Here is a 115,343-nt window from a genome sequence, read left to right on the forward strand (position 1 = left end):
AGCCGCAGGTAGCTTGCGTCAACTAGACTCTAAAATCACCGCCAAACGCCCACTGATGTTTTATGCATACAGCACTGGTTTGGTTGCCGATGGCTCAATTCCTGATGATCATTTTCAGCAATTAGAAAAGCTAACTGATTGGGGTTTACCCCTTTGCCCAGAAACAAAGCTGGTGGAAGGGCCACAAGCTGCTTTAGATTACTATGGTGATATTTTAACGCGTCGTAGTGAGCTTAAATATGAAATTGATGGCGTGGTAATAAAAGTTAATAATAAAGCCTTACAAGAGCGTTTGGGCTTTGTGGCGCGTGCGCCTCGTTGGGCTATTGCTTATAAGTTTCCGGCGCAAGAAGAAGTTACTCAACTACTTGATGTAGAGTTTCAAGTTGGGCGCACGGGTGCAATTACGCCTGTTGCTCGTTTAGAGCCTGTATTTGTAGGCGGTGTAACGGTGTCTAATGCAACGCTTCACAACGGTGATGAAATTGCTCGCTTAGGTGTTAAAGTTGGTGATACGGTGATTATTCGCCGTGCTGGCGATGTAATTCCGCAAATAACGCAGGTAGTGCTCGATCGCAGACCCGCAGATGCAAGAGATATTGTGTTTCCATCAGCTTGCCCAATTTGTGATTCCCATGTAGAAAAAGTCGAAGGTGAAGCTGTAGCTCGTTGTACTGGCGGTTTAGTGTGCCCGGCACAGCGTAAGCAAGCTATAAAGCATTTTGCATCTCGCAAAGCATTAGATATTGATGGCCTTGGCGATAAAATTGTTGATCAATTAGTGGACCGTGAGCTTATAAAAACACCCGCTGATTTATTTATACTAAAGCAAGGCCATTTTGAATCACTCGAACGCATGGGGCCAAAATCGGCTAAAAATTTGGTCACTGCTTTAAACGAAGCAAAAGCCACCACGCTTGCTAAATTTTTATATTCATTGGGTATACGAGAGGCAGGTGAGGCAACGGCACAAAATTTAGCAAATCACTTTTTAACGCTTGAGAATATTATTAGTGCCAGTGTCGATAGCCTGACACAAGTAAGCGATGTAGGTGATATTGTGGCATCGCATGTGCGAGGTTTTTTTGACGAAGAGCACAATTTAGCGGTCGTCAATGCGCTTATTGAGCAAGGCATACATTGGCCTGCGCTGAGTGCACCATCGAAGGATGACCAACCGCTAGCAGGGCTTACTTATGTACTTACAGGTACGCTTAACACACTTAATCGCAATGATGCAAAAGCGCGCTTACAACAGCTAGGTGCGAAGGTGTCAGGCAGTGTATCTGCTAAAACCGATGCCTTAGTAGCGGGTGAAAAAGCGGGCTCTAAACTCACAAAAGCTCAAGATTTAGGAATAGATGTCCTGACAGAGGATGATTTAATCGAGCTGCTTAAAAAGCATAACGGCTAGGGAAGTAGTAATGAGCCGATACGGACCCCAATACTGGGATAAATACGGGAGTTATCGTACGCCCGTTGCGTTTCACTTAAGTGTAGTGGTGTTGCTGCGTGCTTATTTTATTTGGGTTATTGCGGCACTAAGCCGCCGACCAGAGCTTGACTTAATGTCGTTATTTTTTAGAGCTAAAAGCGACTTTTTTATTGCCATTGCTATTGGCAGTATTGCGATAATTCCTACATTGTTATTTTGTTTGCGCCGTCCACGTGATTCACATAAAGCCACTGACCGGTTGGCAAGTATTTGGCGGCATATGCGCTGGCCATTAATTGTTTGTGCGCTGATAGATTTAACGTGGTTAATAGTACAAGCGGCACATAGCCATTATCGGTTTTCGCTTTTTTTAGCGGTGCAAATGGTTATTGTGTTTTGGGTGCTTTGGTATTTAGTTAAAAGTCGGTATTTAACTGTGTTTTTTAAAGATTGGCCTGAGCCAACAGAAAAAGCATCAGATGATAAAAAACAGCTTAAAAAGGATTCATAGTGGACGCAGTAAACAAAAAAATAGCATTAATAATTGCAATTATTGGTTTTGTGCTTGTTGGTTTAATGCTTGCCTATGAGTTATCAGACGTTATGTGGTTTAAAGTGTTGATAGGTGTATGGGTGTTTGTGTTTTGTTCTAGCATGTACAGGCTTACTCCATTATTTAAAGCGCGAAACCGCTTAGAGCATTTTGTTCAACGCGATGCGCAGCACTTATTAGTATTTAGCTTAATGGGCTTTTTTGATAAAAAACATGGGCCTAATTGGCTGGTTATACAAAGTATTGAGCGCGTAGTAAGCAAAGATGATGAGCTTATTATTTGTAGCAATAATGATCGGCAACTAAGCGTTAGCTTACCAGTTAAAAAAGCGGAGTTAGAGGCGTTCATGCAGCGGATTTTTACTACTGCAGAAAAGCAAACGATTACCTTTGAGCAAGCTTGATCGACGCACCATTTGACCTCGTAATAAAAGGTCTAGTTATATAACCTGATCTTTGATTTATAAACGTTAATTATCCAGAGCTTAGATTATTTACCCTATTCGTAATACAGGTTTTCATGAGGTTACTATGTTGAAATGGAACGATGTGATTAATTTTGCCAAAAATGGCAATCCGACACCCAGTAAAAAAGTTACTAAAACAGACGAACAATGGCGTAAACAATTGTCAGAAAACGAATACTATGTAACGCGTATGAAAGGAACAGAGCGCCCTGATATGTCTGGTAGTTGTACATTGTTAGAGCCTGGTAAATATGTGTGTGTGTGTTGTGATAATTTATTGTTTGATGCTGACGAAAAGTTTGAAAGCGGAACTGGCTGGCCTTCATTTACTCAGCCGGCAAGTATAGAAGCAATTGGCTACGTACGTGATGTTAGCCATGGCATGGAGCGTGTAGAGGTTGTATGCAATGTGTGTGATGCGCATTTAGGGCATATATTTCCAGATGGCCCATTACCAACGGGCCTTCGATACTGTGTTAATGGCGCCGCAATGAAAAAGCTTTAGTCTTTGAGGTTTAGCTTCATCTCTTTTGCTTGATTCATAATTTTATCTAAACGCTGCGTTTGATCGGCAGGCAAATCGGATTTGTCTAATAAGGTGTAGCACTTTTTAGCAAGCCCGATATTCAATGAACTGCCACTTTGTTTGGTTGAATCAAATAAGCATTGTAATAAATTAAGTGCAATGCTTTGATTACGTGGCATCACTCTGAACGCATGCGTAAATGCTTCTAGTGCTGTATTCAGTTGGCCTTTGTTAAACTGGGTCACAGCATGGTTATTAAGTTCTTTTGGCCCCATTTTAATATCACGTCTTTCACTTTGCTGTTGCTGTATATAACGTAAATAGGTGGGTTCGCTCGTAGTCGGGTGTCTTTCACAATGATTAATTATTTGCGTAAATAACATTTGTGCTTTTTGATGAAACCCTAGCTCATGAAAGGCTTTTGCTTTATCAAGTGCGCCATCGACTGAACGGATTATTGAGTCGTCATCTTCTAATTGCTCAATGAGCTTCTTCGCTTTTTGATGTTCATCTTTTAAATAATGAAGCCGCGCATTAAGCACATCAATTTGCGATTGATTAGTGCTGTTAGGAAATTGGGTTTTTAAATCGTTTATATATTTATTTGTTTGCCTAGAAATGCGCTGCACCTGATCGGTTTGATCTGTCGTTAATGCAAAGTCAATTCCTGCTCGAGCCGCATTTAAGTATATATCGGGATGATCGTAAATAGAGTGCTTAGCAAAGTTTGCTATATCTTTTTGTGTTAGGTAATTTTTTTCGTAGTCGTGATTAATTAACGAGACCGTGCTTAGCGATTTTTGACGCGATATATTTCGTGGCGCAATTGTGGCAGCTTGGCTCAAAAAGTCTTGGGCCAATTCAAATTGATTCAGTTTAATTTCTAACCGGCCTAGTAAGTCTAATGCAACAAGACGGGTTTCTTGACGTTCTAGCATGGTTTTTAACATGCGTTGCGCCAAAATATGCTCGTTATTGGCTATAAGCGCTTCTACTAGCCCCACTTTAGCCCAGGCGAATTTTTGAATATCGAGCACAGATTTAAAAAAGTCTTTGGCCTCTTGGGCGCGTTTTAACCGAAGAAGAGCATCACCTTTCAGACGAAGTAGAATAGGGCTGTAATTATTGTCTTTTCTTTCAAGTGCCGCATCAATATATTTTATGGCTTTTGAGTCGTTACCATCATCGATGAGCGTGTATACGGTTTGAAGATCGTGTTTACGCTTTAATATACGTTCAATTCGGGTCTTTAGTTCTTGCGCTGTAAAAGGCTTAACCAAAAAGTCATCGGGTTGAAGCTCAAGTACACTGTGTACTAATGAGCCACTTGTTTCAGCTGAAATAAAGATAAAGCCAGTAGAGTTTTTTATGAGTTGTTTAACTCTTAGCTCTTCGTATAACTGGTAACCGTCTTGGTGTTTATTTAGGTTGAAGGAACACACAATTAAATCGAACGATTCACTTAAACATTGCTCTTTTGCTGAATTGGCATGATCAGCAAAGCTCAACTGCCGAAAGCCAAGTCTTTCTAACGATTGTTTCATATAGCTTTGAGCAAGTGGCTGCTCTTCGACTATTAGTATTTTGGCTTTTGAAAATATCTTAGTTGGCATTGGCTTAAGCGTTATCACTTTTAACACAGACTATAATCAACAGTTTAGCTGCTTACAAGGGAATTTAAATGTTAGCTGTATTTATTAGGTAATTAGGTTTAACTAATACGTTTATATGGTCATAAAGTGTCATTTTTATTCAGTGCTGTAATGACGGGTTATATTTGCAATTTTAATAGGGATTAAATATTAGGCTGTGGTGATTAAATTATTATGCCTAAAGGGCAGTGATGCTCTTTTTTCTGATGGCTGAGTTAATTATGCAGATAAGCGTTTATAAAAAGTAGAGAAATAATTTAGAGTAGATATTAAAGAGGTAGTTATATGTGGTGGGTGATACTGGACTTGAACCAGTGACCCTCGCCTTGTAAGGGCGATGCTCTCCCAACTGAGCTAATCACCCACATATAATAGGTATGACTTAATATAATTTGGTGGGTGATACTGGACTTGAACCAGTGACCCTCGCCTTGTAAGGGCGATGCTCTCCCAACTGAGCTAATCACCCAAATTATATATTTAATATGCACCACTCTAAGAATGGTGGGTCGTACTGGACTTGAACCAGTGACCCTCGCCTTGTAAGGGCGATGCTCTCCCAACTGAGCTAACGACCCATATTAAATTTAAAACGTGACTATTAATATAATAATAGGTTTATATGTGGTGGGTGATACTGGACTTGAACCAGTGACCCTCGCCTTGTAAGGGCGATGCTCTCCCAACTGAGCTAATCACCCACATATAAATTTTTGTAATATGCACCATTCTAAGAATGGTGGGTCGTACTGGACTTGAACCAGTGACCCTCGCCTTGTAAGGGCGATGCTCTCCCAACTGAGCTAACGACCCATATTACATACTATTATCTGTATAGATAGTACTGGACTTTAACCAGTGAACTTCGCCGTCTTTTATAAAAAGCGGTGATGCTCTCTTTTCTTGTAACTGAGCTAACGACTCATATTACAATTTAAATGACTATTTATATAACAGGCTTTATATGTGGTGGGTGATACTGGACTTGAACCAGTGACCCTCGCCTTGTAAGGGCGATGCTCTCCCAACTGAGCTAATCACCCACATATAATTTATAGCGCTACTATTATAATAAATAGTACTGGACTTTAACCAGTAAACATCGCTGTTACATGTCAGTAGCAGTGATATTCTCTTTTCTAACTGAGCTGATAGCTCATGTAGAATTTAGATGCGAACACTTATAAAAAGTGGTGGGTGATACTGGACTTGAACCAGTGACCCTCGCCTTGTAAGGGCGATGCTCTCCCAACTGAGCTAATCACCCGCATCTAAACAACATCACATTGCTGCGTTGTTGTGGGGCGCTATTATAGATAGAGTTGGAAATGTGTCAACACTTGAATGATAAAAATGTACTGAATGAAGGTTTTATAAACAACAGGATATAGCTTGCGTCTATTTAATAGGCAGAATATGTTGGGTAGTATAAAAATGTGGCGCACTTGTGGTATTTATAAATATCATTTGCATCTATCCAGTTCTTCTTAGGGGGAATGTACAAGCGATTGTTTTTTGTTGGCCATTTAATCGCTCCCTAATGAGGGGATATACTTTTTGTTACCGGCTTGAGAAGTTAACAAATAAAATACGGTTCAAAGAAAAATATTTTAAAGCGCAATCATAGAAATCATTTATTGTTTTACTACGTTTAGTTAATTGGTCTGTCGGAACGAAAGTGCGATGTTAGGTGAGTTTTCTTTAAATTATATTTGCAAAGTTTGAATTGCATATAAATGTATACCTTTTGAGGGGAGAGTAGTGAATTACAATTCACTGACTGGTAACGCCACATAAAATAAAAGTGTAGGGGAGTCGCATTAGGGTAATGATTTTAATCAAATTGTGTTTTTTAGCATGCTTGATAGCCAGTTTGTTGAAAATTAAACCATTTAAATAAAGCTGGATAAAAAACTGTTGACTTTATTTTGGGTGGTGCATAGAATGCGCCCCGCACTAAGCAATACACGACGTATTTATTACGGCGAGTGTTGATTAAGTTGGGGCTATAGCTCAGCTGGGAGAGCGCTTCGCTGGCAGTGAAGAGGTCTGCGGTTCGATCCCGCATAGCTCCACCAATTATTAGTGTTTGTCCTAGGGTAGCAGTTTTCTGCGTCCCCATCGTCTAGAGGCCTAGGACACCGCCCTTTCACGGCGGTAACAGGGGTTCGAATCCCCTTGGGGACGCCATCTAGTTTATACTAGAGGTGGTTATACCAAGAGAGTAGCGTAACACTTAAAGCTCGAGTCTTTACTTGTAAAATACGCATTACCTTAGAAGCTCACGATATGAGTTAAACTTATCAAATGTCCTAGTGACACTTTTTAGTGTCCCCATCGTCTAGAGGCCTAGGACACCGCCCTTTCACGGCGGTAACAGGGGTTCGAATCCCCTTGGGGACGCCACTTACTATTATATAGTAGGGTAGTGTTATTAAAGCTCGTCTGAATCGAGTCTAAACTTTCAGTTGTCCTAGTGACACTTTTTAGTGTCCCCATCGTCTAGAGGCCTAGGACACCGCCCTTTCACGGCGGTAACAGGGGTTCGAATCCCCTTGGGGACGCCACTTACTATTATATAGTAGGATAGTGTTATTAAAGCTCGTCTGAATCGAGCCTAAACTTTCAGTTGTCCTAGTGACACTTTTTAGTGTCCCCATCGTCTAGAGGCCTAGGACACCGCCCTTTCACGGCGGTAACAGGGGTTCGAATCCCCTTGGGGACGCCACTTACTACTATACAGTAAGGTAGTGTTATTAAAGCTCGTCTGAATCGAGTCTAAATTTTCAGTTGTCCTAGTGACACTTTTTAGTGTCCCCATCGTCTAGAGGCCTAGGACACCGCCCTTTCACGGCGGTAACAGGGGTTCGAATCCCCTTGGGGACGCCATCTACTATTTTAAGTGCAGTATAAAGCAGTGTGACACCGCACTCTCTATGCACGCCGTTATCAAGAGTGCTAATCTCTTGGGGACGCCACTTACTATTATATAGTAGGGTAGTGTTATTAAAACTCGTCTGAATCGAGTCTAAACCTTCAGTTGTCCTAGTGACACTTTTTAGTGTCCCCATCGTCTAGAGGCCTAGGACACCGCCCTTTCACGGCGGTAACAGGGGTTCGAATCCCCTTGGGGACGCCACTTACTATTATAGAGTAGGGTAGTGTAATTAAAGCTCGTCTGAATCGAGTCTAAATTTTCAGTTGTCCTAGTGACACTTTTTAGTGTCCCCATCGTCTAGAGGCCTAGGACACCGCCCTTTCACGGCGGTAACAGGGGTTCGAATCCCCTTGGGGACGCCATCTACTATTTTAAGTACAGTATTAAAGCAGTGTGACACCGCACTCTCTATGCACGCCGTTATCAAGAGTGCTGATCTCTTGGGGACGCATTTACTTTTCTAAAGTAGGTCAGTGTTATTAAGATTTAAACATACCTCACAAAGCATTTCCCATAGTCATATATAAATTACCTTTCAAAGTTAAATATTTAGCTCTATCAGATCACAGCTCTAAAAACATTTATATCAACCCGCAATAATACTTAATCATTTTGCTGAGCTAAACGTGTCACAACCCACGTTAAAAACTCTTATTTAGAAAAAATAAAGAACGATTTTTTGCCTTGCTACTAAAACATTTTTCTACCCTCAAAATAACTCAATAAATTAAGCGAATTGGTATTAATTAAAGTATCTGTATTTTTTATTCAGGGCTAATAAATATTCTACTTGTTAGCATGTATAAAACTTCCAAAGAATGAGGAGGATTTATGGCAAGTGGATGGGCGCGTGATGGCGCAATTCAAGATCAAATAGATGCTAGTGTTAATGATGCAGTGCAATACGCAAGAAGTAACCTAATTTCAGGAGCGAGCGCTGAGCTTTGTGATGAGTGTGACGAGACGATACCACAAGCAAGAAGGTTAGCGTTGCCAGGCGTGCGCTACTGCATTTCATGCCAAGCGGAATTAGAAGGGCTACCAAGTAATTCTAACGCGTTTAATCGCCGTGGTAGTAAAGATAGTCAATTACGATAAAGGTGCTCAAGGCACCTTTTTTTATGGGTAAAATACCACCCGTGATTATTTATGACTTTTTCTGAATAAGCTCTATTGAATACCCATCAGGGTCTTTAACAAATGCAATTTGAGTTGTTCCACCTTTAACTGGACCGGGCTCTCGGCTTACATTACCACCAGCAGCTTTTATGTCATCGCATGCTTTGTATATATCATCAAATTCAATTGCGATGTGTCCGTAGGCATCACCTTGGCTATAGTTATCTTGATCCCAGTTATATGTGAGCTCAAGTACCGTTGTATCTTTTTCATCGCCATAACCAACAAAAGCCAAAGTGTAGCGGTACTCTTCATTTTCAGAGCGTCTAAGCTCTTTCATGCCGAGAATGTGGGTGTAAAACGCGATAGATTTTTCTAAATCAGCAACGCGAAGCATAGTGTGTAATAAGCGCATTTAAGGAACCTCAGGCTTTATTTTGATGTAATTCATCGGCTATATCGATTTCTAAAAACATATTTAGAGACAGCTGATTATTTTATAAGTTTTAAATTATATGAGGGCAGGAAATGTGTATTACAAGCAAAAAAGCTTTCTTTAATATTAAAGTCTGTCGAATTGAATCATCTGTTGTTGATATATGGGTTAACAGTTTAACTTAATTACCAATTTGGGCTTTTCATATGGCTGGTTAGCCAATTATTTGTGCTTATTGGTCAACCTCCCAAGGCCTATTCGTTTAAATATTATTTAAAATCGTTTTGATATGAAAATTTAATTTAATAGTTTTTATCATATTGTATTTATTGAATTATATTATTTCTATTAACTTTTGGTTGTAACTCCCCAGCTTACAAAAATAACTTATTGGTTGACAATAAAGGCGTTTGGTAATAATGTTTTTACATACCAATTGGTAACCTCCTAAGCGTTGTTGCTAAATGGCTTAGTAAATAATCAGAGTTACACATGATTATATAAGTAAATAAGAGATAAAAAAATGCTGTGTTTAATGAGAGTTAGACAAGCTATTTTACTTACTTTAAAAAGTACAAACCTTATTCTATTTATCTAATAAAGTGGCTCTACTGAATTAAAAAAAGACAGAGCGTACCTATTTTATGGGGTAACTAACTACTCACTCTCATAAAAGTTTGCGCCATCATATCTAGGAGTTATTCATGTCAAAACCTGTAATCGGTTTCATCGGTCTAGGCCTTATGGGCGGCAATATGGCCGAAAATTTACAAAACAAAGGCTATGAGCTGATTGTTATGGATTTGAGTAAGGATGCAGTTGCTGCATGTGTCGCTCGAGGCGCAAAAACAGCAAGCACAGCAAAGGAACTAGCTTCAGGTGCAGATATAGTAATGCTTTGTCTAACAACGTCAGCTGTTGTTGAAAAAATAGTTTACGCTGACGACGGTATTTTAGCGGGCATTAAAGAAGGCGCAGTACTTGTTGACTTTGGTACATCAATTCCATCTTCAACTAAAAAAATTGGCGCTGATTTAGCTGCAAAAGGTGCTGGTATGATTGACGCACCGCTTGGTCGTACACCTGCACATGCAAAAGATGGTTTATTAAATATTATGGCTTCTGGCGACATGGCAACTTTTAACAAAGTGAAGTCAGTGTTAGAAGATCAAGGCGAGAACGTTTTTCACTTAGGTGATTTAGGTGCTGGCCACACGACAAAGCTGATCAATAACTTTATGGGAATGACAACCGTATGTGCAATGTCACAGGCATTTGCAGTTGCAGAACTTGCAGGTGTTGACCGTCAACAGTTGTTCGACATTATGTCTACCGGCCCGTCAAATTCTCCATTCATGCATTTTTGTAAAAACTATGCAGTAGACAACGTAAGCGACCTTGGCTTTTCTATTGCTAATGCAAATAAAGACCTTGGTTATTTTTTACAAATGGTTGAAGACTTAGGTACTCAATCAAAAATTGCTGAAGGGTCGTCTGCTAACTTACAAGCAGCATTTGACGCAGGTATGGGCCAAGGTAACGTGCCAGAAATTTTCGATTACTTCAAAAAACTAGAAAAGTAATTTTTAGCTCTAAAGCGCTTTAGGTTTTTAATTTAAAGCGCTCAAACACTCATGACACCAATCGATTTAAGTCTTTATGTATTGTCAGCACAATAACGCCTGACAGCGCATTTACTTAGTCACAACGAAAAAGAGTTAACTATGCGTTTGATTAGTACAATAAAGCTTAGTCTAGTTCTCATCGGTTGCCTATCTACACAAATAGCGGCCAAAGATTATTTTGTAGACAACAAACAGGATTTTAACGATATTGCGGCAAACTTAGTTGCAGGCGATAACGTTGTTCTTAAAGATGGAACTTGGCTTGATTTCGAAATTTTATTACAAGGTCAAGGCACAAAAAATGCACCTATTACGTTAACAGCCGAAACACACGGCAAGGTTATTTTATCAGGCCAATCTAATCTTCGTCTTGCGGGCCAGTACCTTGAGGTTTCGGGCTTAGTTTTCAAAGAGGGTTATACGCCAAGTTCAGCGGTAATAGAGTTTCGTCGCAATAAAAAAGAGTTAGCTTACCATTCACGAGTTACCAATGTTGTAATCGATAATTATAATAATCCAGATAAACGAGAGTCAGATTACTGGATAGCGTTGTATGGCCAACACAACCGATTTGATCATAGTCACCTAGTAGGTAAAAGAAATAAAGGTGTTACGGTTGCTGTAAGATTAAATAGCGAACAAAGCCAGCAAAATTATCATCAAATAGATCATAACTTTTTTGGTTACCGTCCTACTTTTGGCTCTAATGGTGGTGAAACCCTGCGTATTGGCACCAGTCATTACTCACTAAGTGATTCATTTACAGTAGTTGAAAACAATTATTTTGAACGCACTAACGGTGAAGTAGAAATCATCTCGGTAAAATCAGGTAAAAACCAAATTCGTAATAACGTATTTTTTGAATCTCGCGGTACGTTAACCCTTCGCCATGGTAATGGCAATGTAATTGAAGAGAACATTTTCTTTGGTAATGGCGCAGACCACACTGGCGGTATTCGTATTATCAATAAAGACCAAGTTGTAAGAAATAACTACCTTGAAGGGCTCACAGGTTACCGATTTGGTAGCGGGTTTACCGTGATGAACGGTGTACCAAACTCGCCAATTAACCGTTACCACCAAGTTGAAAATGCAACCATAGAAAACAACACCTTTGTAAATGTAAGCCATGTACAACTTGCTGCAGGTAGTGATGCAGAGCGAAGTGCAGCACCTATTAACAGCGTAATGAAAAATAACCTGATTATTAATCAAAATGGCGAGCAGCCATTTACTGCATTTGATGATGTAAGTGGTATTGCTTTGACCAACAACGTTGCAAATACCACTGTATTAAAAGAGCTTGCTTATGGTGTTAAAAAGCAAAATGTAGCACTTAGCAAAGCAAGTAACGGCTTACTTTACCCTAAATCAAGTAAAATGAAAGCAGGTGCTAAACGTGGTTTAACGGTGCTAAAAAAGGACGATACCGGCGTCAGTTGGTATCCAAAAATAGCGCAGGTTGTTGAGTTTGACTCAGGTAAAACGCATCAAGTTAAAGCAAATGTAACCGACTTACTTAATGCAATTAATAACGCCCAATCCGGAGATGTGCTAGCGCTTGCTGATGGCCAATACGATGTATCAAAACTTATTAAGATTAGAAGAGCACTTACTATTAAAGCTAAAAACCCAGGTAAAGCAAAGCTCACTTATCAGCGTTCTACTTTATTTGAAATTCACGATGGCGGTAGCTTAAAGCTAGATGGTTTAGTTATCTCTGGTGAAAGCGCACCCGATGCCATAGGCAACAGTGTAGTTCGTACTCAAAAATGGGGTATGGTCGATAACTACCGTTTTGAAATTCATAACTCACAATTAATTAAGTTAGATATTAATCACTCGTTTCACTTTTTTGTAACGGGTAAAGGTGCAATGGCTGATGAAATTACACTAACAAATAATACTTTTAACAACGTAACCGGTGACATATTACGCCTTAACACAGAAATAGAAGACTTAGGTATTTACAACGCTGAATACGTTACTGTTATTGGTAACAACTTTAATGATGTAAAAGGCGGCTTGCTAAAGCTATACCGAGGCGGCTCCGATGAGAGTACATTTGGTCCTCACTTTGAAATGAAAAACAACACGCTAAATAATGTTGGCCTTGGAAAACGCAACAAAGAAAAGGCCAGTATTTATGTTCATGGAGTGCAGGTAACTGAAATTGAAAATAACGCATTTGTTAATTCAGCCCCCGTTGTAATTGAGCACACTGTTGGCGAGCCAATCACTGAGGTATCGCGCAACACATTTGATGCAACATCCGCCCCAAGTGTTAAAGAGCTTAGAATCGCAGGCCCTCATACCGCAATACTTGTAGATAACAACGTGATAAATAAGGCGCTGTGAACTAATGAATTTATTTAAACGAAATACACACATACAAGCCGCTACTTTAGCTTTATTTTCATTATTATTGTCGTCAGTTGTGAGTGCAGCATCGCATCCAAATCTGGTTATTACAGTTGACGACGTAAAGCTTATGCGCCAAGCAATAAAAGGCGAAGGTCAGTTTACAGCGGCATATAAAAATTTAAAAACACAAGTAGACGAGCAAATAACGCAACCTATTACGGTGCCCGTGCCTAAAGATGGTGGGGGCGGCTATACGCACGAACGTCATAAAAAGAACTACCAGTTAATGTATAACGCTGGGATTATTTATCAATTAAGCCAAGATGATAAATACGCAAATTATGTCCGCGATATGTTGCTTGAATACGCTGAGCTTTACCCTACGCTAGGGTTACACCCAAAACGTAAAATGAATTCTCAAAACCCAGGTAAGTTTTTTTGGCAAAGCTTGAATGAAGCAATGTGGCTTGTTTATACAATTCAGGCATATGACTTAATTCATGATTCGCTAAGTGATGAAAATAAAAAAGTGATAGAAGACGATTTATTACGTCCTGTTTCATTGTTTACGTCAGTGGGTCAGCCTTCAACATTTAATAAAGTGCATAACCATGGTACCTGGGCTACTGCAGGCGTGGGTATGGCAGGTTATGTGTTAGATGAACCTGAGTGGGTAGAAAAATCACTCTATGATTTAAACAAATCGGGCAAAGGTGGTTTCATTAAGCAATTAGAAATGCTGTTTTCTCCACAAGGCTATTACAACGAAGGACCTTATTATCAGCGTTTTGCATTACTGCCGTTTGTTACCTTTGCAAAAGCAATTGAAAACAATGAGCCACAAAGAAAAATTTTCGATTACCGCGATGGTATTTTACTAAAAGCAATTGATACGACGATTCAGCTTAGTTATAACGGTTTGTTCTTCCCGATTAACGATGCCATAAAAAGTAAAGGTATTGACACGATTGAATTAGTACAAGGCGTAACGGCTGCTTATGGTTTAACTAACGATGCGGGTTACCTAGACATTGCTAAGTATCAAGATCAGGTAGTCCTTACAGGCGACGGTTTAAAGGTGGCTCAAGCGCTAGATGATAAGAATGAAGCGCCATACATATTCAAATCAGTTGCCTTTGGCGACGGTAACGATGGAAAGCAAGGCGCTTTAGTGGTTATGCGAACTAAGGTAGGCGGCGATCAAGCCCTTTTGTTTAAACCTGCTGCACAAGGTTTAGGTCATGGTCACTTTGATAAGCTTACATGGCAGTTTTACGACCATGGTAACGAAATTGTATCTGACTACGGCGCAGCACGTTTTTTAAATGTAGAGGCTAAGTATGGTGGCCGTTATCTTCCAGAGAACGAAACCTATGCAAAACATACTGTTGCGCATAACACTGTTGTTGTAGATGAAACATCTCACTTTAATGCCAATGTAGAAGTAGGAAATAATAACTATCCTAAGCTTAACTTTTTTGAAACCAATGAGTTTGGCACTGTCGCAAGTGGGGAAATAACCACAGCCTACAAAGGGATTGAATTAAAACGTATTTTAGCACTTGTTAACTTACCAGGGCTAGAAAGCACTGTAGCACTTGACGTGTTCGATATAGATGCAAATAAAGCGCATCAATTTGATTTGCCTTTACACTATAAAGGCCAATTGATTGATACCAACTTTAGCTTACGTGCTAATACAAATCAGCTAAAGGCTCTAGGTGAAAGCAATGGTTATCAACACCTATGGTTAAAAGGACAAGCAACGCCTGAAAAGGGGTTAGCAAAGGTAACATGGTTAAATGATAATGGCCGCTTCTATACACAAACAAGCCTAGTTAACGGCGACGAGTTATTTTTATTTACTCAAATAGGCGCAAATGACCTTAACTTTAACCTACGCAACGAAAACGGTTTTATTCGTCGCGTAGAAGGGCAAAAACAACACACGTTTGTGTCTGTTCTAGAGCCTCATGGTGAATATAACCCAAGCAAAGAATACACATTAGAGGCTGTTAGCCGTGTTTCAGAGTTAACGTACAGCACACAGGGTGACTTAATACTTGTTGAACTAAACGTAAAGAATACGCCATATTTAGTTGCAATTAATAAGTCACAAAGCGCAGCTAAAAACGATTTCACATTTAGAAATAAGTCATTCAACTTAAGCGACCGACTTGGCGTTTATGCGTTGAAGAATAATTAGGAGTAATTAGGATGCAAAAGCAAAGTGCACATTTTTCATTTGGTGAAAAAACTGAAATTGAAGATCTAGGCAATGGTTTAAAGCGTCAAATGTTAGGATTTAACGAAGAGCTAATGGCCGTTAAAATTTGGTTTGAAAAAGGCGCAATTGGTTATAACCATGCGCATAGACACTCACAAGTAACTTACGTAGTTGAAGGCGAGTTTCACTTTAATATTGACGGTGTAACTGAAATTTTAAAACCGGGTGATAGCTGTTTTATTCCTCCATTTGCCGATCATGGCGCTACGTGCCCAACAGGTGGTATTTTAATCGATACCTTTAGTCCAGCCCGTGAAGACTTTCTTGAGGAATAATTATGCAACTTAAAGGCTTACGCTGGTGGGTTATTGCGTTAATCGCGTTAGCAACCATCATAAATTACATTGACCGCCAAGCACTAAGTGTACTTTGGCCAGATATAGTAGAAGAAATGTTCCCTGATGAATCGGCATTAGAACGTAAACAAATTTACGCAAACATTTCTATCGTGTTTGTATTTGCCTACGCATTTGGCCAAGCCATTTTTGGTAAAATATTTGACTGGGTGGGTACCCGATTTGGTTTTGTGTTATCAATTGGTGTGTGGTCGTTGGCAACAATTGCTCATGCATTTGCGCAAGGTGTTTTAAGTCTAAGTATTTTTCGTGCCATTTTAGGTGTAGCTGAAGCCGGTAACTGGCCAGGTGCAGCCAAGGGTAACGCTGAATGGTTCCCAACTAAAGAACGTGCGCTTGCACAGGGTATTTTTAACTCAGGTGCTGCAATTGGTGGCATTATAGCAATACCATTAATTGCTTACTTAACGGTTTATTTTAGCTGGCAAATGGTGTTTGTTTTTGTTGGTGCCTTGGGTTTTTTATGGTTAGTACCGTGGTTGATTTTAGTGAAAGCGCCACCGGGCTCTCACCCTTGGATAAGCGAAGAAGAGCGCGAATATATCCTAACCGGTCAAAGACGCGTTGATGACAACGGCGACGTGACAGGTGAAGACGAAGAAGAGTACAACCCTTCTACTGGCGAGTTGCTTTCTCGTAAACAAAGCTGGGGTGTCATTATTGCATCAGCAGCGATAGATCCTATTTGGTGGTTATTTGTTTTTTGGATACCAATTTACTTAAACGAAGTATATGCAATGGACGTTAAATCTATTGGTATATATGGTTGGGTTCCTTATGTAGGTGCAATGTTTGGCGCATGGTTTGGTGGTCTATTGGCTCAAAACAGACTTAAATCGGGTTGGAATACAGATAAAACCCGTAAGCTGACAATTACGCTTGGCTGTTTAATTATGCTCCCTGCATTATTAGCTATGGCAAATCCAGGTGGCCCGACTACGGCTGTTCTTATAATGGCTGTTATTCTGTTCGGTTTTCAAACTGCTATTGGTAATGTCCAAACTTTACCAAGTGACTTACTAGGTAAAAAGGCGGTCGGTACTTTGTCTGGTTTTTCAGGTATGGCTGCAAAACTGGGTGCGGTAGGCCTTACTTCACTGGTACCAATATTAACTGCTGATGGTAATTATGCTCCGGCATTCATAATTGGTGCATCACTTGCCATTATTGCTATGGCTGCAGTGTGGATTTTAATTCCTAAAATTGAACCTCTTAAAAAGCCTGATTAATCTGCTTCAACTGCTATGCCAACACGCCAGTGTCTGCGCATAGCAGTTAGTTACAAAGGATACTTTCAAAAATGAATACTATTTATTTTATGGGTGAATGCATGGTAGAGCTCAGGGCTATGAGCGCTGCTACGCTGCATCAATCTTTTGCAGGCGATGTATACAATTCAGCTGTATATTTGAAACGCTGTTTTCCTGAAGTAGGAACATCTGTAATTACGGCTTTAGGGCAAGATAACCTAAGTAAAAAAATGCGCGAACGCTTTGAAAGTGAACAGCTTGATACACAGTTCGTATTTAGTCACGAAAGCAAAGTGCCGGGTATGTACTACATTGAGACAGATGAACATGGCGAGCGAAGCTTTATTTACTGGCGCAGTGATTCAGCAGCAAAAAAAACCGTTGAATTTTTAACCCCCGATTGTGTTAACCAACTATGCCAAGGTGACATGTTCTTTTTTTCAGGAATATCTTTAGCGATTATAGATAAAACATCACGCGACCAGTTTTGGGATGTTTTAAAGCAACTTAAAGACGCTGGTGTAAAAATTGTATTCGATCCTAATTACCGACCCCGTTTGTGGGAGAGTGTTGAAGACACTAAAGCGCAATACCATTTAGCGTTTAGTATTGCCGATGTAACCCTTCCAGGGGTTGAAGATTTAACAACACTCTATAATGTGCATAGTGTTGAGGCGGTCATCGAATACTTAAAACCATATCAAATTAACGAGATCGTTGTTAAAAATGGTCCTGAGTCTGTTATTACACAATTAGACAATACACTTCAAAGTCACACAATAATACCTGTTACTACAGTCATAGATACAACATCCGCGGGCGATGCCTTTAACGGAGTCTATTTAGGCGCTCGACTTTCAGGTAAGCCAATTGCAGATGCAGTTCAATTGGGAGCCAAAGCAGCCGGAGTTGTTATTCAACAACCGGGTGCCATTGCACCAAAAGATGTTTTTCAACAGGCAATGGTTGAAGCTGGCATTTAATAAAATTTAAGGCCTCCATACCTCGGCCAAATTACTTAAAATAAAGGAACAACGTTATGACTCGCTTTTCTGAACTTATGTCAGGGCAAACACTGCTACCTATAATTCAAGCTGATACACCAGAGCAGGGGGTACAGATTGCAAAAGCAATGGCTAAAGCAGGCCTTACTTTGGTTGAAGTTGTGCTAAGAACAGACGCCTCAATTGATGCTTTAAAAGCGATTAAAGAGCAAGTCCCTGAGCTTAAAGTTGGCGCAGGTACCGTTATTAACGAAACTATTTTAAAGCAAGCAATTGATGCTGGTTCTGATTTTATTGTTACCCCAGCAGTATCACCTAAATTACTTAGCGCGTTAGCAAAGTGTGGCGTGCCTGTGTTACCTGGCGTATCAAATACCGGTGATATTTTAATGGCGTTAGAATATGGTTTTGAGGAGCAAAAGTTATTCCCAGCTTCACTTGCTGGTGGAGCGCCATTTGTATCAGCTGTATCAAGTGTGTTTAGAGCAGTTAGCTTTTGCCCAACGGGTGGGGTAAGTGAAAGTAATAAAATGGATTATCTTTCTTTAAATAACGTATTTGCAGTGGGTGGAACGTGGGTTGCTAAAAAGGAATGGGTTGCACAAGAAAACTGGCAAGCTATTACTGATTCATGCATTCAAGCAATAAAATAGCAGGGAGCACTAAAATGAATGATTTATCTCCAACTATTTTACCTGGTGTAATAGTGGGTGACGAGGTAAGTGCAATATATGGTCATGCGCGTGCTAATCAGTATGCACTGCCTGCGGTTAATGTGGTTAGCACAACCTCTATTAATGCAACTTTAGAAACGGCTAAAAAAATGAAGTCGCCAGTTATTATTCAACTTTCTAATGGCGGAGCACAGTTTTTTTGTGGTAAAGGGCTTTCATTGCCTGAACAACAAGGTGCAATTCTTGGTGCTGTGAGCGCGGCAAGATATGTTCACAGTGTTGCGGCACATTACGAAGTGCCTGTTATGCTTCATACCGATCACGCCGCTAAAAAACTATTGCCATGGATAGATGGTTTGTTAGATGAAGGCGAAAAACACTTTGCACTAACTGGTAAACCGCTGTTTAGTTCGCATATGATTGATTTATCTGAAGAGTCTTTAGAAGAAAACATAGAAATATGTGAGCGCTACTTAGCACGCATGGCTAAAATCGGGATGACACTAGAAATTGAGCTTGGTTGTACAGGCGGAGAAGAAGATGGTGTTGATAACTCACACCTTGATAGTTCAGCGCTTTATACTCAGCCAGAAGATGTGGCTTACGCATTTGAACGCTTAACTGCTATTAGCCCTAATTTTATTATTGCTGCGTCTTTTGGCAATGTTCACGGTGTATATAAACCAGGAAACGTTGTACTCACACCTACTATTTTAAAAGACTCACAAGCTTACGTGTCTAAAAAATTCAATTTACCAAGTAATTCAATTAACTTTGTGTTTCATGGTGGCAGTGGCTCTGAGGAAGAAAAAATTGCGGAGTCATTAACGTATGGTGTAGTTAAAATGAATATTGATACCGATACGCAGTGGGCATGTTGGAAGGGTATTTTAGATTACTACAACACCAACCAGGCCTACTTGCTAGGTCAAATTGGTAACCCCAACGGTGACGATAAACCAAATAAAAAGTACTACGACCCACGCGTGTGGCTTCGCCACTCTGAGCAGCATATGGTTTCTAGACTAACCCAATGCTTTAAAGATCTTAATTGTGTAAATCGGTATAGCTCATGAAAAGACTAAATACAGTATTAAAAGAAGACGGCGTAAGAACGGATTTAATTTTGCTGATCCGTACCATTTTAGCAACAAGTAAAGAGATTGCGTTTAGGGTTGGTCAAGGTGAACTTGCAGGGGTGCTAGGCTCCACAATGAATGAAAACATTCAGGGTGAAGTTCAAAAAAAACTAGATATTATTGCCAATCAATTGCTTAAAGATATTCTTCTTGAGGACAGTTCGGTCAGAACAGTGGCCTCTGAGGAAGAAGATCACGCGGTAGGTGGCCACCCTGATGGTGCATTTATCGTTGCTTTTGATCCGCTCGATGGCTCATCGAATATTGATGTAAATGGTCAAATAGGCACAATATTTACTATTTACTTGGCAAGAGACGACGTACCTTTTGACAGTGATGAGCAGTTTAACCAACCAGGTGTAAGCCAAGTGTGTGCAGGTTATGTATTATACGGCCCTTCATCATTACTTGTAATGACCACCGGTGGGCCAACACGCTGTTATACGCTTGACTCAACACATGGCGGGTATTTACTAACAAACCAACAGTTACACATTCCTTCTCAAAGCCGTGAGTTTGCCGTAAATATGGCAAATTACCGTTATTGGGATGAGCCTACACAAGTCTATTTTGACAAGTTGCTTTACACATCTGAAAGCTTTGAAAAAAGTTCAATCCGTTGGAATGCGGCAATGGTTGGCGATGTACACCGAATCTTATGTCGCGGTGGTTTATTTTTATACCCGCAAGATAAGCGGGTAGGCAATGATAATGGCAAAATTAGACTTTTATATGAAGCCAATCCACTTGCAATGCTTGTAGAAAATGCAGGCGGTAAAGCCACATCACGTGGCGCTCGAATTTTAGAGATCGCCCCTGACGATTTACACCAACGAGTACCCGTTACTCTAGGTTCAACTGAACCGGTTGATTATTTTAACAAGTCAGCGCTAAATTAATTGATTACCCTTCACTTCGGTTATTTAGTAACAGAGAACGCTTTTCTCTGTTACTTTCCTCCTCAACTAATTACAAATCTTCTTGTTCTAGGAACTCTTTATTATACAAACTCGTTCAGTATTCGTTTGTATTTTTATATGGCTTTGTAAAACCAATTGGTAAATACCTTATTTCATTTCTACTTTCACCACCTATGTTTTATTTATGCAAAGCCGCACTTAATTCAGTAAATAAGCTGGAAATATCATACTCATTATGGTTATATGACCAAGTTGGTTAACAATTTATTTTCAAGTAAAGTAAATTTGGTAACAACTAGTACGATTATTTGGTAACACACACAATAGCTGGCCAAATATTTAACCTATAAAATGGAGAATAGAGGCATCATGAATTTAAAACACTTTGCACTATGCGCTATTGCAGCTGCAATAGTTGGTTGTGACACTGACGCAAATAATAATGACAACGAATTGGGCGCCATTGCTTTGTCAGGGACAGCCACAAGTGGTCAAACATTAACAACAAACGTGTCAGATCCTGATGGTATATCAGGAACTGTTTCTTATTTTTGGTATGCAGATAACGAAGTAATAGAAGGTGCTAATAGCGCATCTTTTACCTTAACAGACGATCAAATTGGCTTAGCTATTACAGCTCAAGCTAAATACACCGATGATGGGGGGGTTAACGAGTCGCATATTTCAGATCCTACCTCAGATGTTGCCGCCATTGCATTTCCAGCAAGTGTAACAATAACAGGGGATGCACTTATTGGCTCTGAGCTAACAGCAAATGTTGAAGACGAAAACGGCTTTGATAGCTTAACTGTTGTGTACGAGTGGTTAGCAGATGACGTGGTTATTGAGGGAGAAGTGCTTTCTTCACTCATGCTTACAGAAGCACAGTTTAACCGTGTGATTACAGTTACAGCATCGTTTGAAGACGAACGCGGGTTTGCTGAGTCTGTGACTTCAGCTGCTACAACGCCTGTTGCGCGCGTTAATGCGCAAGGTGATGTAGCAATTAGTGGCACACCGACAGTCGGCAATACGCTTAGCGCCGATATTACAGACATGGATGGCGTATCCGGAGAAATTACTTATCAATGGTTCGCTGATGATGAAGAAATAGTGGGTGCAACCCAAAGCGAATATATTGTAGGGGCTGCATTAATTGGGCAAGCTGTATCAGTACAGGTAACTTATACAGATGACAATGGTTTTGTAGAAGATAATACATCAGAAAAAACAATTCCCGTATCTGCCGTTGCGGTTGATGAAGCGGGAAGTATTGCAATTATAGGCACGTCACCTTACCTAGTTAGCGGTGAATTGACAGCGCAACTAACAGATAATAATGGTATTGAAGAAACAAATGTAACCTACAGCTGGTTTGCCGATGGCGTTGAAGTAGCCGATACAAACAGTAACACGTTTTCACCTGCGGCATATGCAGGTGCGATTATTTCTGTGAGTGCTTCTTACACCGATAACGACGGATTTGAGGGTTCTGTAACTGGTTCACTAGAAACGGTTATTTATTCTCAACTTGTTAGCTCACCAACAGAGCTACTAAGTGCGGTAAGTGGCGGCCTTGCTGATGGTGATGTTGTTGGCCTCAATACCGGTGTTTACGCTGATATGGATGAAGTTTTACTGACTAGTGGTGTAACGCTTCGCGCTGTTGAAGAGCAAACGCCAGTGATTAGCGGGGAAGTATGTATTCATGTTGCCGCAGGGGTAGAAGGTGCTGCGTTAACAGGGCTTACGTTTAAAAATATAGATACAAAATCAGGCTCATTTTGTGAGACTGAAGAAAGTGCAATTATTTATTCTGAAGGTAATAACTTCGAGTTTACTCAAAATACAATGGATGGCGATGAAGCCGAGTTAAATAATTCGACTTACCACTGGTTAATGATCAAAGGTACGGGCGCGCTAATAGAGCGAAATACATTTAGTAACCGTGATAATGCTGAAAATGGCTCCGTTATTAAAATTGCTTCATCAGGCAGCGACCATGTTGTTCAATACAATTTATTTAGTGGCACCAGTGCGAATCCAAATTTTGGTAACTCAAGCCTTCATTTAATTAATGCGGGAAGTACTACTGGTTCAGATGCAGCTGACGATGCAAACTTTACGATTCAATATAACCGCGTAGAAAACTTTGTAACCGGTCGTCGTTTAATGCGTGTGCAAACATCGGGATCAACTATCAAAGGTAACACTGTTGTTAACCCTAATGGCGGGATTTCACTAGAGGATGGTGGTTTTAACAGCGTGACAGACAACGTTATTATTCGTACTACTGATATTGCAAGCTCTAGCGATCGTCCTGCTGGCGTATTAATTACGCCTCTTGGGCATACTATTAGCAATAATTATATTGCGGGTATTCGCTCTGGTAACAAAGAAGCAGGTGGTATTGTATTTACTGCAAATCCATTCTCTCAAGCTGATGGTGGTGTTCCAAACTCTGGCAACCAAGCTGTATTAGACGCGGCGGGTGACTTTACGTTGACTGTAACAAACAACACGATTTTGAACTCTCAGCAACCAATCGTGTTTAGTACTGAAATAGGTTCTCGTGCCCCAGTGGGTGATTGTGATGAACTTACAGTGGATAATGCACCTGTGCTTTATGGTTTAACTAAAAATGCATTTGTTGTTAACTTTGATGGCAACCTTATTGCTAATGGCTTAGGTGATCAAACTGATGCAGATACCATTGAAAGTAGCGCCTTAACACAAGGGTTATTTTATTCAAATACGCTTGATAGCGACCATGCATTTGAATACGACTGTGATTTAATCAAGCATGATACGTCGGTATTAAGCAACAACTTTGGTTACATGGACAGCCGGGTATCGGGTGATACAAGTGGCGATTGGGTTGCAATTAGAAACTTAAATGGTAACGGCTCGTTTGATACAGATGGTGCGATTGACCAAGATCCAGCAGCAAATGGGAAAGAGGTGCTTGAATATGTAACGGCTACAAGCACTTTACTCGAAACAGATCCTGCTGGCTTACAAGCTGTGGCAGGTGCTAAATCGCTTTACTACATTCAAGCAAGTGATGTAGGTGTTGGCTCAACATGGGTTGTTAGCAACGACTAGTATTTAGAAAAACCTTAAATTAAACCCCTTTTCTAGGGGTTTTTTTATGCCAGTTCTCCAAATGCTATCGAAGAAAATACATGCATTTCTAATTATTTTTCACTACAAAATCGCCTGACCCCTTGGTAATGCTGTTTTGTTGTAATTGGTATACCTTATGGTCATGTTGTTTGCGTGAAATTGGTTGATCATCTGTATGTACTTGAGTATATTAACAGCAGTTGTCACATAACATATACAGATGAATAACAAGTCAACACACAACACTCACACAACAATAAACAACGGAGCATAAAAATGTCGTTGAAGTCTTCAAAGAATAATAAAGTACGCTCAGGCCAATTCGCACTGAGTCCTGTAGCTAAATGGGTACGAACAGCCGCAATTGCGAGTGTAGCAAGCTCATGTGTATTTTCAGCGCACGCACAACAAGAACAAGCAAAAGCGACTGAGGTCGAGCCTGATGTAGAAATCATTAGTGTTACAGGCACACGAAGAACAATTCAAGATCAAATAGCCATAAAGCGCGAAGCCACAACCGTTGTTGACGGTCTTTCATCTGAAGATATTGGTGATTTACCCGCTTTATCGATAGGTGAAGCATTAGAGTCTATTACAGGCGCAGCATCGCATCGTGAAAATGGCGGGGCAACAGAAATTACCATTCGTGGCCTTGGCCCATTTTTAAGTGCAACACATATAAATGGCCGAGAAGCAACGAATGGTAGTGGTGACCGCTCAGTTAACTTTTCACAATTTCCATCTGAGCTTGTAAAAAAAGTAGCTATTTATAAAACCCAAGATGCCTCAATGATTGAAGGGGGGGTTGCAGGTGTTATTGCACTTGAAACTGTAACCCCACTAGATTTTGGCAAGCAGCGCTTGCAAGGTGAAGTTAAACTAAACTATAACCCGGATGAAAGTAATGTAGATAACTCATTACAAAGTGACTTAGGTTACCGCGGAACATTTAGTTATGTTGACCAGTTTGAATTCGACAATGGCCAAGCAGTTGGTTTTTCTTTTGGTGTACAGCGCCAAGATATTTCACAGCCAGAAGCAGAGTATCGTAGTTCTAGCCCATCTGGTTCGTCACTTTGGGCGTGTTTAAACGATCCTACTAATACCAATGAAGGCTTTTACAGAAGTAGCGCTGGGGATTGTGAGGATCAAGTAAACGGCAGTAATAACCAAGGTTATGACACTGAGATCGATCCAGATACAGGAAAAGCGGTTAGTGATGGTACTCCATACGCATGGACTGGCAGCAGTCGAAGCTTTCGTCAAAACGAAACGTCTGACGAGCGTGATGCGGTATTTTTTGCATTTCAGTATCAACCGTCTGCAGAATGGGATATTAATTTTGATAGCCAAATTTCTGATAGAACGCAACGAGAAGCACGCCATGATTTAATTTTTTTACAAAAGCGTGCAACGCCAGGCGTTACAGGACCATCACTTGTCACTAACGATGTAGGGGGTATTTTACATTGGGAAGGTGAAGAGCGTATTGAGTCAGCTGGTGAGCAATTTTCTCGTGAAGAAAATTACCGTGGTTACGGTTTAAATATCGAACATACGGTCAATGATAGACTGACCATTGATTTAGATTTAGCGTATTCAAAAACGTCGCGTGAAGAGCTGCAAATTTCTAACCGAGGCAGAACCGCTGGCCGTAATTACTTTTCGTGGGATATGGGCGAAAACATCCCACATTTTACGCTTACTGATTTTGACGTAACAGATATATCTAACTTTACTGACAGCTTAAGAACACGCATAGACCGCGAAAATGTTCGTGATAATAAGGTAGTGTCTGCGCGTTTAGATTTTGACTATTTAGTTGATAGCGGCATGTTCACTACAATTCAAGGTGGCATTCGTACTTCAGAGCTTAGCTTTACACAATTTGGTGGTACTAACGGTAACGGTTCTCGTAATCAGTTTACATTAGGTTCAGGCGCTGAGGCACTCGACGTGCTTCAGGGTTGTCAAATTGACTTTCCTGAATCAGGCTTTTTGTCTAGCGTGTCAGATGGAAATATCATCACGCATGTAGATAGCGACGGTAATGTGGTAGATTCAGGTACGGGCTCTTCATGGGCGACTTACGACAACGAATGTTTTTCTCGTGCAGTTGTCGCGTCTAATGAGGGTGGCGTATTTGAATACCCTGAGGTCGAATACCAAAACGCAGGAACCATTGATGTAACTGAAAAAACAACTGCTGCTTACTTAATGGCTAATTACGATACAGAAATGTTTGGTAAATTCATTCGTGGTAACTTTGGTTTGCGTATTGTAGATACTGAAGTAACATCAATTGGTTTTAGAAATAGTTTTGATGTTGTTACCAGTGATACAGGGGTTCTTTCACTGGTTGAATCAGACACTGGCACACTTGATAAAATAAAGGGTGGCGGTGATTACACCAAGTTTTTACCTAGTTTTAACTTAGTGGTTGATTACAGCGAAGATATTTTATTACGTGCGGGTATTTACCGTGGTATGTCGCGTGCAGATCCATCTGATTTGGGTTATAGCCGCTCTTTTCAAGAAGACACATCTGATACAGCCACTACAATTAGTGACTTGTTAGTGGGTGTTAACGGTTCTGGTAACCCAGATACACAGCCTCTAATGTCATGGAACTACGATGCAGCATTTGAGTGGTATCCTAATGAAGATTCAATTTTTGCATTAAGCCTTTACTATAAGCAGTTCCAAGGCGGCTTCCAACAGCGCACAGTTATTGAAGATTTTGTTGTTGGGGGTGAAACCGTTTCATTGCCTATTACAAATTCAGTAACAAACGACGAAGAAAGTGAGATCTTAGGTCTAGAAACTTCCTTTTCATACCGTTGGGATAGTGGCATTGGTGTTAAGTTTGGTTATAACTATGCTGACACTGATTTTGAATTTGAAGACAGCTTATACGGTGATACATTTGTAACAGACGTTGATGGCAATACGACGCAGCTGCAAGAGGGTATTGTTGAGCCAGGCTCTGTCCCAGGGTTTTCTAAGCATGTATTTAGTAGCCAACTTTATTACCAAATAGGTGGCTTTGATACTGCGGTTATTTACAAATACCGTAGTGAGTATTTCCAACCTTATACAAGCAATGGTACACGCTTACGTTATGTTGATTCGGTAGGTGTATGGGAAATGCGTGCATCGTACAAAATTAATAAGCACTTTAGAGTTAAAGCAGAAGCAATCAATTTATTTAGTGCTCCTAAGTCGCAAGATTTCTTCGTTGAAGACAACTTAGGTGAAGTAAACGACTACGGCCCACGCTTATTCTTAGGTTTAAGTTATAAACTGTAATAGTTTATAACTTAAAAAGCCCCAATTGGTTTATACCCATTGGGGCTTTTTATGTTTAGTTATACCAATAAAATAAATAATCCAAACTTTGGGTAATAAATTGATTTGAAGCGGCTATGCTAGCGCCAACGGTATTGAATATTTCTGCTATTGACTCGTTACTGACGTGCAAATTTGCTTTGTTTTTTAGTTAAAATGCTAACTAGAAAACATAATTAAATATCATCAATATTTAACTGGTTATTAAACCTCTTAAGCAGCGTTTAGGTTAAGAAGTATCAATGCGCAATAGTGCTTTACCCATTTAGTCACCCCATTTGATGCTAGGCGCACAATAACCCTCATTTAGCATAATCAATTAATATATTTTCACTCTTTCTAGGCATGTTTTCCTACCTCAAAACAAATCACTTAATTGAGCTAGTTATCATAAAACGAGTCATTATCTAATTTAATTGCTTTTTTTATGTAGCTAGAAGTCTAATAGACTTTTAATTGGTTAACCAATTTATTGGCTTTTTCACTTTATACTCAAAAAAACACAGTTTATAGCTAAATAATATAACCGATCAAGTAACCAAAAAATACCTAGCGTGTAGTGATATAGTATTGATTTATTATTTTAAAAACCATTTAAATTACAGTTGGTTGTATTTATGTACTATAATTTTGTTGTGAATAAGTTTAAAAACATGATTTCTGGTAATAACAAATTCAGGTTGATTTGTGGTTTTTGACTTACAAGGTGGTTGACCTTTTTGGTTTTGGGTGTAAATATTCAGTTAACTTTTTGTAATACACTAATTCACTTTTTGTATGAAAAGTAACAAGTAGCATAGCGTTTCACACACACAGGAAAAAACTATGAATTATAATTTATCAAAAATCACACTGGCGGTTATATCTGCAACAGCTATGAATATGTCTCTCTCTGTTCATGCGCAAGAAGAGACCAAAAAGGTTAAGGATGATCTGGAGGTAATTGAAGTTTCTGGTATACGTCAGTCTTTAACTAATGCACTTGCTGAAAAACGTTCAGCAGATAGCCTTGTAGAAATTATTCAGTCAGAGGATATTGGTAAGTTACCTGACCAAAACTTAGCTGAAGTACTTGAGAACGTGACGGGTATTCAAATTACACGTCAAGCAGGTGTTGGTACGGGTGTACAAATTCGTGGTACCGATGCAAACCGTACCGAAATAAACGGTGTATCAACAGTCGGTTCAGGCTCTGGACGAAGTGGTATTAGCTTTGAAGATGTGTCAGCGTCGATCATATCTAGTTTAGAGGTCATCAAATCTCCTGAAGCTAAAACAATTGAAGGTTCTGTTGGTGGAACAATAAACCTTAAAACAATTCGCCCACTTCAACTGGGTGAACAGTTAGCCACAATTAGAGTGCAAGGCGAGAATAGTAGCCTAAGCACTGATAGCGGTTTACAACCTCGTTTTTCAGGTACCTTTGCAGATAATTGGGAAGGTGACTTTGGTAAATTTGGTGTTTTAGTCAGTGGCAGTTATGCCGAGCAAGATGTCACTGCATTTCGCCCTCGTGCAGATAGAGATAACATAATTACCGCTGATAGCGGGGTCGCGAGTGCACAGTCTTTCGACTTTTTGCCTATTCAGTTCTTTGTGCAAGATTACGATAACTACGAATACGAAACTAAAAACTTTGTAGGTACGCTTGAGTGGGCACCAAATGACAATACTAAGTTTTATTTTGATGCGGTAGTTAACGACCAAGAGCGTCGCCAAGAAAGCTCTCGTGTTCAGGCGTCAGGTGTCAGTGCACTCAATGACATCTCTGTTCCAGATGCTTTTGAAACAGTTAACTTAGGTTCGCTAGGTGGTACTAACCTAGGGTCAATTCAAGCGGCTTTACGCGGTGTAATCCCGGTAAATTTAGCAAATGATGATGACGATCCAAATTTACGTTTTTCGAGTGACACAAACTCACGCGTAACCGACAGTAATATTTTTAGATTAGGCGGTGAATGGCAAGGTGACAAATGGTTTGTAAGCGCTGAGGTTGCATCGTCATCTTCTGATACAACAACACCAAGCTTTAATACTACGCTTAATTTTATTAACCCAAATGCCCCTTTAGATGCTGGTGGCGGTAACGATAACAGCGTGCCATTTGAATACGACCTATCAGGTGGTGCATTAGCTTTTGGTATTGCAGAGGGTGCTGAATATGCGCCTACGGTTGAGCAATTACTTGACCCGGCAAATGTGGTACTACGTGACGTAAACATTGGGCAAGATACCGTTGAGAACTCTGAAGATGCGTTCCGTATAGATTCAACATACTACACAGATTCAATTGTTACTTCTGTTGATTTTGGTTATCGCTACAGCAAATCAGCGAGTAAGCAGAATGAGATCACATCAAGTGTGGGTTTGCGTTCAATGGCAGATAGCCCAAGAGGTGATTTATTCGCTGACCTTTTAGTAGCTGGCCCGGATAACTTTAATGAGGCTGATGGCCGCTCGTTATATATTGGCGACTTTTTACTTATTGACCCAGAACTCGTGGCTTCAGACCCAGATGCAGTACTTGCAACACTTCAGCAAGCATTACAAACTCATGGTTCTAGCCGCACGCTAAATGCACCAACTTCAAGTTCTTCTGGCTTTTTTGACATAGAAGAAATTACCCACGCTTTTTACGCGCAAGCTAACTTTGAATACGACATGTTCCGCGGTAACTTTGGTTTACGTTATATTCAAACCGATGTTGAATCTACAGGTAACTCAGTAACACAAGATGGCAGTGGTAACGAGCTTGTAACGCGTATTACCAATGAATCAGATTATAGCTTTGTGTTACCACGTTTAAATTTAGTTGCCGATGTGTCAGAAGATGTAGTGGTTCGTTTTGGTGCAGGTAAAGATATTCGTCGTCCAGATTATAATGACCTATCTACCTCTATCACTTACAGCACCAGCCCAAATGATGAAGTTGAATTTGGCAACCCCGGGTTAAAACCAGAAGAAGTATTATCTTACGATCTATCAGCTGATTGGTACTTTACTGAAGCGAGCGTATTTAGCGTAGGTATATTTCATAAAACACGTAAAGAACTTCATGTTAATCAGCTAACTTCGCCGGTAGAAGACCCAGTAACAGGATACAGAGATTTAACAGACCCATGTGAAGGTGGGGGAATTTTCAACCCGATTGCCGACATTAACGTATTTGGCCCTGAAAATGGTCGTGGTGTGTGTGTGGGGACTGAAACTAAAGTAAACGACACTGGCGAAACAACCCAAAAAGGGATTGAGTTTGCGTTCCAGTATGACCTATCTAGCTTTGAAAAAGATTTAGGTTGGGCGTCGGGCTTTGGTGTATTGGCTAACTATACCATTCAAGAGTTTTCTGGTGGTGAAACTGTCAATAAGGCCACTTCAAGAGCAAGCAATGTATTTGCTGCAAGTACCGGTACACCGGGTATTGAAGTAAGCGAAATACAAGGGCTACTTAACTTATCAGAAAATGCCTATAACTTTACTCTGTACTATGAAAAATTTGGTTTATCAGCACGTATGCGTTACACATGGCGTGAAGGTTACCGTTCTAATGATTTCGGTAGTACATCTAGCTTCCCATGGGGCTTTCCAGTGGTGCAAGAAGACCGTGGTCAGCTTAATGCAAGTATTAGCTATGATGTAAACGAGCAGCTTAATATTGGTTTAGAGGCCGTAAATATCACAGAGTCTGAAATTAGTCAGTCATGTGTTAACGAAGGCTCGCTATTATGTTTCCAAGGCCTTACTGACCGTCGTATTACGTTTGGTGCTAGTTACCGTTTTTAAAATTTATGTTGAAAGTGTGTAGCCTTTGAACGGGCGTTAAAAGCAAGCCATTACGGCTTGCTTTTTTTTTACAATTAAATTTGATGTTAACAGTGCTAAAAAATGTATTGAAGAGGGCAGCCGCATAGCAAAGCATTTGCCTGGTTACTGATCAGGTTTAGGTGTCTCAAAAATAACTATTTAATTGAGGAGGGTATTAAAAGTTTAACTTGCGAAGTAACGCATCATTTATTTAATACGAATGGTTTTTAATTACTTTTATTTTTTTAGTTTTAACCTATCTTTTTATTATGAACTTAATTTTTATAAAAAAATTATGAAAGATATTAGTGATTTAAATTTTAAAAACCTACTTGAATACGCTCAGGTAGGCGTGGTTATTCATAACTGGGATACATCGATTGTTTACATAAACCCGACGGGGTTAGCGTTATTGAAATTAGACTACGAGCAAGCAATTGGAAGAGATATTTACGATCCTCATTGGACACTCATCGACGAGCAAGGCAACCTCATGGCCGTTGAGGACTATCCCGTTAATGTTGTTAAATCAACAAGAAAGAAAGTGGTCAATAAAGTTTTAGGTGTTGTTGGCGGGTCAAGTAAGGAAATAAGCTGGTTTATGGCTAATGCTTATTTTGAAGGGCATGACGATGATAAAAATTTTATAGTAGTGACTCTTAGTGATATTTCTGATGCTAAGCAGCAAATTTCGTTTCACGATGTAGTAGAAAATACGCAAGACATGGTGGTTATTACCGATGCAAAAAATATTAAACACCCTGAAGGGCCTAAAATAATTTATGTAAATAAGGCTTTTGAAATTCTTACAGGCTACAGTTCGTCAGAGATAATTGGTGAAACACCCAGAATTTTACAAGGCAACTTAACCGACCCCCAAGCTAAGCAAAGAATTTATTCTGCATTAGAGCGTCACGAAGAAGTAACTGAAACACTGCTAAATTATGACGTGAGAGGAAGGCCATACTGGGTTGAAATGAATATTATCCCGTTGAAAAATAAGTTTGATGAGGTTACTCATTTTGCAGCGATTCAACGGGACGTTTCAAAAAGTAAATTTCAAACAGAACAGTTAGAAAAAAGAAATAAAGATCTAAAAGAATTAAAAATTAACCTAGAAAACTTAGTACAAGAAAGAACATTTGAACTACAACAAGCTAAATCGCAGCTTGAAAAAATAGCGTTTTTTGATCCGTTAACCAGTATTCCTAATCGTCGCTTTTTTTCAGATCAAGTCAATAAACTGGTTAGGTCTAGTATTCGACACGGGGGGCCAGTTGCATTTGGAATATTTGATGTTGATAACTTTAAATTAGTGAATGACACCTATGGCCATAATGTGGGTGACCGTTTACTGGTTGAATTAGCAAATATATTAACGCACATACTGAGAATTGATGATGTTTTTTGTCGCTTTGGTGGTGAAGAGTTTGCTTTTGCTGTTATTTTAAAAGAAGTTGACGATGCTGAACGCGTTGCCGAAAAACTTATAAATGCAATTAGAAATCTTAAAGTGCCAGTTGAAGGTGAAAACACAATAAATGTAACCGTAAGTATGGGGCTAAACGTGGTATCACCAAGCAATAGCACTGATATAGACGATCAAATAAAAAAATCTGATGCCGCAATGTACCAAGTTAAAAAGTCTGGCAAAGATCATTATAAAATTGTTTATGAATCATAAGGTATACAGAGCTACTTTGTATAACTAAGCTAATAATCTTAAGTTGTCGAAAGTTAAATTTTTGCTCTTTTGCTAGTTTATGGCGGTAAAGTATTGACTTTATTGTGCTTCTTTTTGCTGACTCCATTGCTTGGGTGACAAGCCATACATTCTTTTAAATTCTCTGCTGAACTGAGAACTGCTTACATAACCCATTTCCATGGTCGCAACGTTGAAGTTGGTACCTTGTGTTATTTTCATGGCGGCATGGTTAAGCCTCATTGATTTAGGGGACATGTCAGTTGCTTGCTTAAATTTACGATTAAATACTGCGCAGCTCATACCTATTTGGCTAGCTACTATCAAAAAATATTTCAGTTTATTTAACCTTAACAGAGAGGTTAAAAGCCACCGTTTAAATATTAAACCTACTTAATAAAGCCTCTTCAGCAATATTTACCATCGACTAAAAATAGAGAGTTAACAACACGTTTAATACTTTAATTAAAATATTTTTATTTAAATTTGTGATTATTTCGCAGTTGATGCGAATAACTAGGTAATAAATTAAGCAGATATTACTTTAGGGTTGTTGTTTACATTTAAATAGTATTTAAAGCATTTCAAAGGCATACCCGTAAATAGGGCTAGGGTGCTTTATGCTATTAGATAAATAAACTTTAAAGCCTCAATATTATGAAATTAAGAAAAAGTGATGGATTTACCAGTAAATGAACTCAACTAAAAAAACGCTATTTGCTCAAGCAATGGAGCAACATAAAGGCATTATTTATAAAATTGTGAATTCATACTGTCAAAACAAAGATGATCGAGAAGACTTAGCCCAAGAAATATTAACAACAATGTGGCTAGCTTATGATAATTACAATAGCGCTTATAAGTTTTCAACGTGGATGTACCGAATTGCGCTGAACGTAGCCATATCTTATTACCGCAAAGACAGTCGGCGAGAAGATAAAGCAAATGAAGAGTGCATAGTAAAGATTGCTGATTTATCGCAAGAAGATGAGAGCAGTGAGGCAGTAAAACAGTTATATGACTTTATTGGCCAACTCGATAAATTAAATAAGGCAATTATGCTCCTTTATTTAGAAAGTGAACCTTATGAAGGAATAGCTACCAGCTTAGGGATTAGTAAAACCAATGTTGCCACGCGAATTAGTCGAATTAAGCACACATTAAAACTTCAATTTGAAACACAGGATTCTTAATATGAATATAGATAACTTTAAAAGCGCTTGGCAACAACAAAGCACGGGTACACATGGCGCTATTGAAATTAATCAAGCAAAGCTTGCTGAAATAAAAATAAATAAACAGATGAAAGCACTTAATAAAATGAAATGGGCACGAATAATTGAAAGTGTTGTTTTTTTAGTCATCATTATTATGTTGTGGAAATACATTGCAGCAGGCTTTACTTTTTCAGCGCCAATAATTTCAGCTTTTATTCTCACTGTGTTTGCCATTATTGGGCTTGCAGGCAATATTGGCCAAATTGTTTTAATTTCAAACATTGACTACTCAAAACCAATTAGCCAACTACAAACTGATTTTTACCGAGTTTGTGCACATAAATTACAGCTAACCAAGTTGCTACTTATGTCAGTTCCCTTTTATCTTGCCTATGTGTTTATAGGGTTTGACCTATTTTTTGGCATTGACTTATATCAGTATTTAGAGCAGCACATGATTTGGTTTTACTCTTTGTCGTCACTATTACTTTTTATAGTTACAGTGTGGTTACTGGCTAAATTAAATTATAAAAACATTTCTAAGGAGTGGGTTAAGGCCAGTATTCAATTTATAGTTGGCAAGCACTTGGTTAATATGGCTGAGATTCTAAATAGCTTTGAGCAGATAGAAAGTTAGTTACTAAGTGTTGTATGTGTGCAGCTAGCCATTAATGTTTTAATGGTCTTTATACATAAGCTATTTAGATGATTGATTTTTTTTGTAATTAAGGTGCCATATCTTTTCATCGCTTCTATACTAAGTAAAACGTGTTGTTAATGGGTTAAAAGCAGTGCCTGCCGGTAAAAATAATTTTGAGCAAGAAAACAAAAAATTAAAGCAAACAATTGCTGAGCTAACCAAGCAACGAGATAAATACAAAAAAATTTTTGACGTATCAGCAGATGCCTATTCAATTATTGATTTAAGTTCAGGCAAGTTTATAGAGTGCAATCAATCGGCTATTGACATGCATGGTGTTAATAGCATGAACAACTATTTAAACCTTAGCCCCGCTGATTTGTCACCAGAATTACAGCCCTGTGGTAAACGCTCCGATATTTTAGCTAAAAACTATATAGAAAACGCTGTACAACTTGGGTCTCAGAGTTTTCAGTGGACACACTCACGATTAGATGGCTCAAAGTTTAATTGCTTGGTTTCTTTAACCGCTATTTTTATTGGTAATGCCCAATTAGTTCTGGCTGTAGGGCGAGACATATCAGACTTAGAAACGATAAAAAACCAAGTTAGTACAGAGGCACAAGAAAGACAACGTTTTGAACGCGCATACCTGGGTGAAAAGGAAAAGTTTGAAAAGTTTGTGGATTTAGCCCCAGTAGGCATCGCGATTAATTCAATATTAGATGGTAGTTTTGAATTTGTTAATGAAGAATTTAGCCATATAACTGGGTATAGCGTTGAAGAGCTAAATAAAATGGATTATTGGCGACTAACTCCACAGAAGTACAAAAAACAAGAGCATGAGCAATTGGAGTTGCTTGCTAAATATGGCCAATATGGGCCTTATCAAAAAGAATACATTCATAAAAATGGAAATGTATATCCCGTTTTACTCTCTGGAATAAAAATTACAGATAGTAAGGGGGAAGCATTTATTTGGTCGGTTGTTCAAGATATTACTCATCAAAAAGAAAGCGAACAACAAATTAAAGAGGCAAAAGAAAAAGCAGACTCTTTAGCACTGCGAATGCAGTTAGCCAATGATTCTGCGGGTATTGGTGTTTGGGAGTTGGATCTAATTACAGGTCAGCTTGTGTGGGATAGCTGGATGTACAAATTGTATGGTATTACCGAATCTCAGTTTTCGGGTGCGTATGATGCATGGTTGAGTTGTGTGCACCCAGATGATCTAGAAGGTGCAAAAAAGAAGTTAGAAAATGCAATCAACGGGGTGGGAACGTATGATCCTGAATTTAGGGTTGTTCATTCTAACGGTAACGTCAGAACCATTAAAGCCAGCGCCGAAATATTAAAAGACTCGCATGGAGCCGCTATTAAAGTAGTTGGTGTGAATTACGACGTGACTGAACAAGTTGATGCGATAGGTGTGTTATTTGATGCAAAATTAGCTGCTGAAAATGCAGCACAGTCAAAAAGTGACTTTTTGGCCAATATGAGCCATGAAATTCGTACCCCCATGAATGCAATTTTAGGCGGCCTACAGCTGTTAAAAAATATTAATTTACCAGACGAATTAAGTGTAATTCTCAATAATGCATCCTTCTCAGCACAAAGCCTTTTGACCATTATTAACGATATTTTAGATTACTCTAAAATAGAGTCGAACCAGTTAGAATTAGAAAAAGTGAGCTTTTCATTAACTGAAGTATTAGATTCTATTACTTATGATTTAGACTCTTTAGTGAGTGAAAAACGCATTGATTTTATTATAAACAAAAGCAAAAGTTATAATGAATACTGGCTTGGTGATTTAGTTAGGGTAAAACAAATACTATTAAATTTAACCTCAAATGCAGTTAAATTTACCGAAAAAGGCAGTGTGATAATAAACGTAAGCAGTGAAGTATTTGGAGAAAAAGAGGCTATATTTTTAGAGGTTGTGGACTCAGGAATAGGGATGAGCAAAGAGGTCACCGATCATATTTTTGAGCGGTTTACTCAAGCAGACTCATCTACAACTAGAAAGTACGGGGGAACAGGACTTGGCATGTCTATCACTGTTAGTTTAGTTAAAATGATGGGCGGAGAAATCGATATCCAAAGTAAGCAAGGGCTTGGCACAACTGTCACGATTAAATTACCACTACCTAAAGCAAATAACATAGCAGATAAAGCCCCTAAAAAATCTTTTAAAGCGCCTAATTTAAAGGGTAAAAAAATACTTATTGCTGAAGATAACAATATTAACCAAGTGCTGATTAAAGCCATGATGGCTAAAACGAATGCCGACATCACAATTGTCGAAAATGGTTTACTTGCGTTTGAGGCAGTTCAACTAGAGTTGTTTGATTTGGTATTTATGGATATTCATATGCCGGTTATGGATGGGATTAAAGCCAATCAACGAATAAAAGCAATACTGCCACACATACCCATTATTGCGTTAACAGCCAATGTAATGGATAAAGACGTAAAACATTACTACCAGCAAGGTTTTATCGCTCATGTTCCTAAACCAATCGATATCAACGAGTTATATGGCACACTCAGGCGTTGTTTGTATTTAAACGGTTAATTAATGTTGGCTATGTTAAATAAGGCCTGACCAAGATAGAGTATTTGGTATTGAAAATAACGTCAGCAGTATTTAAAAACTGCTGACTAATTCCTCGAAAAATATTGTATATAATACCAATCCACAAAATATTTAATCATCTTTGGGGCTAGACGTGTCGCTACTTGCGTTAAAAAACGCTCATTTAGAGCAACTAAATACCGATATTTTTGCCTACCTATCAACACGTTTTTCAAACCTCAAAATAGATCACTTAATTAAGCGAGTGGGTACACAACTCGTTATTTTTCTACTTTACCTTTTAAAACATAAATTTCACCATCAAAGCTACCTTGAATAGTTAACCCTTGCCCGGCAAGCTCTTTTAAGTATTCGATATGTTCTTCTGTGATGTGTTGCCCCGGAACTAATAGCGGTATACCAGGAGGATAGGGGGTAACTAAGCCAGCACAAATACGATTATTGCTTTTAGCAATAGGCACCGACTCGCGTTCGCCATAAAAAGCATCGCCCGGAATACACGCTAAATCGATGGCTGGTAAACTTTCTGGCAAGCGAGAGCGCCTTGTTGATTTGGCTAGTTTTACTCTCCCACTATCAAGTTTTTTTAATGCATTGTATAAACGAATGATTTTCGAACGAGTACCACCAAGCGTTAATAACACCAAAATTGTACTGTGAGTATATTTTTCTATTTCTAGGCCAATTTCATCTAATAAAAACTTATGAATGTCTTTTAATGAGTAGGGTAATTCACTAATATCGATTAGGATTTTTAGTGGATCGTGACCCATATTATCTTCACTAAAGTGTGGAAATATTTCCATAAAATCGTCTTTACCCAGCACTTTAATGTATTTCAACGATGCCATTTGTTGTTTAAATTCGTCGACATGGTTTAACAAGGCATTAAGTAATTTATAGCCTTCCATTTCCAATTGTTTTTGGCATACGTCAAGCGAGGCAATAAGCTGATATTTGGGTGATGTACTGGCGTAAATACTGTAAATTTCTCTAAAAAAATCTGCATCGAAGTCTGGATCATTCACATGAATATAAGACGCCTGTGAAAACGCCGATACCACTTTATGTGCTGAATGAGTGACATAATCGGCTCCAGCATGAATGGCTGAGTAGTAACGCAGGCTCGGGTGAAACAAAGAGTAAGCAAACCAGGCTTCGTCAATAAATACTTTAATACCGTGTTGATGGGCAAAATCCACAACTTGTTTTAAATCGCTTAACAACCCATCGTAAGTACAGCCGGTAAGCACCAGTAGTTTTGCGTCGGTATTTTGCTCTATTGTTTGTTTTATATCGGCTAACGAAGGTGGCGCAAAAATACCATATTTAGGGTTTAATATACTCGATAAATAAATGGGTAAACTGGCTGATTGTAAAATGCCATAATGAACAGATTTATGACAATTACGGTCAATAATGACCTTATCACCTTTGCGTAGCAGGGTTTGTAAAATAATTTTATTTGAAGTAGAAGACCCGTTAGTTACAAAGTAGGTATGCTTTACCTCAAACGTTGCCGCTGCAGATTCTTGAGCACGCCCAATAGTATTAGTACTATCAGATAAAGAGCCTAAGGAATCGACAGATACCGATAAATCGCCAACAAACACATTGCGGCCATAAAATTGATAGAAGTCTTTAATATAAGGCGAGTTTCTAAAGCTAGAGCCACCGCTATGGCCCGGTGTGTGCCATGAATCGTTCGACTCGCCAACATAACGGCGATACGCAGTCCAAAACGGGGTTTCTGAACGATCGTCAAAGTCATTGATCATATAGCCTAAAATAGCTTCCGGGTCAGAAATAACCTCGTCTTTAAAGAAAAACGATTCAATTTCTTCTGACTCGTTAACTATTTCCAGCCCTTTAGTATCATCGCCAATTACATAAACTGGAAGTTCTAATCGAATGGCCTTTAACTGCTCAATAAAGCGGCTATACGTTCGCTCCCCAACCTTGTTTTGTAAATCCCAACTAAGTACAACAGCCTGAATATCACCATCTTCTTCAACACTTGTTATCGCATCTTTAAGCGTAAAACGCTCAAGAATATCGATATGGATATCATCTCGCTCAAAATTTGGTATCGCTTTAGAAAGGTTTGTAGACAACTCTTTTAAAGTGGCTTGGTCTTGCTCAATTAATAATATACGCAGTAAAGGCAACATAAGGGGTTTCGTAATAAAAGCTTATAATACTCAGTAGCATAACCAATGCATTGGCACTTGTGAAATTAATACTTTGTAAATATGCATTAATTGTATTTTATGCACGTCCATGTTTAATGTTTCATTCACAATAAGAGTTCAAGCAAGCCAATGTCCTACCACTGTTTTAAAGTAAAAAGTTGATCACTATACGTAAACTTATCTTTTACTTTGTTTTATCTTTAAACTCACACAAGTCTTCAATAATACAACTGCCTCATTTAGGTTTGCGGGCAGTACAAACATAACGGCCATGTAAAATGAGCCAGTGGTGTACGTCAACTTTGAATTCAGCAGGTACTAGGTAAAGCTCTTCTGTAATAATAATTCACCCAACGTTTAGGTTTGATTACTACTTTCTTTGGTCAAATAGTTAGCTAAATGGAGAAGTTAATTACTTACGTCGATCATTATTTCTGCTACAAAGCAAAGGAGGTTTTAGGTCAATTAAGAAGGTTTTAAAGTTTATGTAAACTAGAACAGCATTTGCGGTGATGATCTTGACTGGCATTGTTATTGTCATATTATTAAATACAGCATAAACGACATCAGCGCGCCATGCAGCTCAATTAACAACCGAGCATATGAAAGAGATTTAATTAATCGTACACAATTTGGAGAGGTCGAATGAAAGATACTCAGTACACTGAAGATTTTACTTCTGACTATTTTAAAGAAGTATTAACCATCTTTTTCGATGCATTGCCTGATCCGATCTTTGTCATCAATCAAAACGGTTTAATTCTTAGGGTACTTGGCGGTAATTCCCATAAAGTCAATTGCTTCCCCAATGTTAGAGAAAGCCAATACTTACACGAAACACTTCCATTAGAGGTTGCTGACAAATGTTTACATACTATAAATAAGGCGATTGAAAATGAATCTCTAACCTGTGTAGATTATGAAGTAGAAAAGAAGCATCTTTCACCTGAATTTTGCTGCAATCAGTTTTATCAAGGGAGAATAGTCCCACTAAAGCAACATGAGTCTGATTTGAGGGCTGTTTTATGGATAGCAATTAATACCACAGAAAAAGTATTATTCACTAAAAAGTTAAATGAACTTGCTACTAATGATGAATTAACAGGGATTAACAATAGAAGGTACTTTAATGAGGTAATGAAGAGAACTTTTGATATGTTTCAGAGAGATAAGGTTTCTTTTTGTATCCTTATGCTCGACATAGATTTTTTTAAAAAGGTGAATGACAGATACGGTCATGATGGTGGTGATGCATTATTAAAAAGCTTAGCCTGCACTTTAAAAGAGTCTTTAAGAGACATTGATTTTTTAGCACGTTATGGTGGCGAAGAATTTATTGCCTTACTTCCCAATACTGAGAAGTCAGACGCGTTTATTGTTGCTCAAAGAGTTCGATTAGCTGTTGAAAAGAGTATTGTCCAGCATGGCACTCAGAAAATAAAGGTAACAATGAGTGTTGGGGGCGGGGAAATATCGCCTGACGATAAAGACTATGAATCAGTAATTAAAAGAGCTGATGTTGCTCTATATGAAGCTAAAAACTCTGGTCGAAACAAAGTAGTTATAGCGTGAATGATTTGTTTTTAATCGATTAAAGAATTAGTAAGGTAGCAAAAGTTAAATTGAAAGCCATAACGCTCACCACTGACTGTAAGCGTGTATCATAGAAGGTTCAATAGCAAAATTTCAATGGCTGTGATGAGTGCAAAATTTTATTCTGGTTATTTGTTTTTATTGATTAATATTATTTGCTCTAGGCTAGTCAGTTTTATCTTTAAACTCACACAAGTCTTCGATAATACAACTACCACATTTAGGTTTACGGGCGGTACACACGTAGCGGCCATGAAGAATCAACCAGTGGTGCACATCTACTTTGAACTCGGCAGGTACCACTTTTTCGAGTTTTTTCTCGACCTCAACCACATTTTTACCCATGGCAAACTTAGTGCGATTTGAAACGCGGTCGATGTGTGTGTCCACCGCTATGGTCGGCCAGACAATGTATAATTAAACTAGATTGTGATACAGTCCTTTCATAATAGATAACTAACGATTTGAAAAGCCCTATGTCAGAAAAACCTTTGTTGTTCAGCTATGTGAGATTTTCTACTCAAGAGCAAGCCAAGGGACATTCCCTTAAAAGGCAATTAGATTATGCAAATAAAGTAGCTAAGGAAAGAGGATTATTATTGGATGAGTCTCTTACAATGAGAGATCTAGGCCTTAGTGCATATCATGGAAATAATATTAAAAAAGGTGCATTTGGAGTATTTTTAAAAGCGATAGAGGACGGTAATATCCCTTCAGGCTCAGTTTTGCTTATTGAAAGTCTAGATAGAATGTCAAGAAGGAAGGTCTCAGAATGCGCAAGTATTGTAACTCAGATAATCAATGCTGGTATTACAGTAATAACCGCAATAGACAACAAAGAATATAACAGCCAACTTATTGATGAAAACCCGTTTGAGTTACTTGCCATGTTGATGATCTTCATGCGAGCAAATGAAGAGAGTGAAACCAAATCTCAACGTGTACGAGATGTATTGAAACAGCAGTGTGATGATTGGAGTGCGGGCAAGCGTGGATTCAGAGTAAATTGTGGTAAGCCGCCTAGTTGGACTGTGTGGAATGATGATAAAAAAATATTTGAATTTGAGCCACATCATAAAAAAATTATGCTCCGCAAAATAGAGCTTTTTAAAAAAGGATATGGCGGCATAAAAATAGCAATGTTAATTAATAGTGAGTTTGGTGCAGGCACTATTCATCATACTGGTGCCAATGTATATAAAGAGGTTAAGCGTCGTTCACTTATTGGTGAGCTCAATGTAAAAGTAGGGAATGCAGAGTATGGCCTTAAAGGTTATTATCCTCCGCTGATGAGTGAATCTGAATTTAACTTTTTAGTCGCTGATTCATCTAAGCGTGGCGCTACTAAACAATCACAGAAGTTTGTTGGTATTTTATCTGGGGTAGGTGTATTTAAATGCGGCAATTGCGGAAAGTCTGTAGGTTCACATGTTGTTTATCGAAACAAATGTTTGAATGAAGTAAAAAGCAGCCATAAACGATATGGCTGTGTTGAAGCACGGCGAAAAAATAACTGTGAAATGAATTCAACCGTCCAAATTGATGTGATAGAAAAAGCAGTTGTCACTTTTTGCCAAGATAAGGTTAACCTACAGCGTATTTTGTTAAAAGGTGGAGATAGGGAGGCCATTAACAGCCAAGAGGCTAATCTTAGGGCGCGTTTAGTTAAAATTAATGGTGATATAGATTTATTTACTGAGGCTCTTCTGACTTTAAATGGAACTCCGCCACAGGCCATTGCTAACAAAATATCCAAACTTGAGTCTGAGGCACGTGATGTTGAGTCGCAGATTAGTATTAGTAAAAATAAGTTAGCTAGAATTGATAACTCATTTCGTGATGAAGTAACTGATCGGTGGTTATCAATTACTAAAAACCTTATAAAACTTTCCAACGACGAACGTCTAGCTATTCGTCAACTAGTTAAAGACACTTTTAAAAGCATCAGTTTACAATTAAATACATTTAGCGGCGATAAAGGTGGCCTCAATAATGTATTTGAGCGTCTGTTAGGTACCTCAAATGCTGATTACTTTGAGCTTTTACTTGAATTTCATAATGATAAGAGGCGTTTGTTACGTCTGCATAAACATACTGGTGAGCTAGTTAGTGGTTATGACTTTTGACGTAATTACGAAGAGGTCAGTTGCAAGTTTAACCTTGCAACAGGCCATACTTAATATTACTTAGCTAAAGGGCTTAGCTATTGAGGTTCTTTAAAATAATTAGGGTCAATACTTGTAAACTTAGAACAAAAGGTTTCAATAGTGTGGGCCAACATGGCTTCAAAGACCATTGACTCAACAACCATTCCTGACTGAATAATCTTACCTTGATTGGTAATTATCGCTAGCGCAAATCCTTTTTGCATTTGAAGTCCATCATTATTAGAAAAAATAATTTGCATAGAAACCTTTAATTTATTAAAAAAAGAATTGGTTAGCTTGAAGTTTTAATTAATCAAACTAATAGTACTATGATAACTAATTTCAATAAATTTCAAAAGTTTAGTGATTTTTTTGATGAACTTCTGAATACCTCCGCCAAATGGAGATTTACGTTTCATCTTGATTAAAATTCAGAAAAATATACAAAATTTTATTTAATTTTTTTTAGATAAATGGAGGATAAAGTAATTTTATTTGTGTTTTTTTTAAGCGATCGTTAGGGTTGGTTCATTAATTGTTCAATATTTTTATTATCAATAGGTAGGCTTAAGTTATTTTTCACACTGAATTATTTATGCACTTAAAGTGTAGGTTTACTTTCTGGACTTTTTAATAAGCTTGACTAAAACTATTGTTAGTATGGTCGCAGGTAATAGCCAAATATAATCAGTCATATTGTTCTACCTCAAAGTTAGGAACTTTTTTAACCTTAATGATTTTTATTCTTTTTGCAAATTTAGCCTACATAAACGTGATTTTCTATTTTTACCCATCGCATGGCCCTAGTTAATTTCAGGACAATTAACGAGGACAAATCATGAAAAATATTAAATCTCAATTTATTCGCCAATACGTTCGAGCCAGTAGATCTCCGTGGGATGACTGCTCTACAATTTTATTGTTAGCAGATGTAGTTAATGAACAAACATTAGAGTTAAATTTCAATAATTACATCTATTTACATAGAGATAGCGTTGGAAAAATACTTGGCATTAGTATTTCAAATAGTATGTTGGAAAAAAATCCAAGTTTTGAGAATAGGTATTTAGAAGGGCACGACATGACGCTTTTTTTACTTATCTACATAGAGCAAATAACACAGTTTTGTGAGCTGTTCTCTGAGGAGTTTCAGCAAATATTTATGCAAACGCCAACAACATTTTTTGCAGCAGCAGAAAGTGATTGGGTCGATATTATCGACAATGCATAACCCCCTAAGCGAACATTTGTTCGCTTTTTTAAAAATTTTTTCGTAAACCGTTTTAAATACCCATGTCTGATTTTATTTACTAATACGTTATCGATTTTGATAACAAAACACACAAGGATAGTGAACACATGAAACATGCATACGTATCAACATTGGATTTTTTAAATTTATTACAAACATTTTGCCGAGTAATTACCACGAATGACCATCAGATAAACTTATTAGAATTACGCAGTGATAATGCGAATTTAGATGAGCTATGGGAGGTAATTGGCCCTGAAATTACAGCGAATAAAGAGCTAAATCAGTATGCTATGCGAAAGTTTACCTACGAGCTGATGCATGCCCTGATTAGCGACCCAGTAGAGCGGGTGGAGCTGCCATGTGACTTCGAGGATGATGTTTTTTCTTAGGGTCAAATTGGAAAAAGTTAGCTACAGAAACTGAGGCCAAAATAGTTATTTTCAAAACAAAAATAACAGCCTAATCATGTCTCCCCAAATATGCCGTGAATCATTATTTGCTGATTCGCTGCCCTAACTGCAATAGCGTTTAATAGGGCATTTTACTCAGTTACTGAGTATCAAACCTGGGAGGGAGTCCTGCGCAAATACAGGGGGTCGTTACGGTGGCTCAAAAGAGCAGTCATTGTAATCATGTTTGGCAAGGCTTAGAGGTCAAATGCACAAGGGAGGTAGATTTATATCTATCTCCCTTTTGCGTATTTCAGTAAGTCAGTTAGTTCACTCAGTAGCCTCATTACAAATCATATTGGCGAGGTAAAAAATAAAAAATAATTAATTTATTTTTTTAACCGCCAGAAATGAATTAATAAATCTATAAAAGTGCCAAATGAGCCTTTATTTTATCTTTTTCTATTTTAATACTTTTAGAGGGTCATAAGCTTGTGTAATGAAATGAAATATTTAAGTGTTTGGTGGGCAATTTATATGTTTATTGTGGCACTTTATACGAAATGAGTAGGCAATTTATACGGTTTAGGGGGACACCTTTACCGTGAATAAATAAAAATTTTATTTACCAAAAAACTTACCGAAATTTCTTTTATTGGTTGGGTCGCGGTTAGCATAACACCATCAATTAGAAATGAGGTAGAGAGATGAGCAGTAAAAATTCTCCAAAAATTGTTTTCGCTAATAAATTACTACATGCGGGTTATTCGCTCGATATTAATGAGCAGCGATTAATAAATCTAGCGCTGTCTAAAATTAATTCCAAAAAGCCTAACCCAGGAAAAATTGTGATTTATCCAACGGAATATGCCAAGTGTTTCGGCCTCAATAAAAGCAGTGTCTATGAGCAGCTGAGCGCAGCTGCAGAGTCACTAAGAGATAAATCTGTCACTATTTTAGACGATAGTGGGACGTCGCTTTCAATCCCCTGGGTGAGCAATGCAAGATATGAAAAGGTGAAAAATCAGGGCTCGTTTATCACATTGGAGTTCTCAAAAGACATCGAGCCCTATATTTTTAATATTGAGGGTGATTTCACAAGATTATATTTTCATAACACAGTAAAACTTAACACGTTAGCATCATTTCGGTTGTATGCACTCCTAAACGAGGTGCGAAATTATAAAAATTACAAACGACGGGGCTCTGTAGTCCTGAATTTACAACTACCAGAGATGAAACAGAGATTATTTTTATCTGAATCATACGGAGCATGGCGGGATTTTAAAAATCGCGTATTGCTACCGGCTATTGAAAAAATCAATGCCCACACAGATATATGCGTAACGTTTAGGCCCAAAAAAATGGGCAATTGTATTACTGCGATTGAGTTTGCGTACATCACCCAGTGCCCTAGTAAAAGTGAACATATAGCACGGCCGAATCTATTTCGCCGCCCTAAAGTCAAAAAAGGGTCAGCTAAAGAAGGTGTCTGGGCTCGTGAAAACCTCAAGCTATTAAGAACCTATGAGTTGTTAAAACAGAATCAAAACCCTGATTTTAGGTTGGCAAAAGTCGATGTTAGGCGCTGTATAACGTATGCAAAAATCCTTGGTGACGATGAAACTAAGATTTTTTACTCTAAACAATTGAACAAAAAAACCATAACGACTTAATGTTTATACTACTGCATTACGAGTAAAACATTTTCTCAATTTCAGTGCACAGTTTAGTACGGTATATTATTGAGGCACGCAGCAGCTCAGCATCACTTTCACTGAGAAGTGGTGCTCGTGTTTTTTTGTCGTAACGTTCAGGTAGCTCCGTAAGTAGCTGCTCATGTAATCGTTTTATATCATCAAAAATTTTGACCGACTGAGAGAATAAAAAAATCTTACTGTAATCGCTTTTTTTTAACGAGGCCAAATATTTTAGCAAAATGACTTGTCGTGCAGTTTTGTTTTTAAACGAATGCTCAATCTCAATTGCTGCAACAGAGCCATCTAGGAGTCGTACAGCACCATCTACCGTTCGTGTATCAGATAGGTTATTAATACGTTTAAATTCAGGCTCGGTAATGAATCCACTCCACATTGGGGCGTACGTTTCATCACTGTGATAATTGTGTATACCGCGCAGCATGACAAATGCGTTAATTAGATTATGCATTATATTATTTTGATTGAACTGCAAAGAAGGATTTTTGTTGCTCCTAAAATGCACGTCGATGCCCATTAATTCCTCTGCGAATTTGGCAGCAGTATAGGTAGGCACATAGACGCGACCATCTGGACTGCGGTGTGTTTTTACCACACGCAGCAAACTATCCTTTTCTAGCCGGTTTAAATGCTCTAATGCCAACCGATGATTGATGCCATATAACCAACGAACAATGCCTGGGGTAATAATGGAAAATCGAATCGCGATTAATACGGTCAACCTAGTTCGGTTAACCCCTTTTTGATGATTGTTTGCGCCTGGATAATACCGCATATCAATATCAAAATAGCGAGGGTAGTGAGTGAGAAGTAGGTTGTTCGTTTCTAAATCTTTTGATGGTTTCTGAGTCAATTCACAAAATCCTTTTAGTGAGTTAATTATTAAAATTAACTAGTATCACAGTACACAAATTACCGTTATTTGATGACTTAAACCCCGTTTTTCATTCCGAGATGCTTTAACAGCATGCACGGAATCATTGTCGCGATAATTATCGCAACAAAAGCAGCTTTCAGCTGATGGTCTCTCAACTTCGTTGTTCAACCATAGGGTCTAAAACGCCCGCCAGCTCTGGTGTTGCTCCGCAACGAGCTGGCTCAACGCGCTATCGCGCTAGCGTTTTATACCCAGCGCGAATGTACGAGCTACGCTCCGTACTGACCGCCATACTGCCGCTTCAGACAATGCGATGGGTGCCCCATTATCCGCATTTTTCTTCGCTTTTATTTTCTACGAAAATAGATGGTTCGATATCAATTTGTGCCAAATTTTAATCGAATTTCGCTGATGCGAAACACTATCGCGGTCAGTACAGACCAGCTGTACATTCGCGCTTTCTCCATGTGTCTACGGCTTCGCCTACACCACATTACGCGCTTGTTGGCCTCATTCTGAGGCGCTATTTTGCAGTTTTTCGTGCCGAAAAATGCGTTTAAAAAAACCTGTCTTGCAGACAAAAGCCGCCTCCAAAATAAACTTATTAATGAATTTTTTTAGAAAAAGAATAAAAGGTTTTACTTAATAAAATTAGGTGTAATAAGGGAAGGGCTAATTACTTAATTCAAACCGTTTGTTGCTGAGCTGCGCAGTCAAACGGTTTGTTTTTTATCACGAAATCATTAAATTTGAAAGCAAATTAATGACTAATAAGGTTTAAAAATGAAAAATAATGACGTTACTGATATCGCGATTAATCCAGCCAGCGGTCTGCCTATTACGAATGCGAGTTGTAATATTGTTGATGTTGGCGGCAATGTGGTGGGCCAATCTAATCGAGTAATGACCGTTTATGAAATTGAAGATTCGATAGCCGATTCAAACAATGATGACTGTTTTGATGCTTTTGACCCGCTCGATGACGGTTTTTAATGCTCAAAATATTGAAAACTATTAATCAATATCGAATAGAAGTCGTCTATTCGACTATTGCATTCATTGGCTCAGCTATACTATTTTTTCAATATCAATCAACTCAAAATTTTGCGTGGTTTATTTCGCTCACTTTATTCTGTAGCAAAATGGCTATTGGCATAATTAACTATGAGCAATATTGCCAAAGCAATAAGCGTAGTATGAAGATAGCGCTCAAATATTTGTTATTTAAATTTGTATAAAACCTGTTTATTTGTCCTAAACACAAAGCGCTCCGAGTTAATCAGGCGCTTTTTTAGTTTTATAAGTATTTAAGTTTTTGACCAGTCTGCCTTTAAGCTAGTTAAAATATTTTGATTCGACAAACATCAACGTATAAATTATGAAATATTAGATATCAAGTGTGGGCTTGTGGGTACCATCATTTCAGATGATTTTGAGCCACAGCTTGAGAATAACTACAATTTGAAGTAAAACAGGGCACAAAAATTGATATTTTTGATTAGAGCTTCAATTTTAATTTAGAGTAAAAGTATTTTCAGTTAGTGCCAGAGTAGGTCGGATAAGCTAAGCGCCATCAGACACAGTAAAATACTTTACCAATTATTATGTTGTCGAGTGGCTGGAGAGTGCCAAAAGCGGACACTTCTAGTCAATGGTGAGCAACGAATTTATAGCTTGCACAAATATCAGATGTACCTAAAAGTATTTGTAAGTTTAATTAAAGCAATATAGCTGACGAATCCCCACGAATGGCGTAGATAAAACAAATAGTTAGAGGCGAAGGGAACATTCATGGCAGTTCCCGATCTGATCTTTCGCCAAAAACACCTAACCATGAATGCTGCCATGAATGTAAAAACAATGCTCGCCGATTTCCTCTCATTTGTCACCCCCAAATGTATGCACAAAGCCCGATTTTTAGCTGTGGGGGCGGCAGTACAAAGCTTGATGCAGAATGGCCAATGCACGGTAACGGCTATCGGCCGTAATTTTGACAGTGAAACGTCATAAAAACACGGCATCAAACGAGCTGACCGTTTGCTAAGAAATGAAGCGCTTCAAGCAGAGGCGCCGCTTATTTATGGCGAAATGACCCGCTTGCTACGTCAGGGCAAACAGCCGCTGATTTTAGTGGACTGGAGCAATGCCGACACCGAAAAGCGCCATTTTATCCTGCGTGCCAGCCTGGCGCTGGAAGGTCGCCCACTGACGTTACATCAAGTTGTTGTGCCGATGGACGAGTATACGTGCCCACACGTACACAGGGCGTTTTTATACCGGTTAAAGCAGGTACTGCCGGCAGACTTTAAGCCGGTGATTATTACCGATGCGGGTTTTAAAGTGCCGTGGTTTAAGCAAATACGTAAGCTCGGCTGGCATTACATTGCCAGAGTTCGTGGCAACCAGACACTGCAACTACCCGGCCAGGATGCCTATATCACGGTTGCCAAAGCCTACAAAAAAGCACGCCCTACGCCCCAAGTCTTGGGTGAGGTTAAGCTGACCAAAGCCCAGCAATATCGCACTCAAGCCGTGCTGGTGGGCACCGGTTGGAAGCTGCGAAAATCCGACAAACACAAGCAATATAAAGAGCCGTGGTTGTTGGTCTCATCCTTGCCCAATTGCTTCGATTACGCGACGAAGATTGCCAAATGCTACGGCAAACGCATGCAAATAGAAGAGAGCTTCCGCGACCAGAAAAGCCAGACCTATGGCTTAGGTAGCGAAGCCCACCGTACTTATAAACGCGAACGATTGGAAGTGCTGTTGCTATTGGCGGCACTGGCAAATTGGTTGCATTACATGATAGGGCTGGCGGCAGAGCTGGCCGGGAAGCACTTGCAGTTTCAGGCTAACAGCATCAAACATCGGCGAGTACTCTCATTTAACTACCTGGGAATGCGATTATCAAAGGCCGCCCAGCTGGGCTTAACTGAAGAAGAGATACAAGCGGCAAGACGGCAAGTCACGCTCTGGGCCGCAGAGTTTGACTGGGGTGTCATCAAACTGGAAAAGAGCTGATACTATGGTCAAATTCGAGGGGATCCCTCAGCAAATATTCATAAATGTTTATACAGCATCAATTGACTTAGTCAAAAATTTGCATTAGTATTGGAGATGTATATTTGTAAGAGAATTTTATGTCTAAAGCATTTTCAAAAGTCTTAGTAATGACGCTTATGCTGGTTGCCTTTGTAGGGCAAGCATTTGCGTATTCTGCTATGCCTTGCGAAATGTCATCAGGTTCTCACGAATCACACATGAACATGAACATGAACATGGATCATGGTGATATGAATAAAAGCAGTAATGGTCAATCAGAAGATTGTTGTGACGTTGAATGTATTTGTCCTGCAAATGCTTGCTCATCTACGACAGTCCTAAATTCCAGTATTGATTCGACAGATATTCAAATATTCAGTGAATCTGTAGCTGCTCTGCAATCTAAACAACCTCATTCAATTTCCACTTCCCTTTATCGTCCACCAATTTTTGCCTAATACAGGATTAGTGCGTCCAAATTTCTCGCACATGTAATTAATTTTTCTGTTAGTCAATATAGCGTCGTAGCGCTATAGATATTTTCCAGCGATGTCTGGGGGCAAAAATGATCAATAAGTATTTAAAAATAGCAGTAGTAATGCTGCTTTCACCTGCGTTTGCAAACGCCAACGAACATAACCATGCACACAATAACGACGTAACACCTTTGGAGTTAATCGTTTATAAAACCCCTACTTGTGGGTGTTGTAAAAAATGGATAACTCATATTGAAGACAAAGGGATCGTTGCGCATTCCAAAGATTTCCGAAACATCGGCAACATCAAAACTAAGTATGGTATCAAACCTAATTACCGTTCATGCCACACGGCAGTGAGTAGAAATGGATTTGCCTTTGAAGGTCATATACCTGCTAAATTTATTCAGCAGTTCTTATCAGAAGAACATCCCAATGCGATTGGGCTTTCAGTTCCAGCAATGCCAGTTGGCTCTCCCGGTATGGAAGTCGATGACCGCTTTATGCCATACAACGTGTTAATTCTATTTAAAGATGGAACGAGCAAAGTCTATGCAAAAGTTAAGACATACGAGGAGCAATTCTAATGAAATTGAACTCTTCAAACCTTACTTCACTTTCAACTGCATTAATACTCGGCTTATCTGTATTCTCAGCTCAAGCTGAGAAAGTAGTGTCGCTTGAACAAGCTATCACCTTAGCTCAGCAAAATGATCCTTGGCTTCATGGTAGCCGATTGAAACAAAGTGCAGTTGAAAATAGAAGTATTGCTTCAGGTACTTTGCCTGATCCGAAAGTATCGCTAGGGATAATGAATTTACCAACAGATACTTGGGATTTAGATCAGGAAGGAATGACTCAGCTAAAGGTTGGCGTCTCTCAAATGTTTCCGAGAGGCGACAGTCTAGAGATCAAGAAAGACCAGTTACAAATTGAGTCCACGAAATTTCCACTGTTACGAGAGGATCGTAAAGCTAAGTTGAAAAGCCAAGTGTCACAACTTTGGTTAGATGCTTACTTAGCCCAACAAACTATTAAATTGATTGAAGATGATTGGTCTCTCTTTGAGCAGATGGCGGAAGTGGCTAAAGCTAGCTATTCAAACGTTGTTGGTAAAACTAGACAGCAAGATGTTATTCGTGCTCAGTTGGAAATCGTGCAGTTAGATGACAGATTAACTTCGCAAAAGCAGAAACTAGAAACGACAATCGCTCGTCTCAATGAGTGGCTTCATATTTACGATGAAGATCGCTTGAATGAATCATTCAACTTTGACGCGCAACCATTAGAGTTTAGCGTCTCAAAAGAATTGCCTTCGATTCAATTGAATAATCCAACAGTCCTAAAAGCATCTAATTACTCAAGAAATCTATTGGCTCAGGAGCTTTCGAATCACCCAGCCATACTTGCGATTGATATAAAACGCAAAGCTTCAGAAAAAGGAATTGAGTTAGCCAAACAGCAATATGAGCCGCAATGGGGCGTTAATGCTAGTTATGCCTATCGCGACAATATGCCCTCTGGTGATAGCCGAGCTGATTTATTTTCTGTTGGGGTAACGTTTGATTTACCCTTGTTTACCGAGAACAGACAAGATAAGCAAGTTGCAGCTTCTATTGCAGATTCAGAGACTATTAAAACCGAGAAACTATTACTGACAAAGCAAATGATCAGTGTTTTAGAAAAAGAACTAAGACAGCTTAAACGCTTATCAGATAGACAATCTATCTATCAAGAACAACTCCTTAAACAAACTCATGACCAAGCAGAAGCGTCATTGACAGCCTACACAAATGATGATGGCGATTTTGCCGAAGTTGTTCGAGCAAGAATTGCCGAATTAAATACCAGAATATCAGCTTTAAGAATTGATGTTGACGCACTTAAAACAGTTGCTCGTATCAACTATTTCTTTGCGCACTCTCAATCTAAATCAAATGCTGAACATAAGTCGATGCAAACTTCACACAAAACTAATCAGCACTTATCCAATAAGCAATTTGGAGAAAAATAATGTCAACGAATACGAAAACAATTATTGCCGTCATTATTGGGGCAGCACTAGGTGCAGGAGCATTGAGCTTATATCAAGGTACTGGCTCAAACAGTAATAGTAATGAAGCAACATCAGGAGAAAAAAAGCCTCTGTATTGGGTTGCACCGATGGATTCTAATTACCGCCGGGACAAGCCCGGTAAGTCGCCTATGGGGATGGATCTAATTCCAGTGTATGAGGAAGGATCATCTGGTGATGACTTTGGCCCCGGAGCAGTAAAAATTGCGCCTCATGTAGTGAATAACCTTGGGGTTCGCACTGCACCTGTTGAACTGAAAAATATGCATACTGAAATCTCAACGGTAGGTTATGTTCAATATGATGAAGATAAGCTAATTCATATCCACCCACGGGTTGATGGCTGGATTGATAAACTTTACATCAAAGCAGCAGGTAACCCTGTAGAGAAAGGGCAGCCTCTTTATACACTATATTCTCCTCAGTTAGTTAATGCTCAGGAAGAGCTGTTAATAGCGTTAAAGCGCAACAATAGTTCTTTAATTTCAGCAGCCAAAGATCGCCTAAAAGCGTTACAGCTTTCAGCAGACTTTGTTCAAAAGCTAGAAAAGACACGAAAGGTTCAGCAAACAATTACCTTTTATTCACCACAAGCAGGTGTTGTCGATGGTTTGAAGGTTAGAGAAGGTTTTTATGTAAAGCCGGGAAACACCTTATTAAGCATTGGCCAGCTAGATCAAGTTTGGGTTGAAGCAGAAGTGTTTGAACGTGACGCAGCCTTAATTAAAAAAGGACTTCCTGTATCAATGACACTGGATTATTTACCCGGTGAGGACTGGGCTGGTGTCGTTGATTATGTTTATCCAACATTGAACAGTAAAACACGCACACTCCGAGTGAGATTGAAATTTGATAACACAGACTATCAATTAAAACCAAATATGTTTGCACAAGTCTCTATTCACGCTAATCAAGCTGATAGCACCATCCTCGTGCCTAAAGAAGCCGTTATTAGAACAGGTAAACAGGACAGAGTAGTACTTGCGTTAGGTGATGGGCAATTTAAATCTATTGAAGTGACTATTGGCCGGGTTGATATCGACAGCATCGAAATATTAGACGGCTTAAATGAAGATGACGTTGTGGTGACATCTGCCCAATTCTTGATTGATTCTGAATCAAGTAAAAGCTCTGACTTTAAACGAATGACTCATGATGAAGTGCCTAACTCTGTTTGGATGCAAGGGGATGTTAATAGTGTTATGGCAGGGCACCGCATGGTTAATATTTCACATGGCCCTGCTGAAGCTTGGGATTGGCCTGAAATGGTTATGGATTTTACTGTGGCTGAAAAAGTCGATATTGACTCATTAAAGTCAGGTCAATCTTTGCACTTTGAAGTGAGCAAAACCGAAGACGGTGGATATGAAATTACTGGAATTCATATCATGAGTGAGCCTGAAGTATCATCAGCAACAGTATCTGGTTTGATTAATGCGATTGATATTGATACACGGATTCTAAATATTAGCAGAGGCCCAATAGAGAAATGGGATAGACCTGCTGCGACGATGGATTTTATCGTCGCGGACAATATAGAAATGGTTGATTTCAATGTCGGTGATAATGTCACTTTCACTTTTGAGGTTAGAGATGACTTAGTTATCACTGACATTTCTCTTGAATCAGATGAACAACACGGCAAGGAAAATAAAGCTGCTGTTGATCATTCTAATCATTAAGTGGGAGAAAAATAATGATTGAATCAATTATTAGATGGTCTATCGGCAATCGTTTCTTTGTTTTGTTGATTACCTTAATTATCGCGTTTGGTGGTTTGTATTCATTACAAAAAACACCAGTAGATGCACTCCCCGATCTTTCTGATGTGCAGGTGATAATTAAGACGAGCTATCCGGGACAGGCACCACAAGTAGTGCAGGATCAAGTGACATTTCCTCTTACTACAGCGATGTTATCAGTGCCGGGGGCGCAAACTGTTCGTGGTTACTCATTTTTTGGTGATTCCTACGTCTACATTATTTTTGATGACGATACTGATTTGTATTGGGCTAGAAGCAGAGTACTTGAATACTTAAGCCAAGTAGCATCAAGCCTGCCTGATTCGGCAAAACCTCAATTAGGACCTGATGCAACAGGTGTGGGTTGGGTATACATTTACGCTTTAACAGATAAGTCTGGAAACCATGATCTAAGCCAATTAAGAAGCATTCAAGACTGGTTCTTAAAGTATGAACTACAAACTGTTCCGGGCGTGTCCGAAGTTGCCGCCGTTGGTGGTATGGTTAAGCAGTATCAAGTGCAAGTAGATCCTGATAAATTGAGAGCTTACGATATTCCTCTAAGTTTAATACAAATAGCCTTACAAAAAGGGAACAAAGAAACTGGCGCATCCGTTGTGGAAATGGCTGAAGCTGAATATATGGTTACCGCAACGGGGTATATTCAATCAGTTAGTGATATAGAGAAAATCCCACTTGGTATTAACGAACAAGGCACGCCATTGCGTATTGGTGATGTTGCTACCGTTAATTTAGGGCCTCAAATGCGCCGTGGTATCGCAGAGCTTAATGGTGAAGGCGAAGTTGTTGGTGGTGTTGTCGTTATGCGCTTTGGTGAAAACGCTCAACAAACCATAAACGGGGTAAAAGAAAAACTTGAATCGCTTAAATCTTCTCTACCAGAGGGGGTGGAGATTGTCCCTGTTTATGACAGATCGAAGTTAATAGATCGTGCTGTTGATAATCTTTGGAGCAAGTTGCTAGAGGAGCTTGCAGTCGTTGCTATTGTCTGTGTGGCTTTCCTATTTCATCTTCGCTCATCTATTGTGGCAGTTGTTACTCTGCCATTAGGTATCTTGGTGTCGTTCATTATCATGTATATGCAAGGCATCAATGCCAACATTATGTCTTTAGGCGGTATCGCTATTGCGATTGGTGCGATGACTGATGGTGCAATAGTGATGATTGAAAATATGCACAAGCATATGGAGAAAACACCACTAACAGATGAAAATCGCTGGCAAATTGTTGCTAAGGCTGCGAGTGAAGTAGGCCCTGCACTATTTTTTAGCTTACTGATCATTACAGTCTCATTCTTACCTGTATTTATCTTGGAAGCGCAAGAAGGAAGAATGTTCTCTCCGCTCGCCTATACAAAAACCTATGCAATGGCGGCATCAGCAGGTTTGGCGATCACATTGGTGCCTGTTTTGATGGGCTACTTTATTCGAGGCAAAGTTGTTTCTGAAAAGAAAAACCCGTTAAACCGATTATTGATTGCTATCTACATGCCTGTTTTAAAGCAAGTCATGAAGTTTCCAAAATCGACAATAGTAGCAGCAATATTAGTGACTATCGTTGGCTTTTGGCCTGTCGATAAAATTGGTAGTGAATTCATTCCGCCATTGGATGAAGGCGATCTCATGTATATGCCTACTACCTATCCCGGTATTTCAATTGGTAAAGCAAGGGAGTTATTGCAGCAAACAGACAAGCTTATTCGCACTGTGCCAGAAGTTGAAACTGTATTTGGTAAAGTAGGAAGAGCTGAAACTGCAACCGATCCTGCACCTTTAACCATGATTGAAACCTTTATTCAATTGAAGCCACAAGAGCAGTGGCGAGAGGGTGTGACTACTGAATCGTTAAAAGCTGAGTTTGATAAATTGGTTAAGTTTCCGGGCTTAACGAATGCTTGGGTTATGCCAATCAAGACTCGAATCGACATGTTAGCAACAGGCATAAAAACGCCTGTGGGTATTAAAGTCGCCGGACCAGAGCTTGATGTGATTCAGGAAATCGGCCAACAAATAGAGCAAATTTTACCCGAAGTTACAGGCACAGCATCAGTTTACTCAGAGCGAGTTGCAGGTGGACGATATATCAAGGTTGATATTTCACGCGATAAGGCAAGTCGCTTTGGGTTAAACATCGAAGATGTTCAACAAGTGGTTTCTACAGCTATTGGTGGTATGAACGTTACCCAAACGGTAGAAGGTCAAGAGCGTTACCCTGTTAACTTACGCTATCCGCAAGACTATCGAGACTCTCCTGAGCAGCTATCACGATTACCTGTTGTAACACCAAGTGGTCAACGCATTGCACTAGGTGATGTCGCAGATATTCGAGTTGAGAACGGTCCGCCGGGGATTAAGAGTGAAAATGCTCGTTTAAATGGCTGGACGTTTATCGATATAGACGGTGTTGATGTAGGTACTTATGTTGAAAGTGCAAAAATACACTTGGCTAATAATCTAAAACTACCAGCAGGTTATTCAATTACTTGGGCTGGGCAATACGAATATATGGAAAGAGCGAAAGAAAAGCTCACCTATGTATTGCCTTTAACACTCGCCATTATTGTTATTCTACTTTACTTAAACTTCAGAGCGTTTAGTGAGGTGGCTATCATTATCGTTACCTTGCCTATGGCGATGATTGGTGGCTTATGGTTGATGTATCTGGAAGGGTTTAACTTCTCTGTGGCTGTTGGCGTGGGCTTTATTGCTCTAGCTGGGGTAGCGGTTGAGATTGGTGTGATAATGTTGGTCTATCTCAATCAGGCACTTGCTGAGCTTAAGGAAAAAGCTGAAGAGCGAGCTGAACCTATCTCTGATGATGCATATCAAGATGCATTATTGCACGGTGCAGGCTTACGAGTTCGTCCAGTAATGATGACAGTTGCAACAATCATTATCGGCTTGATGCCCATTTTATATGGTACAGGAACAGGTTCGGAGATTATGAGTCGTATTGCTGCACCTATGGTAGGCGGAATGACAAGTGCTGTGCTACTCACTCTTATTGTGCTCCCAGTAATTTACTCAATCGTTAAAAAGCCAGAATTAAACGCCTTTAACAAGGAGCTTTCTAAGGCGGAGCTAAAAAGTAATGCTTAGCGAAGTTAAGAAACCATAAATAGCAATTTCAATAAACTAAAATAGAGGTAAATATGAAAAAACTAATTAAATTTTTAACCGTAATCAGTGTCGTTTTTAGTAGTGCGGTATTTGCGCATGTGCATCTTGAAAAAAGTGTGCCTGCTGATAATGCAATGCTAATGAATCCTCCAGAAGAGTTAACTTTGGTGTTCACCAAAGAGGTACGTGTTGTAAAAGTTTCATTGGCCAATAAACAAGGCGAAGAATTTAAATTTGGATTCGAGCCTTCTAAAGTCGCTACTAGCAAATTTACATGGAAACTACCTAAATTAGCTCCTGCAAACTATGCTGTGGATGTAACCTTCTTAGGTAACGATGGTCATAAAATGAAACATAGCTTCGGCTTTATGGTTCACTAAAATAGGCGGTGTGATTGATATGGAAATGTATATCTGGAATACAGTCATTGTACTGTCAAAAATTGTATTTTACGTCGGCTTTGCCTGTATTGCTGGTTATACATTTTTCAGGCAAATATTTGAGAATAATGAATCTCATACTAATACTGTAATAGCGAATTTAACGTGGACAAGAACTTATATAGTTATGGCTTTGATCGCTAATATTACTTGGTTCTTTGCCAGTACTGGTGCAATGGCAGAAGAGGGAATTCAGGGGGCGATAGACGCTGATATATTGGCTATTATGTGGGACTCCTCTGTCGGCACTGGAGCTTTGCTTCGAGCGCTTGGGCTAGTTACCGCAATAATCGCTTTAGCTTTAAGGTTCAAACTCGCTGTGAACTCGTACTTAAAACAAAGCGCTTTAATGTTGAGTTTATTAATCCTTGCATACTCATTCACGTTACTGGGTCATATTTCTGAGTTAGGCACAATTGAAAAAGGCTTGCTTATTTTGCATGTCCTCGTTATGGCATGGTGGTTTGGGGCGTTATTGCCACTAAAACAGGCTTGCCATCAGCTAAGTTATGCAGAACTTCATTTGCTGATGGAAAGCTTTGGCAAACAAGCAAGTTTTACAGTGAGCCTATTGTTGGTAGCAGGCCTCTGGCTCGTGATTCAATTGGTCGGAAGTCTTGATGCACTAATAAGCTCAAGTTACGGACAAACACTGTTGTTTAAATTGGCCCTTGTAGTGTCTATTTTGGCACTTGCTGCTAAACATAAACTAATACTCGTTCCACAACTTAAAAATAGTCAAGGCAGAGAGGCTTTATCTAAATCTATCTCGATAGAAATGCTAGTAGCTTTTGCCATTTTATCTGTAACGGCTGGGCTTACTAGTGTTGTTGGCCCTGCAAATTAAAACCTAAAAGAGAGAATGAAAATGAAAACAATAAATATATTACTCGTTTTATTAATGACGTTTAGTTTCGCAGCAAACGCTCATGGTGATAAGAACAAAGACAAAGGTTTGTTTAAAGGTATAGATACCCCTGCCGCAAAAGTTGTTTTGGCATTTCATCAAGCACTTGAAACTGGCAATCAAAAACAGGCTAGAGCGCAGTTAGCGGATGATGTCACCATTTTCGAGGGAGGCCGCGTTGAAAGGAGCGCTGATGAATATGCTCATCATCATATGTTGTCGGATATGAAGTATTTAGCAGCGATGAAGAGCGACACACTTGAACATCAAGTGACGATACTTGGAAATACCGCTATCTCTGCGTCGCGTAGTCAAACTACAGGTACTCATAAAGGTGTTGAACGCGATTATCAAGGCATGGAAACGATAGTGCTGGAAAAACAAAATGGTGAATGGAAGATTAAGCACATTCATTGGTCACATTAATTTATTGGTTAAATAACGGAGTACAAAATGAGAATTAAAAGTCCATTACATCAAGTTTCTACGCCACGTAGACGCTTTGTACAAGGTGTAATTGCTGGCGGTGTATTAGCTGCTTTTCCAAGTGTTCTTCATGCAGCTTCATCTTTGATTGCTGGAACTTCAACAGGTACTGCGCCCGAACTAAGTGGAGAAGTAATAGATTTAGTGATAGATGAGTCACCCGTAAACTTCACAGGTGTTGTAAGAATGGCTACAACAATCAATGGCTCAATACCAGCTCCTACCTTGCGCCTCAGAGAAGGTGATGACGTTACTATCAGGGTAACTAATAAATTATCAGTGCCGAGTTCAATTCATTGGCATGGGATCATTCTTCCGTATCAAATGGATGGCGTACCGGGTATTAGCTTTAAAGGTATAATGCCGGGTGAAACCTTTGTTTATAAATTTAAGCTGCAACAAAGCGGCACATATTGGTATCACTCACACAGTGGCTTTCAAGAAATGACAGGTATGTACGGCGCATTAATTATTGAGCCAAGAGAAAAGGATATTATTAGTGCTGACAATGAGCATGTCATCCAATTGTCTGATTGGACTGATGATGACCCAATGGATTTGTTTCGCAAGTTAAAAGTACAGGGCGATGTATTTAACTTTAATCAACCTACTGTTCCAGAGTTTTTTGATGACATTTCAAATAGCAGCGTTTCAAATGCGCTACAACGCCGGGAAATGTGGAATAAAATGAGAATGAACCCTACAGATCTTGCAGACTTATCAGCATCTGCAATGACTTTTTTAATGAATGGTTGTGCGCCTTTGACAAACTGGCGTGGAATGTTTAAAGCTGGCGAAAAGGTTAGGCTTAGATTTATTAACGGTTCTAGCAATACGTTTTTTGATGTAAGAATACCTGAGCTGAAGTTAACAGTTGTACAAGCTGATGGACAAAATGTTGAACCTGTGACAGTAGATGAATTTAGATTTGGTCCCGGTGAAACTTATGATGTACTTGTCGAGCCAAAAAATGATGCATATACGATTTTTGCACAAAGCATGGATCGCTCAGGTTATGCTAAAGGTACTTTATCAATGGCACCTAACGTTGATGCACCAGTACCTTCTTTAGACCCCGTTGAGTGGTTAACGATGACAGATATGATGGGCAATATGACCCATGATAGTGTGCATTCTACAATGGCTGATACGGCAGGTATGTCGGGCATGAATTCTAATAAAATGGATCATAGTGCAATGGGTCATGGAGCGATGGCAATGGATCATAGTAAACATGGAATGACTAAAAACCCATTAGCTGTTGCTAGCACTAAAGTGCGTCATGCAAAAACAGAGTATGGAGCTTCTGTTGATATGCGTGTTGATATGCCTAGAACAAACCTTGATGATCCCGGTATAGGTTTACGTAAAAATGGACGCCGTGTTTTAACACTTGCAGATTTACATTCTCTTGAGGGAATTACAAACCAGCAAGAGCCAGAGGCTGAAATTGAATTACATTTAACTGGAAACATGGAGCGTTATAGCTGGTCATTTGATGGCTTGGAATTTGGAAAAAGCACGCCAGTTCACATGAAGCATAATCAACGTTTAAGAGTTATTTTACAAAACGATACAATGATGACACATCCCATGCACCTGCATGGTATGTGGAGCGATTTGGAGAATGAAAAAGGTGATGTACAGGTTCGTCGCCATACTATCCCTGTACAACCAGCGCAAAGAATTAGTTTTTTAACAACACCTCATGACGTAGGTCGCTGGGCATGGCATTGCCATTTATTATTCCACATGGATGCAGGTATGTTTAGAGAGGTAGTTGTATCATGAAAAAATTAATACTAACCAATACGTTAAGACTATTATTAATAGGTTTGCCCCTTATAAGTGTATCTGTATCTGTATCTGCAAAAGATGAGATGACTGAGATGGGTGATTCTAAAATGCAAGCACAAGGTGGAGATGCACCTAAAGATGCTAGAGACCCCCATGCTTATGCAGCAGGTACAACTTTGACTGAAGGCCCTTATGCACTCAGTAGCGACAAACGACTGACTTTGGCAGATGAGCATTCATTTTACGCGCTACTAGGGGATCGTCTTGAATATAATGAGCAAACAAACGCAGGTGTTTTTGACTTTCAGGCATGGTATGGCACTACTTTTGATAGATTAGTCATCAAAACTGAAGGAGATTTTAGCGAAGGTAATTTAGAGGAGAACCAAACAGATTTTCTATGGGGCCACGCAATATCTGCTTATTGGGATACACAAGTCGGTATTCGACTTGATTACAATAACGAAGGTGAAAACCGCAAATGGCTAGCTTTTGGTTTACAAGGTCTAGCCCCCTACTGGTTTGAAATTGATATGACTGCGTATTTAGGAGAGCAAGGTAATAGTGCATTTTCGATCGAAGCTGAGTATGAGCTATTACTTACTCAAAAGTTAATTGTTCAACCACGAGCAGAGTTGACGCTTTACGGTAAGGATGACGTCCAAAATAACCTTGGTAGTGGCTTGTCTAGCAGTGCTATTGGTTTTCGGGTTCGTTATGAGTTTACCCGCCAGTTTGCTCCCTATGTTGGCGTTGAGTGGACAAATAAATTTGGTAATACAGCCGACTTTGCGAAGTTAAATGGGCAAAGTACTCGTGATACTGCTTTTGTTGCAGGTATCAAGTTCTGGCTCTGATATGAAGAAATACTATATTGACTTGATGAGAGCTACCGCAACTATATTGATGGTAGCTTTCGTTTTTTGGGATTTAAACCATTTTAGTTATGTTAGGAAAGGCCTAGCTAATAGTTTTTTTGGAAAGAACTAAGAGCAGTAATAGTAAGCTACTTCTTGTTTTCAATCGGTGCCAGTCTGGTGTATACCTATCAAGGTGGAATATCAGCTAAGAAGTAAAGTTGGCGAATGGTTAAGGTTAAAGAGTCAAGGCAAAAAACATCGCCATTGAAAGACGTACAATAGGCCATTTTATCACTTTTGATGAACGGGAATTGGATGTGCCCGGGATAGAACCGATTGTTGCAAAGTACTGCGCTTAAAGCTGAACAATTGGAAAAATGATCCATTACTCAATACCTAGTTATGAGCGTAGGGTTTTTATTTCTTTTAATGGTGCTCATGCTTGGCTTTAACTTCACAAGTATAAATTAGACACCCCTTTTATACTTGTGAAGTTAAAGCTGTTTAAAAAAGTAAAAAGTAAAAAGTTTAGGTTTTAGTTCAAAGGTTGATCAAGATCATAAAATTATTTTTATAAAGTGGCTAATATTGTAGGTGATAAATAAGGAATTAAAATGTTTGGACTTTTCAAGTGGTTTAAAATAGTGGTAATTACTCTGTTGCTTACGCAGCATGGCTTTGCTATTGCTAAACCAATGAATTGTGAAGAACATCAAAATGGATCTTCCGACACGCATATTATACAACCAAGCAAAAATATGCATCATCAATCAATGAATGACAATAGTCACTATCACACTGAAAATTCGCAAGATTCTAAAAATCGTCATGGTGATGAAGACTGTGAAAAATGTAAAGCTGGTGATTGTGTTTGTTGTGAAGGCGGTTTTTGTACAAGCTTTCATTTAAATGCCTATCTTGTGGAAGCGCAAGACGAAGGTATTTGCAATATTCATTCTGAGCTAATTCTACAGCGTATACCCCTACCAAAATCTGGTATCCATCTCTTACTTTATCGTCCACCAATTATTGGCTAATCACGGGATCAGTGCGCCTTTTTTTCGCCAGTCCCATCAAAAATAAAACGATTTACTGATTGGTTTAAATTACCAACCGTTTTGAACAATTAGCACAATATTTTTTGGAGGCATGATGAACATGCTCAAACTATTGCTATTTACAGTACTTAATGCTGTCGATTTTGACCGAGATTTCTCTTTTACCAAAAAATTAGTTTTTAGCTTATTCACTAGAATTAGTACTTGACCTGTGTCTTAGACACAGGTCTAAGCTGAAGATGAGAGTACAAACTTAGCTAAAAAACTGAGGAGTGAATATGAAAGTTGCGGAGCTGGCAAAAAGCCTTGGAACGACTGCTGATACGGTGCGCTATTACACCAGATTAGGATTGTTAAAACCTGCTAAGTCAGTGAACGGCTACAAGTCATATTCGAATAAAGAAGTATCGAGACTTAAATTCATTTTAAGTGCCAGAAACCTTGGTTTTTCCGTTGCAGATATCAAGGAAATTATTAATGAATCTGAAGATGGTAAAAGTGCGTGCCCATTAGTCAGAAGCCTGATCAAAGAGCGGCTTGAAGAAACAGAAAAGCAGTTTCAAGCAATGTTGGCACTTCGAGGAAAAATGTCTTCTGCGCTTTCTCGATGGGAAGAAATGGAAGACAAAGCACCGACTGCAAACATGGTTTGTCATCTCATCGAAAACTTTGAGCAAATTAAAAAAGCATAGGAGGAAAAAGGATGGCTACTAACACAAATATAAAAACTGAATCAGGCTGTTGCTGTCAGGCAAAAGCTCAATCCTCTTCGTGTAAAAGTAAGGAGAATACGTTGGAGAAAGTATCACATAACCAACAGCTTATCATTGAAGGTGCTGGGTGTGCTAGCTGTGTAGGCAAAATTGAAGGGGCGTTGAAGGCAACTCTTGGAGTCGTCAGTGCGGAAATGAATTTTGCTGATAGGACAGTAACAGTTTATGGGACAGCTAAAACAAAAGAGTTGATCAAAGCTGTTGAGTCAGTGGGGTATAACGCGAAGCCAATTGATGATAGCTCAGCAACAGATGCGCTTGATGAGAAAGAGGCTGCGGATTTTGCATATTACAAAAAGCTAATGCGCGATACGTTTATTGCCCTTTCACTCGGCGTTCCTTTGATGATCTACAGCATTGTGGTTGGAGAAATGACGGTTGAAACAAACCTTGAGCGCATGTCTTGGCTGGTTGTAGGCATTTTAACTTTTGGTGTTATGTATTTTTCAGGTAAGCATTTTTATGTTGGCGCTTGGAAAAGCTTTAAAAACCACTCCGCTAATATGGACACTCTAATAGCTTTAGGAACAAGTACAGCTTGGTTGTATTCGATGGTTGTCGTGTTTGCACCTGACGCTGTTCCATTGATGGCACGGCATGTTTATTTTGAAGCTACCGCCATGATCATTGGCTTAATTGATTTAGGTTTAGCATTAGAAATCAAAGCCAGAGGTAAAACCTCTGAGGCCATTAAACGTCTTATCGGCTTGCAAGCCAAAACAGCAACCGTGGTTCGTGACAACAAAGAAGTTCAGATAGGTATTGAGCAGGTTTTATTTAACGATATTGTGAAGGTAAAACCGGGTGAAAAAATTCCCGTCGATGGCGTGGTATTGGAAGGACACACCTCTATTGATGAGTCCATGCTGACAGGCGAACCTATGCCTGCTGAAAAAGCTGAAGAAGATGAGGTTGTCGCAGGTACTTTGAACAAATCAGGCATGATTTTATTTAGAGCCACACGCGTTGGTAAAGACACGGCGCTTGCACAAATCATCAATATGGTGAAACGAGCACAAAATTCAAAACCGCCGATTGGCCGTTTGGCCGATGTTATTTCAGCTTTTTTCGTACCTGTCGTGATGATTATCTCTGTGTTAAGTGCGCTAGCATGGCTTAACTTTGGACCTGAGCCAGCCATTGCTTTTGCCATCGTTTCAGCAACTACTGTGCTTATTATTGCCTGCCCGTGTGCTTTAGGCTTGGCAACACCCATGTCTGTCATGGTGGGAGTAGGAAAAGCAGCAGAAGCCGGAGTGCTTATTCGCAACGGTGAGGCACTGCAAACCGCCTCTAAAATCACTGCCATGATTTTAGATAAAACGGGCACTATTACTGAAGGGGCACCTAAGGTAACCGATATTATTTTAGCAAAAGCTACTGACGAAAAAGACGTACTACAGCTTGCAGCAAGTTTAGAAAGCGGCTCAGAGCATCCTTTAGCGCAAGCGATTGTTGAAAGTGCGTTAGATCAGGATATTGAGTTACTAAAAATTGAAGCCTTTAACGCCATTACGGGTTTTGGTGTAGAAGCAAGCTGCAACAACAAAGCCCTGCTTTTCGGAAACGATAAACTAATGAAGTTAAAAGGCGTAGACCTCACAGGCTTTGTTGAACAAGCACAGTCTTTAGCCAAAGAAGCCAAAACACCTATGTACTTTGCTGTAGATGGTGAACTTGCAGCAATCATTGCTGTTGCAGATCCTATCAAGTCAGACTCAATCTCTGCTATCAAACGGCTTCAGGCTAATGGTATACGCGTCATCATGTTAACGGGTGATAACAAGGAAACCGCTGCCGCCGTAGCTAAAAAAGCGGGTATTAGTGAGTTTCTTGCTGAAGTGCTGCCAGAAGATAAAGCCAACAAGGTGAAAGAGCTACAAGAAGGCGGCGAAATTGTTGGTATGACAGGAGATGGCATCAACGATGCTCCTGCGCTAGCGTTAGCCGATGTTGGCTTCGCCATAGGCACAGGGACTGATGTAGCTATCGAAAGTGCTGACATTACCCTAATGCGTGGTTCACTTCATGGCCTTGCTGATGCCATAGCGGTAAGCAAAGCTACTTTACGAAATATCAAACAAAACTTGTTTGGCGCGTTTGTCTATAACGTAGCCGGGATTCCTTTTGCTGCGGGGGTTCTATATCCCTTCTTTGGCATTCTGCTTAGCCCTGTAATTGCAGGTGCTGCAATGGCGTTTTCGTCATTGACTGTAGTGTCAAATGCAAATCGACTTCGCTTTTTTAAAGCAAAAGAGCATTAAGGAGAATCACAATGATGGTTATTAACTTATTAGGCTTAATGTTAATCGCGCTGATTGTTTGGTGGTTTTGGCTATATAAACCCAATAAAACAATCGTTCAAGGTAATGAAGTACTCATTGAAGTGAGGGGTGGTGTGTATTCCCCATCCTCAATTCAGGTGTCTGCTAGCCAACCTGTCACTCTGAAGTTTATGCGCAAAGATCAATCCCCCTGCGCTGAAACAATGCTTATTCCTTCATTGGATATAAGCGAACAGCTTAAATTAAATGAAATTACTCAAATTACCCTATTGAACTTATCACCGGGAGAGCATGAGTTTCACTGTCAGATGCAAATGTATCGCGGTGTCTTAAAAGTCGTTTAGGAGGGCAATATGAAAAATCAACACCCTAATTTTTGGTCAACACCTACAGGCTGGGCTGCACTGGCACTTATTGCCGCAGTGACCTACTTCTTAGTGCTTGAGCATGGTCAACATATGCTGCAATTTCTTCCCTACTTGATTTTATTGCTATGCCCCTTGATGCACGTATTTATGCATGGCAGTCATGGTAAACATGGTCACGATCATTCACATGCGCCTGATGAAAAAAAGGAAGAGAGCTTTCAAGAACTCACGGATAAAAATGCAGCCTATCACGATGGCTACATACAAGGGTTAGAAAAGGCACGTAAGGAATCACATAAAAAGGAAAGCAGTGATGAATGAAACATATGATTATGGCTTATGGTCGATGGTGATACTGAACTCAGCAATTTTTATCTTTTTTGCCTTTAGTTTTGTCAAACCAAAAACATCAACTGATTGGAGAAGTCTAAGCGCGTTCTCTGCCTTTATTGTTGCCCTATTTACTGAAATGTATGGCTTTCCTTTAACTATCTATTTTCTGTCGGGGTGGCTGACGGAGACCTATCCAGAAGTAAATTTCTTTGCGCATGAAAATGGGCATTTATTACATACTTTCTTTGGATTTCAAGGTGATGCCCATTGGGACCCATTTCATATAGTGAGTATGGTGTTTATTGTTGCAGGTTTCTTTATGTTGTCTTCAGCATGGAATGTATTGCATCACGCGCAAAAACATCATCAATTGGCTACAACTGGATGGTATGCAAGGTGTCGCCACCCACAGTATGTAGCTTTCATTCTAATCATGTTCGGCTTTTTATTGCAGTGGCCGACAATCCCAACACTTGCGATGTTTCCGATCTTAGTCGTTGTTTACGTCGAGCTAGCGAAACGCGAAGAAGCACAAGCGATTGCTGAGTTTGGTTCGGAGTACCACAGGTATATGGAATCGACACCAAGTTGGATCCCAAATTTTAATAAAAGTGTAGAAGGTAAAAATCATGAAAACGTTAACTAAATCAATTTTATTTATTAGTTCACTACTGATAACCACTAGCTCATTTGCCCAAAACAATGAGCATAAACATGAAGGTGCGAACAAAGCTGATATGCATCAAGGCATGGCAATACCACATGAGAACATGGGAGAAATGCACAAAAAGATGATGGAAATGAAAAAGGAAGTCCATGCCATTAAAACTGAAAAAGATCCTGAAAAGCAACAGCAGATGATGGTTGAACATCACCGTTCAATGATGAAGATGATGCAATCCATGCACAAAAACATGGAAGAAATGCCAATGCATCAACAAATCAAGATGGCTGAACATCATTTAGAAATGATGGGGAACATGATGCCGCAGATGAACCGTAAAATGGAAGAAATGAAAGATAGCAATCAACAGCATTCACACAAACATTAGGAGAAAAATTATGAGCGATTTAAATCATAGAGTTGGCGTTAAAGAGCAAAATTTAGTTGTTCGAAACCTAAAGCTTAGCAATGTCACAGAAGAAAGCTGTGACGAGTTAGTAAAAGAAATAGATCAGCTTTTTGGTATAGATGAAGTTAGTTACAACATCAAAGAAGGTGAAATACACCTTGCCTATGATGCCGCAAACGTAAGCCTTGATGGGATTGAGGAGGTAATCCGTAAGTATGGCGCAGATGTTCATGATGATTGGTGGACACATACTAAAGAAAGTTACTATAAATTTGTTGATCAGAACATCAAAGATAACTCTGTTCATAAGCCTTGGAGTTGTCATCAAGCACCTTCGGGGGCTGGCCGGAAAAACAAATGAATTCATAAAAAAGTGTATAGATAATTAGTTAGTCAAATGAGGTAACAGTGATGAAAACACCCTATATAAAAGCTCTTTTATTGCTTACATTCGGTTTATATTTAGTGGGTTGTTCCAATACCACTTTTTATCATAAATACATGATGAGAGGTCAGGTAGTAGAAAGTTCTGATAATCGAACTCTAATCTGTATTGGTGCTAAGCATGGCGCAGAGGTTGGGCAAAAATACAGTGTTATTAGATTCCATGAAAGAATAGTATTGAGTGAAGGTGAAGATCCCTACACTATCGAAAAGGTAGGAACGGTACAAATTACTAAAATTGTGAATGATCATTTCGCAACTGTAAAGCTAGTGTCTGGTGACATTGCAGCGAAAGATATGGTGGAACTTGAAAACTAATAAAGTGGTGGCGAAAGCCACCACAAGAGCATAACAATAAAACTTAATGAAAAAACTTTAGTGTTATTTTGTACAACCTTTGAGATTGTTTGCTCAGTTCTGGTTATCTTGATGCCAGTACGACAGAAAAAATGTTACATATGAATTAGAAAGGTATGGGCTGGCATCCTAAATAGCTGTTCCAAATAGTAGATCACCCGAGGAAGGGAACTCAATGCGGTTTGCGCGATCAGATCAGTCGCCAAACATAACCAATCAACAACCGCATTGAGTATGAACAAAATAGCATTTTTATACGGCGCAGAAACCCGCCGCTTGAAGAAAATTGTACATAAAACCCGAGATAAAGACCTGTGCCGCCGGGCAAATGCGGTGTTATTGGTGCTAAAAGGTGAAACCAAGTCGCAAGTAGCCCGTGTTTTGCAAGCAGGCCGTTCATCAGTAAACCGGTGGGTAACCTGGTATGAAGCAGCAGGTATAGATGGCCTTAAAACCAAGGGTGCTGGGCGACCACCAAGTCAGCCCAAAGGCTTTATCTGCGGTGTGTTGGTGAACCATGTACCCAGGACACTGGGTTATCAGCGGTCGCGTTGGAGTAGTGAATTATTCGCACTGCTACTGCATAAGCTTTACCGTATCGTTATTCATAGCTCAACTCTCAGGCGGTGGTTGCCACAAGTCGGCATCGTCTGGCGTCGTGCGGCACCGACGCTGTATATCCAAGACCCAGATAAAGAAGCTAAGTTAGCAGCCATGCGGGAGGCACTTGAAAATTGCAGCGTGGACCATCCGGTGTTTTATCAGGATGAGGTGGATATCCACCTGAATCCGAAGATTGGTGCCGACTGGGGCTTTAAAGGTAAACAGCGTAAGGTAGCTACACCCGGCCAGAATAAGAAACACTATCTGGCGGGGGCACTGCACAGCCAGACAGGACAAATCAGTTATGTTGGTGGTGAGCGCAAGACCAGTGATTTGTTTATTGCGCTGTTGGAGCAACTGAAAGGGCAATACCGGCGAGCGAAAAGTATCACGCTAATTGTGGATAATTACATCATCCATAAGAGCAAAAAAACGCAGAAATGGCTGAATGAGAACCCAAAGTTCAAGCTCTTGTTTTTACCGGTATACAGCCCGTGGCACAACAAAATTGAAAAGCTATGGCATGCGTTGCATGAAACGATAACCCGTAACCATCAGTGTAAGAACATGGATGACTTACTGGAGCAGGTATACCACTTTATGGACACAGCGGCTCCGTTCCCAGGTGGCAAGCATGGCTTGAAGCAGGTGTATCACAATTAGGATCAGTTATTTAGTCAGCAGTAAATCCCTAGCATGGACTTGCATCTGGCACCAAACTCTACGCAGTTCTTTTCCATGTGCCGCGCAAAAACTTTAGCTCAAAACCGTTCAGTATTCGGTAATGCTGAAGTGAACGTTGATGTCCGCTATTCGCTCTTTGCCGAAGTTTGGCTAAGTGCCATGAGCAGTCATTCATGATTAACTCGTTTCTGCCCCATTACGAGTTGAATAGCTATCAACAATGGCTAAAAATGCACTTACTGATCCTATGGTTGATGTATTTAGACATTAAATAAGCAGACAAGGAATTGCGTAAATGGCAATAGGCTATTTAAAGAGGAACAGACCTTTTTATTTTTTTATTCCACGTTATTGAAATGGAATCAGCGGGGCTTTGCTTTTTGTTGCAAATTTAGATATGTTTCTGCAATAAAAGGAAAATCAAGTCAGGAAGCTTCATGTCGCTTATTCGTCACATCTGTATACGTAATTTCAGAGGTATTCAATCTTTGGATTGGTATCCAACTGAAGGTGTTAATTGTATCATTGGTCCGGGCGACTCAGGAAAGTCTTCCATCCTTGATGCAATAGACTTTTGTCTTGGCGCAAGGCGCAATATTAGTTTTACTGATGCTGACTTCCATAACTCCAATGTGGATAACCCAATTGAAATCTATGTCACTTTAGGGTGCTTAAGTAATGAGCTTCTCAGCATTGAGCGCTATGGCAGCTTTCTCCGTTCTTACAATATTACTACTCAGGAATTCTATGATGAGCCTCAAGTAGGCACTGAAACTGTTATTACAGTTAGGTTGGTCGTGGATAAAGGTTTAGATCCAGACTGGGGTTTATATTCAAATCGCGCTGCTTTGGAAGGATTAGAGAAGCGACTTCCTTGGAGTCACAGGGAGCTAATATCACCTACTAGATTAGGAGAAGGGTCTTCGCGCCATTTTACGTGGGGGCGTAATTCACTTCTAAACAAGCTATTAGAAGATAGATTTGATGTAAGTGAAGTACTTGCCGAAGTTTCTCGCAATGCCAGACAATCCTTTGCACAACAAGATGTGGATGGGATTAGCAATGTCCTCGCAAGTGTTCAAGGTGTAGCATCTGCGCTTGGGGTAAATGTAGGTGAGCTTCAAGCTTTACTTGATGTGTCGAGTGTTTCTGTCTCGCATGGCGCAGTGAGCTTACATGATGTTAATGCAACGCCAATTAGGCAAATGGGTACCGGCTCTACTAGATTGCTTTTAGCGGGACTTCAAAAATTGGTTTCCACCTCAAAACTGTTGATAATTGATGAGGTAGAATTTGGCTTAGAACCATTTAGAATTAGTCGCTTATTAAAAGAAATCGGTGCAAAAGAACAGCAACCAACACAGCAAGTATTTATCACAACTCATTCCCCATATGTTCTTCGAGAATTAAAATCGTCACAGATACATATTTTGAGGAAGTCATCAGTAGCGAGGCAACCTCAAATAAGTCACCTGATGTATTCAATGAATGATAGCGACGAGCATCAATCGACTTTGCGAGTATGTGCTGAAGCATTCTTGAGTAATAAAGTAATAGTTTGTGAAGGTAAAACTGAAATAGGACTTCTGAAAGGTGTCGATGCGGTAGAGCAAAGCCAAGGGCGGCACAGTATTGAATCGCTTGGTGTCATGCATGCAGATGGAGGCGGCAGTCATATGTTTAAGCGAGCCAAAGTCTTCAATGAATTGAGCTACTCTGTTTCAATATTCAAAGATTCAGATATTAATGACCAGCAGCAAGCATCTATCACAGAAGCAATGAAACTTGGCATACCTATGTTTGAATGGGGGGATAGCCAAGCTACTGAGCAGGCAATATTTAATAACTGCCACCTTAATCTCATTCCGCAATTGTTAAATATTGCAGTTGAGAGAAAAACTAATGTCGCGGTAAATGCACACATTACCAACGCAACTGAAAATCAGCTGAACCTCACAATTTGTACCCAGACTCCTCAAGATGCTCATCGATCGTATCTTGGTCTATCAGCAAAGAAAAAAGAATGGTACAAAGACATTGAGCCTATGGAAAATGTCGCAGAAACAGTTCTTTGGCCTAACAAACAATGGATTCAACCAGTTTTCACTCAAGTGTTAGATAATCTTCTTGCGTGGGCACGACAATAGGGACTAAAAGTGTCAGCAGAAATCATATTAGAAAATGAAATTGGGGCTATTGAAGCTCCAGCAGGATGCGGAAAAACTCAACTCATAGTTGAAGTTTTAGCGATTCCAACTATTAAGCCATATTTGGTTTTAACCCATACAAATGCTGGCGTTACTGCTCTTCGAAAGAGGCTGACTAGAGCAAGAGTTCCTGCAAAAAATTACGTATTATCGACCATTGATGGCTGGTCTGTGAGAATCGCGAGTAGTTTTAGCCACAATTGTCAAATAGCCTCACCCGTTGAAAACTCTCGAACGTATTACCCTGAATTAAGAAGTGTGGTGAGTCGTTACTTGGCTACTGGAAGTCTGCATGAAGTGATCAGAGCATCATACTCACGTCTGATTGTTGATGAATACCAAGACTGTAACCAAGAACAACACAATATTGTTTGCTCTATTGCACAGTGCATCCCAACTACAGTTTTAGGGGATCCAATGCAGTTGATTTTCAATTTTAGAGGTACGCAGATTCCTAATTGGCAAGGTCAGGTCTTAAATCATTTCCCGCTGCTAACCGAGTTGAATACACCTTGGCGCTGGATAAACGTACAAAACCAAGAGCTAGGTGAGTGGGTGTTGGAATGCCGTAGGAGATTGATAACCGGAAACAGTATTGATTTAAGGCATAGCCCTAACTCGGTATCGCATATTCAACTAAGCCAAAATCATCAAGAAAATATGCGATTGAAGAGTACAGCACAATACCAGCTTAGAAACGCTTATCCGCAAGATTCTCTGTTAGTTATTGGTGATTCAATAAACGCAAACTCAAGACATTTATATGCGAGTCAAAATAACGGGATTAATGTGGTTGAACCCGTTGATTTAAGAGATTTAATTACTTTTGCTGGACAGCTAGATGTTGAACTAGGCGAGCAATTAGCGACTAGCGTAGTCAATATTTTTGGAGCACTGGCTACCGGAATTGGTGCTTCAACTTGGATTCCAAGAATAAGGACAATATTAGCAGGTAGAAACAGAAGCGCACCAAGCCTGACCGAAGCAGCAATAGTCGCATTTATTCAAACGAAAGCAGCGGCTAACTTTTTGGCAATTATGAATGCTGTTGATGCTGACAATAATATTAGAGTCTATCGACGTGCGGCATTCAGGGCATTAAATAGTGCCATTAATAGCGTTGTTTGCGATCCATCCTTGAGCTTCAAGCAGGGTATGGAAAAAGCCAGAGAAATTCTACGTCAACGAGGTGACACCCGTATTCCTAATTTGGCTATAGGTAGTACTCTGTTACTCAAGGGCTTGGAAGCAGATCACAGTTTAATCATTGATGTTACTAACATGAATAGCCAAAATTTATATGTTGCCTTATCAAGAGGTGCTAAAACCATATCTATTGCAAGCTCTACTACAGCACTTCCATAATTGCTTCTTTGCAACTGTTCAGCCAACTCGTTTTTGTCCAAAAACGAGTTTACCCGACCCTCCGCTTTTCGCTCAAATAAGACCCCGAAAAATGGCTCATATAGCTATCTAGGTTAACGCTTTCAAAAAACAGAAGTATATTTCCGATAACTACCTTTGAATTCCTATAAGCGGAAGTTTGCTTCCGAAATATAGCAATATTGGGTTAGAAACCGGAAGTTTACTTCCGTTTTGTACTTTAAGTTTATAAACCGGTGTTTAATGAAAGCTGGGAAGTCTAGAGGTACAAGCAAACATTGGGTTATTAAATTTAATAATTAGCTTTTAGCTAAATTTAGAAAAACTTTAAAGCTGGTAGTTTGATTATTTGAACTGACCTCTATATTTCCACCGTTTGCTTGCGCTAGAGCTTTAACTATTGCAAGCCCTAAACCAGCTCCATCGCTGTGTCGTTGGCGCGATTTATCGGGTCGATAAAAGCGGTCAAATAAATAAGGTAAATGCTCAGAAGGTATTCTCTCCCCAGTATTAATCACTGAAATACATATTTTTTCAGCGGTAAATATTTCACTATTTACTGTGATTGATGAGCCTTTTGGGGCATACCTTATTGCATTGGATAGGAGGTTTGATAATAATTGGCGAAAGTGTAATTTGTCACAATAAAAACAAAGGTTTTGACCTTTTTTCTTAAATGTAATCAATGAGTCTTCAGCCAAAGCATCAAAGTACTCAAATAATGCTTCAATTTCATCATGGCTTTTTAGAGTATTTTGAACGGGTTTAACCAGTCCATTCTGAGTTTTTGCAAGCCAAAGCATATCACTAACCATCTTAGTTAGTCGTTCCAGCTCTTCTAGATTAGAAAACAATAATTCTTGATACTCTAACAACTGTCTTTTTTTAGATAAACCAACCTGTGTTTGAGTGATTATATTTGTTAGTGGAGTACGTAACTCATGCGCAATATCACTAGAGAAATTTGATAAACGAATAAATTCACCTTGGAGCCTGTCGAGCATCGAGTTAAACGACTGCACCATATTAACAAGCTCAATAGGCACTTTATTTTCATCAAGCCTTACATCCATCTTATTAGTTTGGATGTCATGCATTTTCTGACTCAAACCTCGTAAAGGGTTCAATCCTTGATGTATAGCAAACCAAGCCACCAATAAAATGAGTACCGCAGAGCCAAACATAATAGCCCAAAGACTTTGTTGAAATTGATTGAGAAAGTGTAAATGAAAGCTCATGTCTATCGCTGTAGTAATTTTGTATTGCTGTTGCCCAGTACTTAAATTACTCACCAGAGCTCGGTAGGTGTGGGTATCATTTTGCCATGAGGTAATGTTGTTACGGTTAAAGCCAGCTGAAGCATTAGCACTCATTACAAAATCACTAAAATCTCGTTCAGAACTTTGAAAAATGAGCTCTCCTTTTGCGGTATTTACCTGATAGTAAACACCGTGATGACCCGCTACAGCGTTAGATAATTCATTTTTAAGTTTCAGGTTTGATTTATACTGTTGTCTTAAAACTAATTCAATAGATTGATTAATAACATGCAGTTCACTACTATCTTGCTGGAAAAAATGATGTTTTATCGAACTATTTATTAAGGTGGCAACTAAAGTTAAGCACGCAATAACGGTTACAGCGACAAACAACACAACACGCATCGTAAGTGATAAAGGCCGTGACTTAATAGCCATCAGTTTCAACCTCTAATTTATAGCCCATACCACGAACCGTATGAATTAATTTAACAGTAAAGTCATCATCAACTTTTGCTCTTAGCCTACGAATGGCAACATCAATCACATTGGTGTCGCTATCAAAATTCATATCCCATACTTGAGAAGCAATTAACGAACGTGGCAGTACTTCACCTTCGCGCCGTAACAATAGTTCAAGTAAGCTAAACTCTTTATTACTCAATAAAATACGCTTGCCTGCACGTTGTATTTTTCGCTTTGGAATATCCATTTCTAAATCAGCAACTATCAGTATATCGTCAACTGTTTGTACTACACCACGGCGAATAAGAGTGCGTACTCTTGCTAAAACTTCAGCAAAAGCAAAAGGCTTTATTAAATAGTCATCAGCACCAAGTTCGAGCCCCTTTACTCTATCGTCTATACTATCGCGAGCAGATAAAAATAGTACTGGGGTTTTGTTATCTGCTTCACGTAGCGACTGTAAAATTTTCCAACCGGATACGTCAGGTAACATGACATCAAGTATTATTACATCAAATAAGTCGGTCATTGCTAGGTGATGACCGTCAAGTCCATTGCGCGCCAAAGAAACCTGAAAACCAGCTTCACTTAGCCCCTGTTTTAAATAATCTCCTGTCTTTGATTCATCTTCAACAACTAATAAGCGCATACAATTCCTTCATTAAAGTCCTAACAACTACCTCTGCAAATATTATGCAGTATCTGTCACTACAGCAACATGACACCAACATTACAACTTTGTAATGTTCGCGTCATGTTTAAGACAGGTCTATTTTCTATACTCAATACATATTCTGGTATGAAGGAGTAAGGAAATGGGGTTTAAAAAGTCATCACAACAGGTTAGCACACCACGAAGACGATTTGTTCAAGGCTTAATTGCAGGAGGTGTACTTGCTGCTTTTCCGAGTGTATTACATGCTGCATCATCTTTAGTAACAGGAACAATAACAGGCACTGTGCCCGAACTTAGCGGCAAAGTAATTGATCTGGTTATAGATGAATCGCCGGTTAACTTTACTGGCGTAGTACGTATGGCGACAACTATCAATGGCTCTATACCCGCCCCTACCTTGCGCCTCAAAGAAGGCGATGACGTTACTATTAGAGTAACAAATAAGTTATCAGTACCGAGTTCAATTCATTGGCATGGCATTATTTTACCGTATCAAATGGATGGCGTACCTGGTATCAGTTTTAAAGGCATTATGCCTGGCGAAACCTTTGTTTATAAATTTAAATTACAACAAAGCGGTACATATTGGTATCACTCACATAGTGGCTTTCAAGAAATGACTGGCATGTACGGTGCATTAATTATTGAACCGCGGGAAAAAGATATTATTAGTGCAGATAACGAGCATGTTATTCAATTATCTGATTGGACTGATGATGACCCAATGGCGCTGTTCCGCAAATTAAAAATACAGAGTGATGTATTTAACTTCAATCAGCCCACTGTTCCAGAATTTTTTGATGACGTTTCAAATAGCGGTGTTTCGAATGCTTTGCAACGCCGCAAAATGTGGAATCAAATGAGAATGAATCCTACAGATTTAGCTGACTTATCTGCATCAGCAATGACCTTTTTAATGAACGGTAGTACGCCAATGTCAAATTGGCGAGGAATGTTTAAAGTTGGAGAAAAAGTAAGACTTAGGTTTATTAATGGCTCAAGCAATACTTTTTTTGACGTTCGTATTCCAGAACTAAAACTAACAGTTGTACAAGCTGATGGGCAAAACGTTGAACCAGTGACAGTTGATGAATTTAGATTCGGCCCTGGTGAGACCTACGACGTAATTGTTGAGCCTAAAAATGATGCCTATACGATTTTTGCTCAAAGTATGGATCGCTCTGGTTACGCAAAAGGAACTTTATCAAGCTCGCCTAATATTGATGCGCCAGTACCTGCACTTGACCCTGTTGAATGGTTAACGATGACCGATATGATGGGCAATATGACCCACGGCGGTGAGCATTCTGCAATGGCAGGTATGGCTGGCATGTCAGGTATGAACTCTAAAGAAATGGATCATAGCGCTATGGAGCACGGTGCAATGGCGATGGATCATAGCAAACATGGTATGTCTGAAAACCCATTGGCAGTTGCCAGCCCTAAAGTGCGTCATGCCAAAACGGAGTATGGAGCTTCAGTTGATATGCGCGTTGATATGCCTAGAACAAATCTTGATGATCCTGGTATTGGTTTACGTAAAAATGGTCGCCGTGTTTTAACACTTGCAGATTTACACTCACTTGAAGGGGTCACTAACCAGCAAGAGCCAGAAGCTGAAATTGAGTTGCATTTAACCGGAAATATGGAACGTTATAGCTGGTCATTTGATGGCTTAGAATTTGGTAAAAGCACGCCAGTGCATATGAAGCATAACCAACGTTTAAGAGTTATTTTACAAAACGATACCATGATGACGCACCCTATGCATCTGCATGGTATGTGGAGTGATTTAGAAAACGAGCAAGGTGATGTGCAAGTGCGACGTCATACAATACCTGTTCAACCCGCACAAAGAATCAGCTTTTTAACCACCCCTCACGATGTAGGGCGCTGGGCTTGGCATTGCCATTTATTATTCCATATGGATGCCGGCATGTTTAGAGAGGTAGTCGTATCATGAAACAATTAAAACTATCTAAATCATTTAGTTTATTAATGTTAACTGGGGCTTCATTAATTAGTTTCCCTTTATTAGCGCAAAGTGAAATGGCACAAATGAATAGCGCTAAGATGCAACCACAAGGAGGAAGTGCACCTAAAGATGCAAGAGACCCCCATGCTTACTCTGCGGGAACAACTTTAACAGAAGGCCCATATGCGCTTGAGGGCAATGAGCGATTAACACTCGCTGATGAGCATCCATTTTACGCATTACTAGGCGATCGTCTTGAATATAACGAGCAAGCAAACGCAGGTGTATTTGACTTACAAGCATGGTACGGCACTACCTTTGATCGATTGGTAATTAAAACCGAGGGTGATTTCAGCGAAGGAAGTATTGAAGAAAACCAAACCGATATTTTATGGGGTCACGCCGTATCAGCATATTGGGATACTCAAGCAGGTGTTCGTCTTGATTACAATAAAGAAGGTGAAAATCGGCAATGGTTGGCTTTTGGCTTACAAGGTTTAGCCCCTTATTGGTTTGAACTTGATATGACAGCATACGTAGGTGAGCGAGGCAATACCGCATTTACGTTAGAGGCAGAGTACGAACTACTACTCACGCAAAAGCTAATTATACAACCGCGAGCCGAAATTACACTTTATGGCAAAAACGATAAACAAAACGAGCTTGGAAGTGGCCTATCAAGCAGCGCGATTGGCTTTAGGGTTCGTTATGAATTTACACGCCAGTTTGCGCCCTATATTGGCGTTGAATGGGGCAATAAATTTGGCAATACCGCCGACTATGCCACATCAAGTGGACAAAGTAGCAACAACACCGCATTTGTTGCGGGTATTAAATTTTGGTTTTAATCATTTTAAATAAGAGGTAATTATGAAGTTTTTTAACTCTGCAGTAGCCATTTTAGGTTTAGTGCTTACATTTTCCGCATCAGCGCATATATCACTCAAGCAATCAATACCTGCACAAGAAGCCATGTTAATGCAAGGACCAGAGGAACTTTCGTTAATTTTTAGTGGTGAAGTAAGGCTAGCAAAAGTCATCATCAAAGATGAAAAAAATAAAACAATAAACTTTGATTTCAAACCCAGCGCCACCCCAAGCACAGACTTTAATTGGTCATTACCGAGCCTAGCCCAAGGCACTTACACGGTTAAATGGACAGCACTGGGTGGTGATGGACATAAAATGACTGGCACGTTTAGATTTATGGTACATAAAAATGAATCGCATAAGATGATGCAAGAACAATCTAATACCCACAGCAAACATAATCATTAAGTAGCAACATCATGCAATTAAGTGAATGGTCAGTGCTCTTACTATTATTAAAACTAGCAAGCTATATAGCAATTGTAGGGCTTGCGGGCACTTTATTAATGCGCTTTATGTGTGGCAACAGCAATGTTGCAGGGCATCACTTAATTAGCTTTCATCAGTTCTTAAAACGTTGGCAAATTACGTGTGTAGTTACAGGTAGTATTGCTGCACTTTTACAAGTACCTATAGAAGCTGGAGCAATGGCTGAATCAGGCTTTATGGGAATGTTTGACCCCTTTATGCTTGAAATTGTTTGGCAATCAGTCATAGGTGACCAAGCAAGGTTTAGAATACCAGCGCTTATTATTGCTCTAATTAGCGCATGTATGTGGAATGTGGAATCAGATGATAACGTAGCAGGTTATAAAAACGATGCCGTTATACTAATCATGCTTGGGTTTATCGCTTATAGCTTCACTTTTACTGGGCACAGCGCAAACGAAAATGGGTTAGTGAAAAGTATTTTAACCTTTCACCTTATTGCCATTGCGAGCTGGTTAGGGTCATTGTGGCCGCTTTACAAAAGCTGCACTTTACTACCTACCAGTGAAGTAAAGCGGTTAATGCATTACTTTGGTCAACTCGCTATTGTTATTGTATTTGTACTACTTATTTCGGGCTTAACTCTGCTCCTGCAGTACCTAGAGTCATTTTCTGCATTGTTTACATCAGATTATGGGCAACTAATTTTATTAAAGCTGTTACTCGTCAGCGCGATGCTGCTCCTAGGTGCATGGCATAAGCTTTTTTTAGTCCCGCAAATCACTCAACAACACCATATAAGTATATTAAAACGCTCGATTACTGTTGAAATAGTAATTGCCCTGTTTGTACTTATTACAACAAGTGTATTTACCACACTTGTTGGTCCGCCTATTTAACGATTAATAAAAAGGGAAACGTATGTTAATTAAATCCTTTAATTTAAAAATTTTATTGCTACTAATTTTTAGCACTGTTAGTTCTTTTACTGTTAGTGCACATGACGATGAAAAATATTCAAAAAAAGGCAAGGCCTTTGTCAATGTTGATAGCGAGGCTGCAAAAACAGTCAGCCTATTTCATGCATCTCTAAAACAAGGTAATCGCGAAGCTGCACGTAAATTACTGGCCGACGATGTCATCATTTTTGAAGGCGGAAGTGTTGAGCGTTCTGCAGATGAATACGCGAAACATCATATGATAGCGGATATGAAATTCTTAAGTGCTGTTAATAGTGAACTACTAGAGCATCAAGTTTACACAAATGGAGACATAGCTTACTCAATTTCAAGAAGTAAAACTCAAGGAAAGTACAAAGGAAAAGATATTAAGTCTATGGGAATGGAATCAATCACATTAAAAAACACCGATACAGGTTGGAAAATCACTCATATTCATTGGTCAAATTAAGGAGTTAACAATGCGAGTAATCTACATTACCTCAGCGTTATTTTTATCATTAACTATGTCATTTTCGGCGATAAGTATCGAAAAACAACATAAAGCATTAATAACTTATGAGAATTCAGAAAAACCTAAAATTGAGCTTACCGTTTATAAAAGTAAAAATTGTGGATGTTGTAATAAGTGGATTGCTCATTTGAGCGAAAACAATATTCAAACAAAAGCAATTAACGTCAATGACATGGGGACGATTAAATCTCAGTATCAAATAAAATCAAATATGCGGTCATGCCATACAGCCGTTTCAGCCGATGGATTTGTATTTGAAGGTCATGTTCCCGCCAAACATATAAAACAGTTTTTAGCTGAACAACATCCTGAAAAGACGATAGGGCTCTCTGTTCCCGCTATGCCTGCTGGTACGCCAGGTATGGAAATGGGCGATCGCTTTTATAAATATAATATTGAAATGCTTACGCACGATTTACAGCAAAATACTTATAAGCATATTAGCAAATACGCTGAGCAGTTTTAACACTTATGGCACAACTCTTGATGTAATATTAAACATTGATTCAATGATTAAATATATAGTGGGTTTACGCCTAATAACCTGTAAGAATTACCCATTGGTATAAATGATATACAAAGTAAATGATAGAAAGGAGCCATCTAATGTCGCAGTATTTAAAGTTTTTCTTAATGATAGCCACATCAACATTAGTCATGTTTGTACTGATGTATTTGAATACTTATCAGCTAAGTCATGTTTTTTTTAGTGAAACTCGCACTTATATGGCGCTTTATATGGGAGCCATGATGGCAGTGATAATGCTACTTTTCATGCTCAATATGTATAAAGATAAAAAGAAAAATATAACAGTACTCATTGCTAGTGTTACCGTATTTGCGGGAAGTTTATTTTTAGTTCGATCACAAGCGACTGTTGATGATAGCTCATGGATGTCGGCGATGATCCCACATCATTCAATTGCAATACTCACCAGTGAAAGGGCAAAAATCAAAGATAAGCGAGTCCAAGAGCTTGCAACAAATATTATTGAGGCACAGCGTCGTGAGATTAAAGAAATGCAGTGGTTACTAAAGGATATAGAGAAAAATGGCCTAGCAGAAACTCAGGAGCAAGCACAATCTAGGACCGTACCGGATTTTAATGCTAAGTAAAATTTTATACCAATACATAAAAGGGAGCTAAACATGAGTAAATCAGCCCAACTTTTTAGAATGGCCACAGATGAGCATATTTGTCCGTTTGGTTTAAAATCAAAAGACCTACTAGAGCGAGAGGGATATACAGTTGATGATCAGCTATTAACTTCTCGAGAGCAAACAGATGAATTTAAAAAACAACACAGTGTAGAAACTACACCTCAAACATTTATTGATAATAAACGTATAGGTGGCTATGACGACTTACTCGATTACTTTGATAAGCCAAAAGCTGGGCAAGAAGGTACAACTTACACGCCCGTGATTGCGATTTTTTCGGTTAGTTTTTTGCTTAGTGTGGCATTTAGTTTTGCAGCGAATAATAGCTTATTATCAATGCAAACCGCTGAACTGTTTGTAGCCCTAACAATGGCAGTGTTAGCAATACAAAAGCTTCAAGACTTATTTAGCTTTACTAATTCATTTATAACCTATGACTTAGTCGCTATGAAAGTAGTCAGGTACGCCTATGTTTACCCATTTTTAGAAGCATTTGTTGGCATTGGAATGATAGCCGGATTACCAGCCTATATTATTGCCCCTATTTCATTGTTCATAGGTGGGGTTGGTGCTGTTTCAGTGATAAAAGCAGTCTATATAGATAAACGAGAGTTAAAATGTGCGTGTGTAGGCGGTGACAGTAACGTACCACTAGGGTTTATCTCCCTAACAGAAAACCTGTTTATGATCGCTGCCGGTATTTGGATGTTTGTTAAGTAAACAACAGCTTTAATTTAAAAACATGATGATGTACTAGTGTGATTACCAAGGGATTATGTCGCTCTAATTACCGAGCGACTTTGTCGTAAATAGCATATCAGCTGTACTAGCTCATATCAGATCTCACAGTTTAAGTGAATAAGTTTAGACTTCATCAGGCAGACTGCTATGAGCGAAAAGCAGACATTGACCGTTAATCGTTTCAACGACGGCAATTAGCCATACGTTGCATGTTTGCTCCCTTACTGGTTTTACGATATCCAAAACCGACATAACGACCATTAAGCAAATACCAAAGTAAAATAGGTATGTGCTTCAATCATATAGCCAAAGAGGATAAAGCGTTAATAGCACTGCTACAGGCCCTAGAATGCTGAAGACAGCTCTGGTATGGTTTTTATTTTTGTGCCAGTTGTATAAGTTTACCAATAGTTCCAAAGATGCAAAAATAGGTAAAAGCGTATTTACAGCTATTCCTTCGAAGTGAGAGAAGAAGCCTAGTCCTAATGCCGATGCAAGTGACCTTAATGCAGGGAAGCAGGCCGTGCCGCTAGCCAAACGCCACTAGAGCCTACTCTGTCTAATATTTTATTTATCATTTGAAAGTCTATTGGTTGATATTACCATCATTCTAAACTCCGTATATAAGTACGGAGTCAATCATTTTAATGAATCAATTATGGGGCAATGTGTTGGATCTTCGTTTTGCATACAGGTATTTGTCATATCCACAATTACTTTCTCTAAACGTTGAAGGTCATTAATTTTGTCTCGAATGATTGCTAACTTTTGTCGGCTTAATAGCTCAACTTGAGTGCAGTTGCTGTCCATAGACATTAGCGATTTTATTTCTCTTAACGTAAAGCCGAGCGCTTTGGCTTTTGTGATAAACCTAAGTTGTCCTGCTATTGTTTCGTCATATTGTCTATAACCAGATATTGGTTTTTCAGGTTGTGTAATCAGCCCTTCTCGTTCATAAAAACGAATGGTTTCTACATTTAAATTTAATGATTGTGCTAATTTGCCAATGGTTTACATTATTGCCTTTGTGAATACTACTAATCTAAAGTTATATTTAGTTTAGCTATCCAATGATTTGATAATGCCGCACGCTTCAATTGTATTGTCTGAACCACAAGCACTTGCCATCTGTTGTAATTCAGCTTTAAGCGCCCTTAATTCTTTCATACGTTTATTCACTAGTGCAAGTTGCTGATCAATTAATGCATTAACGCTAGAGCAGCTTTCTTCTGGCTTATTTTTTAATTCGATAAGACGTTTAATATCATTGAGTGATATATCTAGGCTGCGACAATGCTTTACGAATTCCAATTGTTTAAGTGCTTTACTATCATACAGCCTGAAATTACCTTCTGAACGGTTTGGATTTAACAGTAATCCTTCTCTTTCATAATATCTAATCGTTTGTATTGAACAGCCCGATTTTTTTGACAATTCGCCTATTTTCATCAATTTCCCCCAGACATTTGACTCTATAGTTACTATAGGATCTATAGTATAGGTATGCAACGAAAGGGATATATAAAAATGACTGAGAAATATTTAAACAATACGAATATCGTTAATTTTGAACACAAAGATATCCAATCCCTGATCGATCAACGAGGGTGGAAAAATTTGGATAATTTCAACAAAATTGGTGCCGCTTATCAGTTTGTAAAAGATGAAATAATGTTTGGCTATAACAAGAGTGATGATATTTCAGCAAGCGATGTGCTAGCAGATGGTTATGGACAATGTAATACTAAGGGTAATCTGTTAATGGCACTATTGCGTGGACTAGGTATCCAGTGTCGTTTCCAAGGTTTTACCATTGATCAGCAACTATAAAAAGGTGCTATCCTAAGCTTGTATTTTGGTTAGCACCTAAATACATCATTCATAGTTGGGTAGAAGTTTACTTTGAAGGGCGTTGGATAAACTTAGAGGGCTTTATATTGGATGAGCAATACTTAAGCTCACTACAGCAGAAATTTAGCCAAGCAAAAGATGAGTTTTGTGGTTATGGTGTTGCAACAAAGTGCTTATCTTCACCCGGTACGGATTGGCGTGGAGAGGATACCTATATTCAAAAAGAAGGTATTCATGACGACTTTGGGCTTTATGATTCACCAGATAAGTTCTATCTCGAGAAAGGTACTAATCTATCAGGTGTAAAACGTTGGTTGTATCAACGAGTGATCCGACATTTGATTAATATGAATGTATCAAAAATAAGAAATAAAAAAGTACTGGAGGTACAAAATGCACAACCATAGTCACAGTCATCAGCATGGTAAAGACGACCGGATTGGTTGGGCATTTTTCCTTAATGTGATATTTACCATTATCGAATTTATAGGTGGTTGGCTCACAAACAGTACGGCGATAATGGCGGATGCCGTTCACGATCTTGGTGATAGTCTTTCAATAGGTTTTGCGTGGATTTTAAGTCGTTTTTCAGATAAAGAAGCATCAGACAAATTCAGCTATGGTTATCGCCGACTTACACTTTTTGGTGCATTGGTAAATAGTATTGTTTTGATTATCGGCTCTATTTGGGTTTTATTTGAAGCAATACCTAAGCTGTCCAATCCTGAAATGCCTGTAGTTGAGGGGATGTTAGGGCTAGCCATACTCGGTGTTGCCGTAAATGGTTATGCGGTATTCAAATTAAAAGCGGGTGAAACACTAAATGAAAAAGTGCTGACATGGCACCTACTTGAAGATGTACTCGGTTGGGTTGCCGTTCTTATAGTCTCTATTGTATTGTTGTTCGTTGAACTGCCGATATTAGATCCTCTATTATCAATAGGGTTTACGCTGTTTATCTTATTTAACGTTTTCAAAAATCTTAAATCAACATTGGTGCTTTTTCTTCAAGCTGCACCCGATAAAGAGACCCAAGAGCGTATTAAGCAGTCATTAATTGAATTTCCTGAAGTAAATGGTATACACCATATGCATTTTTGGTCACTGGATGGTGAAAGTCACGTTTTAACAGCGCACCTTGAGCTGAGTGACAACTTTGACGTTAAAGAATTAATTAAGCTTAAACAAGAGGTTGCAGCTAAATTATCTTCCTATCATTTATCGCATACGACGATAGAGTTTGAGTTTTTAAATGAAAATTGTAGGGATGAAGCAGAGTAAGTTTTATCAATAAAATTTTGGAGCATACAATATAAAAAGCAGCTTAATTAGGCATAACTTAGTAATTAAGCTGCTTTTTTGCTTTTAGATTTCGTCGGATTGCTGTTTGTTACTCTCAGCGCCATGCGCCCATTGATATAAAATAGGCAATACAAACAAAGTTAAAATGGTAGAAGATACAATACCGCCGATAACAACTGTTGCTAGTGGTCGTTGTACTTCTGCACCAATTCCAGTGTTTAACGCCATTGGAATAAAACCTAAACTTGCGACCAGTGCCGTCATTAAAATAGGTCTTAAACGAATGATGGCACCTTCAATGATCGCTACGTATAGGTCGCCTTTTTCATGCCAAAGATCTCGAATAAAAGCCAACATAACCAAGCCATTTAATACTGCGACACCTGACAATGCAATGAAGCCGACACCTGCCGAAATTGATAAGGGCATGTCTCTTAAATAAAGTGAAAATACGCCCCCTGTTAATGCTAAAGGCACGCCACTGAAAATGATTAATGCATCTTTTAATGAACCAAATGCTATAATCAAAATACCTAGGATAACAACCAATGTTATCGGTACAACTAGGCTTAATCGCTTACTTGCTGATTCTAGTTGTTCAAACGTTCCACCATAATCAAGCCAGTATCCTGCTGGAATTTCTCCTTCCTGATTAATTTTAGCTTTAACTTCTTTTACAAAACCGCCTAAATCTCTACCACGAACATTGACGGTAACCACAACTCTTCTTTTTCCGTTCTCTCGGCTAATCTGCGCGGGTAAAGACTCTGATTTAAGCTCTGCAACTTCTTCAATTGGCACATAGTTACCATTCTCAAGTGGAAGCGGCAGATGCTTCAAGCTATCGATATCCGTTCTTATTTGCTCTGGTAGGCGAACAACTAACTCAAACCGTCTGTCACCTTCATAAATGATCCCCGCAGATTCACCGCCAATCGCAGTGGCAACCCAGTCTTGCAATTCGGTAACGTTCAATCCATACCTACCAAGCGCTTCTCGTTTAGGAATTACTGATAAAGATGGAACACCTGTGACCTGTTCCATTCGAGCATCAGCGGCACCATCCACGGTTTTCACAATATTTAGAATATCTTTTGCGGTAAGTAATAACCGATCCAAATCATCACCAAATATTTTGATGCCGACATCAGCTCTAACGCCAGAAATCAATTCATTGAAACGCATTTGAATAGGCTGAGTGAATTCATAGTTGTTGCCTGGAATGTTTTTCAGTACTTTTTCCATTTCTTCAACTAATTCACTTTTTGGTTTTGAAGGTTCGGCCCATTCTTTACGTGGTTTTAAAATAACAAAGATATCAGCAATACTCGGTGGCATTGGGTCGGTTGCTACTTCTGGTGTGCCAATGCGCGAGAATACTTTATCAACTTCAGGAAACGCTTTAATACGTTGCTCAAGTACTTCTTGCATTTCTACTGATTGCTCTAGGCCAGTCGATGGAATTCTTAATGCCTGTAGTGCAATATCACCTTCATTTAATTGAGGAACAAATTCTGTCCCAAGCGTAGTTGCTAACCAAAGGCTATACCCCATTAACAGCGTTGAGAATGAAACAATAATCCAACGAAATTTCATCGCCATTTTTAACAATGGTTCATAAATAGACTTGGTTGAACGAATAACTACACTTTCTTTTTCGCTGATTTTACCTTTCATAAACACAGCTACAGCAGCAGGAACCAGTGTAACTGAAAGGATCATTGCGGAAATTAACGCCATAACGACAGTTGCCGCCATAGGGTGGAACATTTTCCCTTCAACGCCAGTTAGCGTGAAAATGGGGATGTAAACAACAGTGATAATTGCCACACCAAACAAGCTTGGACGTATCACTTCTGAAGTGGCTTCAAAAACGGTATTTAGGCGTTCTCTTAAGTCTTGCCTATGACCGTTGTGTTGGGCCTGTGCTAACCTACGGACAGAGTTTTCAACGATGATTACAGCCCCGTCCACTATCAAGCCAAAGTCCAATGCGCCGAGACTCATTAAATTGGCAGATACTCCTGCTTGCACCATACCTGTGATTGTCATTAACATGGAAATAGGGATAACAGCAGCGGTAATGAGAGCTGCACGTAAATTTCCAAGTAGAATAAATAACACAACAATAACTAAAAGCGCACCTTCAACGAGGTTTTTGGTAACGGTTGCAATCGCTTTATCTACTAACGTTGTTCTGTCGTAAACAGGCTCTGCGGTAATGCCCTTTGGCAGAGATTTTTGTATTTCGCTGAGCTTATGTTCCACTTCTAAAGCAACGGTGCGAGAATTCTCACCAATCAGCATCATGGTTGTACCAAGCACTGTCTCAATGCCATTACGAGTAGCAGCCCCTGTTCTAAGTTCTTTGCCTATAGCAACATTGGCAACATCACTTATTTTTACAGGAATACCATCGTTCTTTTTGATGATGACATTGAGGATTTCATCCATTGTCGCAAGTTGCCCAATGGAGCGCACTAACACTTGTTGTCCGTTTTGCTCAATATAACCCGCGCCACGGTTATCATTATTTTTACGTAATGCATCAGAAACGTCTTCAAAGCTTACCTGATGAAAAAGTAATTTTTCGGGTTTCGGCGTTATATGATACTGCTTGTTATAGCCGCCGATGCTGTTGACCTCAATGACGCCTTTAACTTGAGCCAATTGCGGTTTAATGATCCAGTCTTGTATTTCTCTTAAGGCAATAGCGGTATAAGGCTCTCCATTAGGCATTTTAGCGTCAGGAGAAGCTTGTACGGTATACATAAATATTTCACCAAGCCCTGTGGAAATAGGACCCATCTCTGGCTCTAAGCCAGAGGGAATAACGCCTTTTATCGCAGCTAATCTTGCATTGATTAAGTTGCGTGCGAAATAAATATCGGTTCCCTCTTCAAAGATAACGGTCACCTGGGATAAACCATATCTTGAAAGAGAGCGGGTGTGAGACAGCTTTGGTAGTCCAGCTAATGCGTTTTCTACTGGAAAAGTTACCCTTTGCTCCGCTTCTAAAGGTGAATAACCGGGGGCAGAGGTATTTATTTGTACCTGTACGTTTGTTATATCTGGAACAGCATCAATGGGAAGTTTTTGATAACTCCACATACCAACGCCGATGATTACCATCAGCAAGCTTAATACTAAATAGCGCCTATTTATTGCAAGACGCAAAATTGATTCAATCATATTGCGTCTCCTAATCGTCGTCTTCTACTTCAGATTTCAAGATATCTGCTTTAATCAGATAACTGTTTTTGTTTACATATTCAGCGTCTTTACTGAGGCCATCAATGACCTCGATATAGTTTTTGTCTGAACGACCAAGGACAAGTGGTGCAAACTCGTACTCTTCATCTTCTTTTACAAAGACACCTAATTGTCCACCTAGCTCTTGTATGGCAACTTTCTCGACCGCTAAATCCACCTCAAATTGGTTTATCTTTACGTTGCCTTTTAATAATTGACCTGACGTTAGCTTTAACTCAGTGTTGTTTAATCGTACCCGTGCTAAAACATAAGGCTGATCTTTAGCTGGAATAATATTAGTGATGACTGAACTGAATGCGTGTTCACCTTGCTCAATATCAACATGCTGACCGACTTTGATTTGATTATATTGGCTGGTAAACACCTTAAATTCAGCCCACAAGGTGTCAAATTTGACGATTTCAAACAAGCTAGTGTTTTGCGTGATACCGCCAATATTTCCATTTCGCTGTAAAACAGTCCCAGAAACAGGCGATGTTATTTTATAAGTATTTAAGCTCTCATTAGATTCAATAACGGCTAATAGATCGCCTTTTTTTACCGTATCACCAACAGTGAAGTTTATTGTCTTTATAACGCCGTTATATCTAGCGCCAACTTGAAATAATTGTTCAGCGCCTATCGTCGTAGAGCCGTATACAGGGATAGTTTGGTTCAACGTTTTTGAAGCTAAATAGGCTGTTTCAACACCAACCTTTTTTGCCATGTTATTGTCGATTTTGCTTATGCCTTCTTCGCCTTCATGTTCATCTTCACTAGCGAAAACACTTTGAATGGGTGATAGATACCCAATAAAAATCAATAGTGCGAGTAAATAGTTTTTCATTTTGAATTCCTAAACGATTCAGTTAATCACTGAATCAATAAATTGTTATTAAACTTAAAGTGATGTTTATTTAGAGTGACAGCGCTTCGTTTGTTAGTTTTTCTATCTCTGCGCCATAAATTAGGGCAGCAGATGCCGCATCAATGAGGGTTCGCCGAGCATTTAACAGCTCTTGTCTAGCCGATACATAATCAAGATATCCATATCGACCTTTTTGATAGGCGTCTTGAGTATCTTCCAGTGCATCTTCAAGCATTGGGATAACCGACTGCTTTAATGAATTAGCTGTTAATATGGCTTGTTTTCTATTGGAGTATGCTCGTAGTAAGTGATTTCTAAACCTCAACTTAGTCGCCTCTTTCTCTATGGCAACTTGGTCACGCTCTGCTAGCGCACTAGCGATTGCACCAGAATTTCGCTTTTCAGCAAACAAAGGTAAGCTAAAGCCAGCGACCAGTGCCGTATCATTGGCTTCTTGAGAGCGCCTAACACCAACAGACCATTTGATATTGGCCGTTGACTCTGTTTTAGCTAACTGTATTTCAGCCTCTTTTAGTCGCTGTTCACTTGCATAGATTTGAATAGCAGGGTTCTTCTCTAACTTCGCAAAAAGGCTGTTAAAGTCACTATCATTGCCAAACTGAAACAGATCTCCAGTTACTCTAGAGAATGACACTGATGTTTCTCCCCAGTAAGCTGATAAAGAAAGCTTTAGATATTCCAAGCGCTTTTGTTCAGATTGAAGGGTGAGGTTAGCCTGAGCAATAACTGCTTTTGAACGTTTCACTTCAGCCTCAGGGGTAGCACCTGCGCGGTTACGCTGAGATACAATCTCTAACGTTTCTTGTGCTAACTTCAATGCATTATCTGCCAATATCACTCTTTGTTGGGCAGCAAGTACTTCTACGTACTTCTCAGTGACTTGAGCCATTAAGTTAAGCGCAGAGACTTCTTTCTCAGCATTGAGTAGTACTCTTGATTTTGAAACAAGTCCAATTCGCGCTGAGCGTTTATCTCCCATTTCGATAACCGAAGATAGAGCGACTGTTAATTCAGCACTGTCGAATGCATTAAATTCACCTGAGCCTGCAAAGTTCTCAGCTTCAACTTCTAGTTCATAAGCGGGATTTAAACTTGCTGTTTGTTCTTGTCCTGTTAATGCCGCTTGCTTGAAATCAAATATTTTAAGTTCGGGATTTTGTTTAAGCGTCCACTGAATTGCTTCTTGAAGGTTTAACTGATTTTCAAACGCATAAACATTAAATGTAAAAAGTGACAAAGCGAGAAACGCGATATATTTAAGCCGAGGTGTTACACACCTCAAAATTGCTATCTTGCGATGCTCACAGGTATTAAGTGCCATGTATACTTTCCTATAAATTTATATGTGATATTTAGGTCATTAACATTTGACCTTTCTTAATTTTCTATAAAATTTAGGCGTATTTAGGTGGGCGGAATGGCACCGACATATAGCCTTTTAGCTCAGGAGAAACTAAGGCGTAGGTAAGGAAATATTCTATTGTTTGTAAAATGTTACAAGAATAATCTGCATTTAAAAATAAGTGACAACAGCAACAAAAATTACAATTATCAATTGAAGTGTTGCTATTACTCACCTCAAATATATTGGAGGTTTCTGGAGATTTTAGCGGGGTAATAGACTCAGTTAGTGATGTATTAAAAGAACTTTCAATTAAGTTTACTTCAAGCTCTTCTAGCGAAAAAAACACAGATTGCACCGCGATTAAAATCATTATCACGTATGATATATTTGATTTGATATACGATGAGTGCATTGTTTTCATTTCTCTGCTTAATACTTTAGCTGTAAGATGCGGCGAGCACCGTTTAAAACGACAAGAGCAATTATCAAACCAATCACTAAATCTGGATAACGACTGCTTGTTGCTGTAACTAATAAGCCAGCTAAAATTACACCAACGTTTGCGATAACGTCATTTGCTGAAAAAATCCAACTCGCTTTCATATGAGCGCCGTCTTCTTTGTTGCCAAATATCAAAAACAGACAAGCAACGTTAGCGATTAGTGCTATTCCACCAAATATCATCATTAAAGAAGAGATCGGTTCACTACCGTAAACAAAGCGTCTTACGACTTCGCTCAAAGCACCTAGCGCTAGAATAACTTGAAGCACACCAGATATATGTGCTGCTCTAAGTTTCATGCTAATACTTTTACCTACGGCATAAATAGCTAAACCATACACAGCAGCATCAGCAAACATATCTAATGAGTCTGCAATTAGGCCAGCAGACTGTGCAATAATCCCAGCAATTACTTCTATAAAAAACATGACTCCATTAATGGCTAACAACCATTTTAGGGTTGATGCTTCTTTCATCTCATTTTTTTGGGCTAAGTCTTTTGCTTTTGCAGCTTCTGTACTGCAACTTTGTTTAGTTGACTCTAACTCTGCACCGAGTTTAAGTTGTTGTAACTTTTTTGTTATCTCATCTAAATTTTCATCATGAAAAACTTTGACTAAGCGATTAGGAATATCAAACTGCAATCCAACTGAAGGCTGAATTGAGTCAAGTGCTAATCTGATCAATCTCTCTTCTGAAGGACAGTCCATTTGAGGCACTTTATATGTACTGACAAACGCGCCACTATAGTTATCTAATTGTGTATCAATTTTTACGTCTTCGTTGGTAGGAGATGATTGACACTTACCACTACATTTTTCTGACATATTTAACATTCCGAAACAATATTAAAATAAGTATAAAATCTATAGTGGCTATAGAGTCAAATAAAAAGTTATTTAATTTGAAAAGATTGGGAAGTAACTAAATTGGCTAGTTTAAGTAAATAGTTTCTGCTAGTATTTTAAATACTATATTTAACAGGTAATAACTTTGAACCTTAATGTTGTGCTAAAAATACTATTAGTCGTTTCTATTGTTTTGCAATCGTTAACTGCTGTTGTATCCGCAACATCTGAGAATCACCAGATAGATATAGAGCACCTTCAAACTCAACATGATCATGACGATGATCGAAATGTTTTAAATGATAATACAGATGATGAACAGCACGATGTAAAGGATTGTCATCACTGTGGTCATTGCAGTGGCAGCCACTTATCTTGGATTTTAGTCAGTAATTCAAATGTCGATGGTAAGCTAAATATTATCAATAAAACTCCTTATCAATTTGACCAGACAAAAGCCTTCCTAGAAGCGATACATCGCCCACCTATTTCTTAATTAGATTAATTTTTAATGACCTATTTATTCTTTAACAATGGATAAAGGGTTCGTGTTTATTAATTTTAAAATTAAGAACTTTTATGTATATATATTTAAAAAATGCAGGTTTAGTCCTGTCTTTATGCATGGCTGTGAGTTTTTCAGTTGCCACTTATGGCAAACAGAAAAGTATTTCATGGCTAGATAGTCAAATAAATAAAGATCCCGAAGTTGTTGTGGCAAAAGAGTTACTTAATGCAAGTAATCATAGAGCCAAAAGTTTAACTCAAGCCGTATATAACCCAGAGCTTGAAGCAAACTATGAAAAAGAAGGTGATTTTGATAATTACTCTATTGGTATCAGTCAAACGATAGATTTTTGGGATAAGCAATCAACAAATAAAACCATTGGTGAAATTGATGTTTATGCAAACCAGCAACAATTGTTATCTCTACTCGATTCTAAAAAGGCTAATGCCTTAACTGCATTAGTTAATTGGCAAGCAGCAAAAAAAGCTGCTCAGTTACTTTCAGAAAGAGAAGAGCAATTGCAAACGCTCGTTGGAATTGTTGAAGACAAACGAAAAGCTGGACTTCTAGAGCCACTTGACGCTGAGCTAGTCTATTTAAACTTGTCGCAAATTTTTAGTGAAATATCTGAGTCTCAAATTGCTTTGAAAAATGCAGAGATAAAGGTTCAGGAGTTATTGCCAGATTGGACGCCTAATACCGCCAATTTACCCTCATTTACTTTTGGAGCAACAAGCTATTCATTTGACTCACAGTGGGTTGAGGATCATCCAAAAGTTAAACTCGCAAGAGCGCAATGGAAGGGGCAACAATCTAAAGCTCAACTAACCACTATGGAATCTAAACCTAATCCAACCATTGGAGTTAGCGCAGGTAAAAGTGGAGATGAAGACTTGGTTGGTGTGACTTTCTCAATTCCTTTAAACATCAGAAATAACTATTCAGATACTGTTAAAGCCGCTTATTCAGAAGCAATTGCAGCCGAGGCGAACTTTCGGTCGGTATATCGAAAGCAGTCTTTTGAAGCAAAAGCTAATTATGAATCGCTTAATGTAAGTAAAAAATACTATGAGCAATGGCAAAAACTCACACGAGGCAGATTAGATAGTAGCGCAAATTTATTAAATAGGCGCTGGGAAGCTGGTGACATAAATACTTCTGATTATTTACTCGCATTAAATCAACGTGCGGAAGGGCTTCATGCAGGAATACGTTTGGAAAATCAATTCAAGCTTGCAGAAATATCCTTCGTTTTAAGTATGGGTCAGTTATCCAAATTTGAGATTTGAGCGCTTTGTTTTTTCAGTAGCGAAAAACGAAATCTTAAATTTATTAAAAATATAGGTTACAAAAATGAATACAGTAATTAGTAAAAAATTTTTAGCCGTAGTAATTAGCAGCCTGTTAGTTGGGTTTACTACAAATCATGATGCTTTTGCACAGTCGTCAGATGGAACTGGTTCTGTCAAAAACGTTTCGAAACAAGAAGAAAAAGAACATCAAGATGAGCATGAACACGAAAAGGGACATGAAGAAGATAAAGGTGACCATGACGAGCACGGCCATGAAGGTGGTAATAGAGAGGGAGAAGAAGAACATGAAGAAGGTATCACTATTGATCCAAAGAAGATGTCGCTTGCTAACATTAAAGTGGAAAGTGTTAAGCCTGAATATCAATTTAGCTCCGTATATGCACCTGGCGAAATAAAAGCTAATGGCTATAAAAGTTATGTGGTATCACCACGTACAGAGTCAGTCATTATCAGTCGCCATGCAGCGCTTGGCGAGTATGTAGAAATAGGTCAGAAGTTAGTTACATTATTTAGTGAAGCAATGGCACAAGCACAAGCTGACTATTTAATCGCTTCAACCGAATGGCAACGTGTAAAAAAGCTGGGTAATAAGACGGTGAGTGAAAGTCGATTATTACAAGCTGAAACAACATACAATGCGAGCTATGGCAAGCTCATTGCTTTAGGGTTAACTGAAAAAGCAATAAATGGTATTTCTAACAAAGACATTAAAGCATTTGGACAATATGCATTAACGGCGCACCGTGAAGGTGTCGTGCTTCAAGACGACTTTATCCAAGGGCAACGTGTTGATGCTGGGGATTCAGTCATGTTGTTAGCTGATGAAAAACAACTATGGGTTGAAGCAAAAGTTTCTCCAAATAAAAAGCTAAATTTATCAATTGATTCTCCTGCGGTACTTAAATTAGAAGGCCAGAGTTACAATGCCAAAGTTATCCAAGAAGCCCATACAATTGATCCCGTAACTCGTACAAGAATTATTAGATTGGGGGTACAGAATGCTGATGATAACCTTCATTCAGGTATGTTTGTAAAAGTTTACTTTCAGTTTGCCACAAAGCAGAAAGTGATGGCTGTGCCAGAAGAAGCATTGATCCGCAGAGCAGATGGTGATTGGGCCGTATTTGTCGAAGACCAACCTGGAGAATTTAAAGCTGTAGAAGTAGAACTAGGCCGAGCCTTAGGTGATTTTAGGGAAATCATTGGCCTTGATAGTGGGACGCGAATTGTAACCAAAGGCGCATTTTTTGTTGCTTCTGAAATCGCTAAAGGCGGATTTGATCCGCATAACCACTAAGGAGTAAGACTATGTTTAATAAAATAATAGATTGGTCTGTTAATAATAGACTCCTGATTTTGATTGCGCTGTTTGCCACAATTGTCGGCGCAATTATGGTTATACCAAAACTAAATTTAGATGCCTTTCCTGATGTTACTAATGTTCAAGTTGCTGTAAATACTGAAGCGCCAGGACTAGCTGCTGAAGAAGTTGAACAACTCATTACGTACCCCATTGAAGCGGTCATGTATGCCTTACCTAATGTAGAACAAGTGCGCTCAATTTCTAAAACAGGCTTGTCTGGCGTCACGGTTGTTTTCAAAGAAGGCACCGACATTTACTTTGCAAGACAACTCGTATTTGAGCGTCTTCAAGCCGCAAAAGAACTGATACCAGAAGGTGTCGGCACACCCGAAATGGGGCCAAACACCTCAGGGCTAGGCCAAGTATTTCAGTACCTTCTTATTTCAGATAAAGATGCAGGCTATGATGCTATGGCACTCAGGAGTCTCAATGATTGGGTAGTAAAATTACTCGTTATGCCTGTCGATGGTGTTACTGATGTACTCTCCTTTGGAGGTATTGTTAGGCAGTACCAAGTAAATGTAGATCCATCTAAGCTTCTTTCTTATAACCTAACGCAAGAAGACGTTGTTGGTGCCCTAGATAACAACAATGCCAATGTTGGCGGATGGTATATGAACCGTGGGCAAGAGCAGCTTGTTATTAGAGGTGCAGGTTGGTTTGAAAGTGGTGACGCTGGTATTAGTAATATCAAACAAGTTCCCGTCAAAACAGTTGATGGGACAGTTGTGACGGTTTCGGATATTGCTAAAGTTGAAATGGGCAGTGAAATTCGTCAAGGTGCTGTCACAATGACGCGCAAAACCGAAGACGGTAAAGTCGAAAATTTAGGTGAAGTTGTCTCTGGCATTGTCTTAAAACGCATGGGGTCTAATACTAAAGCCACCATTGATGGTATCAATGCAAGAATCCCATTAATTAATCAAGCATTGCCTAAAGGTGTTCGCTTTGAACCATTTTATGATCAGGCTGATTTGATTGAAAAAGCCGTTGATACAGTAGTTGATGCACTATTACTAGCATTTATTTTCATCTGTATTGTATTAGCACTATTTTTAATGAATATACGTGCAACCTTCCTTGTCCTAATATCTATTCCAATTTCAATTGGTATCGCGTTAATGATCATGGCTTGGTGGGGCATTTCTGCAAACCTTATGTCATTGGGTGGCATTGCCGTAGCCATTGGTATGCTAGTTGATGGTTCAGTCGTGATGGTTGAAAACATGTTTAAGCATTTAAATAGACCAGACTCTACCCATTTAAAAACTGTAAAAGAAAGAGTGCCTAGTGCTGATACTGATCCACATGATGTAGAACAAGATGAGCATGGTATTAAGTTACGTCTTCAAAATGCGGGTAAAGAAGTGGCTCGTCCCGTATTTTTTGCAGCTTCTATTATTTTAGTCGTATTTACGCCTTTATTTAGCTTTGAAGGTGTTGAGGCAAAGTTATTTCAACCTATGGCAATAAGCATCATTTTAGCTGTTATATCTGCTATTGTGGTTGCGTTGTTTGTTGTACCCGCTTTAGCTACTTATTTATTTAAGTCAGGTGTAAAAGAGAGGGAAAGCTTTGTTCTTAGGCCATTAGACAAACTCTACAGAAAAGGGCTTACATTCGCACTAAAACGCACCAAATTAGTCATTTCAGCCGCACTTATATTAGTTTTCTCTGCCTTTGCATTAGTTCCATTAATTGGTACTGAATTTGTACCTGAGTTAGAAGAAGGGACGATAAACTTAAGAGCAACGCTTGCACCTTCTTCCAGTTTAGATACCGCGCTCACTGTGGCACCAATTCTAGAAGAAAAACTAATGGCTTTCCCTGAAGTAACCTATGCATTAAGCCGAATTGGTCGAGCAGAAATAGGTGGAGACCCAGAGCCTGTGAATAACATCGAAATTTACATAGGGTTGAAGCCTGTTTCTGAGTGGACCAGTGCATCTAATCGATATGAACTTCAAGGAAAAATGGAGAGATCTTTAGAAGAATTCCCTGGGTTGCTACTCAACTTTTCTCAACCTATTGCGACTCGTGTCGATGAGCTACTATCTGGTGTTAAGGCTCAGTTGGCGATAAAGTTGTTTGGGCCTGAACTTGAGGTACTGGCGGCTAAAGGTCAAGAAATAGAAACAGCAATTAAAAACATTGAAGGTGCAAGGGATGTTGCATTGGAGCAAATTGCTGGTGAAGCGCAATTGGTGATAAGTCCTAACAGGCAAGAACTATCGCGCTTTGGATTGTCTGTGAGTGACATAATGGAGGTTGTGCGTGATGGTATTGGTGGTGTTGAAGCCGGACAAATAATCAATGGTAATGAACGTTATGATATTTACGTTCGCATAGAGGAAGAGTACCGAAGTAACAAAGAAGCTATTGCTGATATTCGGCTTCAATCACCTACTGGTGCTTGGGTGCGACTGGGTGACGTAGCCTCAGTCTCATTTGAGTCAGGCCCACCACAAGTTAGACGCGATGATGTACAACGAAGAGTCGTTATCCAAGCAAATGTACAAAATCGAGATATGGGAAGCGTGGTTGCCGATATCAGAACGGTAATTGCTGAAAAGGTTGACTTACCTTCAGGTTATTCTGTTTCGATTGGCGGCCAGTTCGAAAGTCAAAAACGTGCTCAAAATAGGTTAGCTATAGTTGTACCTTTATCGTTAGCACTAATCGCACTACTACTTTACTTTGCCTTTGGTTCTGTTGGTCAAGCTATGCTGATATTGGTCAACGTGCCGCTTGCTGTAATTGGCGGAGTTTTCTCCTTATATTTATCTGGACAATACTTGTCTGTACCAAGCTCCGTTGGCTTTATTACCTTATTTGGTGTAGCGGTATTGAATGGGGTCGTTATGGTAGAAAGTATCAACCAACGTATTAAAGACGGTCTAGAAGCATCTAAAGCCGTTTTTGAAGGCGCTACTTCAAGATTAAGACCTGTACTTATGACTGCTATAACATCAGCTTTAGGTTTGATACCGATGTTAATGTCTAATGGTGTTGGTGCAGAAATACAGCGCCCCTTAGCGAGTGTTATTGTTGGCGGCTTGGTAACTGCAACACTGTTAACATTATTTGTTTTACCTGTTTTATATCGCTGGTTTTCAGAGAAAAAAATAAAAGAGCTATCCAGATAAAATGACTGTGAACTCTAACCCCACGCTAAAGTCACGTTTAGCGTGGGGTTATTGAGTAGATGAACGAAAAGAAAGATTAGATTTAACAATAAACTAATAGTCATGACTGCTTTGTCGGAATATTTGTCGTTAAACAGGCCAAAGCTAACTTCCGCTTTCGTATCTTTGCAGTCTTAATCTTTATGTGTCTCAAGGTCGGCTTATGGCACAGAGCCGTCCTTCGGCTCTAACTCATTTATGTCCATCGACGATTTATCAATATAACTCACCTTTGCCCCAAAACGTGTTGAGGCGAATGCCTCAAAAGAGCGAAAACCAGTCATTGTAGTTCGAGCAATTTTACTTCGTATTGATATACTAATGTCATGATTAAAGTTGATTTTATGGTTGGACGATGAAAACAATAGGCAAGTTGGCTAAAGAACTTGATATAGGCGTAGAAACTATACGGTTTTATGAGCGGGAAGGCTTGATAAAACAGCCTCAAAAACCTCAAAATGGTTATCGTGTCTATGACGACTCAATCACCAAACAATTACAATTCATCTGTAAGGCCAAAGCACTTGGCTTTACTCTAAAAGAAGTGGCTTCATTGATGTCAATGGATGGCGATTGTGCCAAAGTAGAATCCCTAGGCTTGCTGAAATTGAACGTAATTCAAAATAAGATAGCTGACCTTCAACGCTTAGAAGTCGTCATAAAAGAAATGACTAATTCATGCCGCAACAATAACGATCAATCCCACTGCCCAATAATCGATTCGCTAAAATAGTATTGACTCCGTACCTACCTACGGAGTTCATACTCAAATCATTCAAATAATGTTAGACGTTAAAAATGATTAATAAGATTTTAGATAAAGTTAGCTCAGGTGGTGTTTGGCTTGCGGCTCTTAGTTGTACGGGGTGCTTCCCCGCACTCGGCTCGTTAGCATCAGCATTAGGATTAGGCTTTCTCTCTCACTTTGAGGGAATTGCTGTAAATACCTTGTTACCTATATTTGCAACTCTGGCATTGTTGGTAAATTTGTATAACTGGTATAAAAACCAAAATCATGCGAGAGGTATTCTTGGGGTTATTGGCCCTATAGCGGTTTTGTTAACCCTCTATCCACTATGGCAATACGAATGGAGCACTTATTTGTTTTATGTAGGTATTTGTTTGATGATTGTAATGTCCGTATTAGACATTGTTAAACCTTTGAAGGAGCAAACATGCAAAGTATAGAGTTAAATTCTACCATTACTTGCCCTGAGTGTGGCTTCAGTAAAACTGAAGAAATGCCAACCAACGCTTGCCAGTGGTATTATGAATGTGAATCTTGCAAAGTTCTCCTAAAGCCTTTGAAAGGCGATTGTTGCGTATATTGCTCTTATGGAACAGTGAAATGCCCGCCAATTCAAGAAGGTCAAAGTTGTTGCGATAGCTAAATGACAGTCTATTAATGGCAATGAGAAGGCATAAAAAGAAATAGTGAAATGTCAGCAATCGTATCATTGCAGCCTTTATCACTAAGTCACTCAAGGGCTGCTTTTGGCACAAACCAGAAATAGCTTCCAATGAATTCTGTATTTAAATTTTAGTTTTAAGCTGGGCTCTAATTAATAAATCATAATCTAATTGCAACACCTTGCTTAAATTCAAATTATTCTTAAGTTAACGCAAATTTTCAATTTAACTGGTGCTGGCCTAATAAAGGCTCATATGAGAACCAAATAGCCAACTTATTAAATGGAAACTAAAAAATGTGGCTGTTAAAAGGTTTATACTAACTAAAAAGTAACTACTCTTAGCTATGACTCAGTTTTCTCTTTATAGTCACACAAATCCTCGATTATACAGCTTCCACATTTTGGTTTTCTCGCTGTACACGTATAGCGCCCATGTAAAATAAACCAATGATGGAGGTTAAACATAAACTCTTTTTTATTTGGCGTATTTTTAATTATGGCCTGTTCTGTCTGCTCAACAGTTTTACCTTTAGCGTAACCCGAACGGTTTGCAAGACGTTGGATGTGAGTATCTACTGCTAAAAAGTATCTACCTTCATTATCCTTTAGCCAGCCAAAGGCGGTATTCAGTACAACATTAGCTGTTTTACGGCCCACGCCGGGCAGTGCTTCTAAGGCTTCCCTGTTCTCTGGTACTTCACTATTATGTTGATCTACTAATATTTGGCACATCTTATATACGTTAGCAGCTTTAGAATTAAATAAGCCAATTGTTTTTATGTAATCACGGAGTTTATCGTGGCCAATATCTAAAATGGCTTGTGGTGTATTTGCTACAGGGAATAGTTTTCGGGTGGCTTTGTTAACACCCACATCGGTAGCTTGTGCTGAAAGTGTAACAGCAACAAGCAACTCAAACGGGCTTGAATATTCAAGTTCTGTTTCTGGGTTTGGGTTGTTATCGCGTAAGCGTGTAAGTATTTGATAGCGTTTTTCTTTATTCATATAACTTAAACGTACTTACTATTGAAAGTAGTACGTTTCCCCTTAAGTTAAGCTGGTAACACGTGCACGAGGGCCTTTTTCGGCTTCTGGTGGTGCAGTTTGTTTTGATTTTATTTGTGCATCAATCATATTTTTAGCGGCTATGAGTAACCCAAGCCCCAAAAATGCGCCAGGTGGTAAAATAGCAAGCAAAAACTGATTGTCAAAGCTAAACACTTCAATGCGTAAACTTTGTGCCCACGGGCCAAGTAATAAATCGGCGCTGTCGAATAACGTACCTTGGCCTATAAGTTCTCGCATCGCACCCAGTACAACGAGTACAAGCATAAATCCAAGTCCCATCATTAATCCGTCAAAGGCAGATAAATGAATTGGATTTTTTGAGGCGTACGCTTCGGCGCGGCCTATAATTGCGCAGTTAGTCACAATTAGTGGAATAAATATGCCCAGCGATTGATAAAGCCCAAATGTGTAGGCGTTCATCAGTAACTGAACGATGGTTACAAAGCCTGCAATGATCATGACAAAAACAGGGATACGAATATCTTTTGGTACCCAGTTTCTTACAATTGATACGCTAACATTAGATCCAATTAATACCAGAAGTGTTGCAAGCCCCAAGCCTAGTGCGTTGGTAACCGTTGACGTTACAGCAAGCAACGGGCAAAGCCCTAAAAGTTGTACAAGCGCAGGGTTGTTTACCCACATTCCATCTTTATACAGTGTTTTTAATTCACTCATTGCGTTACCTCTTCACACCGACTACTTGGGGTTGTAAAAATAGTATCAAACTCATTTTGCGCAAATAATACGGCGTTTTTAACTGAATTTACAACTGCACGAGGTGTAATAGTTGCTCCAGTGAATTGATCAAATTGGCCGCCGTCTTTTTTTACAGCCCAGCGGTTATCGTCTTCACTGTGCACCGTTAAGCCTTTAAATGTGGTGATCCATGATGACTTTTTAACTTCTATTTTATCGCCTAATCCCGGTGTTTCTTCGTGTTTAGTCGTACGCACACCTGCTATGGTTCCATCGCGTAATATGGCGGTTAACAGCTTTATATCACCGCTATATCCGTTTGGTGTTACATGCCTAACAACGAGGGCGACGGGTTGGTTATTTTTTCGTGCTCGGTAAATAACTTGCGTATTGTATGGCCCTAGCCGCTCATCCGTAATAACGATACAGTCTTTGGATAAGTCATTGTCGTAGGTAGTTGGATCAAGTACTTCGTGCAATTGTGATGTGAGATAAAGTTGCTCTTGCTCTGCAATTTTATCAGCTGTTAATGCATCAATAGTTGCCACTAGCCCGGTAGTTACCAGGGCAAAGGCGGTTAAAATAGCGCCATTTTTTGCCATAGATGAAACAATCATTTTACCGCTCCATGGCCATAAGTACGTGGCTGTGTGTAATAGTCAATAAGGGGTACGGCAATATTTAGCAGAAGTACTGCAAAGGCAACCGCATCAGGGAAACCGCCAAATGTACGAATTAAATAAACAAATAACCCAATTAGTGCGCCGTAAATCAAGCGACCTTTATTTGTGGTTGAGGCCGACACGGGATCTGTTGCAATAAAAAAGGCACCCATCATAGTTGCGCCACTTAATAAGTGAAATACCGTACCCGGCTCTGTGCCAGGCGCTGCTATGTAACCAATTGCACTGCATAAAGCTAAGCTGCCAATAAAACTGACAGGAATATGCCAGTTAATTACTTTTTCTTTTAGTAAATACAAGCCGCCAGCTAAAAAGCCAAGGTTAACCCACATCCAACCTTGGCCTGCCCATTCGTTAAAAATAGGCTTTTGCATGCTTTCGCTCACTGTTAAACCATGAGCTACATCTGTTTTAATAGTGTCTAGGGGCGTTGCCATTGTAGTGCCATCTATACCAGCACGTACTTGGTCTAAACTATAACCAATAGAGGTAAAGTCCGTGAATATAAGACGTAGTTGTTCTGTAAAGCCTATGGGATTATTGGCTAGATCTGTTACAGGTAACCACGCTGTCATTTGCACAGGAAACGACACGAGGAGTAAAACATAAGCTGCCATTGCTGGGTTAAATAAGTTAAACCCAAGACCACCATAAAGTTGCTTAACAATAACAATGGAAAATAAACAACCAATAATTACAATCCACCAAGGTGCTAATGGCGGTATGCTTAGGGCTAATAAAACGGCGGTTAACCATGCACTACCATCACTGAGTGCTGGCCATATTGCTCGCTTACGTATCAGCATTACTGCAGCTTCAAAAACAGTGACTGCCACTAAAGCGAGTACAAGCTGAATAAGTACGCCGCTACCAAAAAAAAGTATTTGGGCAACAAGTCCAGGAATACACGCAGCAATAACGGTTAGCATTAACCGAGTAACCGATTTATGGCTATGATTATGCGGCGAACTGGCCATGGTTAATTTCATGACTGATCATTTCCTTCTTTTTGTAACTTTTTTGCTTTGGCACGAGCAACGGCGGCGGCAATAGCGGCTTTTTTCTTATCTTCACTTGTTTGTGCTGGTTGCTCTTCTGTTTCGTTGTGCGTTTCAGCGGCTTTTGCAGCCTTTTTAGCTTTAGCACGGGCAATGGCAGTCGCTACAGTCGCTTTTTTGTCATCAACCGGTGTGTCAGTATTTGCATGCTTTTCAGGTTCGTTTTGCGTCTCTGCGGCTTTTGCAGCCTTTTTAGCTTTAGCACGGGCAATGGCGGCGGCTACTGCCGCTTTTTTGTCATCAACCGGTGCGTCTGTATCGGCATGCTTTTCAGATTCGTTTTGAGTCTCGGTGGTTTTTACAGCCTTTTTAGCTTTAGCACGGGTAATGGCAGCGGCTACAGCCGCTTTTTTGTCATCAACCGGTGCGTTTGTATCGGCATGCTTTTCAGATTCGTTTTGAATCTCGGTGGTTTTTGCAGCCTTTTTAGCTTTAGCACGGGCAATGGCAGCGGCTACAGCCACTTTTTTGTCATCAACCGGTGCGTTTGTATCGGCATGCTTTTCAGATTCGTTTTGAATCTCGGTGGTTTTTGCAGCCTTTTTAGCTTTAGCGCGTGCAATCGCGGCGGCGACTGCAGACTTTTTGTCATCAAGGGGCGCAGTATCTTCAGAATGCTCTTTTTGTTCTTTGTATTTGCGAGCTTGCTCTTTACGCAGTGCTCGCTCTTTAGCTACTTCACTATTATCTGGCTCAAGCTCTGAGTTTTGACCTTCACGTTTTTTTGCTTTAGCGCGAGCTATGGCCGCAGCGACTGCTGACTTTTCATTGCCATCACTCGATTTATTTTTAACTCGAGCAAGTGCATCGGCTACTTTTTGCTTTTCATCATCAGACTTAGCTGGTGGCTTACGCTTATGGCGGTTTTTACGCTCTTTTTGCTCACGGTCTAAGCGTTCTTTGCGTGCATCGAAACGCTCTTTTGCTCTATCAGCTTTTATTTTTTCTGCTTGTTGTTCTTTTATTTCAACTTTGGCTACGCGGTAGTATTGAACAAGCGGGATCTCGCTTGGGCAAACATATGCACAGGCTCCACATTCAATACAATCAAACAAGTTATGCTCTTGGAGTTTGTCGTACTCTTTAGACTTTGCAAACCATTGTAGTTGTTGGGGTAATAACGAAGCAGGGCAGGCGTCTGCGCAGGCACTACAACGTATACAGGCTTTTTCAGGGCCTGGCTCTGCAAGTTCTTTGTGGTCGGGCGCTAAAATACAGTTTGTCGTTTTAATGACACCAATACGCACGGTGGGTAATGTAAAGCCCATCATTGGGCCGCCCATTACAACGCGTTGCTGTGGTACAGGTGAAAAGCCTTGGCAATCGAGTAAGTGTTTTATTTCTGTGCCTAATAAAGCCCATACATTACCCGGTTTGTGTATGGTGTTACCCGTTACTGTCACCACTCGTTCTATAAGTGGTTTGCCTTCGTAAACAGCTTGCTGCACAGCATAAAGTGTACCCGTGTTATGCATAAGTACACCAATATCAGCAGGTATCCCCATACTGGGTACTTCACGGTTAGTTAGCAATTTTATAAGTTGTTTTTCGCCACCTGAGGGGTAAACTGTTGGCACGGTTTGAACAATAATTTTATTGTTATGTTCAGCCGCTTTAGTCATTGCTGCAATAGCTTCTGGCTTATTGTCTTCTATACCCACAATGCAAACTGTTGGATTTAACAGTTGCTGCATTAATTCAATCCCTTGGATAATTTCTGCAGCGTGCTCACGCATGAGCGTGTCGTCGGCGGTTATGTATGGTTCACATTCAACAGCGTTAACAATAAAGAAGTCGATAGATTGTTTAGTATCGGCTTTTATATAAGTAGGAAAACCTGCGCCCCCCATACCACTAATACCCGCTTGATGAATGATATCTACAAGTTCTTGGTGAGTAAGTGATTTTGGCTCGTTTACAGGTTTAAGTGTGCACCATTCGTCTTTACCATCAGGCTCAATAACGATACTCAACTCAGGTAGTGCAGAAGGGTGAGCTGAAGGTTTAGGTGCTATTTCTGTAATAATACCCGAGCTAGGAGCATGTACTGGTACAGACCAGTTAGCAACGGGTTCTGTTAATGCTTGGCCTTTAAGTACACGTTGGCCTTTTTCTACAAGTAATTTACCGTTGGCGCCAATGTGTTGCTTTAGCGCAACCACAAGTTTGTCAGGCAGAGGAAGGCGAGCAATATCTGCACCGTTAGAAAGTGATTTTTGCTGTGGTGGATGCACGCCGCCAGGAAATTGCCAAACGGTGCCTTTTTGTATTTGTTCAAGTAACTTATCCACTCAAACCTCTAATCTATTTGGGTAACAGGAATAGCATCTAACTGCCATTTCCAGTTTTGTTTTGTTTCAGCAACCGGCAGCATATCAATACAATCTACAGGGCAGGGCTCAACACATAAATCGCAACCTGTGCATTCGTCGATTAAAACGGTATGCATTTGGCGAGTAGCACCGACAATGGCGTCTACAGGGCATGCTTGAATACATTTTGTGCAGCCAATACATTCATCTTCACGTATATATGCAACGGTTTTAATTGGTTCGGCTTGCTCTCCGCCGGCCAAGGGCTTTTCATCAACGCCCATTAGGCCAGCAAGCTTTTTCATTGTGGCTTCACCGCCAGGCGGGCACTTATTAATTTCATCGCCGTTAGCGATGGCTTCAGCATAGGGGCGACATCCCGGGTACCCACATTGGCCACATTGTGTTTGTGGTAAAATGGTATCAATTTGCTCTACAATAGGGTTACTTTCTACGCGAAAGCGTATTGCAGCAAAGCCTAAAATTAACCCAAAAACCAGCGCGAGTGAGCCAAGCGCAATTAAGGCATAAAACAAGGTCATATTAAAATTTCACTAATCCGGTAAAACCCATAAACGCCATTGACATCAGACCGGCGGTTATCATAGCTATTGAGGCACCTTTAAAAGGCGTTGGTACATCAGCAGCGGCAAGGCGTTCACGAAGTGCTGCAAATAATACTAGCACCAATGAAAATCCAACAGCAGCGCCAAAACCGTATACAGCTGATTGTAAAAAAGAGTGATCTTCTTTTATATTAAGCAAAGCAACACCTAGTACGGCACAGTTGGTAGTAATAAGTGGTAAAAAAATACCGAGTAAACGATAAAGGGTAGGGCTGGTTTTACGCACCACCATTTCGGTAAATTGCACCACAACAGCAATCACTAATATAAAGCTCATGGTACGTAAAAATTCTATATCCAAAGGGATTAAAATATACTGGTTCACCAAGTAACTAGTTACTGAAGCAAGTGTGAGTACAAAGGTGGTAGCTAAAGACATGCCAATTGCCGTATCAAGTTTCCCCGATACACCCATAAATGGACATAAGCCTAAAAATTGTACTAACACAAAGTTATTAACTAGAACGGTTCCAATCAATAACAATACATATTCAGTCATGCGAGCCTCGCGCTTTTAAAATCCCGTGTATTATCCTTTTTTCTGCCCTGATTAACAACATGTGCAGTGATTATCATTTAAATAATCACTATTAAATTAACCAGCAGCAGTACTGATGTAATAATACGATGATGTAGATGTGTTTTTTGCTCTAACAAGATGACTTTATCGATACTAATTCAAGAGTCATAATGATCACAATAGGCCAATACTGATAAGCAAAATACTTGATCAATTTGAAGGGTTAAACCTAAGGTTAGCCGCTTTAGAATTTCAATAGTGAGTTATTACATGAAATGGTTTGGCTAAATGTGGGCCAGATTTAATTGCCCTAAAATAGGTCGCTACATCAAGTACGTTAATATAAGTTATCGTTATAAATAGGGTAGGTGTTATTTAAAGTGGTTACATAAACAAAAAAGAGCAACGAGTGCTCTTTTTTTAATGAGGGATTAAATATCTTTCGGTTTTTCTATGTAATAGCCTTGTACGCCATCTAAACACAAAGTTTCTATTATGTGTTTTTCTTCTTGGCTCTCTACACCTTCGGCGAATACACTCACCCCAATTCTGTGTGCTAGGTCTACCATTAAACGCATAAAGTATTGATTGTTTTTATCGTCCTCTAAGCCGCGAGTGTAACTGGCATCCATTTTTATAAAGTCAGGCTTTAGGTCTCGGAAAAATTTGAACGACGTTAAACCAACACCAAATCGCTCAACAGTAATACGTGCACCTACTCGGTGAATCATATCAATAAAGCGCTTACTGGCTTTAATGTTTTGTTGTAAACCAAATTCGCTTACTTCAAAAACGAGTTTAGAGGCTATGTGAGTGTCTTTTAATAGGCGGCGTTCTAACCAAATAACAAATTGGTCGTTATGTGCACTTGAGGCCGTTACATTTAAACCAAAAAACTTTTCAGACAAATTACGGCTTTTTACTTTTTCAAGCGATGAATCAATAATAAGGCGGTCAATTTCAATTGCCATATCGAGTTTTTCGGCCATAGCTAAAAACGACGCTGTAGGAAGCATTTGGTTATCTTCAGTTTTAAATCTCACCTGAATTTCGGCGTACGCCTTAATACTTTTCCCTAGGGGCATTATATTTTGCATGACTAAATGCACACGTTTTGACTCAATAACTTCATTTATTACTTTACGCCAGTTTTGGTTACCAAAGCCTGCGCTTACATTATTGACTAAGTCGGTTTCACGTTGTACATGCCACGCATTCGTTTGTTTAGACTGGGCCATACTCATTGCGTTATCAACCACCGAAAGTAGCTCGCCTAATGGTTTGCCTTTTTCATAACCCACAATGCCAGTATTAGCCACAGAGCTTAGTTCTTGGTTTTGTTGATATTGAGTAAAACGAGACTGTAAGTTTTCACCAAAACGCTCAGCTTCTTTAAGTGGTGTGTGAGGTAAAATAACTGCAAAGTCTGAGCTGTTTAGCCTAAACAATTGGCTGCCTGTATAAGTACCACTTAAGTGTTTAATTATATCAGCAACACCTCTTACGTACTCGTCACCTTTTTGGTAGCCACGGCTTTGGTTAATTGCTTGTAACTCGCTACAGCGCACCATAGCTAACGAACCAAACGTACTTTGCTCGCAATTTTCGATGTGTTTTTCGTAATACTCAACAAACATATTGCGGTTACCTAAAGAGGTAATGACATCTTTGTAGGCTTCTTGTTTTATGCTCATTGCTGCATTTTGTATATCTTGGCTTTTCGACTTTAAAAAATGCGATAACCGATTAAAGCTGGGCACCAAGTCTTTGCCTAATTTTTTAAGGCTAGAGCTATCAAGGGCTGTTTGCAGATCATTATCAATTTGGTTTTGATTTATATATATATCAATGATGTCAGAAACGGTGGTGCTGATATTCTTATTAAGCTGATAAAAAATCGACTTAAGTAATATAATAGGTATGATCACCAACACGGCAGAAATAAGTATAACTATAAAGAGGGCGGTTTGAACTTGTTCGGCTAGCTGTCGGATGTTGAGTGTAAACTCTACTTTAACGTCTGCCGCATCGTTTACTGCAAATTGTGGGCGTAAAGAATTAAATTGAGATTGAATAAACTCTGCGAAGGCTGGTAGCTCTGACGACGAATTGACACTAAATATTTCAGCGCCTTGGTAATCTCTAAGCGTAAAGTTTGAAAAGGTGTTGCCGTTTGCAATTGACTTTTTTAAGTTTTCTGCAGAAATGTCGTCTATAGAAAGCTCATTTATATATTTAGTTACAGTAACCTGGGCATCTTTTTGTGCTTCACTAACAGCATTGTCAAAGCCGACCGAAATAAAGTAGCTTCCTGCTGCAACACACAATAACCAAGATATTATTTGTATTAAAATAAGTTTTTTAAATCCAGCCATTTTTTTCAGTCTTTTAGGTATTACAGAAGGAAAGGAATCAAGTCCTTGATTATTTAACTAAATGCAACATTTAATAGTTTTTAATCAATGTTTTATTTCTAGGGTAGAAGGGTAGTGGAAATAGGAATAAATGTCTATGGAATTCTTAGAATTGGCTCCCCCTCCCCGACTCGAACGGGGGACCTGCGGATTAACAGTCCGTCGCTCTAACCAACTGAGCTAAGGGGGAACTAAATTTTGACTTGTATGATATTGGCTCCCCCTCCCCGACTCGAACGGGGGACCTGCGGATTAACAGTCCGTCGCTCTAACCAACTGAGCTAAGGGGGAACTACATCATATACATAAACTTGGCTCCCCCTCCCCGACTCGAACGGGGGACCTGCGGATTAACAGTCCGTCGCTCTAACCAACTGAGCTAAGGGGGAATCGTTTATGATTAAAAAGCTTGGCTCCCCCTCCCCGACTCGAACGGGGGACCTGCGGATTAACAGTCCGTCGCTCTAACCAACTGAGCTAAGGGGGAAGCGTCTTGCCTTTCAACGGGGCGAAATATTAATGACCGCGCTGCAAAGTGTCAACATATAAAAGTCATAAATTAAAAAAAGAGGTTTATTCGTTGTTTTTATGTGCAATCTGCGTGTTTTATAGCTTTGTTTTAAGCACTTCATTGGCATTTTTATAAAACCGTTACTAACAAAATAACTTTTTGTGATCGTTTAGTACTGTTGGTTGAGTAAATAAAATACAAAGTTAAAGTGATTTATTACGCGTAAAACTCAAAAAACAAAATTAACTGTTTAGGCCTATTAGTTAATTAATTCTGTAATATTAATGTTAGGGTATTTTTTATTCGGTATTACTTTACTGATAAACACGTTGTTTAATTGTGTGCAATTATGAAGTTTAAACATTTAAATAAATAAAGTCCTGCATGTTCATAAAGAACACAATCAATAACTTGTAACTACATACGCATGCGTTAATGCGTGGTCACAGGGCTGTCGAAATTTAAAAATATTAACCTAGGTTAATTTGTCGGCTAAGGCTACAAAAGCATTAAAATGTAAATCCCTCATTTGGTCAGACCTGCACGTAAAATGTATGTCGCTTGAAGCCTTTATAAATGCGGCCTTGAATGAGTTATCCACGGTTTCTGTGGATAACTCTGTTTATGAAACTTTAAGAACATCAGCGGCACCAGTATTTTAGAGTGCTACAACGATTTCAAGCTTTTAAATCATTATTTTTATTTTAAATGAAAACAGCAGCTTAGCGTTTTAGGGTTGCAGTGTGTTATTCGATGAGAGTAACTTTTCGTTACGATAAATCAAAGTGTCGAATTGTGTAAAAAACCGACAGGTAAACCGTGTGTTTTGTAATAAAAGTAGCAAAAATGTGTCTTAATTGTTTTTTGATGCATTAAGGCCTTATTTTAGCAAAAACGTATAAAAAGTGATGTTTACTCCATACGCTCTTTTTATTGGGTGTGCCTGTGTAAAATGTAGTGATAAATCCGTGGCTTGAATTGCCCTGATGCTTTAAAATGATCAACTCAGTAAAAGAGGCCATTTATTCCATGCGCGCAATTTCAAATACGAAGACTCGCCCAGATTTACTTAACGATCCCATTATGCCAACGTTGAAAATAATGACTGTTCCGATGATCTTCGGCATGATCATGTTAATGATGTTTAATATAGTTGATACCTTCTTTATCAGTTTGTTGGGTACAGAGCCTCTCGCTGCAGTGAGTTTTACTTTTCCAGTCACCTTTACCGTAATTAGCTTAGCTATTGGTTTAGGCATAGGCACTTCAGCTGTCATTGCAAAAGCGTTAGGCAGCAACAAAATAGATGAAGCTCGTTTTGACGCCAGCATCTCTATATTAGTGGCTGTTGTGTTGGTGCTTATATTATCGTTTATAGGTTATTTACTTATTGACCCGGTATTTACGTTACTGGGTGCAGGACAGCAGGTGCTTCCTTTAATACATGAATACATGAATGTGTGGTTTATTGGCAGTGTATTTTTAATCACACCCATGATTGGGAACTCTGTATTACGTGCCAGTGGCGATACTAAAACTCCCAGTATCGTAATGGGAGGGGCAGGGCTTATAAATGCAATACTTGACCCCATGCTTATATTTGGTTTTGGTCCTATACCTGCAATGGGTATACAAGGCGCAGCCATTGCAAGTGTAATAGCCTGGGCTGTAGCTGTTGTTATTATTTTATATATTTTAATAGCAAGAAAACGGTTACTTAGTTTAAAAGTTGGCTCACAAACAGTTATGGGGTCAATCCGCAAAATATTAAAAATAGGTGTACCTGCCGCAAGTGCTAATATGCTTACACCAATTGCAATGGCGGTAATGACGGCACTTGTTGCTAATCATGGTCCTGAGGCCGTTGCGGCGTTTGGTGTTGGTAGTAGAATAGAGTCTATTGCAAGTATTTTAGTGCTTGCCTTATCAATGACACTCCCGCCATTTGTAAGCCAAAACTTCGGTGCTGGAAAATTATGTAGAGTTAAAGACGCATACATAGGGACGTTGAAGTTTGTGATGGTTTGGCAATTTATTATTTACGTTTTGCTGATTATTTTTTCTGGAGTAATAAGCCAGATATTTGGTAAAGAGCAGGCAGTAATAGATGTAATTAAGCTCTTTATTTACACCATACCATTAAGTTATGGTTTGCAAGGTGTGATCATATTATCAAATTCATCGTTTAATGCTTTGCACAAACCAATGAATGCATTGTTTTTAAGTATTATACGTTTATTTATTTTTTATGTTCCGTTTGCTTACTTAGGCAGTCATTTTGCAGGGTTGACGGGGTTATTTATTGGTGCGGCGGTAGGTAATTTATTTACCGCGTTTGTAGCGTATAAATGGTTTATAAAAGAGCTTGAGTCATTGAGCAGTCAGTCATTACAGGAGTGCAATAATTGAGCGATCATTTTCAGTTAAAATCACAGTTTCAACCAGCAGGGGACCAACCTACTGCAATAAAGCAATTATGTGAAGGTTTAGAAGCCGGGCTTGCTCATCAAACATTGTTAGGGGCAACAGGTACGGGGAAAACCTTTACCATGGCTAATATAATTAACGATTTGAACCGCCCGACAATTATAATGGCGCACAACAAAACGTTGGCTGCGCAGCTTTATGGTGAAATGAAAGAGTTTTTTCCTAAAAATGCCGTTGAATATTTTGTTTCTTATTACGACTACTACCAGCCTGAAGCGTACGTTGTATCGAGCGATACCTTTATTGAAAAAGACGCATCCATCAATGAGCACATTGAGCAGATGCGATTAAGCGCAACCAAAGCATTACTTGAACGCCGTGATACTATTATTGTTGCGTCGGTTTCGGCTATTTATGGTTTGGGTGACCCCCAGTCATACATGAAAATGATGTTGCTTTTAAAAGTAGGCGAAAAAGTTGATCAACGCGATATGCTTCGCCGTTTAGCCGAAATACAATATACTCGTAATGACATAGAGTTTAGTCGTGGTACTTACCGAGTTCGCGGCGAAGTGGTCGATATATTCCCGGCAGAGTCAGAAACATACGCAGTGCGAGTAGAAATGTTTGACGACGAGATAGAGCGTTTAAGTATTTTTGACCCGCTAACAGGCGCTGTTGAAAAACATATTGTGCGCGCCACTATTTACCCTAAAACGCACTATGTAACTCCGCGTGAGAAAATTCTTGGCGCAATCGAAAATATAAAAATAGAACTAAAAGATAGAAGAGCTCAATTACTCAGTGCCAATAAATTAGTAGAAGAGCAGCGCATTGCGCAGCGTACTCAGTACGACATAGAAATGATGACCGAGTTGGGTTATTGCTCGGGAATAGAAAACTACAGTCGTTATTTATCGGGGCGTACCCCCGGCGATCCGCCGCCAACCTTGCTTGATTATCTTCCTGATGACGCATTAATGATTATTGATGAATCGCATGTAACGGTATCGCAAATTGGTGCTATGTATAAAGGCGACAGAAGCCGTAAAGAAAACCTTGTAGAGTATGGTTTTAGAATGCCCTCAGCTATGGATAACCGACCCCTTAGGTTTGAAGAGTTTGAAGCCATTGCACCGCAAACCATTTATGTATCTGCAACGCCTGGCGACTTTGAAATGGAGCGAAGTGGTGGGGAAGTTGCAGAGCAAATTATTCGTCCAACAGGGCTTTTAGACCCACTTATTGAAGTGAGACCCGTTGGCGACCAAGTTGATGACTTGCTGTCAGAAATATATCAATGCGTTGAAAAAGGTGAGCGAGTATTAGTTACTACGCTTACTAAACGTATGTCAGAAGATTTAACCGATTATTTAAGTGAACACGGCGTAAAAGTGCGCTACCTGCATTCAGACATCGATACCGTAGAGCGGGTAGAAATAATTCGCGACTTACGCGCCGGTGTATTCGATGTGTTAGTGGGTATTAACTTACTAAGGGAGGGCTTAGATATGCCAGAAGTGGCATTGGTTGCCATACTTGATGCCGACAAAGAAGGCTTTTTACGCTCAGCGCGTTCGCTCATTCAGACCATTGGTCGAGCTGCGCGTCATTTAGATGGGCGTGCTATTTTATACGGCGATAAAGTCACAAAATCAATGGCAAAAGCAATAGATGAGACAGGCCGCAGACGCGAAATTCAGCATCAATACAATTTAGACAACGGCATAGAGCCACGTGCATTGGCTAAAAAGATTCTTGATGTGATGGATGTTGGCGAAGAGGCTGGCCCTAAAGATAACCTTCAGCTTATTCGCAAAGAATCTAAAAAGGTACTTAGTGCGAAAGAAATTGCAACGCAAATTAAGCAACTTGAAACTAAAATGCACGCGTATGCGAGCAACTTAGAATTTGAAAAAGCAGGCTCTGTGCGCGACGAAATACACGAACTACAACAACAGTTGATTAATTAAAAAATGACTACAAATTTTACGCCTCTGATTACGGCACTTGAAAGCGCCCCTATTTTAAATAACGAATTGTGTCGTGTTTTTCACGGGCGAGGCCATAGTATTGAGGCATTAAGCCACTTAAATTTAGATTTTTATCCACCAAGCTTATTTTTAGTCTCTTATGATGAAATAGACGAAAAAACGCTTCATCAGTTAACCGAAACGCTTTGGCAATGGGCGCAAGCACACCACCCAGAATTAATTACCTCGCTTGTTTATCAGCAACGTGCGGGTGTGCAAAGCCAAAACACAGTCATGTTTGGAACGCTCCCTAATAAGCATACAGTAACCGAAAACGGAATTCGCTTTT

At 39.4% G+C, this 115,343-nt stretch carries 92 protein-coding genes, 19 tRNA genes and 5 pseudogenes (2 of these 116 cut by a window edge); 78 read left to right on the plus strand and 38 right to left on the minus strand.

The genetic code is table 11. The features are described from left to right. The 4 genes from ligA to msrB all read left to right on the plus strand — a co-directional run. A protein-coding gene (ligA, locus tag AC27I2_RS04020) for an NAD-dependent DNA ligase LigA (protein ID WP_487203539.1) crosses the window boundary here: on the plus strand, positions 1–1,414 show its 3' portion. 605 nt of this gene lie to the left of the window's left edge; the window shows 1,414 of its 2,019 coding nt (coding positions 606–2,019); its start codon lies off the left edge, out of view; it ends in the stop codon at positions 1,412–1,414. Positions 1,415–1,424: 10 nt separating this feature from the next. Beyond that, positions 1,425–1,946 carry a DUF2919 domain-containing protein gene (locus tag AC27I2_RS04025; protein ID WP_487203540.1) on the plus strand — a complete coding sequence of 174 codons (522 nt, stop codon included), beginning with the start codon at positions 1,425–1,427 and terminating at the stop codon, positions 1,944–1,946. Then, positions 1,946–2,392 carry a hypothetical protein gene (locus tag AC27I2_RS04030; RefSeq protein ID WP_058403343.1) on the plus strand — a complete coding sequence of 149 codons (447 nt, stop codon included), beginning with the start codon at positions 1,946–1,948 and terminating at the stop codon, positions 2,390–2,392. The genes AC27I2_RS04025 and AC27I2_RS04030 overlap by 1 nt, the downstream gene beginning before the upstream one ends. A gap of 127 nt (positions 2,393–2,519) precedes the next feature. Continuing rightward, positions 2,520–2,960 carry a peptide-methionine (R)-S-oxide reductase MsrB gene (gene msrB / locus AC27I2_RS04035; RefSeq protein ID WP_058403342.1) on the plus strand — a complete coding sequence of 147 codons (441 nt, stop codon included), beginning with the start codon at positions 2,520–2,522 and terminating at the stop codon, positions 2,958–2,960. Here msrB and AC27I2_RS04040 read toward each other — a convergent pair. The 8 genes from AC27I2_RS04040 to AC27I2_RS04075 all read right to left on the minus strand — a co-directional run bounded on the left by AC27I2_RS04040 (position 2,957) and on the right by AC27I2_RS04075 (position 5,900). Beyond that, positions 2,957–4,594 (minus strand): response regulator, encoded by a 1,638-nt coding sequence (locus AC27I2_RS04040; protein ID WP_487203541.1) that lies wholly within the window; start codon positions 4,592–4,594, stop codon positions 2,957–2,959. The two genes, msrB and AC27I2_RS04040, sit on opposite strands and share 4 nt — an antisense overlap. A gap of 327 nt (positions 4,595–4,921) precedes the next feature. Continuing rightward, positions 4,922–4,997 (minus strand) — tRNA-Val (locus AC27I2_RS04045). 29 nt (positions 4,998–5,026) lie between these two features. Then, positions 5,027–5,102, minus strand: a tRNA-Val gene (locus tag AC27I2_RS04050). Positions 5,103–5,135: 33 nt separating this feature from the next. Beyond that, positions 5,136–5,211, minus strand: a tRNA-Val gene (locus tag AC27I2_RS04055). A gap of 47 nt (positions 5,212–5,258) precedes the next feature. Continuing rightward, a tRNA-Val gene (locus tag AC27I2_RS04060) sits at positions 5,259–5,334 on the minus strand. Positions 5,335–5,370: 36 nt separating this feature from the next. Beyond that, a tRNA-Val gene (locus AC27I2_RS04065) sits at positions 5,371–5,446 on the minus strand. A gap of 154 nt (positions 5,447–5,600) precedes the next feature. Next, positions 5,601–5,676 (minus strand) — tRNA-Val (locus tag AC27I2_RS04070). 148 nt (positions 5,677–5,824) lie between these two features. Beyond that, positions 5,825–5,900, minus strand: a tRNA-Val gene (locus tag AC27I2_RS04075). 735 nt (positions 5,901–6,635) lie between these two features. Here AC27I2_RS04075 and AC27I2_RS04080 point away from each other — a divergent pair. The 9 genes from AC27I2_RS04080 (at position 6,636) to AC27I2_RS04120 (ending at position 8,669) form a co-directional block, all read left to right on the plus strand. Then, positions 6,636–6,711: transfer RNA gene (locus AC27I2_RS04080), tRNA-Ala, on the plus strand. Positions 6,712–6,747: 36 nt separating this feature from the next. Further along, a tRNA-Glu gene (locus tag AC27I2_RS04085) sits at positions 6,748–6,823 on the plus strand. A 140-nt stretch (positions 6,824–6,963) separates the two neighbouring features. Continuing rightward, a tRNA-Glu gene (locus AC27I2_RS04090) sits at positions 6,964–7,039 on the plus strand. A gap of 85 nt (positions 7,040–7,124) precedes the next feature. Then, a tRNA-Glu gene (locus AC27I2_RS04095) sits at positions 7,125–7,200 on the plus strand. An 85-nt stretch (positions 7,201–7,285) separates the two neighbouring features. Beyond that, positions 7,286–7,361, plus strand: a tRNA-Glu gene (locus tag AC27I2_RS04100). Positions 7,362–7,446: 85 nt separating this feature from the next. After that, a tRNA-Glu gene (locus AC27I2_RS04105) sits at positions 7,447–7,522 on the plus strand. A 174-nt stretch (positions 7,523–7,696) separates the two neighbouring features. Then, a tRNA-Glu gene (locus tag AC27I2_RS04110) sits at positions 7,697–7,772 on the plus strand. Between the two features lie 85 nt (positions 7,773–7,857). After that, a tRNA-Glu gene (locus AC27I2_RS04115) sits at positions 7,858–7,933 on the plus strand. A 469-nt stretch (positions 7,934–8,402) separates the two neighbouring features. Further along, positions 8,403–8,669 (plus strand): DksA/TraR family C4-type zinc finger protein, encoded by a 267-nt coding sequence (locus AC27I2_RS04120; protein ID WP_058404109.1) that lies wholly within the window; start codon positions 8,403–8,405, stop codon positions 8,667–8,669. A 49-nt stretch (positions 8,670–8,718) separates the two neighbouring features. On the opposite strand, the gene gloA is transcribed toward AC27I2_RS04120, so the two are convergent. After that, positions 8,719–9,105: a lactoylglutathione lyase gene (gene gloA / locus AC27I2_RS04125; RefSeq protein ID WP_058404110.1), complete on the minus strand. Its 387-nt coding sequence runs from the start codon at positions 9,103–9,105 to the stop codon at positions 8,719–8,721. 725 nt (positions 9,106–9,830) lie between these two features. Here gloA and AC27I2_RS04130 point away from each other — a divergent pair. The 13 genes from AC27I2_RS04130 to AC27I2_RS04190 all read left to right on the plus strand — a co-directional run bounded on the left by AC27I2_RS04130 (position 9,831) and on the right by AC27I2_RS04190 (position 32,707). Then, positions 9,831–10,709 (plus strand): NAD(P)-dependent oxidoreductase, encoded by an 879-nt coding sequence (locus AC27I2_RS04130; protein WP_008131457.1) that lies wholly within the window; start codon positions 9,831–9,833, stop codon positions 10,707–10,709. Positions 10,710–10,850: 141 nt separating this feature from the next. Further along, a complete protein-coding gene (locus AC27I2_RS04135; protein ID WP_487203542.1) occupies positions 10,851–13,109 on the plus strand; it encodes a polysaccharide lyase 6 family protein in 2,259 nt (752 codons plus the stop codon). A gap of 4 nt (positions 13,110–13,113) precedes the next feature. Further along, entirely contained in the window at positions 13,114–15,321 is a 2,208-nt protein-coding gene (locus tag AC27I2_RS04140; protein WP_487203543.1) for a heparinase II/III domain-containing protein, read from the plus strand. An 11-nt stretch (positions 15,322–15,332) separates the two neighbouring features. After that, entirely contained in the window at positions 15,333–15,677 is a 345-nt protein-coding gene (locus tag AC27I2_RS04145) for a cupin domain-containing protein (protein ID WP_487203544.1), read from the plus strand. A gap of 2 nt (positions 15,678–15,679) precedes the next feature. Beyond that, positions 15,680–16,987, plus strand: a complete 1,308-nt coding sequence (locus tag AC27I2_RS04150) for an MFS transporter (RefSeq protein ID WP_006794595.1) — start codon at positions 15,680–15,682, stop codon at positions 16,985–16,987. Positions 16,988–17,058: 71 nt separating this feature from the next. Then, a complete protein-coding gene (locus AC27I2_RS04155) occupies positions 17,059–17,991 on the plus strand; it encodes a sugar kinase (protein WP_487203545.1) in 933 nt (310 codons plus the stop codon). A 56-nt stretch (positions 17,992–18,047) separates the two neighbouring features. Then, positions 18,048–18,665 (plus strand): bifunctional 4-hydroxy-2-oxoglutarate aldolase/2-dehydro-3-deoxy-phosphogluconate aldolase, encoded by a 618-nt coding sequence (eda, locus tag AC27I2_RS04160; RefSeq protein ID WP_138529327.1) that lies wholly within the window; start codon positions 18,048–18,050, stop codon positions 18,663–18,665. A 14-nt stretch (positions 18,666–18,679) separates the two neighbouring features. After that, positions 18,680–19,762 carry a class II fructose-bisphosphate aldolase gene (gene fbaA, locus AC27I2_RS04165; protein ID WP_138529325.1) on the plus strand — a complete coding sequence of 361 codons (1,083 nt, stop codon included), beginning with the start codon at positions 18,680–18,682 and terminating at the stop codon, positions 19,760–19,762. Beyond that, a complete protein-coding gene (locus AC27I2_RS04170) occupies positions 19,759–20,724 on the plus strand; it encodes a class 1 fructose-bisphosphatase (protein WP_487203546.1) in 966 nt (321 codons plus the stop codon). Before fbaA ends, AC27I2_RS04170 begins: the two co-directional genes overlap by 4 nt. Positions 20,725–21,114: 390 nt before the next feature. Then, the gene (locus AC27I2_RS04175) at positions 21,115–23,850 is read left to right on the plus strand and encodes a poly(beta-D-mannuronate) lyase (RefSeq protein WP_487203547.1); all 2,736 of its coding nucleotides are present in this window, start codon (positions 21,115–21,117) and stop codon (positions 23,848–23,850) included. A gap of 297 nt (positions 23,851–24,147) precedes the next feature. Then, a complete protein-coding gene (locus AC27I2_RS04180; RefSeq protein WP_487203548.1) occupies positions 24,148–27,180 on the plus strand; it encodes a TonB-dependent receptor in 3,033 nt (1,010 codons plus the stop codon). 864 nt (positions 27,181–28,044) lie between these two features. Then, positions 28,045–31,002: a TonB-dependent receptor gene (locus AC27I2_RS04185; protein WP_487203549.1), complete on the plus strand. Its 2,958-nt coding sequence runs from the start codon at positions 28,045–28,047 to the stop codon at positions 31,000–31,002. Between the two features lie 316 nt (positions 31,003–31,318). After that, positions 31,319–32,707, plus strand: a complete 1,389-nt coding sequence (locus AC27I2_RS04190; protein ID WP_487203550.1) for a sensor domain-containing diguanylate cyclase — start codon at positions 31,319–31,321, stop codon at positions 32,705–32,707. Between the two features lie 99 nt (positions 32,708–32,806). Here AC27I2_RS04190 and AC27I2_RS04195 read toward each other — a convergent pair. Further along, a pseudogene (locus AC27I2_RS04195) lies at positions 32,807–33,046 on the minus strand (helix-turn-helix domain-containing protein); the annotation flags it as partial. A 371-nt stretch (positions 33,047–33,417) separates the two neighbouring features. On the opposite strand from AC27I2_RS04195, the gene AC27I2_RS04200 reads away from it, so the two are divergent. The 3 genes from AC27I2_RS04200 to AC27I2_RS04210 all read left to right on the plus strand — a co-directional run bounded on the left by AC27I2_RS04200 (position 33,418) and on the right by AC27I2_RS04210 (position 37,160). Continuing rightward, on the plus strand, positions 33,418–33,918 hold the full coding sequence (locus AC27I2_RS04200) for an RNA polymerase sigma factor (RefSeq protein WP_487203551.1): 501 nt from the start codon (positions 33,418–33,420) through the stop codon (positions 33,916–33,918). A 1-nt stretch (position 33,919) separates the two neighbouring features. Beyond that, the gene (locus tag AC27I2_RS04205; RefSeq protein ID WP_487203552.1) at positions 33,920–34,579 is read left to right on the plus strand and encodes a hypothetical protein; all 660 of its coding nucleotides are present in this window, start codon (positions 33,920–33,922) and stop codon (positions 34,577–34,579) included. Between the two features lie 154 nt (positions 34,580–34,733). After that, positions 34,734–37,160 carry a PAS domain-containing hybrid sensor histidine kinase/response regulator gene (locus tag AC27I2_RS04210; RefSeq protein WP_487203553.1) on the plus strand — a complete coding sequence of 809 codons (2,427 nt, stop codon included), beginning with the start codon at positions 34,734–34,736 and terminating at the stop codon, positions 37,158–37,160. Positions 37,161–37,441: 281 nt separating this feature from the next. Here AC27I2_RS04210 and AC27I2_RS04215 read toward each other — a convergent pair whose 3' ends face one another. Together AC27I2_RS04215 and AC27I2_RS04220 are read right to left on the minus strand one after the other, a co-directional pair. Next, positions 37,442–39,352 (minus strand): aminotransferase class V-fold PLP-dependent enzyme, encoded by a 1,911-nt coding sequence (locus tag AC27I2_RS04215; protein ID WP_487203554.1) that lies wholly within the window; start codon positions 39,350–39,352, stop codon positions 37,442–37,444. A gap of 256 nt (positions 39,353–39,608) precedes the next feature. Continuing rightward, positions 39,609–39,701, minus strand: a pseudogene (locus tag AC27I2_RS04220) (endonuclease III); the annotation flags it as partial. Positions 39,702–40,018: 317 nt separating this feature from the next. Between AC27I2_RS04220 and AC27I2_RS04225 the strand changes: the two are divergent. Next, positions 40,019–40,945: a sensor domain-containing diguanylate cyclase gene (locus tag AC27I2_RS04225; protein WP_487203555.1), complete on the plus strand. Its 927-nt coding sequence runs from the start codon at positions 40,019–40,021 to the stop codon at positions 40,943–40,945. 186 nt (positions 40,946–41,131) lie between these two features. Here AC27I2_RS04225 and AC27I2_RS04230 read toward each other — a convergent pair. Further along, positions 41,132–41,371: pseudogene (locus AC27I2_RS04230) on the minus strand (endonuclease III); the annotation flags it as partial. A 71-nt stretch (positions 41,372–41,442) separates the two neighbouring features. On the opposite strand from AC27I2_RS04230, the gene AC27I2_RS04235 reads away from it, so the two are divergent. Further along, on the plus strand, positions 41,443–43,092 hold the full coding sequence (locus tag AC27I2_RS04235) for a recombinase family protein (RefSeq protein ID WP_004589241.1): 1,650 nt from the start codon (positions 41,443–41,445) through the stop codon (positions 43,090–43,092). Positions 43,093–43,169: 77 nt separating this feature from the next. Here the strand turns inward: AC27I2_RS04235 and AC27I2_RS04240 are convergent, their stop codons facing one another. Continuing rightward, entirely contained in the window at positions 43,170–43,373 is a 204-nt protein-coding gene (locus tag AC27I2_RS04240) for a hypothetical protein (protein ID WP_004589242.1), read from the minus strand. Positions 43,374–43,951: 578 nt separating this feature from the next. Between AC27I2_RS04240 and AC27I2_RS04245 the strand changes: the two genes are divergently transcribed. The 3 genes from AC27I2_RS04245 (at position 43,952) to AC27I2_RS04255 (ending at position 46,433) form a co-directional block, all read left to right on the plus strand. Then, positions 43,952–44,344 (plus strand): hypothetical protein, encoded by a 393-nt coding sequence (locus AC27I2_RS04245; RefSeq protein WP_138529304.1) that lies wholly within the window; start codon positions 43,952–43,954, stop codon positions 44,342–44,344. A 128-nt stretch (positions 44,345–44,472) separates the two neighbouring features. Continuing rightward, positions 44,473–44,757 (plus strand): hypothetical protein, encoded by a 285-nt coding sequence (locus AC27I2_RS04250; protein ID WP_024601268.1) that lies wholly within the window; start codon positions 44,473–44,475, stop codon positions 44,755–44,757. Between the two features lie 707 nt (positions 44,758–45,464). Further along, positions 45,465–46,433, plus strand: a complete 969-nt coding sequence (locus tag AC27I2_RS04255; RefSeq protein WP_138529302.1) for a replication initiation protein — start codon at positions 45,465–45,467, stop codon at positions 46,431–46,433. Between the two features lie 16 nt (positions 46,434–46,449). On the opposite strand, the gene AC27I2_RS04260 is transcribed toward AC27I2_RS04255, so the two are convergent. Then, positions 46,450–47,328 (minus strand): hypothetical protein, encoded by an 879-nt coding sequence (locus tag AC27I2_RS04260; RefSeq protein WP_138529300.1) that lies wholly within the window; start codon positions 47,326–47,328, stop codon positions 46,450–46,452. 807 nt (positions 47,329–48,135) lie between these two features. Between AC27I2_RS04260 and AC27I2_RS04265 the strand changes: the two genes are divergently transcribed. The 24 genes and pseudogenes from AC27I2_RS04265 (at position 48,136) to AC27I2_RS04380 (ending at position 73,866) form a co-directional block, all read left to right on the plus strand. Next, positions 48,136–48,345 carry a hypothetical protein gene (locus AC27I2_RS04265; protein WP_064664176.1) on the plus strand — a complete coding sequence of 70 codons (210 nt, stop codon included), beginning with the start codon at positions 48,136–48,138 and terminating at the stop codon, positions 48,343–48,345. An 852-nt stretch (positions 48,346–49,197) separates the two neighbouring features. Further along, positions 49,198–50,373, plus strand: a pseudogene (locus tag AC27I2_RS04270) (IS4 family transposase). Between the two features lie 119 nt (positions 50,374–50,492). Then, positions 50,493–50,852 carry a hypothetical protein gene (locus AC27I2_RS04275; RefSeq protein ID WP_004589251.1) on the plus strand — a complete coding sequence of 120 codons (360 nt, stop codon included), beginning with the start codon at positions 50,493–50,495 and terminating at the stop codon, positions 50,850–50,852. A gap of 107 nt (positions 50,853–50,959) precedes the next feature. Beyond that, entirely contained in the window at positions 50,960–51,457 is a 498-nt protein-coding gene (locus AC27I2_RS04280; protein ID WP_004589252.1) for a DUF411 domain-containing protein, read from the plus strand. After that, positions 51,457–52,884, plus strand: a complete 1,428-nt coding sequence (locus AC27I2_RS04285) for a TolC family protein (protein WP_487203556.1) — start codon at positions 51,457–51,459, stop codon at positions 52,882–52,884. The genes AC27I2_RS04280 and AC27I2_RS04285 overlap by 1 nt, the downstream gene beginning before the upstream one ends. Then, positions 52,884–54,626 carry an efflux RND transporter periplasmic adaptor subunit gene (locus tag AC27I2_RS04290; RefSeq protein ID WP_029773130.1) on the plus strand — a complete coding sequence of 581 codons (1,743 nt, stop codon included), beginning with the start codon at positions 52,884–52,886 and terminating at the stop codon, positions 54,624–54,626. Before AC27I2_RS04285 ends, AC27I2_RS04290 begins: the two co-directional genes overlap by 1 nt. 14 nt (positions 54,627–54,640) lie before the next feature. Further along, positions 54,641–57,805, plus strand: coding sequence for an efflux RND transporter permease subunit (locus AC27I2_RS04295; protein ID WP_008467841.1), 3,165 nt, complete (start codon positions 54,641–54,643; stop codon positions 57,803–57,805). 53 nt (positions 57,806–57,858) lie between these two features. Next, positions 57,859–58,206, plus strand: a complete 348-nt coding sequence (locus tag AC27I2_RS04300; protein ID WP_010558032.1) for a copper resistance CopC family protein — start codon at positions 57,859–57,861, stop codon at positions 58,204–58,206. A gap of 19 nt (positions 58,207–58,225) precedes the next feature. Continuing rightward, a complete protein-coding gene (locus tag AC27I2_RS04305; RefSeq protein WP_010558031.1) occupies positions 58,226–59,113 on the plus strand; it encodes a copper resistance D family protein in 888 nt (295 codons plus the stop codon). 15 nt (positions 59,114–59,128) lie between these two features. Continuing rightward, positions 59,129–59,599: a YybH family protein gene (locus tag AC27I2_RS04310; protein WP_021032425.1), complete on the plus strand. Its 471-nt coding sequence runs from the start codon at positions 59,129–59,131 to the stop codon at positions 59,597–59,599. 27 nt (positions 59,600–59,626) lie between these two features. Continuing rightward, complete coding sequence (locus tag AC27I2_RS04315; RefSeq protein WP_010558029.1) at positions 59,627–61,450, plus strand: copper resistance system multicopper oxidase; 1,824 nt, start codon at positions 59,627–59,629, stop codon at positions 61,448–61,450. Further along, positions 61,447–62,313: a copper resistance protein B gene (locus tag AC27I2_RS04320; protein ID WP_028834968.1), complete on the plus strand. Its 867-nt coding sequence runs from the start codon at positions 61,447–61,449 to the stop codon at positions 62,311–62,313. The genes AC27I2_RS04315 and AC27I2_RS04320 overlap by 4 nt, the downstream gene beginning before the upstream one ends. A gap of 617 nt (positions 62,314–62,930) precedes the next feature. Next, complete coding sequence (locus AC27I2_RS04325) at positions 62,931–63,353, plus strand: hypothetical protein (protein WP_010558026.1); 423 nt, start codon at positions 62,931–62,933, stop codon at positions 63,351–63,353. Positions 63,354–63,652: 299 nt separating this feature from the next. Beyond that, a complete protein-coding gene (locus AC27I2_RS04330) occupies positions 63,653–64,066 on the plus strand; it encodes a MerR family transcriptional regulator (RefSeq protein WP_008467855.1) in 414 nt (137 codons plus the stop codon). A gap of 101 nt (positions 64,067–64,167) precedes the next feature. Beyond that, positions 64,168–66,411, plus strand: coding sequence for a heavy metal translocating P-type ATPase (locus tag AC27I2_RS04335; RefSeq protein ID WP_028834967.1), 2,244 nt, complete (start codon positions 64,168–64,170; stop codon positions 66,409–66,411). A gap of 11 nt (positions 66,412–66,422) precedes the next feature. Beyond that, a complete protein-coding gene (locus tag AC27I2_RS04340) occupies positions 66,423–66,776 on the plus strand; it encodes a cupredoxin domain-containing protein (RefSeq protein ID WP_028834966.1) in 354 nt (117 codons plus the stop codon). Positions 66,777–66,785: 9 nt separating this feature from the next. After that, complete coding sequence (locus AC27I2_RS04345) at positions 66,786–67,121, plus strand: DUF2933 domain-containing protein (protein WP_016899208.1); 336 nt, start codon at positions 66,786–66,788, stop codon at positions 67,119–67,121. After that, positions 67,114–67,779: a methyltransferase family protein gene (locus AC27I2_RS04350; RefSeq protein ID WP_004589269.1), complete on the plus strand. Its 666-nt coding sequence runs from the start codon at positions 67,114–67,116 to the stop codon at positions 67,777–67,779. Before AC27I2_RS04345 ends, AC27I2_RS04350 begins: the two co-directional genes overlap by 8 nt. Beyond that, a complete protein-coding gene (locus AC27I2_RS04355; RefSeq protein ID WP_008467863.1) occupies positions 67,763–68,185 on the plus strand; it encodes a hypothetical protein in 423 nt (140 codons plus the stop codon). The genes AC27I2_RS04350 and AC27I2_RS04355 overlap by 17 nt, the downstream gene beginning before the upstream one ends. 10 nt (positions 68,186–68,195) lie before the next feature. Continuing rightward, entirely contained in the window at positions 68,196–68,567 is a 372-nt protein-coding gene (locus tag AC27I2_RS04360; RefSeq protein ID WP_008467865.1) for a hypothetical protein, read from the plus strand. Positions 68,568–68,617: 50 nt separating this feature from the next. Further along, positions 68,618–68,968, plus strand: coding sequence for a hypothetical protein (locus AC27I2_RS04365; RefSeq protein WP_004589646.1), 351 nt, complete (start codon positions 68,618–68,620; stop codon positions 68,966–68,968). Between the two features lie 273 nt (positions 68,969–69,241). Then, positions 69,242–70,273, plus strand: coding sequence for an IS630 family transposase (locus tag AC27I2_RS04370; protein WP_243533192.1), 1,032 nt, complete (start codon positions 69,242–69,244; stop codon positions 70,271–70,273). Between the two features lie 458 nt (positions 70,274–70,731). Next, positions 70,732–72,441, plus strand: a complete 1,710-nt coding sequence (locus AC27I2_RS04375; RefSeq protein ID WP_138569924.1) for an ATP-dependent nuclease — start codon at positions 70,732–70,734, stop codon at positions 72,439–72,441. A gap of 9 nt (positions 72,442–72,450) precedes the next feature. Further along, positions 72,451–73,866 (plus strand): UvrD-helicase domain-containing protein, encoded by a 1,416-nt coding sequence (locus AC27I2_RS04380; RefSeq protein WP_138569925.1) that lies wholly within the window; start codon positions 72,451–72,453, stop codon positions 73,864–73,866. 317 nt (positions 73,867–74,183) lie between these two features. Here the strand turns inward: AC27I2_RS04380 and AC27I2_RS04385 are convergent, their stop codons facing one another. Together AC27I2_RS04385 and AC27I2_RS04390 are read right to left on the minus strand one after the other, a co-directional pair. Further along, a complete protein-coding gene (locus tag AC27I2_RS04385) occupies positions 74,184–75,581 on the minus strand; it encodes a heavy metal sensor histidine kinase (RefSeq protein WP_055018910.1) in 1,398 nt (465 codons plus the stop codon). Further along, positions 75,571–76,257, minus strand: a complete 687-nt coding sequence (locus AC27I2_RS04390) for a heavy metal response regulator transcription factor (protein WP_004588805.1) — start codon at positions 76,255–76,257, stop codon at positions 75,571–75,573. Before AC27I2_RS04390 ends, AC27I2_RS04385 begins: the two co-directional genes overlap by 11 nt. Positions 76,258–76,423: 166 nt before the next feature. Between AC27I2_RS04390 and AC27I2_RS04395 the strand changes: the two genes are divergently transcribed. The 8 genes from AC27I2_RS04395 (at position 76,424) to AC27I2_RS04430 (ending at position 82,912) form a co-directional block, all read left to right on the plus strand. After that, positions 76,424–78,247 (plus strand): copper resistance system multicopper oxidase, encoded by a 1,824-nt coding sequence (locus AC27I2_RS04395; protein WP_036972186.1) that lies wholly within the window; start codon positions 76,424–76,426, stop codon positions 78,245–78,247. After that, positions 78,244–79,107, plus strand: a complete 864-nt coding sequence (locus AC27I2_RS04400) for a copper resistance protein B (protein WP_036972184.1) — start codon at positions 78,244–78,246, stop codon at positions 79,105–79,107. Before AC27I2_RS04395 ends, AC27I2_RS04400 begins: the two co-directional genes overlap by 4 nt. 22 nt (positions 79,108–79,129) lie before the next feature. Then, on the plus strand, positions 79,130–79,537 hold the full coding sequence (locus AC27I2_RS04405) for a copper resistance CopC family protein (protein WP_004588802.1): 408 nt from the start codon (positions 79,130–79,132) through the stop codon (positions 79,535–79,537). Between the two features lie 11 nt (positions 79,538–79,548). Beyond that, positions 79,549–80,457 carry a copper resistance D family protein gene (locus tag AC27I2_RS04410; RefSeq protein ID WP_138569926.1) on the plus strand — a complete coding sequence of 303 codons (909 nt, stop codon included), beginning with the start codon at positions 79,549–79,551 and terminating at the stop codon, positions 80,455–80,457. A 22-nt stretch (positions 80,458–80,479) separates the two neighbouring features. Next, on the plus strand, positions 80,480–80,968 hold the full coding sequence (locus AC27I2_RS04415; protein WP_008109928.1) for a YybH family protein: 489 nt from the start codon (positions 80,480–80,482) through the stop codon (positions 80,966–80,968). A 10-nt stretch (positions 80,969–80,978) separates the two neighbouring features. Beyond that, entirely contained in the window at positions 80,979–81,497 is a 519-nt protein-coding gene (locus AC27I2_RS04420; RefSeq protein ID WP_024032684.1) for a DUF411 domain-containing protein, read from the plus strand. A gap of 140 nt (positions 81,498–81,637) precedes the next feature. Next, positions 81,638–82,147 carry a DUF305 domain-containing protein gene (locus AC27I2_RS04425; RefSeq protein ID WP_024032683.1) on the plus strand — a complete coding sequence of 170 codons (510 nt, stop codon included), beginning with the start codon at positions 81,638–81,640 and terminating at the stop codon, positions 82,145–82,147. A 33-nt stretch (positions 82,148–82,180) separates the two neighbouring features. Then, complete coding sequence (locus tag AC27I2_RS04430; RefSeq protein ID WP_024032682.1) at positions 82,181–82,912, plus strand: MauE/DoxX family redox-associated membrane protein; 732 nt, start codon at positions 82,181–82,183, stop codon at positions 82,910–82,912. 315 nt (positions 82,913–83,227) lie between these two features. Here the strand turns inward: AC27I2_RS04430 and AC27I2_RS04435 are convergent, their stop codons facing one another. The 3 genes from AC27I2_RS04435 to cadR form a co-directional block, all read right to left on the minus strand. Further along, a complete protein-coding gene (locus tag AC27I2_RS04435; protein ID WP_327077832.1) occupies positions 83,228–83,470 on the minus strand; it encodes a MerC family mercury resistance protein in 243 nt (80 codons plus the stop codon). 102 nt (positions 83,471–83,572) lie between these two features. After that, positions 83,573–83,941 (minus strand): MerR family transcriptional regulator, encoded by a 369-nt coding sequence (locus AC27I2_RS04440; RefSeq protein ID WP_028834999.1) that lies wholly within the window; start codon positions 83,939–83,941, stop codon positions 83,573–83,575. A gap of 51 nt (positions 83,942–83,992) precedes the next feature. After that, positions 83,993–84,382 carry a Cd(II)/Pb(II)-responsive transcriptional regulator gene (gene cadR / locus AC27I2_RS04445; RefSeq protein ID WP_002962247.1) on the minus strand — a complete coding sequence of 130 codons (390 nt, stop codon included), beginning with the start codon at positions 84,380–84,382 and terminating at the stop codon, positions 83,993–83,995. Positions 84,383–84,460: 78 nt separating this feature from the next. Here cadR and AC27I2_RS04450 point away from each other — a divergent pair. Next, positions 84,461–85,191, plus strand: a pseudogene (locus tag AC27I2_RS04450) (transglutaminase-like domain-containing protein). Further along, entirely contained in the window at positions 85,178–86,065 is an 888-nt protein-coding gene (locus tag AC27I2_RS04455; RefSeq protein ID WP_002962252.1) for a cation diffusion facilitator family transporter, read from the plus strand. Before AC27I2_RS04450 ends, AC27I2_RS04455 begins: the two are co-directional and overlap by 14 nt. An 84-nt stretch (positions 86,066–86,149) precedes the next feature. Here the strand turns inward: AC27I2_RS04455 and AC27I2_RS04460 are convergent, their stop codons facing one another. The 5 genes from AC27I2_RS04460 to AC27I2_RS04480 all read right to left on the minus strand — a co-directional run bounded on the left by AC27I2_RS04460 (position 86,150) and on the right by AC27I2_RS04480 (position 92,901). Next, on the minus strand, positions 86,150–89,278 hold the full coding sequence (locus AC27I2_RS04460) for an efflux RND transporter permease subunit (protein WP_010557527.1): 3,129 nt from the start codon (positions 89,276–89,278) through the stop codon (positions 86,150–86,152). A gap of 10 nt (positions 89,279–89,288) precedes the next feature. Next, on the minus strand, positions 89,289–90,185 hold the full coding sequence (locus AC27I2_RS04465) for an efflux RND transporter periplasmic adaptor subunit (protein WP_036972173.1): 897 nt from the start codon (positions 90,183–90,185) through the stop codon (positions 89,289–89,291). Between the two features lie 70 nt (positions 90,186–90,255). Beyond that, complete coding sequence (locus tag AC27I2_RS04470; RefSeq protein ID WP_464708031.1) at positions 90,256–91,548, minus strand: TolC family protein; 1,293 nt, start codon at positions 91,546–91,548, stop codon at positions 90,256–90,258. A 73-nt stretch (positions 91,549–91,621) separates the two neighbouring features. Then, a complete protein-coding gene (locus AC27I2_RS04475; RefSeq protein ID WP_243533197.1) occupies positions 91,622–91,993 on the minus strand; it encodes a hypothetical protein in 372 nt (123 codons plus the stop codon). An 8-nt stretch (positions 91,994–92,001) separates the two neighbouring features. Then, positions 92,002–92,901, minus strand: coding sequence for a cation efflux transmembrane domain-containing protein (locus AC27I2_RS04480; protein WP_058405780.1), 900 nt, complete (start codon positions 92,899–92,901; stop codon positions 92,002–92,004). A 166-nt stretch (positions 92,902–93,067) separates the two neighbouring features. Between AC27I2_RS04480 and AC27I2_RS04485 the strand changes: the two genes are divergently transcribed. The 4 genes from AC27I2_RS04485 (at position 93,068) to AC27I2_RS04500 (ending at position 99,252) form a co-directional block, all read left to right on the plus strand. Beyond that, the gene (locus AC27I2_RS04485; protein ID WP_008128668.1) at positions 93,068–93,418 is read left to right on the plus strand and encodes a hypothetical protein; all 351 of its coding nucleotides are present in this window, start codon (positions 93,068–93,070) and stop codon (positions 93,416–93,418) included. An 83-nt stretch (positions 93,419–93,501) separates the two neighbouring features. Beyond that, positions 93,502–94,719, plus strand: a complete 1,218-nt coding sequence (locus AC27I2_RS04490; RefSeq protein WP_243533199.1) for a TolC family protein — start codon at positions 93,502–93,504, stop codon at positions 94,717–94,719. Between the two features lie 64 nt (positions 94,720–94,783). Next, positions 94,784–96,040, plus strand: coding sequence for an efflux RND transporter periplasmic adaptor subunit (locus tag AC27I2_RS04495; RefSeq protein ID WP_243533201.1), 1,257 nt, complete (start codon positions 94,784–94,786; stop codon positions 96,038–96,040). Between the two features lie 11 nt (positions 96,041–96,051). Further along, on the plus strand, positions 96,052–99,252 hold the full coding sequence (locus AC27I2_RS04500; RefSeq protein WP_243533203.1) for an efflux RND transporter permease subunit: 3,201 nt from the start codon (positions 96,052–96,054) through the stop codon (positions 99,250–99,252). Between the two features lie 200 nt (positions 99,253–99,452). Here AC27I2_RS04500 and AC27I2_RS04505 read toward each other — a convergent pair whose 3' ends face one another. Then, positions 99,453–99,575 (minus strand): hypothetical protein, encoded by a 123-nt coding sequence (locus AC27I2_RS04505; RefSeq protein ID WP_487203557.1) that lies wholly within the window; start codon positions 99,573–99,575, stop codon positions 99,453–99,455. Between the two features lie 71 nt (positions 99,576–99,646). On the opposite strand from AC27I2_RS04505, the gene AC27I2_RS04510 reads away from it, so the two are divergent. From AC27I2_RS04510 to AC27I2_RS04520, 3 genes are all read left to right on the plus strand, one after another. Beyond that, on the plus strand, positions 99,647–100,024 hold the full coding sequence (locus tag AC27I2_RS04510; protein ID WP_010557530.1) for a MerR family transcriptional regulator: 378 nt from the start codon (positions 99,647–99,649) through the stop codon (positions 100,022–100,024). 65 nt (positions 100,025–100,089) lie between these two features. Next, on the plus strand, positions 100,090–100,479 hold the full coding sequence (gene merC, locus AC27I2_RS04515) for an organomercurial transporter MerC (protein ID WP_024601094.1): 390 nt from the start codon (positions 100,090–100,092) through the stop codon (positions 100,477–100,479). Then, positions 100,467–100,682 carry a GDCCVxC domain-containing (seleno)protein gene (locus AC27I2_RS04520; protein WP_076916053.1) on the plus strand — a complete coding sequence of 72 codons (216 nt, stop codon included), beginning with the start codon at positions 100,467–100,469 and terminating at the stop codon, positions 100,680–100,682. Before merC ends, AC27I2_RS04520 begins: the two co-directional genes overlap by 13 nt. 363 nt (positions 100,683–101,045) lie before the next feature. Here the strand turns inward: AC27I2_RS04520 and nth are convergent, their stop codons facing one another. The 12 genes from nth to AC27I2_RS04580 form a co-directional block, all read right to left on the minus strand. Continuing rightward, the gene (gene nth, locus AC27I2_RS04525; RefSeq protein WP_487203558.1) at positions 101,046–101,708 is read right to left on the minus strand and encodes an endonuclease III; all 663 of its coding nucleotides are present in this window, start codon (positions 101,706–101,708) and stop codon (positions 101,046–101,048) included. Positions 101,709–101,750: 42 nt separating this feature from the next. Further along, entirely contained in the window at positions 101,751–102,449 is a 699-nt protein-coding gene (locus tag AC27I2_RS04530; protein WP_487203559.1) for an electron transport complex subunit E, read from the minus strand. Continuing rightward, a complete protein-coding gene (rsxG, locus tag AC27I2_RS04535) occupies positions 102,446–103,087 on the minus strand; it encodes an electron transport complex subunit RsxG (RefSeq protein WP_058404131.1) in 642 nt (213 codons plus the stop codon). Before rsxG ends, AC27I2_RS04530 begins: the two co-directional genes overlap by 4 nt. Further along, positions 103,084–104,142 carry an electron transport complex subunit RsxD gene (gene rsxD / locus AC27I2_RS04540; RefSeq protein WP_487203560.1) on the minus strand — a complete coding sequence of 353 codons (1,059 nt, stop codon included), beginning with the start codon at positions 104,140–104,142 and terminating at the stop codon, positions 103,084–103,086. The genes rsxG and rsxD overlap by 4 nt, the downstream gene beginning before the upstream one ends. Beyond that, positions 104,139–106,502 carry an electron transport complex subunit RsxC gene (gene rsxC / locus AC27I2_RS04545; protein WP_487203561.1) on the minus strand — a complete coding sequence of 788 codons (2,364 nt, stop codon included), beginning with the start codon at positions 106,500–106,502 and terminating at the stop codon, positions 104,139–104,141. The genes rsxD and rsxC overlap by 4 nt, the downstream gene beginning before the upstream one ends. An 8-nt stretch (positions 106,503–106,510) precedes the next feature. Further along, positions 106,511–107,065, minus strand: a complete 555-nt coding sequence (gene rsxB / locus AC27I2_RS04550) for an electron transport complex subunit RsxB (RefSeq protein WP_006794774.1) — start codon at positions 107,063–107,065, stop codon at positions 106,511–106,513. A 1-nt stretch (position 107,066) separates the two neighbouring features. Continuing rightward, positions 107,067–107,648 carry an electron transport complex subunit RsxA gene (rsxA, locus tag AC27I2_RS04555; protein WP_008134172.1) on the minus strand — a complete coding sequence of 194 codons (582 nt, stop codon included), beginning with the start codon at positions 107,646–107,648 and terminating at the stop codon, positions 107,067–107,069. A gap of 452 nt (positions 107,649–108,100) precedes the next feature. Then, positions 108,101–110,044 carry an EAL domain-containing protein gene (locus AC27I2_RS04560; protein ID WP_487203562.1) on the minus strand — a complete coding sequence of 648 codons (1,944 nt, stop codon included), beginning with the start codon at positions 110,042–110,044 and terminating at the stop codon, positions 108,101–108,103. A 152-nt stretch (positions 110,045–110,196) separates the two neighbouring features. After that, positions 110,197–110,273: transfer RNA gene (locus AC27I2_RS04565), tRNA-Asn, on the minus strand. 24 nt (positions 110,274–110,297) lie between these two features. Continuing rightward, a tRNA-Asn gene (locus tag AC27I2_RS04570) sits at positions 110,298–110,374 on the minus strand. Between the two features lie 21 nt (positions 110,375–110,395). Next, positions 110,396–110,472: transfer RNA gene (locus AC27I2_RS04575), tRNA-Asn, on the minus strand. A 21-nt stretch (positions 110,473–110,493) separates the two neighbouring features. Continuing rightward, a tRNA-Asn gene (locus AC27I2_RS04580) sits at positions 110,494–110,570 on the minus strand. 1,053 nt (positions 110,571–111,623) lie between these two features. Between AC27I2_RS04580 and AC27I2_RS04585 the strand changes: the two genes are divergently transcribed. The 3 genes in view from AC27I2_RS04585 to AC27I2_RS04595 are tightly spaced (at most 3 nt apart) and all read left to right on the plus strand, a layout consistent with a single transcriptional unit that may run on beyond the window. Beyond that, positions 111,624–113,003, plus strand: coding sequence for an MATE family efflux transporter (locus AC27I2_RS04585; RefSeq protein ID WP_487203608.1), 1,380 nt, complete (start codon positions 111,624–111,626; stop codon positions 113,001–113,003). Beyond that, entirely contained in the window at positions 113,000–114,994 is a 1,995-nt protein-coding gene (gene uvrB / locus AC27I2_RS04590) for an excinuclease ABC subunit UvrB (RefSeq protein ID WP_487203563.1), read from the plus strand. Before AC27I2_RS04585 ends, uvrB begins: the two co-directional genes overlap by 4 nt. A 3-nt stretch (positions 114,995–114,997) precedes the next feature. Beyond that, positions 114,998–115,343 carry the beginning of a class I SAM-dependent methyltransferase gene (locus AC27I2_RS04595; RefSeq protein ID WP_487203564.1) on the plus strand. The gene runs 593 nt beyond the window's last position, so the window shows 346 of its 939 coding nt (coding positions 1–346); it begins with the start codon at positions 114,998–115,000; its stop codon lies off the right edge, out of view.

The sequence above is a fragment of the Pseudoalteromonas sp. NH0006-46 genome (assembly GCF_057547735.1).

What these genes read in the sequence shown, in the direction of transcription:
- rsxG (WP_058404131.1), bottom strand. Translation starts at nt 103,087, where the DNA reads ATGATTGTTTCATCTATGGCAAAAAATGGCGCTATTTTAACCGCCTTT.
- AC27I2_RS04390 (WP_004588805.1), bottom strand. Translation starts at nt 76,257, where the DNA reads ATGCGCTTATTAGTTGTTGAAGATGAATCAAAGACAGGAGATTATTTA.
- AC27I2_RS04025 (WP_487203540.1), top strand. Translation starts at nt 1,425, where the DNA reads ATGAGCCGATACGGACCCCAATACTGGGATAAATACGGGAGTTATCGT.
- AC27I2_RS04255 (WP_138529302.1), top strand. Translation starts at nt 45,465, where the DNA reads ATGAGCAGTAAAAATTCTCCAAAAATTGTTTTCGCTAATAAATTACTA.
- AC27I2_RS04185 (WP_487203549.1), top strand. Translation starts at nt 28,045, where the DNA reads ATGAATTATAATTTATCAAAAATCACACTGGCGGTTATATCTGCAACA.
- AC27I2_RS04420 (WP_024032684.1), top strand. Translation starts at nt 80,979, where the DNA reads ATGCGAGTAATCTACATTACCTCAGCGTTATTTTTATCATTAACTATG.
- AC27I2_RS04320 (WP_028834968.1), top strand. Translation starts at nt 61,447, where the DNA reads ATGAAAAAATTAATACTAACCAATACGTTAAGACTATTATTAATAGGT.
- AC27I2_RS04130 (WP_008131457.1), top strand. Translation starts at nt 9,831, where the DNA reads ATGTCAAAACCTGTAATCGGTTTCATCGGTCTAGGCCTTATGGGCGGC.
- AC27I2_RS04505 (WP_487203557.1), bottom strand. Translation starts at nt 99,575, where the DNA reads ATGACTGGTTTTCGCTCTTTTGAGGCATTCGCCTCAACACGTTTTGGG.
- AC27I2_RS04245 (WP_138529304.1), top strand. Translation starts at nt 43,952, where the DNA reads ATGAAAAATATTAAATCTCAATTTATTCGCCAATACGTTCGAGCCAGT.
- AC27I2_RS04155 (WP_487203545.1), top strand. Translation starts at nt 17,059, where the DNA reads ATGAATACTATTTATTTTATGGGTGAATGCATGGTAGAGCTCAGGGCT.
- AC27I2_RS04305 (WP_010558031.1), top strand. Translation starts at nt 58,226, where the DNA reads ATGGAAATGTATATCTGGAATACAGTCATTGTACTGTCAAAAATTGTA.
- AC27I2_RS04360 (WP_008467865.1), top strand. Translation starts at nt 68,196, where the DNA reads ATGAGCGATTTAAATCATAGAGTTGGCGTTAAAGAGCAAAATTTAGTT.
- AC27I2_RS04150 (WP_006794595.1), top strand. Translation starts at nt 15,680, where the DNA reads ATGCAACTTAAAGGCTTACGCTGGTGGGTTATTGCGTTAATCGCGTTA.
- AC27I2_RS04395 (WP_036972186.1), top strand. Translation starts at nt 76,424, where the DNA reads ATGGGGTTTAAAAAGTCATCACAACAGGTTAGCACACCACGAAGACGA.
- AC27I2_RS04215 (WP_487203554.1), bottom strand. Translation starts at nt 39,352, where the DNA reads ATGTTGCCTTTACTGCGTATATTATTAATTGAGCAAGACCAAGCCACT.
- AC27I2_RS04520 (WP_076916053.1), top strand. Translation starts at nt 100,467, where the DNA reads ATGCAAAGTATAGAGTTAAATTCTACCATTACTTGCCCTGAGTGTGGC.
- AC27I2_RS04480 (WP_058405780.1), bottom strand. Translation starts at nt 92,901, where the DNA reads ATGTCAGAAAAATGTAGTGGTAAGTGTCAATCATCTCCTACCAACGAA.
- AC27I2_RS04225 (WP_487203555.1), top strand. Translation starts at nt 40,019, where the DNA reads ATGAAAGATACTCAGTACACTGAAGATTTTACTTCTGACTATTTTAAA.
- fbaA (WP_138529325.1), top strand. Translation starts at nt 18,680, where the DNA reads ATGAATGATTTATCTCCAACTATTTTACCTGGTGTAATAGTGGGTGAC.
- AC27I2_RS04375 (WP_138569924.1), top strand. Translation starts at nt 70,732, where the DNA reads ATGTCGCTTATTCGTCACATCTGTATACGTAATTTCAGAGGTATTCAA.
- AC27I2_RS04295 (WP_008467841.1), top strand. Translation starts at nt 54,641, where the DNA reads ATGATTGAATCAATTATTAGATGGTCTATCGGCAATCGTTTCTTTGTT.
- AC27I2_RS04495 (WP_243533201.1), top strand. Translation starts at nt 94,784, where the DNA reads ATGAATACAGTAATTAGTAAAAAATTTTTAGCCGTAGTAATTAGCAGC.
- AC27I2_RS04200 (WP_487203551.1), top strand. Translation starts at nt 33,418, where the DNA reads ATGAACTCAACTAAAAAAACGCTATTTGCTCAAGCAATGGAGCAACAT.
- AC27I2_RS04350 (WP_004589269.1), top strand. Translation starts at nt 67,114, where the DNA reads ATGAATGAAACATATGATTATGGCTTATGGTCGATGGTGATACTGAAC.
- AC27I2_RS04340 (WP_028834966.1), top strand. Translation starts at nt 66,423, where the DNA reads ATGATGGTTATTAACTTATTAGGCTTAATGTTAATCGCGCTGATTGTT.
- AC27I2_RS04465 (WP_036972173.1), bottom strand. Translation starts at nt 90,185, where the DNA reads ATGAAAAACTATTTACTCGCACTATTGATTTTTATTGGGTATCTATCA.
- AC27I2_RS04175 (WP_487203547.1), top strand. Translation starts at nt 21,115, where the DNA reads ATGAATTTAAAACACTTTGCACTATGCGCTATTGCAGCTGCAATAGTT.
- AC27I2_RS04140 (WP_487203543.1), top strand. Translation starts at nt 13,114, where the DNA reads ATGAATTTATTTAAACGAAATACACACATACAAGCCGCTACTTTAGCT.
- AC27I2_RS04560 (WP_487203562.1), bottom strand. Translation starts at nt 110,044, where the DNA reads ATGGCTGGATTTAAAAAACTTATTTTAATACAAATAATATCTTGGTTA.
- AC27I2_RS04510 (WP_010557530.1), top strand. Translation starts at nt 99,647, where the DNA reads ATGAAAACAATAGGCAAGTTGGCTAAAGAACTTGATATAGGCGTAGAA.
- AC27I2_RS04170 (WP_487203546.1), top strand. Translation starts at nt 19,759, where the DNA reads ATGAAAAGACTAAATACAGTATTAAAAGAAGACGGCGTAAGAACGGAT.
- gloA (WP_058404110.1), bottom strand. Translation starts at nt 9,105, where the DNA reads ATGCGCTTATTACACACTATGCTTCGCGTTGCTGATTTAGAAAAATCT.
- cadR (WP_002962247.1), bottom strand. Translation starts at nt 84,382, where the DNA reads ATGAAAATAGGCGAATTGTCAAAAAAATCGGGCTGTTCAATACAAACG.
- AC27I2_RS04400 (WP_036972184.1), top strand. Translation starts at nt 78,244, where the DNA reads ATGAAACAATTAAAACTATCTAAATCATTTAGTTTATTAATGTTAACT.
- AC27I2_RS04425 (WP_024032683.1), top strand. Translation starts at nt 81,638, where the DNA reads ATGTCGCAGTATTTAAAGTTTTTCTTAATGATAGCCACATCAACATTA.
- AC27I2_RS04040 (WP_487203541.1), bottom strand. Translation starts at nt 4,594, where the DNA reads ATGCCAACTAAGATATTTTCAAAAGCCAAAATACTAATAGTCGAAGAG.
- AC27I2_RS04135 (WP_487203542.1), top strand. Translation starts at nt 10,851, where the DNA reads ATGCGTTTGATTAGTACAATAAAGCTTAGTCTAGTTCTCATCGGTTGC.
- nth (WP_487203558.1), bottom strand. Translation starts at nt 101,708, where the DNA reads ATGAATAAAGAAAAACGCTATCAAATACTTACACGCTTACGCGATAAC.
- AC27I2_RS04585 (WP_487203608.1), top strand. Translation starts at nt 111,624, where the DNA reads ATGCGCGCAATTTCAAATACGAAGACTCGCCCAGATTTACTTAACGAT.
- rsxA (WP_008134172.1), bottom strand. Translation starts at nt 107,648, where the DNA reads ATGACTGAATATGTATTGTTATTGATTGGAACCGTTCTAGTTAATAAC.
- AC27I2_RS04300 (WP_010558032.1), top strand. Translation starts at nt 57,859, where the DNA reads ATGAAAAAACTAATTAAATTTTTAACCGTAATCAGTGTCGTTTTTAGT.
- AC27I2_RS04315 (WP_010558029.1), top strand. Translation starts at nt 59,627, where the DNA reads ATGAGAATTAAAAGTCCATTACATCAAGTTTCTACGCCACGTAGACGC.
- AC27I2_RS04275 (WP_004589251.1), top strand. Translation starts at nt 50,493, where the DNA reads ATGTCTAAAGCATTTTCAAAAGTCTTAGTAATGACGCTTATGCTGGTT.
- AC27I2_RS04365 (WP_004589646.1), top strand. Translation starts at nt 68,618, where the DNA reads ATGAAAACACCCTATATAAAAGCTCTTTTATTGCTTACATTCGGTTTA.
- AC27I2_RS04410 (WP_138569926.1), top strand. Translation starts at nt 79,549, where the DNA reads ATGCAATTAAGTGAATGGTCAGTGCTCTTACTATTATTAAAACTAGCA.
- AC27I2_RS04325 (WP_010558026.1), top strand. Translation starts at nt 62,931, where the DNA reads ATGTTTGGACTTTTCAAGTGGTTTAAAATAGTGGTAATTACTCTGTTG.
- AC27I2_RS04355 (WP_008467863.1), top strand. Translation starts at nt 67,763, where the DNA reads ATGAAAACGTTAACTAAATCAATTTTATTTATTAGTTCACTACTGATA.
- AC27I2_RS04345 (WP_016899208.1), top strand. Translation starts at nt 66,786, where the DNA reads ATGAAAAATCAACACCCTAATTTTTGGTCAACACCTACAGGCTGGGCT.
- AC27I2_RS04180 (WP_487203548.1), top strand. Translation starts at nt 24,148, where the DNA reads ATGTCGTTGAAGTCTTCAAAGAATAATAAAGTACGCTCAGGCCAATTC.
- merC (WP_024601094.1), top strand. Translation starts at nt 100,090, where the DNA reads ATGATTAATAAGATTTTAGATAAAGTTAGCTCAGGTGGTGTTTGGCTT.
- AC27I2_RS04235 (WP_004589241.1), top strand. Translation starts at nt 41,443, where the DNA reads ATGTCAGAAAAACCTTTGTTGTTCAGCTATGTGAGATTTTCTACTCAA.
- rsxB (WP_006794774.1), bottom strand. Translation starts at nt 107,065, where the DNA reads ATGACCTTGTTTTATGCCTTAATTGCGCTTGGCTCACTCGCGCTGGTT.
- AC27I2_RS04145 (WP_487203544.1), top strand. Translation starts at nt 15,333, where the DNA reads ATGCAAAAGCAAAGTGCACATTTTTCATTTGGTGAAAAAACTGAAATT.
- AC27I2_RS04250 (WP_024601268.1), top strand. Translation starts at nt 44,473, where the DNA reads ATGAAACATGCATACGTATCAACATTGGATTTTTTAAATTTATTACAA.
- AC27I2_RS04120 (WP_058404109.1), top strand. Translation starts at nt 8,403, where the DNA reads ATGGCAAGTGGATGGGCGCGTGATGGCGCAATTCAAGATCAAATAGAT.
- AC27I2_RS04530 (WP_487203559.1), bottom strand. Translation starts at nt 102,449, where the DNA reads ATGAGTGAATTAAAAACACTGTATAAAGATGGAATGTGGGTAAACAAC.
- AC27I2_RS04490 (WP_243533199.1), top strand. Translation starts at nt 93,502, where the DNA reads ATGTATATATATTTAAAAAATGCAGGTTTAGTCCTGTCTTTATGCATG.
- rsxD (WP_487203560.1), bottom strand. Translation starts at nt 104,142, where the DNA reads ATGAAATTAACCATGGCCAGTTCGCCGCATAATCATAGCCATAAATCG.
- AC27I2_RS04470 (WP_464708031.1), bottom strand. Translation starts at nt 91,548, where the DNA reads ATGGCACTTAATACCTGTGAGCATCGCAAGATAGCAATTTTGAGGTGT.
- AC27I2_RS04205 (WP_487203552.1), top strand. Translation starts at nt 33,920, where the DNA reads ATGAATATAGATAACTTTAAAAGCGCTTGGCAACAACAAAGCACGGGT.
- AC27I2_RS04460 (WP_010557527.1), bottom strand. Translation starts at nt 89,278, where the DNA reads ATGATTGAATCAATTTTGCGTCTTGCAATAAATAGGCGCTATTTAGTA.
- msrB (WP_058403342.1), top strand. Translation starts at nt 2,520, where the DNA reads ATGTTGAAATGGAACGATGTGATTAATTTTGCCAAAAATGGCAATCCG.
- AC27I2_RS04265 (WP_064664176.1), top strand. Translation starts at nt 48,136, where the DNA reads ATGAAAAATAATGACGTTACTGATATCGCGATTAATCCAGCCAGCGGT.
- AC27I2_RS04430 (WP_024032682.1), top strand. Translation starts at nt 82,181, where the DNA reads ATGAGTAAATCAGCCCAACTTTTTAGAATGGCCACAGATGAGCATATT.
- AC27I2_RS04285 (WP_487203556.1), top strand. Translation starts at nt 51,457, where the DNA reads ATGAAATTGAACTCTTCAAACCTTACTTCACTTTCAACTGCATTAATA.
- AC27I2_RS04385 (WP_055018910.1), bottom strand. Translation starts at nt 75,581, where the DNA reads ATGGCTATTAAGTCACGGCCTTTATCACTTACGATGCGTGTTGTGTTG.
- AC27I2_RS04475 (WP_243533197.1), bottom strand. Translation starts at nt 91,993, where the DNA reads ATGAAAACAATGCACTCATCGTATATCAAATCAAATATATCATACGTG.
- AC27I2_RS04370 (WP_243533192.1), top strand. Translation starts at nt 69,242, where the DNA reads ATGAACAAAATAGCATTTTTATACGGCGCAGAAACCCGCCGCTTGAAG.
- AC27I2_RS04415 (WP_008109928.1), top strand. Translation starts at nt 80,480, where the DNA reads ATGTTAATTAAATCCTTTAATTTAAAAATTTTATTGCTACTAATTTTT.
- AC27I2_RS04310 (WP_021032425.1), top strand. Translation starts at nt 59,129, where the DNA reads ATGAAAATGAAAACAATAAATATATTACTCGTTTTATTAATGACGTTT.
- AC27I2_RS04280 (WP_004589252.1), top strand. Translation starts at nt 50,960, where the DNA reads ATGATCAATAAGTATTTAAAAATAGCAGTAGTAATGCTGCTTTCACCT.
- AC27I2_RS04405 (WP_004588802.1), top strand. Translation starts at nt 79,130, where the DNA reads ATGAAGTTTTTTAACTCTGCAGTAGCCATTTTAGGTTTAGTGCTTACA.
- AC27I2_RS04190 (WP_487203550.1), top strand. Translation starts at nt 31,319, where the DNA reads ATGAAAGATATTAGTGATTTAAATTTTAAAAACCTACTTGAATACGCT.
- AC27I2_RS04290 (WP_029773130.1), top strand. Translation starts at nt 52,884, where the DNA reads ATGTCAACGAATACGAAAACAATTATTGCCGTCATTATTGGGGCAGCA.
- AC27I2_RS04240 (WP_004589242.1), bottom strand. Translation starts at nt 43,373, where the DNA reads ATGCAAATTATTTTTTCTAATAATGATGGACTTCAAATGCAAAAAGGA.
- eda (WP_138529327.1), top strand. Translation starts at nt 18,048, where the DNA reads ATGACTCGCTTTTCTGAACTTATGTCAGGGCAAACACTGCTACCTATA.
- AC27I2_RS04330 (WP_008467855.1), top strand. Translation starts at nt 63,653, where the DNA reads ATGAAAGTTGCGGAGCTGGCAAAAAGCCTTGGAACGACTGCTGATACG.
- AC27I2_RS04500 (WP_243533203.1), top strand. Translation starts at nt 96,052, where the DNA reads ATGTTTAATAAAATAATAGATTGGTCTGTTAATAATAGACTCCTGATT.
- AC27I2_RS04455 (WP_002962252.1), top strand. Translation starts at nt 85,178, where the DNA reads ATGCACAACCATAGTCACAGTCATCAGCATGGTAAAGACGACCGGATT.